Below are 113,859 nucleotides of genomic sequence, written 5' to 3'. Positions count from 1 at the left end.
TGAATGCCGCCGGCAGCAGCGTCGCCAAGCGCGAAATGCTGATGGGTGGCGTGACGTACCAACTGACGCCGCAATTCAATATCGGTGCCCATTACTGGCACGCGACGCAGACGCACCAACTGGCGTCGCTGCCGGGCAAGAGCAAGGCCGACTTCTTCGCGGCCGTCGCCGACTACGCGTTCTCCAAGCGCACCGACGCGTATCTGGAAGTGGACTACACCAAGTTCAGCGGTGCGGTGGCGTTCCAGAACGGCGCCACGAAGCGTGGCGGCGCGATGGTGGGTGTGCGTCACCGCTTCTGATGCCGCGCAGGCTTGGGGCCTGCCTGAATGCTCAACGGGCCGCATCAGCGGCCCGTTTTTCTTGGTGGGCACCACTCTTGCTCGTCTAGGGCTTTCCCTGGCAGTGAGGCCTTTCCGCCTTCGCCATGATCGCGCCTTCGCTCGGCGCCACAAGCGCGACAGGGTTCATCCAAACCTCATGCTGGTTTTCATTCTTCGCCGTCTGGCCCAGGCCGCCATCGTCATGCTGTCGGTGGCCTTCATCGCCTTCATGCTGTTCCAGTACGTGGGTGATCCGGTCAACAATCTGCTGGGGCAGGACGCCACCGAGGAGCAGCGCGCCGCGCTGCGCAAGGACCTGGGTCTGGACCAGCCCTTTCCGGTGCAGTTCGCGCGCTTCGTGGGCAATGCGGTGCAGGGCGAATTCGGCATCAGCCTGCGCCAGGGGCGCAAGGTGTCGGCCCTCATCGTGGAGCGCTTTCCCGCCACGCTGGAGCTCGCGCTCGTCGCCGGCCTGATCGCGCTGGGCCTGGGCATTCCGCTGGGTGTCTACGCGGCGTTGCGGCGCGGTAAGGCCAGCGCGCAGCTGCTGATGACGGGCACGCTGTTCGGCGTCAGCCTGCCCAACTTCGTCATCGGCATCGTGCTGATCTGGGTGTTTGCCGTCGAGCTGAAGTGGCTGCCCAGCTTCGGCCGGGGTGACGTCGTCGCGCTGGGCAGTTGGACCACCGGGCTGTTGACCCGTGACGGCCTGCTGCACCTGATCCTGCCGGCGGTGACGCTGTCGGCGTTCCAACTGACGTTGATCATGCGGCTGGTGCGCGCCGAGATGCTTGAGGTGCTGCGCACCGACTACATCCGCTTCGCCCGCGCCCGCGGGCTCACCGACCGCAGCGTCTACTTCGGTCACGCGCTGAAGAACACGCTGGTGCCGGTCATCACCATCACCGGGCTTCAGCTGGGCTCGCTGATCGCGTTCGCGATCATCACCGAGCAGGTTTTCCAGTGGCCCGGCATGGGGCTGCTGTTCATCCAGGCCGTGCAGTTCGCCGACATCCCCGTGATGGCGGCCTACCTGTGCCTGATCTCGCTGATCTTCGTCGTCATCAACCTCGGCGTGGATCTGCTCTATTTCGCCGTCGACCCGCGCCTGCGCGTCGAGGGCAAGGCGCACTGACGACCCGACATGGCTGTTGATGCCGATCCCAAGCCGACCGCGTCGGCCTCCGCGCTGCGCGGCTTCTTCGACGGCGACGTGTGGCATTCGTTCCGCACCTCGCCGGTGGCGATGCTGGCGGCGTTCATCGCGTCCGTCTGCCTCGTTTGTGCGCTGTTCGCCGGCGTGGTGGCGCCGCACAACCCGTTCGACCTCGCGACGCTGGACCTGATGGACTCGCTGAAGCCGCCGTCCTGGATCGAGGGTGGCGAGTCCCGGTTCGTGCTGGGCACGGACGGCCAGGGGCGCGACATCCTGTCGGCGCTGATGTACGGCACGCGCATCTCGCTGCTGGTGGGGCTGGCGTCGGTGCTGCTGTCCATCCTGATCGGCGTGACGCTGGGCCTGCTGGCCGGCTTCCTGGGCGGCCGCACGGACGCCTTCATCATGCGCATCTGCGACGTGATGCTGTCCTTCCCGTCCATCCTCGTCGCGCTGATGATCAGCGGCGTCGGCCGCAGCCTGTTCCCGCATGCGCCGGACGCGCTGGCCTTCGTCGTGCTGGTGCTGGCCATCGCGCTGACCGGCTGGGTGCAGTACGCGCGAACGGTGCGTGGCTCCACGCTGGTGGAGCGCAACAAGGAGTACGTGCAGGCGGCCCGCGTCATCGGCGTGGGCCCGCTGCGCATCATGCGCCGGCATGTGCTGCCCAACGTGCTCGGGCCGGTGCTGGTGCTGGCCACCATCCAGGTCGCGTCGGCCATCATCACCGAGGCCACGCTGTCCTTCCTGGGCGTGGGCGTGCCGGTCACCAGCCCGTCGCTCGGCACGCTGATCCGCAACGGCAACGACACGCTGTTCTCCGGCGAGTGGTGGATCACCGCCTGGCCCAGCCTGACGCTGGTGCTCATCACGCTGAGCGTCAACCTGCTGGGCGACTGGCTGCGCGACGCGCTCAACCCCCGACTGCGATGACGGACCCGTTGCTTGAAGTCAGCCACCTGCGGGTGGAGTTCCCGACCCGCCGCGGCACGCTGCTGGCGCTGGACGACATCTCCTTCGCCATCGCGCCGGGCGAGATTCTGGGCGTGGTGGGTGAGTCCGGCGCCGGCAAGTCGCTGACCGGCGCGGCCATCATCGGCCTGCTGGACCCGCCGGGCCGCATCGCCGCCGGCGAGATCCGCCTCGCGGGCCGGCGCATCGACAACCTGCCCTACGAGCAGATGCGGCGCGTGCGAGGCCGCGAGATCGGTGCCGTGTTCCAGGACCCGCTGACGTCGCTGAACCCGCTCTACACCGTCGGCCACCAGCTCGTCGAGACGATCACGACCCACCTGGACCTGACGGCGGCCCAGGCGCGCACGCGCGCCATCGAGCTGCTGGCGTCCACGGGCATCCCCGCGCCCGAGGCCCGCATCGACCACTATCCGCACCAGTTCTCCGGCGGCATGCGCCAGCGCGTCGTCATCGCGCTCGCGCTGGCGGCCGCGCCCAAGCTCATCGTCGCCGACGAGCCGACGACGGCGCTGGACGTGTCCATCCAGGCGCAGATCATTGCGCTGCTGAAGCAGGTCTGCCGGGAGCAGGGCGCGGCCGTCATGCTGGTCACGCACGACATGGGCGTCATCGCCGAGACCTGCGACCGCGTTGCCGTCATGTACGCCGGCCGCATCGCCGAGATCGGCCCGGTGGCCGATGTCATCCGCCGCCCGGCGCACCCTTACACCGTGGGCCTGATGGGCTCCATCCCGGCCATGGACGAAGACCGCGAGCGGCTGCTGCAGATCGACGGCGCGATGCCGCGGCTGAACGCCATCCCGCCGGGCTGCGCCTTCAACCCGCGCTGCACGCGCGTTGTCGACCGCTGCCGCACCGACCGACCCGAGCTGGCCGACGTCAGCGCGACTCGCGCCGCCTGCTGGCAGCCGGTCACCGGGGAGGGTGTGCGATGAGCCGGCCACTCGTGGAAGTGCGCGACCTGGCCAAGGTCTTCGACGTGTCGCCGCCCTGGCTGAACCGCGTCATCGAGCGCAAGCCCAAGGCCTTCGTGCATGCGGTGGACGGCGTGTCGTTCACCATCCAGCGCGGCCGGACGCTGGCGCTGGTGGGCGAGAGCGGCTGCGGCAAGAGCACCGTGGCGCGGCTGCTGGTGGGGCTGTACGGCGCCACGCGGGGCAGCGTCAGCGTCGATGGCGAGGACATCGCGAAGACGCTGGCCGGCCCGGGCGCGCTGCCGCTGCGCCGGCGCATGCAGATGATCTTCCAGGACCCCTACGCGTCGCTGAACCCGCGCTGGCAGGTGCTGGACATCGTCGCCGAGCCGCTGCGCGAGCATGGCCTCGTGAAGACCGATGCCGAGGCCCGCCAGCGCGTGGGTGAGCTGCTGAGTTCGGTGGGTCTGAACCCGGCCGATGCGCAGAAGTTCCCGCACCAGTTCTCGGGCGGCCAGCGCCAGCGCATCTCCATCGCGCGCGCGCTGGCCACGCAGCCGGAGTTCCTGGTCTGCGACGAGCCGACGTCGGCGCTGGATGTGTCCGTGCAGGCGCAGGTGCTCAACATCATGAAGGACCTGCAGCGCGAGCGCGGGCTGACCTACCTGTTCATCTCGCACAACCTGGCCGTCGTGCGCCATGTGGCGGACGAGGTGGGGGTCATGTATCTGGGCCGGCTGGTGGAGGTGGCCGAGAAGGCCGCGCTGTTCGCCAGGCCGCAGCACCCGTACACGCGCATGCTGCTGGACGCGATCCCCGACATCCACATGACCGGGCGCGCCCGCACGCCGGTGCAGGGCGAGGTGCCCAACCCGCTGAACCCGCCCAGCGGCTGCAGCTTCCACCCGCGCTGCCCGCTGGCGAACGCGCGCTGCAAGGCCGAGCGGCCGGCGCTGCTGGAAATCCGCGGCGTGCGCGTGGCCTGCCACGCGGTGGAGGAGGGGCGGGGCTAGCGATTCGCCGGGGCTGGCGCGGACGCCGCGTCGGCCGGCTTGGGCAGCGTCAGCGGCCCTTTCTGCCCGCAACCCGCAAGCGCGGTAAGGGTGATGGCCAGGGCGATCAGGCGCCCACCTACACTGACGGCAGAACTCTTCATTGCCGCAGTTTATGTCCCTGTCCGACGCCGATTACCACGCCAAGTCTCACGCGCTGCTGGCCCGCATTGAGGCGCAGGTCGATGCCTGGCTCGACGACGACGTGGTCGACATCGACGCCCACCGCACCGGCGGCCTGCTGGAGCTGAGCCTGCCGGGGGGCAGCAAAATCGTCATCAACACCCAGCCGCCGCTGCAGGAGATCTGGCTGGCCGCGCGCTCCGGCGGCTATCACTTCAAGTGGGATGGCTCTCAGTGGGTGGACCGCGAGGGCCAGGAGTTCCTGGCGCGCCTCTCGCACAGCGCCAGCGAACAGAGCGGCCAGGCGCTGACGTTCTGAGGCCCCTCGTCCAAGGAGTACCTTGGCCGGTCCCCCGAGGGGACGGCGATGCTTGCGGCATCGAGCCGCAAGCACATCGCCCTACGCGGGCCGGCTTGGGAGCGGCCCGGCGCTCGGCCCGCAAGGTTTCTATCTCTTGAAGAGGTCCAGGATGGACTTCTTCTCGTCGTCCGTCGCGGCCGGAGGCGCATTCGGTTCGGCGGCGAGTTCCTTCACCCCGTTGCCGGCGGTGTACTCCTCGTAGAACCATTCGCCATTGACGTTGATGACGCCCTCGGGCGGCGCGATCTCGTCCACCGGCTTGTTCTTCAGCGCGAAGCCCATGTACTCGATCCACACCGGCAGGCTCAGGCCCCCGCCGGTCTCGCGGTCGCCCAGCTTGCGCGGCTGGTCGTAGCCGATCCAGACGATGGCGACCAGATCCTTCTGGTAGCCGGCGAACCAGGCGTCCATCGAGTCGTTGGTGGTGCCGGTCTTGCCGTAGATGTCGGGGCGCTTGAGCGTCGCCTGGGCGCGGGCCGCCGTGCCGCTGCGAGTCACCTCCTGCAGCAGGCTGCTCATCAGGAAGGCGTTGCGTGGCTCGATGGCGCGTGCGCTGTCGGCCAGCGTGACGGGCTGCGCCTCGTAGAGCAGGCGGCCCTTGTTGTCGGTGATGCGCGCGATGAGCTGAGGGTTCACGCGGTAGCCGCCGTTGGCGAATACCGCGTAGCCCTGCGCCATCTGCATGGGCGTCACGGAGCCCGCGCCCAGTGCCATCGTCAGGTAGGCCGGGTGCTTCTCGGCCTCGAAGCCGAAGCGCGTGATCCACTCCTGCGCGTACTTCACGCCCACCGAGTGCAGCACGCGGATGGACACCATGTTCTTGGACTTGGCCAGCGCCGTGCGCAGCGGCATCGGGCCCTCGAACTTGCCGTCGTAGTTCTTGGGCTCCCATGGCTGGCTGCCGGTGGTGCCGGCGTCGAAGAAGAGCGGCGCGTCGTTGACGACCGTGGCCGGCGTGAAGCCCTTCTCCAGCGCCGCGGAGTAGATGAAGGGCTTGAAGCTGGAGCCCGGCTGGCGCCAGGCCTGGGTGACGTGGTTGAACTTGTTCTTGTTGTAGTCGAAGCCGCCCACCAGCGCGCGGACCTGGCCCGTGCGCGGGTCCAGCGATACGAACGCGCCTTCCACCTCGGGCAGCTGCGTGATGGTCCACTCGCCGCCGTCCTTCTGCTTCGGTCCCTTGACGACGCGGATGACGGCGCCGCGGCGGATGCGGGTCTTGGGGTTGCCCTTGTCGGACAGGCCGGACGCCGCGGGCTTCAGGCCGTCGCCGGTGATGGTGACGGCGTCGCCGCTCTGCAGCACGGCGGTCACCTTCTTCGGCTCGGCCTCCAGCACGACGGCGGCCAGCAGCTCGTCGTTGGCCGGGTGGTCGGCCAGCGCCTCGGCGATGCGGGCGTCCAGCGCCTTGGCGTCGCCGGGCAGGTCGGCGTAGGCCTCGGGGCCGCGGTAGACCTGGCGCTTCTCGTAGTCCAGGATGCCGCGGCGCAGCGCGCGATAGGCGGTGTTCTGCTCGGCGCTGTCCAGCGTCAGGTAGACATTGAGCCCGCGCGAGTAGGCCTCGTCGCCGTACTGGCTGAAGATCAGCTGGCGCGCCGCCTCGGCGACGAACTCGGCGTGCGAGGCCGACTCCTGCACGGGGCGGATGCGCAGCTTCTCGGCCTTGGCCTCGTCACGCTGCTCTTCCGTGATGTAGCCGGTCTCGTACATCCGCTCGATGATGTACTGCTGGCGGATGGTGGCGCGGCGCGGGTTGTTGATGGGGTTGTAGGCCGACGGCGCCTTGGGCAGGCCGGCCAGCATCGCCGCCTCGGCGACGCTGAGCTTGTCCAGCGTCTTGCCGAAATAGACCTCGCTGGCCGCCGCGAAGCCGTGGGCGCGGTGGCCCAGGAAGATCTGGTTCATGTAGATCTCGAGGATCTTCTCCTTGGGCAGCGCGGCCTCGATCTTCAGCGCCAGCAGGATCTCGTAGATCTTGCGCGTGAAGGTCTTCTCGGTGCTTAGATAGAAGTTGCGCGCCACCTGCATCGTGATGGTGGACGCCCCCTGGCTGCGCGACTCGCCGACGTTGGCCAGGCCCGCGCGGATGATGCCCAGGTAGTCCACGCCGCCGTGCTGGTAGAAGCGGGCGTCCTCGATGGCCAGCACCGCCTCCTGCATGACCTTGGGCGTCTGCTGGATGGGCAGGTAGCTGCGCCGCTCCTCGCCGAACTCGCCCAGCAGCACGCCGTCGCTGGACAGCACGCGCATCGGCAGCTTGGGGCGGTAGTCGGTCAGCCCGCTGATGTCGGGCAGGTACTGGTAGGCCAGCGTCACGCCCAGCGCCAGCAGCAGCGCCACCGTGGCCGCGCCGCCCGCGAGCAGCCCCAGCGTCCACAACGCGATCCGGCCGAGCCGGGAGCCCAGGGTGGCGGTGAGGCGGGAGGAGGGGGAGGAGCCGGCGGCTGCGGGCGAGGGGCTGGGCGCAGCGAGTCGAGACTTGTCTTTCATGTGCCGGCTAAGCACGCCCGCGGGCGCAAGGAGAAGAGGCGGCGGATTATAGGAACGACCATCCGGCCGGCTTGTATACCGCGCACGCCCCCAAACGGCGTGCCAAACGACCGCCACCCGTGTGTTTTTCAGGAGCGTGCAAGCCGCTCCCTTGGTGTATGTTTAGCAACGTGGCGTTACCAGCTCGCGCCGGATTTCCGTTCGGTGTCAAAGGCTTTGCTGCTAGCATTCAAGTAACTTATTAATAGTCCGATACGTAACTCAACGCATCGGCGATAAAGGGCATGGGAATACTCGACGCACTTCTGGGTCGCACGCACCCACCCTTGATCGGCCTGGATATCAGCTCGTCCAGCGTCAAGCTGGTCGAGTTGAGTCAGACCAAGAGCGGCGAGTTCGTGCTGGAGCGCTTTGCCAGCGAGCCGTTCGAGAAGGGGTGGATCGCCGACGGCCAGATCGAGAAGTTTGATGAGGTCGCCGATGCCGTGCGCCGCGTTGTTGCGCGCAGCGGCAGCAAGACACGCGACGCCGCGCTGGCGATGCCGCAGTCGGCAGTCATCACCAAGAAGATCATGCTGCCTGCCGGCCTGCGCGAGGAAGAGCTGGAGCTGCAGGTCGAGGCCGAAGCCAACCAGTACATCCCGTTCTCGCTGGATGAGGTGAGCCTGGACTTCTGCGTCATCGGCCCCAGCCCCACGTCGGTGGGCGACGTCGAGGTGCTGATTGCCGCGTCGCGCAAGGACCGCGTGCAGGATCGCCAGGGCCTGGCCGAGGCCGCCGGCCTGCGGCCCGTCGTGCTGGATATCGAGTCGCACGCGTCGCGTATGGCGATGGGGCGGCTCATCGCCGCACTGCCCAATGAGGGCAAGGATGCGCTGGTCGCGCTGTTCGAGATCGGTGCCGACACGACCAGCCTCAAGGTGCTGCGCGACGACGAGCTGCTGTACGACCGCGACCAGTCCTTCGGCGGCTCGCAGCTCACCCAGCTCATCTCGCGCCAGTACGGCTTCTCCTTCGAGGAGGCCGAGCAGAAGAAGTTGTCCAGCGACCTGCCCGAGGACTACGAGACCAGCGTGCTCAACCCCTTCGTCGACAGCCTGTCGCAGGAGATCGGCCGTGCGCTGCAGTATTTCTTCACCAGCACGCCCCACCACAAGGTGCACTACGTGATGCTGGCCGGCGGCACGGCGACGCTGCCGGGGCTCAAGGAGCGTGTGACCGACCTGACGGGCTTCGCCTGCATGGTGGTCAACCCGTTCGAGAACATGGGCCTGGCCTCGTCCGTGCGCGAGTCCAGGCTGCAACGTGAGGCGCCGTCCTACCTCACCGCCTGCGGCCTCGCGATGCGGAGGTTCTTCCAGTGATCCTGATCAACCTGCTGCCTTACCGAGAGGAAAGGCGCAAGCGGCGCAAGGCCGCGTTCTTCGTCGGCATGGGTGTGGCGGCGGCGGCTGGCGCCGGTGTCGTCGCTGCGGCCTATCTGTTGCTGCAGTTCCTGACGCAGGAGCAGCAGTCGCACAACGCCTACATCCAGAACGAGATCACGCGGCTTGAGTCGCAGATCAAGGACATCGCCAATCTGAAGGCCGAGATCGAGTCGCTGAAGTCGCGCCAACGCGCGGTGGAGGACCTGCAGACCGACCGCAACACGCCCGTCCAGCTGCTCAACGACCTGGCACGCCTGGCGCCCGAGGGCATCTACCTGACGGCCATCCGCCAGACCGACAAGGTCGTGACGGTCAGCGGCATCGCGCAGACCAACGAGCGTGTGTCTGAATTCCTGCGCAATGTGTCGCGGGGGTCGGAATGGCTGGAGAAGCCGGACCTCATCGAGGTGAAGCTGGCGGCCGTCACCACCAACACGCGTGATGCGCGCCGGCTGCTGGACTTCTCCATGAAGGTCTCGATCAAGGTGCCGCCGCGCGATGCCGCAACCGGCGCCTCGGCGCCGAGCAAGGGTTGACCGACATGGCCACCTCGTTGAAAAAGATCGACCTGAATGCCTGGTTCGCGGAGTTCGCCGCGCAGTTCCAGGACCTCAATCCCAAGGAGCCGGGCCAGTGGCCGCTGGCTCCGAAAGTGGCCGCCGGGCTGTTCGTGATGGCGCTGACCATCGCGGGCGGCTATTTCGTGCTGCTGGCCGACGAACAGGCCCGGCTGGAGGCCGAGTACGCCCGCGAGCCCCAGCTGCGCGACGATTTCCGCAACAAGCTGGCGCAGGCCGTCAACCTGCCCGAGCTGCGCAAGCAGAAGAGCCAGGTCGAGGAATACGTGACCCAGCTCGAGAAGCAGCTGCCGGGCAAGGCCGAGATCGATTCGTTGCTGTCCGACATCAGCAGCGCCGGTGTCGGCCGCGGCCTGCAGTTCGAGTTGTTCCGCCCGGGGCAGGTGTTGGTGAAGGACTACTACGCGGAGTTGCCCATTGCCGTGCGCGTGTCGGGTCGTTATCACGACATCGGCGCGTTCGCGGCCGATGTTGCCAATCTGTCGCGCATCGTGACGCTGCACAACCTCATCGTCGTCGCGCCGGCCAATCCCGCCAGCCCGCTGAGCATGGAGGCAACCGCGCGCACCTACCGCTACCTCGATGCGACGGAAGTGGCCGAACAGAAGAAGGCTGCGGCCAAGGCCGGAGGCAAGAAATGAGGCGCCTGCTGATTTGCCTGACCGCCGCGACGGCGCTGTCCGGGTGCGGCACCGACACGGACGAGCTGCGCCAGTGGATGGAGCAGCAGCGCAAGGACGCCAAGCCGTCCGTCACACCGCTGCTGCCGCCCAAGAAGTTCCTGCCTCAGCCCTACGAGTCGGCCGCGGGTGTGGACCCGTTCAGCACACAGAAGCTGAGCGTCGCCATCAAGCAGGAGGCGGCCCAGCCCAACTCGCTGCTGACGGCGGAGATCAACCGGCGCAAGGAGCCTCTGGAGGCCTACCCGCTGGACAGCATGTCCATGGTGGGCAGCCTGACGCGTGATAACAAGCGCTATGCGCTGCTGCGCGTCGACAACCTGCTCTACCAGGTCAAGGCCGGGGACTACCTCGGCCAGAACTTCGGTCGCGTCACCAAGATCAGCGAAACCGAAATCACGTTGCGAGAAGTCGTCCAGGACGCTGCGGGCGAGTGGATCGAGCGCACCAGTACCCTCCAGCTACAGGAGAAGGGACGATGAAGACATTGCAGGAGAACAAGGCTATGGGCCGTAGCTGGATGCTGGGAGTCGCCTTCGCGCTGTTGGGCGCGCCGGTGGCCTGGGCGCAGACCCAGATCCGTTCGATCAACAGCAGCCAGCAGGCGGGCGTGGAGATCGTGCGCATCGAGCTCAGCGAGCCGTTGCCGGCCGTGCCTACGGGCTTCACGGTGCAGACGCCGCCACGCATCGCCATCGACTTGCCAGGCGTTGTCAACGGCATCGGCCGCAACGTGGTGGACATCAACCAGGGCAACCTGCGCTCCGCCAACGTGGCCCAGGCAGGGGACCGCTCGCGCGTCGTGCTGAACCTGCGCCAAGCCTCCACCTACAGCGCCAAGCTGGAGGGCAACGCGCTGGTGTTGGTGCTGAACTCAGCCGCCGCGGCCGCTGCCCAGCCGCCGGGTGAGCCGGTGCACTTTGCGCAGAGCCTGAACGCCGCGCCGCAGTCGCTGCGCGATATCGACTTCCGCCGGGGTGCAGACGGTGCCGGCCGCGTCATCGTCAACCTGCCCAGCAACCAGGTCGGCGTGGACATCCAGCAGCAGGGGCAGAGCCTGGTCGTCGAGTTCCTGCGCTCCAGCCTGCCCGACAACCTGCGCCGCAAGATCGACGTCGTGGACTTCGGCACGCCGGTGCAGCTGATCTCCACGACGCAGACGGGCGACCGCGTGCGCATGGTCGTCGAGCCCAAGGGCAACTGGGAGCACAGCGCCTACCAGAGCGACAACCAGTTCGTGCTGGAAGTCCGGCCGCAGAAGGTCGACCCCAACAAGCTGACGCAGGGCCCGGGTTATGCCGGCGACAAGCTGTCGCTGAACTTCCAGAACATCGAAGTCCGCGCGCTGCTGCAGGTCATCGCCGACTTCACCAACTTCAACGTCGTCACCAGCGACACCGTGACCGGCAACGTCACGCTGCGGCTGAAGGACGTGCCCTGGGATCAGGCACTGGACATCATCATGCAGGCCAAGGGCCTGGGCCTGAAGAAGTCCGGCAACGTGCTGTGGATCGCGCCCAAGGACGAGCTGGCCACCAAGGAAAAGCTGGACCTGGAGGCCAAGGCCGCCATCGCCCAGCTGGAGCCGGTGCGCACCCAGTCCTTCCAGCTGAACTACGTGAAGGCCGAAGAGATCGCCAAGGGCCTGACGGGCCAGAGCATCGGCACGGGCGGCAGCAGCTCGGGTGGCAGCGGCGGTTCCAGCAGCGGCACCCGCATCCTGTCGCCGCGCGGCAGCGTCATCTCCGAGGCGCGCACCAACCAGCTCTTCGTGTCGGACATCCCGAGCAAGCTGGAAGAGATCCAGGCCATGATCGCCAAGATCGACGTGCCGGTGCGCCAGGTGCTGATCGAGGCGCGCATCGTCGAAGCCAACGACCGCTTCGGCCGCGCGCTGGGCGTCAAGCTGGGCGGTTACGACGCCCGCGGCCGCGCCGGCGGCATCCCGGGCTACAACGTCGGCGGCGACAACTACCTGACGGTGGGCAGCAACTACAACCTCGTCGGCTGGCAGACCCGCCAGAACGCCACCGACCCGGGCTACAACAACACCAACTTCGTCAACCTGCCGGCCAACACGTCGTCCGACAGCTTTGCCGGCGCCGTGGCCCAGACCATCGCCGTGTCGCTGTTCAGCGCTACCGCCAACCGTTTCCTGAACCTGGAACTGTCGGCGCTGGAGTCCGACGGCAAGGGCAAGGTGGTGTCCAGCCCGCGCGTCATCACGGCCGACCAGGTCAAGGCGCTGATCGAGCAGGGTGAAGAACTGCCCTACCAGGTCGCCACGGCCAGCGGCGCCACGTCCATCGCCTTCCGCAAGGCCAACCTCAAGCTGGAAGTCACGCCGCAGATCACGCCGGAAGGCAGCGTCATCCTGAACGTGGACGTCAACAAGGACAGCCGCGGCACGCTGACGCCGCAGGGCTACGCCATCAACACCAAGCACGTGCAGACGCAGGTGCTGGTGGAGAACGGTGGCACGGTGGTCATCGGCGGCATCTACACCCAGGACGAAGGCGAGACCGTCAACAAGGTGCCGCTGCTGGGTGATGTGCCCTTCGTCGGCAACCTGTTCAAGAACAAGACGCGCACGACCGCCAAGACCGAGTTGCTGATCTTCCTGACGCCCAAGGTCGTCAGCGAGCGCGCCTCGGTGCGCTGAGCCCCCAGACATTCAGAGATTTCCAGGAGTTCCAGATGTTGCAATCCATCGTCACGCAGGGCTGGCGGCGTCTCGCCCAGGCTGCGCTGGGGCTGGGCATGGCCGCCTTGCTGTCCGCCTGCGGCGGCGGCGGCGGCAGTGCCGGTGACCCGACCTTCCCAGGCACCGGTGGCGGTACCGGCGGCGGCACGACCGGCACGACCGCGTCCGACCTCGTGCTCACGCTCAGCGGCGCCTCACTGCCCACCGATGGCACGGGCTCGGTGCTGGTCACGGTCTACGCGCTGGATGCCAAGCGCAACACGATGGCCAACGTGCCGGTGTCCATTTCCGTCGACTCGAACGCGCTGGTGTCCACCAGTGACACCAAGACCGACACCAGCGGTGTCGTGACGGGCTCGGTCCGCATCGGCTCCGACCAGTCCAAGCGCACGATCACCGTCACGGCGGTCAGCGGCTCCATCACGAAGACCGCGCAGATCGCGGTCGTCACGCCATCGCCGATCGGCACCACGGGCGGCCCGGCGCTGACCGTCAACCTGTCGACGACACAGATCACACCGGCCGTCGGTGCAACGGTCACGCTGTCGCTGAAGTCCGCCACCGGCGTGGCGCTGTCCGACGTGGTCGTCAGCCTTGCGACGAGCCGCGGCAATCTGGCGGACCTGTCGGTGTCCACCGTTCGCACCGATGCGAGCGGCACGGCCACCGCGACGCTCAAGGCCAGTTCGTCCGGCATCACCGGCTCCGACTACGTCACCGCCTTCGCGACCGTGGGTTCCGTGGTCGCGAGTGCGCAGCAGGCCTTCACGGTCAACAACGCGCGGCCGACGCTGACCGTGAACCCGGCCTCGGTGACGCTGCGCCTGTCGCAGCCGGCGCCCGAGGTGGCGATGACGGTTCGTGATGCGGCCGGTCAGCCGGTGCCGCTGCAGACGCTGCGCCTGGCGTCGAGCAGCTTCAACACCACGCCGACGCCCGAAGACGTGACGACCGACAGCAACGGCATTGCGCGCAGCACCCTCAAGCTGGCCACCGGTGCCACGTCGACAACCGACACCATCACGGTGTCTGGCAACTACACGGCGCCGGGCGGCAACGTCACCTTCCTGACCGCCAACGTGATCGCGCAGATCATCGGCGAGTCGCCGACGGCGACGATGACGCTGAGCAACTCCAACGTCACCGCATCCACCGCGTCGACGGCCAGCGTGCTGGTGCGCGATGTGTCCGGCAATCCCGCCTCGAATCAGCTGGTGCAGTTCAGCTCGCAGTTCGGCCTGGTCAAGTTCGACGCGACCACGGTGCTGACCGACGCCACCGGCGTCGCCAAGGTCACGGTCACGCCCGCAACGTCGGGCGCGAACGGTGCCGACATCATCAAGGCCACCACGACGCTGAGCAACATTGCCGCTACCGACAGCAAGCCGGTTCAGGTGGTCAGTGCGACGTCGCCCGGTACGCCGGTGCTGCAGCTGGCGCTGTCGTCCGCCTCGGTGAGCGCGGCGGTGCCCGCCACCGTCACGGCCACGCTGACCGATTCGCGCGGCCAGCCGGTGTCCGGCCAGGTCGTCACCTTCACGGTCGTGCGCGGCCTGGGCCGCCCCAACGTCGGTACCGCGCTGACGGATGCGACCGGCAAGGCCGTCGCGCTGCTGTCGCCGGCCACGTCGGCGTCGGCTGGCGCCGATGAAGTCACGGCCACCGTGCAGTACTCCGGTGCCTCGTTGTCTGCGACGCAGGGCTTCCAGGTCCAGGCCACGAATGCCACTATCGTCAGCTTTACCGGCCCGAACTCGCTGTCGGCCTACGGGCAGAACACGCTGACGCTCACACTGACTGGCGCTGCGGTCGATTCGCCGGTCAAGCTGAGCGTGTCGTCCGCCTGCACGGCAGCCGGCAAGGCGACCGTGTCGCCGTCTTCGATTTCCGCCACCAGCAACACGGTGACGCTGCAGTACCGCGACAACGGCTGCGGCGCCGTGCAGCCGTCGGACCTGCTGCAGGTGGTGATCGACGGCACGTCCACGGCCAAGCAGCTGACGCTGCCCATCGCCGCCCCCGCGGCGGTGAGCCTGGCCTTCATCTCGTCGGCGCCCGAGCAGATCTTCCTGAAAGGCTCCGGCTTCACCGAGTCCTCCATCGTGACCTTCGAGGTCCGCGACGCGGCCGGCAACCCGCTGCCCAACAAGGTCGTCGAGCTGCGTCTGCAAACCGGCGCCGGCGGCGTGACGATGGAAGGCCGTGGTGTCGAGTCGGTGGACCCGCTGTCCGCCAGCCCGTTCACACAGACCTCCAATGCGCTGGGTCGGGTGTTTGCGCGTGTGAACTCTGGTACTCAGCCGACGCCGGTGCGCGTCCACGCCAAGCTCAGCGGCGAGGCTGTGGCCACCGTGTCCAGCAACCTCAGCGTGGGCATCGGCCTGCCGTCGCAGCTGAATTTCTCGATGTCGCAGCGTGTCTTCAACATCGAAGGCTATGACCGCGACAACACGGCCAACACCTACACCATCCTGGCCGCGGACCGCAGCGGCAACCCGGTGCCACTGGGCACGGTGGTCAACTTCGTCGCTGAAAGCGGCCAGATCGAGTCCAGCAAGCAGATCACTCAGGTCAACGGGATCTCGCAGGCCACGGTGAACTACGCCTCTGCGTCGCCCAAGCCGGTGGATGGCCGCGCCACCATCGTGGCCTATGCGCTGGGTGAGGAATCCTTCATCGACAAGAACGGCAACAACGTCTACGACGCCAGCCAGAGCGAGGAGTTCCAGGATCTCGGCAACATCTTCAAGGACCGCAACTTCGACGGCCTGTACGACAGCGCCTTCGACGAGTACATCGGTCTGACGCTGGCCAGCAATACCAGCAGCACCTGCAAGACCTGGACGGGCACAGCCGGCATCCTGCTGCGCCTGGACTCGTCCGTGCCGTCGGTGCCGGGCACCTGTGACAACAAGTGGAGCGGCTCGGGCCAGGTGTACGTGCGTCGCGCGATGGAGACGGTGCTGTCGACCTCCACGGCACGTCCGCTGTGGCCGTTCGGCAGCTCCGCCACCGGCAAGGCGAGCGCACCCATCACGCTGCAGGTGGGCCGCAATGTCACCGACACGGCGAACTTCTACGCGCTGAGCGGCGGCGACCGGGTCTGCAACGCCGGTACCACGGGCAGCGTGTTCCTGATCGCCGCGGACAACAACCCCGGTCTGCCCAATTCGTCGGGCGGCTATGACGTGTACCCGCGCCTGAATCCGATGGCGGCGGGCACCGTGATCGGCGCTTCGTCCCCCACGGTCGGCTTTAGCGCCTCGCTGGCCGGTGGCTCGCCTGTGGCCAGTTCGTACGACGCGACCGCGTTCGCGATCGGCTACACCTTCGACACGGCTTCCGTGGGCGCCGTGTTCGTCACGCTGACCTCGCCCAGCGGCGTCGGCTCGACCTTCAGCTTCACGGTCTACCGGGGCGCCTGTCCCTGAGTGGCGCTGAAGCTCACGCTCGTCGGCATGCCCGGCGGTGGCAAGTCCACCGTCGGCAAGCAACTGGCACGCCAGATCGGCGTGCCTTTTGTCGATTCGGACCATGAGATCGAGCGCCGTGTCGGCGGCAGCGTCCGGCAGTTCTTCGACCAGCACGGCGAGGACGCCTTCCGTGACCTGGAGACCGAAGTTCTTGCCGAGTTGATCGCCCGGCCCGGTGACAGCGTGCTGGCCACTGGCGGCGGCGCGGTGCTGCGCGAGCGCAACCGCGAGCTGCTGCATGCCGGCTCCACGGTGCTCTACCTCCGCTCCACGCCCGAAGACCTGTTCCGACGCCTTCGTCATGACACGACCCGGCCGTTGTTGCAGGTGAAGGACCCGCTGGCCAAGTTGCGCGAGCTGCACCAGCAGCGCGACCCGTTGTACCGGCGTTGCGCGCACTATGTGCTGGAGAGCGCCCGCCCGTCGGTGCATGCGCTCGTCAACATGGCGCTGATGCAGCTGGAGCTGGCCGGCCTGCTGGATCCGGCCCGCGTGGCGGCCACGGTCGGCGCCGAGCCGCACTGACGGCGCCGGCCGGGGAGGGCGGCTCTTACACTCGCCGCATGCCTGCCACCGACACCGTCCACATCCCGCTTCCCGACGACCGCGACTACGAGATCCGCATCGGCGCCGGCCTGCTCGACGCGCCGGCCAGCTGGCAGGGGCTGCCCAAGGCCGCGGCGGCCGTCATCGTCAGCAACGAGACCGTGGCGCCGCTGTACGCGCAGCGCCTGCGCGAGCGGCTGCTGGCCGTCTATCCACGCGTCGACGTGGTTGTGCTGCCGGATGGCGAGCAGCACAAGGACTGGGCCAGCCTGAACCTGGTCTTCGACCACCTGCTGGGCCAGGCGCTGGATCGCAAGACCGTGCTGTTCGCGCTGGGCGGCGGCGTGGTGGGCGACATGACCGGCTTCGCGGCCGCCACCTACATGCGCGGCGTGCCCTTCGTGCAGGTGCCCACGACGCTGCTGGCACAGGTCGATTCGTCGGTGGGCGGCAAGACCGCGATCAACCACCCGCTGGGCAAGAACATGCTGGGCGCGTTCTATCAGCCCGAGCGCGTCATCGCCGACCTCGACACGCTGGACACGCTGCCCGACCGCGAACTGTGGGCGGGCTTGGCCGAGGTCATCAAGTACGGGCCCATCGCCGATGCCGGCTTCCTGTGCTGGATCGAGGACAACCTCGATGCGCTGCTGGCGCGCGACAAGGCGGTGCTCGGCTACGCGGTGCGCCGCAGTTGCGAGATCAAGGCCGACGTGGTGGGGCAGGACGAGAAGGAGCAAGGCCTGCGCGCCATCCTGAACTTCGGCCACACCATCGGCCACGCGATCGAGTCCGGCCTGGGCTACGGCGAATGGCTGCATGGCGAGGCGGTCGCCTGCGGCATGGTGCTGGCGGCGGACTTGTCGCATCGCCTGGGCCTGATGCCGGCCGACTTCACAGCGCGGCTGCGCACGCTGATCGAGCGCGCGGGCCTGCCGGTGGTGCCGCCCCGGCTGGGCGCCGAGCGCTACCTGCAGCTGATGCGGGTGGACAAGAAGGCCGAGGCGGGGGCGATCCGCTTCGTGCTCATCGAGGCGCTGGGGCGCGCGGGGCTGCACGCCGTGCCCGACGCGCTGATCGCCGACACGCTGGCCGCGCACGGAGCCGCCTGATGGCACCGGCGGCCCGCCCGGCTTACGCCGCCGACCCGGCGCGCAGCCGCGGCCGCCGCCTCCCTGAGCCGGCCGCGCCGACGCGCAGCGACTTCCAGCGCGACCGCGACCGCATCATCCACAGCACCGCCTTTCGCCGGCTGGTCTACAAGACGCAGGTCTTCCTCAACCACGAGGGCGACCTGTTCCGCACGCGGCTGACGCACTCGCTGGAGGTGGCGCAGCTGGGCCGTTCCATCGCCCGCAGCCTGGGCCTGGACGAGGATCTCGTCGAGGCGGTCGCGCTGGCCCACGACCTGGGCCACACGCCGTTCGGCCATGCCGGGCAGGACGTGCTGGACGAGTGCATGCAGGGCCACGGCGGCTTCGAGCACAACCTGCAGTCGCTGCGCGTCGTGGACCATCTGGAGCAGCGCTACCCGGCCTTCGACGGGCTCAACCTCTGCTTCGAAACGCGCGAGGGCATCCTCAAGCATTGCTCGCGCCGCAACGCCGAGCTGATCGATGCGGTGGAGCCGGGCGGCATCGCGACGCGCTTTCTGCACGGTGGCCAGCCCAGCCTGGAGGCGCAGCTGTGCAATGTCGCCGACGAGGTGGCCTACAACGCGCACGACGTGGACGACGGCGTGCGCTCCGGCCTCATCGAGCTGGAGCAACTGCTGGAGGTGGAGCTGGTGCGCGAGCACTGGCGTGCGGCGCTGGACGAGCATCCGCAGCTGACCGGCAAGCGGCTGCTGTTCGAGACCATCCGCCGCATGCTGTCGGCGCAGGTCTACGACATCATCGACGCCACCCGCGCCGCGCTGGCCGAGGCCGCGCCCATGGATGCCGACGCGGCGCGCCGCGCCGACAAACCGCTACTGCGCTTCAGCCCCGGCATGCGGGCCAAGAGCACCGTGCTCAAGCGCTTCCTGTTTGCCAACCTGTACCGCCACCCGCAGGTTCAGGCGACGCGCGCGCGTGCGGAGCAGATCCTGCGCGACCTGTTCGCCGTTTACGCCGGTGACGCCACGCAGCTGCCGCCTGACTTCGCCGAACGCCCGGACCGCGAGCGTGCCTGCGCTGACTACATTGCCGGCATGACCGACCGGTTCGCCATCCGCGAGCACCAGCGGCTGACCGGCAAGACACTCTTCTGAAAATGTGAAAATGGGGTCGGAGTCGACTATGCTGCCCGGGCGCTCCGCGCCGGAGCAGCAAGGACTCGCATGGCCCGTCTTCCCCGACTGATCCTGCCGGATCAACCGCACCACGTGATCCTGCGCGGCAACAACCGCCAGGCCATCTTCTACAGCGATCTGGACCGCGAATATCTGCTCGCCACGCTGGCCGAGGCGGCCGGGCAGTACCGCGTCGCCGTCCACGCCTATGTGCTGATGGACAACCACCTGCACCTGCTGGTGACGCCGCCCGCGGCCGACGCGCTCAGCCGCATGATGCAGTCCCTGGGGCGGCGCTACGTGGGCTGGTTCAACGCGCGCCATCAGCGCAGCGGCACGCTGTGGGAGGGGCGGTTCCGAGCTGGGCTGATCGAGGGTGAGCGCCATCTGCTGGCCTGCATGCGCTACATCGAACTGAACCCGGTGCGCGCCGGGCTGTGCGTGGAGCCGGCCCAGTGGTCGTGGTCCAGTGCCCGGCATCACCTCGGTCTGGCACGCAGTTCGCTAGTCACGGAGCACGAGATGTACTGGCTGCTCGGCAACACGCCGTTCGAGCGAGAGCACGCCTACAGAGAGTTCCTGGAGCAGGGCGTGCCGGCGGCCGAACAGGCGCATTTCACCGAATCGGTGCTGCGCGGGCGGCCGGTCGGCAGCGACGCGTTCCTGAAGCCGCTGGCGGTGGACCACGCGGCGGTGGTCACCCGGCGCCCGCGCGGCCGGCCGCGCAAGGCGGCTCCCGATGTGCCGTCGAATGACGAGCCCGGCGCGCGACTGTGACCCCATTTATTTTTTATCGAGCCTGCTTATTGAATTAAATCGACTCTGACCCTATTTTAATCAAGTTGCCGCATTTGCTGCGCTGCATTACGCTTCCGCCCTGTTGTGTTCCAGGAGGGCGCCATGAGCCACGCCGCGCAGATTCAGTCCGAAATCAAAGACCTCGCCGAGAACGGGCTGTACCGTCCGGCCAACGAAAAGGACGCCTGCGGCCTGGGCTTTGTGGCTCATATCAAGGGGCAGAAGGCGCACAACATCGTCCAGCAGGGACTGAAGATCCTTGAAAACCTCGACCACCGCGGCGCGGTGGGGGCCGACAAACTGATGGGCGACGGCGCCGGCATCCTGATCCAGATCCCGGACGAGTACTACCGCGAGGAAATGGCCAAGCAGGGCATCACCCTGCCGCCGCCCGGCGAGTACGGCGTCGGCATGATCTTCCTGCCCAAGGAAGCCGCCTCCCGCCTAGCCTGCGAGCAGGAGCTGGCCCGCGCCATCAAGGCGGAAGGCCAGGTGCTGATTGGCTGGCGCGATGTGCCGGTGGACCGCGACATGCCGATGTCGCCCACCGTCCGCGAGAAGGAGCCGGTGATCCGCCAGATCTTCATCGGCCGCGGCCCGGACATCATCGTCCCCGACGCGCTGGAGCGTAAGCTCTACGTCATCCGCAAGACGGCCTCCAGCGCCATCCAGGCGCTGCAGCTGACGCACAGCCGCGAGTACTACGTGCCCAGCATGAGCTGCCGCACGGTCATCTACAAGGGCCTGCTGCTGGCCGATCAGGTCGGCAAGTACTACCAGGACCTGGCCGACCCGCGCGTCGTGTCCGCCATCGCGCTGGTCCACCAGCGCTTCTCCACCAACACTTTCCCCGAGTGGCCGCTGGCCCACCCCTACCGCATGGTCTGCCACAACGGCGAGATCAACACGGTCAAGGGCAACTTCAACTGGATGCGCGCCCGCGAAGGCGTCATGAAGTCGCCGGTGCTGGGTGACGACCTGAAGAAGCTCTACCCGATCAGCTTCGAGCACCAGTCCGACACGGCCACCTTCGACAACGCCATCGAGCTGCTGACGATGGCCGGCTACCCGCTCGCGCACGCGGCCATGATGATGATCCCAGAAGCCTGGGAGCAGCACGAAGGCATGGACGAACGCCGCCGTGCGTTCTACGAGTACCACGCCGCCATGATGGAGCCGTGGGACGGCCCCGCCGCGATGGCGTTTACGGACGGCCGCCAGGTCTGCGCCGCGCTGGACCGCAACGGCCTGCGCCCCGCCCGCTACTGCATCACCGACGACGACCTGGTCGTCATGGCCTCCGAATCCGGCGTGCTGCCGATTCCCGAAAGCAAGATCGTCAAGAAGTGGCGCCTGCAGCCCGGCAAGATGTTCCTCATCGACCTGGAGCAGGGCCGCATCGTCGATGACGAAGAGCTGAAGAACCAGTACGCCAACGCGCGTCCCTACCGGCAGTGGATCGAGAACGTCCGCGTCAAGCTGGACGACATCGCCGTGCCCGAGACCGCGCGCCCTGGGTTCGCCACGTCGCTGCTGAACCGCCAGCAGGCCTTCGGCACGACGCAGGAGGACATCAAGTTCCTGCTCGCCCCGATGGCCGCCAATGGCGAAGAAGGCATCGGCTCCATGGGCAATGACTCGCCGCTGGCCGTGCTGTCGAGCAAGAACAAGCCGCTGTACAACTACTTCAAGCAGCTGTTCGCCCAGGTCACGAATCCGCCGATCGACCCGATCCGCGAGAACATCGTGATGTCGCTGAACAGCTTCATCGGCCCCAAGCCCAACCTGCTGGACATCAACGCGGTCAATCCGCCGATGCGCCTCGAAGTCAGCCAGCCCGTGCTGGACTTCGACGACATGGCCCGCCTGCGCCACATCGAAGGCCCGACCCACGGCAAGTTCAAGTCCTGCGAGCTGGACATCACCTACCCGACGGGCTGGGGGCGCGAGGGCGTCGAGGCCCAACTGGCCTCGTTGTGCGCGTCGGCCGTGGATGCCATCAAGAGCGGCCACAACATCCTCATCATCACGGACCGCCACCTCAGCGTGGAGCGCATCGCCATCCCCGCGCTGCTGGCACTGTCTGCCGTCCACCACCACCTCGTGCGCGAAGGCCTGCGCACGACGGCCGGTCTGGTCGTCGAGACCGGCACCGCCCGCGAGGTGCATCACTTCGCCGTGCTGGCAGGTTATGGCGCCGAAGCCGTCCACCCCTACCTGGCGCTGGAAACCCTGGAGGCCATGCAGGACGAACTGCCGGCCAAGCTGACGGCCGAGCAGGCCCGATACAACTACATCAAGGCCGTGGGCAAGGGTCTGTCCAAGATCATGTCCAAGATGGGCATCTCGACCTACATGTCCTACTGCGGCGCGCAGATCTTCGAGGCCATCGGCCTGAAGGCGGACTTCGTCGAGAAGTACTTCCGCGGCACCGCCACGCAGGTCGGCGGCATCGGCGTGTTCGAGGTGGCGGAAGAAGCCATCCGCATGCACGAGGCGGCCTTCGGCGACGACCCCGTGCTTGAGAACATGCTGGATGCCGGCGGCGAGTACGCCTGGCGCACCCGCGGCGAAGAGCACATGTGGACGCCCGACGCCATCGCCAAGCTGCAGCACAGCTCGCGCAGCGGCAAGTTCGAGACCTACAAGGAATACGCACAGATCATCAACGACCAGAGCAAGCGCCACATGACGCTGCGCGGTCTGTTCGAGTTCAAGTTCGACCCGAGCAAGGCCGTGCCGCTGGACGAGGTCGAGCCGGCTGCCGAGATCGTCAAGCGCTTCGCGACCGGCGCGATGTCGCTGGGTTCCATCTCCACCGAGGCCCACGCCACGCTGGCCGTCGCGATGAACCGCATCGGCGGCAAGAGCAACACCGGTGAGGGCGGCGAAGACCCGGCTCGCTACCGCAACGAGCTCAAGGGCATCAAGATCGTCGGCGGCGCCAAGATCGGCGACGTGCTGGGCCACAAGATCATGGAGGCCGACTACGAGCTGAAGGAAGGCGACAGCCTGCGCTCCAAGATCAAGCAGGTCGCGTCGGGCCGCTTCGGTGTCACGACCGAATACCTGGTCAGCGCCGACCAGATCCAGATCAAGATGGCCCAGGGCGCCAAGCCCGGTGAAGGCGGCCAGCTGCCCGGCGGCAAGGTGTCGGAGTACATCGGCTTCCTGCGTCACTCGGTACCGGGCGTGGGCCTCATCAGCCCGCCGCCGCACCACGACATCTACTCCATCGAAGACCTGGCGCAGCTCATCCACGACCTGAAGAACGTCAACCCGCAGGCCGACGTGTCGGTCAAGCTGGTGTCGGAGGTGGGCGTGGGCACGGTGGCCACCGGCGTGGCCAAGTGCAAGGCCGACCACATCGTCATCGCCGGCCATGACGGCGGCACGGGCGCCTCGCCCTGGTCGTCCATCAAGCACTGCGGCACGCCGTGGGAGCTGGGCCTGGCCGAGACGCAGCAGACGCTGGTCGTCAACCGCCTGCGTGGCCGCGTGCGCGTGCAGGCCGATGGCCAGATGAAGACCGGCCGCGACGTCGTCATCGGCGCGCTGCTGGGCGCCGACGAGTTCGGCTTCGCGACCGCGCCGCTGGTGGCCGAGGGCTGCATCATGATGCGCAAGTGCCACCTGAACACCTGCCCGGTGGGCGTGGCCACGCAAGACCCGGTGCTGCGCAAGAAGTTCACCGGCCGCCCCGAGCACGTCGTCAACTACTTCTTCTTCGTCGCGGAAGAGGCGCGCCAGATCATGGCCCAGCTCGGCGTGCGCAAGTTCGACGAACTGATCGGGCGCAGCGACTGGCTGGACACCAAGAAGGCCATCACGCACTGGAAGGCCAAGGGCCTGGACTTCGCCCGCATCTTCCACCGCCCGAACGTGCCGGCCGACGTGGCCCGCATCCACAACGATGTGCAGGACCACGGCCTGGACAAGGCGCTGGACGTCAAGCTCATCGAGAAGTGCCTGCCCGCCTTCGAGAAGGGCGAGAAGGTGCAGTTCATGCAGGAGGTGACGAACGTGCGCCGCTCGGTGGGCGCGCGCCTGTCCGGCGAGCTGATCCGCCGCAAGCCCGAGGGCCTGACCGACCACACCATCTTCATCCAGATGGAAGGCACGGGTGGCCAGAGCTTCGGCGCCTTCCTGGCCCAAGGCATCACCTTCTACCTGATCGGTGATGCCAACGACTACACCGGCAAGGGCCTGTCCGGCGGTCGCGTCGTCGTGCGCCCCAGCATCGACTTCCGCGGCGACGCGGCGAAGAACATCATCGTCGGCAACACAGCGCTGATCGGCGCGACGCGCGGCGAGGCCTTCTTCCGCGGCGTGGCGGGCGAGCGCTTCGCGGTGCGCCTGTCGGGCGCCACCGCGGTTGTCGAAGGCACGGGCGACCACGGCTGCGAGTACATGACCGGCGGCACCGTTGCCGTGCTGGGCAAGACCGGCCGCAACTTCGCTGCCGGCATGAGCGGTGGCATCGCCTACGTCTACGACGAGGACGGCCACTTCGCCAAGCGCTGCAACACCAGCATGGTCACGCTCGAGAAGCTGCAGGCCGCGGCAGAGCAGGAGGCGCAGGTCGACAAGGCCATCTGGCACCGCACCAAGGGCGTCGATGGCGTGGACCGCGAGGCTCAGACCGACGAAGCCATCCTGCGCAAGCTGCTGGAAGACCACCACCGCTGGACCGGCAGCCAGCGTGCGCGCGACATCCTCGACCACTGGGCCGAGGCGCGCACCAAGTTCATTAAGGTGTTCCCGAACGAATACCGCCGCGCGCTGGGCGAGCTCAACGCAGCCAAGGAAACCGCACAAACCATCGCTCAGGCCAAGTCGCCTGTGGCGGCCAAGGTCTAAGGAGTCACGTCATGGGGAAAGTCACTGGCTTCCTGGAATACGAGCGTCTGGAAGAGGGCTACGAGCCCGTCACCGCGCGCGTCAAGAACTACAAGGAATTCGTCATCGGCCTGAACGTCGAGCAGGCCAAGCAGCAGGGCGCCCGCTGCATGGACTGCGGCACGCCGTTCTGCAACAACGGCTGCCCGGTGAACAACGTGATTCCGGACTTCAACGACCTGGTCTACAAGGGCCGTCCGGAGGACTGGAAGCACGCTATTCATGTGCTGCACAGCACCAACAACTTCCCCGAGTTCACCGGCCGCATCTGCCCCGCGCCCTGCGAGGCCGCCTGCACGCTGAACGTCAATGACGACGCGGTGGGCATCAAGTCCATCGAGCACGCCATCATCGACCGCGCCTGGGCCGAGGGCTGGGTGACGCCTCAGCTGCCCAAGAGCAAGACGGGCAAGAAGGTGGCCATCGTTGGTGCCGGCCCCGCCGGCCTGGCCGCTGCCCAACAATTGGCCCGCGTGGGCCACAGCGTCACGGTGTTCGAGAAGAACGACCGCGTCGGCGGTCTGCTGCGCTACGGCATCCCGGACTTCAAGATGGAGAAGTCCCACATCGACCGCCGCGTCGAGCAGATGAAGGCCGAGGGTGTCGAGTTCCGCACCGGCGTCATGGTCGCCTCGCTGCCCGAAGGCTCCAAGGTCACCAACTGGGCCAAAGAGACCGTCACGGCGGACGAACTGAAGAGCCAGTTCGACGCCGTGCTGCTGACCGGCGGTGCTGAGCAGTCGCGCGACCTTCCGGTGCCGGGTCGTGACCTGGCCGGCGTGCACTTCGCGATGGAGTTCCTGCCGCAGCAGAACAAGGTCAACGCTGGCGACAAGCTCAAGGGCCAGATCCGCGCGGACGGCAAGCACGTCGTCGTCATCGGCGGCGGCGACACGGGCTCCGACTGCGTGGGCACCAGCAACCGCCACGGTGCCAAGAGCGTCGTGCAGTTCGAGCTGATGCCCCAGCCGCCCGAGATGGAAGACCGCCCGCTGACCTGGCCCTACTGGCCGATCAAGCTGCGCACCTCGTCCAGCCACGAAGAGGGCTGCGAGCGCGAGTTCGCCATCGCCACGAAGGAATTCATCGGCGAGAAGGGCAAGCTCACCGGCGTCAAGACCGTGCGCCTGAAGTGGGAAGGCGGCAAGATGACCGAGGTCGAGGGCAGCGAACAGGTGCTCAAGGCCGACCTGGCCTTCCTGGCGATGGGTTTCGTGTCGCCGGTCGCGACCATCCTGGACGCCTTCGGTGTCGACAAGGATGCGCGTGGCAATGGCAAGGCCAGCACGGAAGGCGCCAATGCGTACAAGACCAATGTCGACAAGGTGTTCGCCGCCGGCGACATGCGCCGCGGCCAGAGCCTGGTGGTGTGGGCCATCCGCGAAGGCCGCCAGGCCGCGAAGGCCGTGGACGAGTACCTGATGGGCGCCAGCAACCTGCCGCGCTGAGCGGCGAAGTCAGGGCAGCGTGATCACTTTCGCGCTGCCCGCCCGGGCACCCAGGCAGCGCGCCGCGCTGGCCTCTTGGCCCGGCACCCAAGACCATCGAGGCTGGCCTGTGCCAGCCTCGAAGTCCATCTGCAGGCAGCGCCTGGCGGTGGCCGGCTCCGGTTCGAAGCGGCTGCCCTCTAGCGCGCGCTTGAACTGATCGCCGAACGCGTGTGCGGCATCGGCAGGCCAGGTGGCCGTGGCAATGTCCGTGGGGCGGCCAGCTTCGTCCAGCCGCAGGAAGGCCCGCACCTGCACGCCATCGGCCGGCATCGGTGCGTCGGGCATGCCGACGTCGCCGGGCGTCTCCGCGAAGCGGGGCGGCCGCGCATCGGCCTCGTCACCTCCGGTGCGCGTGGGCGGCGCGGCGGGCGCCTTGTCCTCCAGCGATTCGGGTGCCGCTGCTGACGGCCCCTGCGCAACGGGCGGGGCAGGGGTGGGGGCTTCCAGCATCACGCGCGCTTGGAGCGGGCTGCCGCCGGCCACAGCGCTGCCGGCCTGCCCGTGCAGGGACATGGCGCCCCAGCCCAGTACGGCTGCATGCACGGTTGCCGCCAGCAGCACGCTGACGGCGACAGGCCGGGAACTGGTCATGCCCCCATGCGGCGCGGTTATTGCTGCAGCAGGTCGCGCCAGGAGATGCGGCGCGTGCCGCCCGACGGCGAGTTGACGAGCGGGTCAAAGTACAGGTTGCTGCCGTCCGAGCCGCGCGCCAAGCCCACCAGCTTCTGGTTGGGCAGGCGGTAGACCGTCGGCCGCGAGGCCAGCACGTTGCCCAGCGCAGCGCTGGACGCCTGGCCGGTCTTGTAGTCGAAGTAGTTCACCCAGCTGCTGCCGCCCACCTTGCAGAGGTCGCCCGGCTGGACCACGTTGGACACCACCACCAGTGTGCCCAACACCAGCAGCGGGTCGGTATTGACGCGTTCGCTGGACTGCGGCAGGTCGACGAACCAGCCGCCGTTTTGGGCCAGGTTCACGGTGTTCACCGACGTCGTCGTTCGGACGGGCGCACCGGCCTTGCACCAGCTAACGCCGCTCGGGCAGCTGCCGTTCACCAGCGTCTGTTGCACGAACTTGGCGCCTGTGCTGCGCACGTCGCCGTGGCCGGTGGCCAGCAGCGCGTCCTTGATGCCGTAGACGGACTGCTTGGTCGTGTCGGTCAGGTCGCTGTCGCCGAGGTAGCGGCCAGTGCCCACGTAGACCATGGCCACGCCGTCGGCGTCGCCCAGCTCGGGGCGTGACGTGATCGGTTGCACGACGCCGTCGGCGTTCTTCAGCGTCGTCAACGCCAGGGCTTCCATACCGGCAGCGCCGACGTTGTCATTGATGTCGAAGCGCCAGACGTTGCCCAGCGAGTCACCGCCATAGACGCGCTCGATGGTGTTGTCCAGCCGGGCGTCGTTGACCCAGCCGCGGATGTGGGCCAGGCCGGCCGGCGTCGTTGTGGAGCCGGCCGAGGTGGCCAACCCGTCGCTCAGGCCGGAGACCGGCTGGCCGGTGTACGCGTCCAGCACGAAGATGCGGCCCTTGCCGTCGCCGGGGTTCACGTTGTTGTAGCCGGACGGCAGCACCGCCACCCACTTGCCGTTGCGCAGCTTGCCGATCTCGGGCTGGCCGAAGGTGTAGCCCAGGTTGTCGTTCGTGAACTCCCACAGCGCCTTCGGATCGCTGGGGTCGGTCACGTCCAGCGCGTAGTAGGCGCGCCCACCGGCACCCAGGCCGCCGATGAGGACGGTGCGCCATTCCTCGCCCACCTTGATGTCCTGCACGAACGGTGTCGAGTCGACGAAGTACTGATGGTTGGTTGCGTACTGCTTGTCGGCCAGGCGATAAAGCTTGGGGATGACGGCCGTGGGCACGAAGGCCCACAGTTCCTTGCCGTTGCTGGCGTCAATCGCGTGCAGCATGCCGTCGTTGGCGCCAACGTAGACCATGGCCTTGCGGCCAAGCGATTCGGCCTTGGCCTGGAACGCGGCATGGCTTTCATCGGCGTACTTGACGAGCGCCTTGTTCACGTAGACGGCCTCGGAGTTCACGATGTCGCCCAGCACGTGCTTGCGGGCACGGTAGTACTTCTCGGCCTCGCCCAGGTCGCCCTCGTTGGTGCGCACGCCGCGCAGGTAGTTCACCAGCGCCTCGCCGACGGCCTTGGTCTGGTTGTCAGCGGACAGGCAATAGGCCGGGCCCGAGCAGAACTGCGTCAGCTTCGGGAGTTTGTTGGCGCTGTCCGCGGCAGTGACCCAGTTCGTGCCGAAGTACTTGGCGACGGCGCTGGACGCGATGTTGCTCCACTTGAACTCCACCAGCCCGCTTGTCGCGCCACCGAACATCAGGATGCGCCGCTCGCTCTGCGCGTCCAGCTCGGTCTGCGCCGACCAGGCGCCGGAGCTTTCCAGCTTGCCGGTCTCCAGGTTGATCATCTGGCTCTGCAGTTCGCCGAACCAGTGCGATGACGTGAAGTCGGAGACGAAGGCGCGGTTGTCCTGCGCCGACACATTGGGGTTGCTGGTGGTGGCCGCCGCAGCGGCGGCGAGCTTGCCGTCGAACTGCTGCAGCGCGCTGGTCAGGCCCTTCTCCAGCGAGGTGGGGCTGCTGGCGCTGAAGTAGGTGCCGCCACCGTTGACGGCGGCGTGCCAGAGGTCGTCCACCGTCGTCAGCGTGTTGCTGCTGGGCACCGGCCACGCGCAACTGCCGCTTGGCAGCCAGCTGCAGATGCCGGAACCCGGGTTGGCGGTGTCGCGGTTCTTCACGGCCTCGTAGTCGGGGGCGCTGCCGCCCAGGTAGCCCTCGATGAACTGCATGTGGCCGGACACGCCCAGGCCCAGCGTGAACGTCATCATGGTCTGGTTCGCGTTGGTGGGGTCGTTGGTGCCACAGACGTCCAGACCGGAGCTGCCACTGGTGCAGTTGCTGGCGGCCGTCGTGCGCAGGTCGGTGTAGTGGTAGTAGTAGGACACATCGGCCAGCGTGTTGGGGGTGGCCGAGCCGTCGCGGATGGCGCCTTCCAGCGTCGCGGCGGAGTCCACGTCACCGATCTCCGTGGTCCCGTCAAGCTGCTTGGGCGTCGCTGCCTCGTTCCAGAAGCCGTCGGTGGACAGGATGGCCGCGTTGCGCTGGCAGGAGTACTGCACCGGGTCCTTGACCTCGCTACCGTTGAGCGTCGTCTTGTTCAGCTTGCCGGCGTAGATGCGTCCAGCCGTGGACAGGGCGGTGCGCAGCGGTGTCGAGCTGTTGGGCCTGGCGGCCGTCAGCTTGTCGAACCAGTTCTGCCGGTGCGTCGTCTCGAAGGTGTCGAGGTTGAGGAAGTCCTTGCCGGTGCTGTTGTTGATGCTCATGTAGCCCACGCGCCGGTTGCTGCCCACCTTGTTGAAGGCAAGGCTGGCGGAGGACTTCATCATCTGCATGCGCGAGTGGTAGTACGCCCACCAGTTCGCGAAGTTCGTCATCTCCTCGTCGTAGGTGCAGTTGCCGGCCCGGTTGCCGGTGCCGATGGCGGCGCAGTCGGTGCGCGTCGCGGGGCGCGCGTAGGTGGTGGTGTCCGGGTGGATGTCTACGCGCTTGAAGCTGCCGGCATAGCTGCCCGGCGTGCCGGGCGTGCCGGCGTTGTAGCCAGAGAACTTCGGCGTGGCCGTGTCAACCGGGAAGGTGCAGTTCGTCGGCGTGCGCGTCAGCGCGACGGTGGCCGTGGAGTTCTGCCCAAAGGGGGCATAGATGATGACGGTGCGGCCGCTGTTGGTGGTGTCGGCGTAGTAGCCGGTGGCCAGCGAATTGGCGCGGATCTGGTCGCGGATGCTGTTGCCGAGGTTGTTCCGGTTGGTGTCGGAGATGCTGGCGGCCTTCATCAGGTTTGTGCTGCCGACCTTGACCTCCGTGACCTGGATGGCACAGCTGGGGTTGCTCGTGAACGTGAACGTGGCCTTGGCGCGTGTTTGGGCCACGCCGTCGGTCCCGGCGCTGAAGAACTTGGTCGGGAAGCGCGCGAACGCGAAATTGGCGTTGCGGTTGGCCTGGCAGGCGGCCGCCGTCGGGGTGGACTTTCGTGCTTCCTCATCGCTGCTGCACCAGCGCACCGGCGCCGGGTAGACGTATTCGCCGCCGGCCGTCGTGCTGCAGTTGCGCAGGTCCGGCTTGGTGCAGTACTCGGCCGGCGTGATGGTGTAGTAATGAGGGCCGAACTTGCGGTCTGCGGTGCTGGCGTTGTCGGGCGCGCCAGTGGCCACCTTGCCCGCGTTGGTCGCCGTCGTCGCGCGGAACGTGGTGTAGGCCTTGCCGTTCACGGTGCCTGGCAGCACGTAGTTGTCATTGCGCAGGCAGTCGGTGAAGGTGTTGTCCACGCACCATTCCGTGTCCGGGAAGCTCGTGATCAGGTTGATGGACGTCGTGTTCTGCACGTCGTAGGCATCGTTCTTGACGGACTGCCAGTCATTCGTGAACGAGCGCGTCTGGCTCTCCCAGGAGCTGCCGTCGGCCTTGACTGGCGGCGCGTAGCGGATCGCCGGGTCGTAAGCCATGCCATTGAAGCCGGCCGCCAGGAACGGCGGCTGGCCGCGGTTGGTGCCGAACGGCGCGGCGTTCAGCCAGCAGGCCGAACTGTCGCTGCCGTTGATGCAGCAGCTGTAGGCGAAGTTGCCGCTGTTGGAGGGCGTGGCGCCGCTGCTGCGGCAAAAGGCGTCGTTGGCATGGTCGGGCAGGAAGTCGAAGTTCATCGATCCCGAGTCGTCCAGGATGAACAGCAGGTTGGCCTTGACTGCGTCCGGATTGGCCACGATCAGCGGCCGGTTGGAGATGTCCGTGACGGCTGCCGTTGATGGCAGCGCCCAGGCCGCGGCCAGGAGCAGGAGGAGCAGGCGATGGATCATGGAAGGGCCTCGTGCGGTTGGGACACGTCAGATCGAGACGACGGCCTGGATGAAGCTGGTGGCGTTGCGCGGGCCTTGCACGCGCACGGTGATGCGGTAGTAGACGGCGCTGGGGGCGTTCACCGTCGGCACGTTGCCGCGGCTGTTGCCCTGGCCGGCGCGCGTGGTGGGCGATGAGTCGCAGTTGGCCGACTGCGGCGGCCCGACCTGGCTGCACAGCCGGTGGATGGCGTAGGACACCTGGTTGCCGTTGGCGTCCGCGGGCAACTTGTTGACACGCTTGGCTCCGTCCTGAGCCTGCCAGAAGCTCTCCCAGGTCTGGCCCAGGCTGAAGTCCGGGTCGCTGCGCGTGGCGCTGTAGGCGGCCGAGTCACCGGGGGTCGGTTCGATGTGGTTGTGCAGCCGCGTGGACGGCACGGCGGCCGCCCCGCTGGCCGCATTCGCCGGAGGCACGGTGGCGCGCGACTGCTGCTCCAGCCACGCGACAGCGCGCTCGATGCCCACGTCGGCCGCCTGCACGGCCGCCTGCTGGAAGGCGAGGTTGCCGGCCACGCGGTTGCCGCCCAGCACGCCGCGCATCAGGCCGACGGCCGCCAGCGACATTGCACCGAGCACGATGAGGGCCAGCACCAGCACCAGGCCTTGCTGGCCGGAACGACGAGGGGAGGGCTTCAGCATGACGGGAAGGTGGTTTCACCCGCGCCCGGCGCGTTACGCAGCGGGACGGTGGCTTCGAAGGTCTTGTAGCGGTAGCGCTGCCAGTCGTCGCCCGGCATCTGCAGCGGCGCGGATGCCGCGCCCGACCACGTCGGCGCGCTGGCTGGCACGTCGACCGCCTCGGGCTGACGGCTGCGAGCCACCAGCGCGACGCGCGCGCCGACCACGCAGCCCCAGGAGATGGGCGTGTCCAGCGTCGTGTTGACGGCGTCGAAGGTGTCTGCGGTGCCGTCACGCGGCGTCGACGCATCCCGCGCGTACTGTGCGCGCAGGCTGACGATGTTGTCGGCCACCTCGGTCCAGTTCTCCGGCAGGGCATTGGTGCAGTTCTGCGTCAGCAGGTCGCACACCGTCAGGCGCTGCGAGCGCACCGCGTACGCCAGGAAGCGCGGCGTGCGGCCCAGGTTGAACAGCACGCCGTTGGCAGCGTTGGGCTGGCCCAGCGTCACGGTCACGGTGGCCGTTGTCGGCACCGCCGCCACGCTGGTCAGCGTCAGCTGGCAAGGGTCCGGGCGCGCCTGCGTCGTGACGATGACACGGTCGCCGACCTGGTAGGACAGCGAGCCCGGCACGGCATACGTGGCCGGCCCGGGCTGCAGGCCGATCAGCCCGCCCTCGGGTGAGGCCCAGCCGGCGCCGTAGGCGATGAGCAGCACATCGGTATCGTCATCGCCGGCCGGAATCCCCGCGGGATTGATGATGAGTGGCGCCAGCGACGCCACGCTGCGCCCGTTGCCCAGGCCCAGCTGGCACATCAGCAGCCGCGGGGACATCAGACCCTGGCCGGCCTGGCGCAGCTCGCGTTGCAGAAGACTGATGGCAATGGCGCCGCTCATCTGGGCGTCGTCGCCGCCGGTGGTCGTGCGGCGCTGCCCCTCGGACAGCTTGAACATCTGCGTGACCACCAGCACGGCCGCCATCGCGACGACGATGCCGACCATCAGTTCGACCAGGCTCAGGCCGCGTTCGCGGCGGGAATGGAGGCGGCGCATCATCGAATCTCGTTGACCAGCACGATGGAGTGCGGTGGGTCGCCGGACGCTTCGCCGGGGGCCTTCCAACGCATGGTGATGCTCACGCGCGTGCTCGGCAGCAGTCCGGCGGCCGGTGCCGACGCACCGTTGACGACGGCATCCAGTGGTGGCACCGACGTCAGCACGACGGTGGGCGGATAGGTCCCGGCGCCTGGCAGGCTGGCCTCCACGCGCGACTTCCAGGTGAGGTAATCGGCGCCACCGCCGCCGCCGCTCTTGAAGCGGGTGTTCAGCGTGTTGTAGTCGCGCGCAGTGACCCACATCTGGCCGATCAGGTCGTTGGCCAGCAGCGTGGCGTCGGCGCGGTACTTGGTCTGGCCGGACTGCTTGGTCGCGCTGGCCTGCAGGCCCACCAGGCCCAGCACGCCCAGCGCGAAGATCAGCAGCGCGATCAGCACTTCCAGCAGCAGCACGCCGCGCTGCCCATGACGTCGGGTGGTTTTCATCAGCAGGCCTGCGGGTCGTCGCTGAGCTTGGGGTTGCACATGCGCACCTGCCCCGTCGCAGAGACGAGGATGCGCAGGCAGGTGACCTTGCCGCCACCGGTTTTGGTGGCGCAGGTACCGCCGCCGGCCGCGGGCGTGATGTCGATCGCGACCGGACTGACCGGTTTCTTGACGTCGACGGGGGCCTGCCGGCCCAGGCCGTTGAAGATGATCTGGTCGGCCTCGGCGCTGACGCTCACATTGCTGCCCGTCTCGCTGGCTGCGCGTAGCTGCAGGATGCTGGGGGCGGCCGTGCCGTCGGGCGTGCTGTTGCATTGCCCCTCGACGGAGTCGGTGTCGGCGTCAGCGTCCACCACGTCGACGACCCAGTTGCCGCCCGTCGTCGAGCGCTTGCAGTCCGCACCCAGCGATGTGGTGAGCTGGAAGCGCACTTGCGTGTTGCGCGTGGTCGCCTCGCTCTTGGCGTACTGCAGGCCCGCCAGCAGGCCTTCGGCCGTGGAGCGGATGCGCGTGCCCGTGATCCACGGGCCGAAGTTGGGCACCGCCATGGCCATGACGATGCCCATGATGACGACGACCGCCATGGTCTCGATCAGGCTCAGGCCGTGTTGGCGGTACGGAGTCAGCACGTGCCGTCCTTCTTGGTAACCCAGCAAGTCGTCGACGTGGTCCAGCCGGTCGGGACGGCCGTCGTGGCCTTCTGGCCGGCTTGGTTGATGGTGTAGGTGAAGCCCTCCATCGAACCCTTGCCCACCGCCCGCGCCACGTAGCCGGTTGCGCTAGCCGAACTGCAGCTGAAGTCGAAGTTCTTGCCCGACGTGTCCGTGGCGCAGCCTGGGTTGACCAGCGTTGACGAGCTGGCGTAGGTTCGGTTGTCCTGGAAGAACTGTTCCGACTGCACCGCGCGAGTCGCCAGCGCCGATGTCGCATCCGGGATGCGCCCGCGCGTGACGTAGGCCGTGTACTGCGGCACGGCGATGGCCGACAGGATGACGATGATGGCCACGGTGATCATCATCTCGATGAGCGTGAAGCCGCGTTGGGAGACGGGACGGCGTGGCATGGCGACGTGGTTCATGGCGGTGACGCAATTTTGGTGGTGACCGCACATTGCAGCCTACCGCTCGTCGCCGGGCCATGAGCGCTGGTCGATGGCCGGCCTCGATTTGTGAACTGGGCCACGGTTTGCGGTTGAAAGGCGGCGCCGGCGCAACCGCGCCGGGGGCGGAAAACCGGGTTCGGGCATGTCTCGGTGTTTCCCCTATCATGGCGCCCTTTCATCCCGCTCGGCTCCGGCCCGCCCGCGTGACTCCCTTGTCAACCGCTCCCCTGATCGAACTGCGCAACGTCAGCTGCGGCTACGGCGATCGCGTGATCCTCGACGGCGTCAACCTGAAGCTCGAACGCGGCAAGGTGCTGGCGCTGATCGGCACCTCGGGCGGTGGCAAGACCACCGTGCTGCGGCTGCTGGGCCGGCAGTTGCGCCCGATTGCGGGCCAGGTGCTGTTCGATGGCCAGGATCTGGCGCCGCTGGATCTGGCCGGCCTGTACGCCGTGCGCCGGCGCATGGGCATGCTGTTCCAGTTCGGCGCGCTGTTCACCGACCTCAGCGTGTTCGAGAACGTGGCTTTCCCGCTGCGCGAGCACACCGACCTGCCCGAGGCCATGATCCGCGACCTCGTGCTGATGAAGCTCAACGCCGTGGGCCTGCGCGGCGCGCGTGACCTGCTCCCCAGCGAGATCTCCGGCGGCATGGCCCGCCGCGTGGCGCTGGCCCGCGCCATCGCACTGGACCCCGACCTCGTGCTGTACGACGAGCCCTTCGCCGGCCTGGACCCGATCTCGCTGGGCGTCGCCGCCCGCCTGATCCGCGACCTGAACGACGCGCTGGGCCTGACCAGCGTCATCGTCTCCCACGACCTGCACGAAACCTTCCAGATCGCCGACCACGTTGCGATGGTGGCCAACGGCCGCATCGTCGCCCAGGGCACGCCCGACGAGCTGCGCCACAGCGATGACCCGCTGGTGCGTCAATTCGTCGGCGCCGAGGCCGATGGTCCGGTGCGCTTCCACCAGCCGGCCAAGCCGGTGGCCGAAGACTTCGGGGTGCCCGCATGATCGCCTTCGCAGCGCGCATCGGTGCCGGCGTGCGCCACAAGCTGGTCGACATCGGCGCGTCCGCCCGGCTGTTCTTCAGCCTGCTGGCCCGGTCGCCGAAGGCACTCGCGCGCTTCGTGCTCGTGCGCGAGCAGGTGTTCCACCTGGGCAACAAGTCGCTGTCCATCATCGGCGTGTCGGGCCTGTTCGTCGGCTTCGTGCTGGCGCTGCAGGGCTACTACACGCTGCAGCGCTACGGCTCCGCCGAGGCGGTGGGCCTGCTGGTGGCGCTGAGCCTGGTGCGCGAGCTGGGCCCGGTCGTCACGGCGCTGCTGTTCGCCGGCCGCGCCGGCACGTCGCTGACGGCCGAGATCGGCCTCATGAAGGCGGGCGAGCAGCTGACGGCGATGGAGATGATGGCCGTCGACCCCGTGCAGCGCGTGCTGGCACCGCGCTTCTGGGGTGGTTTTATTGCCATGCCCTTACTTGCGGCAGTCTTCTCGGCCGTCGGCATCATCGGCGGCTGGCTGGTGGCCGTGCCGTTGATCGGCATCGACGCCGGCGCGTTCTGGTCGCAGATGCAGGGCGGTGTGGATGTGTTCGCGGACGTCGGCAACGGCGTCGTCAAGAGCCTGGTGTTCGGTGTGACGGTGACCTTCGTCGCGCTGCTGCAGGGCTACACCTGCCGGCCCACGCCGGAAGGCGTGTCGGCCGCCACCACGCGCACGGTCGTGCTGTCGTCGCTGGCCGTGCTGGCGGCGGACTTCATGCTGACCGCGATGATGTTTTCTATTTGAATGGAGTCAGGGAGTACACATGCAAGCCTCTCGACATGACGCCTGGGTGGGGTTCTTCGTGCTGCTGGGCGGCGCGGCGCTGCTCTTCCTGGCGTTGAAGGCCGGGAATCTGCTCAGCCTCAATTTCGACGCCACCTACCAGGTGTCGGCGCGCTTCGACAACATCGGCGGCCTGAAGCCCAATGCGGCGGTCAAGAGCGCCGGTGTCGTCGTTGGCCGCGTGGAGTCCATCAGCTTTGATGACAAGACCTTCCAGGCCAAGGTCGTCATCAACCTGAACAAGAACACCGCCTTCCCCAAGGACAGCTCGGCCAAGATCCTGACCTCGGGCCTGCTCGGCGAGCAGTACATCGGCCTGGAGCCGGGCGCGGACGAGAAGAACCTGGCCGGCGGCGACCTCATCAAGCAGACGCAGAGCGCCGTCGTGCTGGAGAACCTGATCGGCCAGTTCATCAACAGCAAGGCGTCCGACATGGGCAGCGCGGCACCGGCCTCCGGGGGCAAGCCGTGAGCGGGCTGATCCGCACCCTGGCGCTGATGGCCCTGGTGCTGGGCCTGGCCGGCTGCCAGACCGTGAAGGGCGTCGGCAACCGCGTGGAGCGTGCCGTCGACAAGGTCATGGGCTCCAAGGGCCAGCGCATGGACCCGTGGGAGAACTGGAACCGCAAGGTGTTCGCGTTCAACGAGAAGCTGGATGCGGCGGTGCTCAAGCCGGTCGCGACCGCGTACTCGGAGATCGTGCCGTCTCCCATCCGCACCGGCATCGACAATTTCTTCGGCAACATCGGCGACGCTTGGTCGACGGTCAACCTGTTCCTGCAGGGCCGCTTCAAGTCGGGCGTGGAGCAGGGCATGCGCTTCGCCGTCAACTCGACGCTGGGCCTGGCCGGCGTGCTGGATATCGCCACCGAGGCCGGGCTGGAGAAGAACAGCCAGGACTTCGGCAAGACGCTGGGCCACTGGGGCATGGGCACCGGCGCCTACGTCGTCTGGCCACTGTTCGGGCCGTCATCGGTGCGCGACTCGCTGGCGCTGCCGGTTGACTGGCAGGCCTCGCCCGCCCGGGTGTTCGACGACGGCAGGAAGAAAGTGGCCATCACGACGCTGAACATCGTCAACACGCGGGCCAACTTCCTGCGCGCCGGCGAGATGTTGGAAGGCATCGCGCTGGACAAGTACACCTTCTACCGCGATGCCTACCTGCAGCGGCGCGGCAGCTTCGACGATGACGACGAAGTGGAGGTGCTGGTGACCGGCAACGGCGACGCTGCCGCTCAGCCGGATGTGAAGAGGCCCGCCGATCCGGCGTCCGCGGCATCGCGGTGAACCAAACCCGGGGCTGGCGCGTTGAACGTCGGTCCCTGCTCAGAGAAAGCGACACCATGACTTTGCTGAATCCCCTGCGCCGCGGCCTGCTGGCCGTCACTGCTTTCGCCACGCTGGGCCTGGCCTCCGCGGCGCATGCCGCCGACGGCAGCGCGCCCGACCAGCTCATCCGCGGGCTGTCCATCGAGGTGCTGGAGACGGTCAAGTCCGACAAGGACATCCAGGCCGGCAACGTGAACAAGATCATCGCCCTGGTCGACGCCAAGGTGATGCCGCACGTGAACTTCCAGCGCATGACGGCCTCCGCCGTCGGCCGCTTCTGGCGCCAGGCCACGCCCGAACAGCAGCAGAAGCTGCAGGCCGAGTTCAAGACGCTGCTGGTGCGCACCTATGCCGGCGCGCTGACGCAGGTGAAGGATCAACAGATCGGCCTGAAGCCGCTGCGCGCCCAGCCCACCGATACCGATGTCGTCGTGAAGACCGAGATCCGCGGCAAGGGTGATCCCATCCAGCTGGACTACCGCCTGGAGAAGGCCGGTGAGGTCTGGAAGATCTACGACGTGAACGTGCTGGGCATCTGGCTGGCGGACCAGTACCGCAACAGCTTCGCCCAGGAGATCGGCGCCAACGGCATCGACGGCCTCATCAAGAGCCTGGCCGACAAGAACGCCAAGGCTGGCGCGGCCAAGGGCTGATCTTGAGCGGCTTGAAGCTCCCCGCGCGGCTGCGCATGGACGGCGCCCGCGCCGCCTGGGCGCTGATGTCGCCCGCGCTGCGCGCCGAGGCCGCCCAGGTGCTGGCCGCAGCCGGCCGCGAGGTGCGGCTGTCGGCCATCGAGTTGAAGGATTTCGACTCCTCGGCGCTGAGCCTGCTGCTGTCGGCGGCGCGCCAGTGCAGTGAGCAGGGCGCGACGCTCAAGCTCGACGGTGCGCCTGAGAAGCTGCGTGAGCTCGCCCGCGTCTACGGCGTGGCGGAACTGCTCTGGCCGCCAAGCCCCGCCCCCGCCGCACAAGCGTGAATCTGAAAGTGCAAAGCCCGCCGGAAAGCGGGCTTTGTTTCTTTGCCGGCTTGGCTGCCGTTGGCTTGCTCCGTTTCAGGGGCGTGCAACCGGTCAGCCGGCGTAACGCTTCGCGCGCAGGTTCTTCTTGATCTCCTGCAGCACCGGCCGCAGGTGCTGGCCCAGCTTCAGCGCCACGCCGGTCGTCAGGATGTCCACCGCGATCAGGTGCAGCAGCCGCGACACCATGGGGCTGTAACGGTCGAAGTCCTCCGGATGGTCCACCGCCAGCAGGATCTGGCTGGGGCCCAGCGCCAGCTGCGCCAGCGGCGACGCGCTGGCCGTGATGATGATGATGGTGGCGCCCTTCTTGCGCGCGATGTCGGCGGCGTCCAGCAGGTCGCGGCTGCGGCCCGAGTTGCTGATGATGACGGCACAGTCGCCGGGCTGCAGCATCGTCGCGCTCATCAGCTGCACGTGGCCGTCGCTGGTGGCGACGGTGTTCACGCCCAGGCGGAAGAACTTGTGCTGCGCGTCCTGCGCGACGATGCCGGAGTTGCCGACACCGTAGAACTCGATGCGCTTGTTGTGGCGGGCCGAATCGGCCAGCGCGTCGATGGCGCGCTCGAACGCATGGCTGGCGGCGTCGTTGCGGTAGTGCAGCAGCGCGGCGACTGCGTTGTCAACGACCTTGACGATCACGTCGCCGGGCTTGTCGTCCTCGTCCACCGCACGGTGTACGAAGGGCACGCCTTCGTTGACGCTGCCAGCCAGCTTCAGCTTGAAGTCGGCCAGGCCGTCATAGCCCACGCTGCGGCAGAAGCGCACGACGGTGGGCTTGCTGACGTGCGAGCGGTCGGCCAGTTCGCTGACGGGCAGGTTGGCAAAGCTGCGCGCGTCAGCCAGCAGCAGCTTGGCGACGCGCTGCTCGGCCGGGGGCAGGGCCGGCAGGGCGGCCTTGACGCGCTCGAGGATGCTCATGTTTGCTCCCCGCTCAACGGGTACGTTGCGCGGCCCTCCAGGAGGGCGCGGCCTTGCTCGGGGCGGCCCAGCGCGGCGGCCGTCATTGTTCTTCCGCCCAGCTGAAGCCGTCACGCGCCACCAGCGCGCTTGCAGCCGCCGGGCCCCAGGAGCCGGCGGAGTAGGGGCGCGGGCCGCTGGTGTCGGCCGCCCAGGCGTCCAGGATGGGCTCGACCCAGCGCCACGCCTGCTCCTGCTCGTCGCTGCGCACGAACAGGTTCAGGCGGCCGGCGATGGCGTCCAGCAGCAGGCGCTCGTAGGCGCCGACGCGCTGCGTCGCGAAGGCCTTGTCGAAGTCCAGGTCCAGCGACACTGGCGTCAGCTGCTCGCCGGCGCCCGCACCCTTCTGGGCCAGCAACTGCAGTTCCAGGCCGTCCTCGGGCTGCAGCTTGATGACCAGGCGGTTGGGCTGGCTGGCGCCCGGGAAGATCTTGTGCGGCACCGGGCGGAAGTTGACGACGATTTCCGCGTCGCGCTCGGCCAGGCGCTTGCCGGTGCGGAGGTAGAACGGCACGCCGGCCCAGCGCCAGTTGTTGACCTCGGTGCGCAGCGCGACGAAGGTTTCGCACTGGCTGTCCGCCGGCACCTTGACCTCTTCGAGATAGCCCGGCACCGCCTTGCCCTCGATGTTGCCGGCGCGGTACTGGCCGCGCACGACATCGCGGGCCACGCTCTCGGCCGTGAAGGGCTTCAGCGAGCGCAGCACCTTGAGCTTCTCGTCGCGGATGGCGTCGGCGTCGTTGGTGGACGGCGGCTCCATCGCAATCATGGTCAGCAGCTGCAGCGCATGGTTCTGGATCATGTCGCGCAGCGCGCCGGTGCCGTCGTAGAAGGCGCCGCGCGTGCCCACGCCCAGGCGCTCGGCCAGCGTGATCTGGATGTTGGCGATGCTTTCGCGGCGCCACAGCGGCTCGAACAGCGCATTGCCGAAGCGCAGCGCCATCAGGTTCTGCACCGAGGGCTTGCCCAGGTAGTGGTCGATGCGGAAGGCCTGGCTTTCGGCGAACACGCCGCGCACCGCGCGGTTGATCTCCTGCGCGCTCGCCAGGTCGTGGCCCAGCGGCTTCTCCAGCACGACGCGCACCTTGTCGTGGTTCAGGCCGACGGCGCCCAGCTGCTGGCAGATGCCGGTGAACAGGTGCGGGCTGGTGGCCAGGTACAGCACGACGGTGTCGGCGTTGCGCGCGTCCAGCCAGTCCTTCAGGCCCTGGTAGTGCTCGGGCTGCGACAGGTCCATGCGGCGGTAGTGGATCAGCGCCGCGAACTTCTCGAACTCCTCGTCGTTGGGGCGCTTGGCGCCATCCACCTCGCGGAAGCGCTCCTTCAGCCACTCGCGGTAGCGCTCGTCGGACTGATCGTCACGGGCGACGGCGAGAATGCGGCCGCCCTCGGGCAGCTTGCCGTGCCGGAAGGCCTGGAACAGCGCGGGCATCAGCTTGCGCCACGTCAGGTCGCCGGTACCACCAAAGAACACGAGATCGAAGGACATCGGAAGCGTCTCCAGGCCAGGCCCACGCAGGGGGCGCTAACCGTTGTGTAACTAAGTTTCGTGAAATACTATGCAGCAGTTTCTTCGCCGGGTCAATCCGGAGCTCAAGCCATGAACCAGCTCGACCAACTCAAGTCCTTCACCACCGTCGTTGCGGACACCGGCAACTTCCTGCAGCTGGCGCAGTTCGCGCCGCGGGATGCGACGACCAACCCTTCGCTGATCCTGAAGGCCGTGCAGTCGCCCGACTACGCTCCGCTGCTGAAGGAGACGGTCGAAGCCCACCGCGGCAAGCCGCTGGACGAGATCGTCGACCACGTGCTGGTGCGCTTCGGGCTGGAGATCCTGAAGGTCGTGCCGGGCCGCGTGTCCACCGAGGTCGATGCACGCCTGTCGTTCGACAAGGCCGCTTCGCTGTTCCGCGCGCGCCGCATCATCGGCCTGTACGAAGCCGCCGGCATCTCGCGCGAGCGCGTGCTGATCAAGCTGGCGTCCACGTGGGAAGGCATCCAGGCCGCCGCCGAGCTGGAGCGCGAAGGCATCCGCTGCAACCTGACGCTGCTGTTCGCGTTCGCGCAGGCCGTGGCCTGCGGCGAGGCCAAGGTGCAGCTGATCTCGCCGTTCGTCGGCCGCATCTACGACTGGTACAAGAAGCAGGCCGGCGCCAGCTGGGACGAGGCCGCGATGGCCGGCGTCAACGACCCGGGCGTGAAGTCCGTGACGCAGATCTACGGCTACTTCAAGCAGCACGGCATCAAGACCGAGGTCATGGGCGCGAGCTTCCGCAACATCGGCCAGATCCAGGCGCTGGCCGGCTGCGACCTGCTGACCATCAGCCCGGACCTGCTCGCGCAGCTGCAGGCGACCGACGCCACGCTGGAGCGTGCGCTGGACCCGGCCAAGGCCGCCGCCGTGCCCGCCATCCACCTGGACGAAGCCGCCTTCCGCTTCGCGCTGAACGAGGACGCGATGGCCACCGAGAAGCTGGCCGAAGGCATCCGCCTGTTCGCCGTCGACGCCGGCAAGCTGGACAAGCTCATCGAGGCGGCCTGACATGACGACGCGCTGCGACCTCTCCCCCGTCTGGGCCGAACTCCAGGCCCACTACGCCGCGAGCGGTCGCGGCTTCGACATCCGCGCGGCATTCCAGGCCGACGCGGGCCGTTTCGGCGCGCTGTCCTTCCAGGCGCCCGAGGTCTTCGCCGACCTGTCCAAGAACCGCATCGACGCGCCCACGCTGGCGTTGCTGCTGAAACTGGCCGCCGATTGCGGCCTGGAAGCGCGGCGCGACGCGCTGCTGCGCGGCGACCCGGTCAACCACACCGAAGGCCGGGCGGTGCTGCACACGGCGCTGCGCGCGCCGGCCGGCAGCGACGCGCCGTTCAATGCCGATGTGCAGGCCTCGCTGGACGCGATGCTGGCGTTCGCCGAGAGCGTGCGCCGCGGCGAGCGCGGTGACATCACCGACGTCGTGCACATCGGCATCGGCGGCAGCGACCTGGGCCCGGCGATGGTCGTGCAGGCGCTGCAGGCCTTCACGCGCCGCGACCTGAAGCTGCACTTCGTCTCCAACGTCGACGGTCACGACCTGGCGCCGGTGCTGGCCGGCCTCGACGCGCAGCACACGCTGTTCGTCATCGCGTCCAAGACCTTCACGACGCAGGAGACGCTGGCCAACGCGCAGGCCGCCAAGGCCTGGTTCCTGAGCCAGGGAGGCACGAACGTGGCGCGCCACTTCGTCGCCACCAGCAGCAACACCGCCGCCGCTGCCGCGTTCGGCATCGACACCGCGTTCGGCTTCTGGGACTGGGTGGGCGGCCGCTACTCGCTGTGGTCGGTCATCGGCCTGCCGATCGCCATTGCCGTCGGTGCCGACAACTTCCGCGCGCTGCTGGCCGGCGCGCACGCGATGGACCAGCACTTCGCCGCCACGCCGCTGGCGCAGAACCTGCCGGTGCTGCTGGGCTTGGTCGACATCTGGTATCGCAACTTCCACGGCTTCACGAGCCGCAGCGTCGCGCCCTACCACCAGGGCCTGCGCCGGCTGCCGGCCTATCTGCAGCAGCTGGAGATGGAAAGCAACGGCAAGGGCGTGGACCTGGACGGCCATGCGCTGGCCATCGGCACATCGCCGGTCGTCTGGGGCGAGGCCGGCACGAACGGCCAGCACGCCTACTTCCAGATGCTGCACCAGGGCACGGACGTCATCCCGGTCGAGTTCATCGCCGTGAAGCGCCCGAATCACGGCGCCTCCGGCGACCTGGCCGAGAAGCTGGCCGACCAGCACCGCAAGCTGCTGGCCAACTGCCTCGCGCAGAGCCAGGCGCTGATGCAGGGCAAGACCGCCGCCGAGGCGCTGACCGAGAAGGCGCCGACCGCCTCGGCCACGCTGGACCGCGATGTGCTGTCGCGCCACCGCAGCTTCCCTGGCAACCGCCCCAGCACGACGCTGGTGCTGGACGCGCTGACGCCGCGGTCCCTCGGCGCGCTGATCGCGCTGTACGAGCACCGCGTCTTCGTGACCGGTGCGCTGTGGGGCATCAACAGCTTCGACCAGTGGGGCGTGGAGCTCGGCAAGGCGCTGTGCAACCAGTTGCTGCCGCGGCTGGATTCCGGCGACACGTCGGGCCTGGACGGCTCGACCGCCGGCCTGCTGGCCCGCCTGACCGCCGCATGAGGATCGTCTTCGACTTCGGCGGCGTCGTCTTCCGCTGGCACCCGGCCAGCTTCCTGGCGCGCGTCTGGCCGCACCGCATCGAGACGCTGGAGCAGGGCGCTCAGGTCGCGTCGGTGTTCTTCCAGAACTACGGCGGCGACTGGGGCCTGTTCGACCAGGGGCTGATCGGCGCCGACGAGGTGGTGCGCCGCATCTCGGCCCGCACCGGCTGGCCACGCGGCGAGGTGGAGCAGGTCGTGCGCGCCGTGCCGGAGGAGCTGATGCCCATCCCGGCCACGGTGGTGCTGATCCGCGACCTGAAGGCCGCGGGGCACACGCTGCACTTCCTGTCCAACATGCCCGAGCCCTACGCGGACCATCTCAGCCAGACCTACCCGCTGACGGAGTGGTTCGAGTCGGGGCTGTTCTCGGGGCGCGTGAAGCAGATCAAGCCGGGTGCCGAGATCTTCGCGATGGCCGAGCGGCACTTCGGTGCGGCGCCGCAGGAGCTGGTGTTCCTGGACGATCACCCGGCCAACGTCGACGCGGCGTTGTCGCGCGACTGGCAGTCTTTCCTGTTCACCGATGCCGCCAGCGCGCGGCGCGAGCTGGTGTCGCGGCGCCTGCTCAGTGCCTGAGCGGCTCGCCGCCGTCGGTACCCAGCATCTCGTCGGGGTCCTGCGGCGGCGCGGCCGGCACGCGGAAGCTCTCGCTGGCCCAGGCGCCGAGGTCGATCTGCCGGCAGCGCTCGCTGCAGAACGGGCGCCACTTGTTGCTGGGCGCGAACACGCTGTCGCCACCGCACTGCGGGCAGCGCACCAGGCGCTCACCTTGGGCGTTCTTCTTCATTGGCACAACGCCAGTTCGAAACCGGTGTCCTCGGGCGCCAGCTTCAGCCGGCCTTCCTCGTCCTGGCGCATCAGCCGGATGGACACCATCAGCCGGTGGCCGGTGATCTCGGGAATCAGACCGAGGCTCGGGTCGATGCGCATGCGCAGCAGCTGGTAGACGCGGCCGGCCGGCAGGCTCTGCTGGAACTGGCCGGCCGTGGCGGCCACCTTGTGCGGCGTGCCGGAGTCGCGCAGCAGGCCCAGCAGCACCTGCAGCGCCTCGGCCAGCGGCATCAGCGACTGCGCCCAGGCCATCAGGTCCTTGCGGCGGCGCACCGGCAGCAGCTGCTGCCAGTGGTAGTAGGCGGGCAGGTCGAACTCGCAGGTACCGCCCGGGATGCTGATGCGGCTGCGGATGCTCATCAGCCAGTCGTTGCCGGCCAGCGCCGCGCCGGTCTTGCCGTTCAGCGCGTTGAGCCGCTGGAAGGCGCCGTCGATGCGGGCGATGACCTCGTCCAGCCGCGCGTCATCCACGCCGGGGCTGCCGCGGTAGGCGTTGAACTGCGCCTTGTGTTTCTCGAGCTCCTTCAGCAGGTCGCTCTTCAGGTCGGCGCGCGAGGCCACGTCGAGAATCTCGAACAACGTGACCAGCGCGAAATGGTGGTCCAGCGCGGGATCGCGGGCCATCAGGGCGCCGAGGCGGTCGAACAGGTGTTCGAGGCGGAGCATCGTGCGGATGCTCTCGTTGAACGGGTACTCGTACAGGACCACGGCGGGGACTTCAGTCAGGGCGGCGTCATTGTTTCACAGCCCCAGCGTGCGGCCAGGCTCATGACCTCGTTTCTGAGCGCCGCCAGCGGCAACTCCTCGTTCAGGATGACGGCGTCGGCCGCGGCGCGGCGCGCCTCGCGCGTGGCCTGCGCGGCCAGTGCGCCGTCGACGCGCGCCGGCGTCCAGCCCGGGCGCTGCAGCACACGGGCCCGCTGCGTGTCGACCGTGCAGTCGATGACCAGCACACGCGCCACGCGCGGCCGCCAGCGGCCGGACTCGACCAGCAGCGGCACGTCGAACACCACCAGCGGCGCGCGGGCCGCCTCGGCCTGGGCCAGCGCTTCGGCGGTGATCAGCGGATGCAGGATGGCCTCCAGCCGGCGCTTGGCGGCGGTGTCCGAGAAGGCGAGGGCGCGCATGCGGTCGCGGTCCAGTGCGCCATCGGCGGTCACGAACTCCGCGCCGAACTGCTCGGTGATGGCCGGCATGGCCGCGCCGCCCGGCAGCGTCAACGCACGCGAGATTGCATCCGTGTCGACGATGGCCGCCCCGGCCTCGCGCAGGAAACCGGCCACCGTGCTCTTGCCCGAGCCGATGCCGCCCGTGAGACCGATGCGCATCTCAGCCCAGCTGGAACAGGCCCAGCAGGTCCAGCAGTTCGCGCTGCCCCACGTACAGCGCGGTCAGGCCGCCGCCGACGAGGTAGGGGCCGAAGGGAATGTGGATCTCCCACTTGTGCCCGCGGAACAGGATTAGGAACACGCCGACCACGGCGCCGACCGCCGAAGACAGCAGCACGATGGGCAGCAGCATGGGCCAGCCCAGCCATGCGCCCATGGCGGCGAGCAGCTTGAAGTCGCCATAGCCCATGCCCTCGCGGTTGCGCACCAGCTTGTAGAGCCAGTAGATCGACCACAGCGACACATACCCGGCGGCGGCGCCGATGACGGCCTTGTCCAGCGGCACAGTCCAGCCTAGGGCCGAGGCTGCGAGGCCTGCCCACAGCAGCGGCAGCGTGATGTCGTCGGGCAGGAACTGCGTGTCCAGGTCGATCATCGCCAGCGCGATCAGCGCGGCGACGAAGCCGCACCACAGCAGCGTCGTCGGCTGTGCGCCGAAGCGCCAGGACAGCCCGGCGAACGCCAGCCCCGTGAGCAGCTCGATGATGGGGTAGCGCTTGGAGATGGGTGCCTTGCAGGCCGCGCACTTGCCGCCCAGCCGCAGCCAGCCGACGAGCGGCAGGTTTTCGTGCCAGCGCAGCTGGTGGCCGCAGTGCGGGCAGCGCGAGCGGGGCTGGACGAGGTCGAAGGGTGGCAGTGCCTCGATGCGCGTGCCGTAGTCGTCCACAGCCTTGGCCAGCTTGTCGGCGTCGGCCTGCGGCACCTGCGCGACGCGCGCCATCGCGGCGGCGTCGGTCAGTTGCGCGGCGGACTCGTGCAGCCACTGCCGCTCCAGCATCTGCGGCAGCCGGTGGATGACGACGTTCAGGAAGCTGCCGATGCACAGGCCCAGGATGCCCAGTACCCAGGGCGAGAGCCAGATGGACCAGTCGATGGAGGCGAGGGGCATGGTGGACGGCGGGTGAATGAGTGCGGGCAGCAATCTACCCGCATTCGGCAGCCCCGCCGCACACGGATTACACGACCGAGCCGATCTTGAAGATGGGCAGGTACATCGACACGACGATGCCGCCGATCAGGCCGCCCAGGATGACGATGATGAAGGGCTCCATCAGGCTGGACAGCGCCTTCACGGCCTCGTCAACTTCGTCCTCGTAGAACTCGGCGGCCTTCGCCAGCATGTGGTCCAGCGAGCCGGATTCCTCGCCGATGGAGGCCATCTGCAGCACCATGGTCGGGAAGATGCCGGTGGTCTGCATGGACGTCGTCAGCGCCGAACCGGTGGACACGTCGCGCTGGATCTGCTCGGTGGCTTCCTGGAACACCGCGTTGCCCGACGCGCCGCCCACTGAGTCCAGCGCTTCCACCAGCGGCACGCCGGCGGCGAACATCGTCGACAGCGTGCGCGTCCAGCGCGCGACGGCCGACTTGAACATCAGGTCGCCGAACACGGGGATCTTCAGCAGGATGCGGTCCATGCGCTTTTGCATCTTCTCGGAGCGCTTCCAGCTCTGGATGAAGAAGTACAGGCCGCCGCCGATGGCGGTGAAGATGATGTACCAGTAGCTGACGAAGAACTCCGACATCGCCATGACGATGAGCGTGGGCGCCGGCAGGTCGGCGCCGAAGGAGGTGAACACCTCCTTGAACGCCGGGATCACGAAGATCATGATGACCGCGACGACGATGAAGGCCACCGTCAGCACGGCGATGGGGTAGGTCAGCGCGGATTTGATCTTGTTCTTCAGCGCGACCGTCTTCTCCTGGTAGATCGCCAGTCGGTCCAGCAGCGCCTCCAGGATGCCGCCCGCCTCGCCGGCCTCGACGAGGTTGCAGTACAGCGCGTCGAAGTACATCGGGTGCTTGCGGAACGCGGCGGACAGGCTGGTGCCGGTCTCCACGTCCTGGCGGATGTCGTTCAACAGCCGCGTCAGGCGTGGATTGGTGGCGCCGCGGGCGACGATGTCGAAGGCCTGCAGCAGCGGCACGCCGGCGCGCATCATCGTGGCAAGCTGGCGCGTGAAGACGGCGATGTCCTTCTGCTTGATGGACGAGCCGCCGCTGGCGCGGCGCTTCTTGACCTTGTTGACGAGGATGCCCTGGCGGCGCAGCGTGGCGCTGACCATGGCCTCACCGCCGGCACGCAGTTCGCCCTTGACGACCTTGCCGTTGCGGTCCTTGCCCTCCCATTCGAAAACAAAGTCCTTGACGCCTTTTGCTGCGGCGGTGGCCATGCGCTCTCCTCGCGACTGTTCTATTCGTTGGTGGCCGACAGGACTTCTTCCAGCGTCGTGACGCCGACGCGGACCTTGACCAGGCCCGACTGCCGCAGATCACGCACGCCCTCCTTCTTGGCCTGCTCGGCGATGTCCATCGCCGTTCCCTCGGCCAGGATGATGCGCTGGATGTCCTCGGTGATGGGCATCACTTGGTAAAGGCCCACCCGGCCCCGGTAACCATTTGTGCAATTGCTGCAGCCGACGGCCCGGTACGGTCTCCAGCTGCCGTCGAAATCCTCCTCGACGAAGCCGGCCTTCAGCATCGCGTCGCGCGGGTACTCGGCGGGCGCCTTGCAGTTCTCGCACAGCCGGCGCACCAGTCGCTGCGCGGTGATGAGCAGCACGCTGGACGCGATGTTGAATGGCGCGACGCCCATGTTCAGCAGGCGGGTCAGCGTCTTGGGTGCATCGTTGGTGTGCAGCGTGGACATGACCATGTGGCCCGTCTGCGCCGCCTTGATCGCGATGTCGGCGGTTTCCAGGTCGCGGATCTCGCCGACCATGATGATGTCCGGGTCCTGGCGCAGGAAGGACTTGAGCGCCGCCGAGAAGTTCAGGCCCGCCTTGTCGTTGACGTTGACCTGGTTGATGCCTGGCAGGTTGATTTCCGCCGGATCCTCGACGGTCGAGATGTTCACGCCGGGCTGATTCAGAATGTTCAGGCAGGTGTAGAGCGACACCGTCTTGCCCGAGCCGGTCGGGCCGGTGACCAGCACCATGCCGTAGGGGCGGTAGATGGCAGCCAGCAGCCGTTCCTTCTCGATCTTCTCGTAGCCCAGCGCATCGATACCCAGCTTGGCCGAGGAGGAATCCAGGATACGGATCACGATCTTCTCGCCGAAGAGCGTGGGCAGTGTGCTGACGCGGAAGTCGATGGACTTGTTGCCGAACTTGAGCTTCATGCGCCCGTCTTGCGGGATGCGCTTTTCCGCGATATCCAGCCGGGAGATGACCTTGATGCGCGACGCCAGCTTGTCCTTGATGGCGATCGGCGGCTGCGTGATCTCGCGCAGTTCGCCATCGACGCGGAAGCGCACGCGGTAGTGAAACTCGTAGGGTTCGAAGTGCAGGTCGGATGCGCGGAGGTTGATCGCGTCGATCAGCATCTTCTGCAGGAAGCGCACGACGGGCGCGTCCTCGACGTCGGCGATCTCGGCCGCTTCCTGCTGAGGTGTGGCGTCCTCCTCTGCGATGTCGAAGTCGAAGTCGCCGCCGGCGATGGCTTCCAGGGACTCGGTCGCGCTGACGCCGACGCTGCTGAGCATCTTGGTCAGCTTGTCGTGCTCGACGATGACCCACTCGGGCTGCAGTTGCGTCGCGAACTTGATGCGTTCGATAACTTCGAGATCCGTCGGGTCCGCGCCGCCGACGAAAAGCCGGCTGCCGCGCCGCGACAGCGCGACAACCTGGTATTGCTGTGCCAGCTTCCCGTCGATGACGTTCTGCGGCATCTTCTGGGGGTCCATCGCCGACAGGTCCAGCAACGGCAGCGCCAGCGCGCTGGACAGCGTATGCGCCAGATCCGACGCCGACACCTGGCCGCTGGCGATCACCGCGTTGACGAAGCTGGTCTTCTTCTCGCGCGCCTGGCGCACCAGATCTTCGGCCGCTTTGGTCTGGAGCTTGCCGGCATGTACAAGCATGCGCGCTACCCCTGACAGGGCGGACTGGAGCGGCTCGGCGAGCGTGGTTTCCACTGCGATGGCGTCAGTGACGCGAAGACGAGAAGTCCGTCGATTGTGCCAGCGGCCGAACCCGCACCAGACGAGCGGATTAGCCGTGTTTCTGTGACGAAATCAGCAGCCACCGGGCGGTGGCTCTCGCTGCAAGTCCGCGCCTCGTCCCGAGGGCGGATTGAAGACTTGGTCGGGGTGAGAGGATTCGAACCTCCGGCCTCTACGTCCCGAACGTAGCGCTCTACCAGGCTAAGCTACACCCCGATGTCTTCTGCTGCGGTTGATTGTCAGGAATGACGCTCAACCGACCGAATTGCGAATTCTAGCAGAGATTCTGTCCACTTGTTGCGAGGAAGTTGTTTGAGGCACTCGCCCGCGTGTTCTGCCTCGGTGCGGGCGGCGTCGCGGGTGGACTCCAGTGCGCCCGTGGAGCGCACGATGGCGACGATGTCCTGCAGCTTGTCGAGCTCGCCTTCCTCGATCGCATGGCGCAGCAGCGCGCGCTGTTCGGGTGTTGCGCGCTCCATCGCGATCAGCAGGGGCAGCGTCGTCTTGCCTTCGCGAAGGTCGTCGCCGATGTTCTTGCCGAGTTCGTGCGTATCACCTTCATAGTCCAGCACGTCGTCGATGAGCTGGAAGGCTGTGCCCAGTGCGCGACCGTAGCCGGCGCAGGCTTCCTCAATCTCCGGCGACGCATTCGCCAGCACGGCGCCCAGGCGCGCGCTGGCCTCGAACAGCTTGGCGGTCTTGAAGCGGATGACGCGCAGATAGCTCTCGACCGTGATGTCGGGGTCGTGCATGTTCATCAGCTGCAGGACCTCGCCCTCGGCGATGACGTTGGTGGCTTCGGCCAGCACCTCCAGCACGCGCATGCGGTCCACGGAGACCATCATCTGGAAGGCGCGCGAGTACAGAAAGTCGCCCACCAGCACGCTGGCCGCATTGCCAAACAGCGCATTGGCCGTGGGCTTGCCGCGGCGCAGGGACGACTCGTCCACGACGTCGTCATGCAGCAGCGTGGCGGTGTGGATGAACTCCACCACGGCTGCCAGTTCGAAACGTGCCGGACCCTCGAAGCCCAGCGCGTTGGCGAACAGCAGCACGAGCTTGGGGCGCATGCGCTTGCCGCCGGCGTGCACGATGTAGTGGGCGATCTGGTCGATCAGCGCGACCTCGGAACTCAGGCGCTGGGCGATGACCGCATCGACCTGGGCCATTTCGGTGGCCAGCAGGGCGAGTGCCTCGGCAACTTGGGGTGGGGGCGAGGCAGACTCGACGCGCACTCTTGACTCTCAAGCTAGGAATCGGGCCATTATAGAAACGGCCGGAGACCCGCTCCGGGGAGCGCTGACCATGCAAGCAGTCGTGGAGCCGTCGGGGCGCGGCAAGTCTGGCATTGCATGATGGGCCAGACCAAGGGTATACTCGCGGGCTCTTTGCAGCTCGTGTGTCCGGTGCGCCGGGTTCGGCCGGGTTGCCGAGAGAACCAAAACCCACAAAAAGGCCAGACGAAGGCGCGGCGGCGAAAGCGGCGGCGGCAGTCCGGTGAGTGCGCCCCCGGGGTGCGGAAGGAAGTCTATGTACGCAGTCATCAAGACTGGCGGCAAGCAATACAAGGTTGCTGCCGGCGAAAAGATCAAGGTCGAGCTGCTCGACGCGGAAGTTGGCGCCGAGGTCACGCTCGACCAGGTGCTGGCAGTTGGCAGCGGTGACGGCCTGACCGTCGGCGCGCCGCTGGTGGCCGGTGCCACCGTCAGCGCCAAGGTTGTCAGCCACGGCAAGCACGACAAGGTTCGCATCTTCAAGCTGCGCCGTCGCAAGCACTACAAGAAGAGCCAGGGCCATCGCCAGAACTACACCGAGCTGGAAATCAGCGCGGTGAACGGCTGATCCCACCATCTTCTTTCGCTAATTTCTAGGAGCTAAACATGGCACAGAAAAAGGGCGGCGGTTCTACACGGAACGGCCGCGACTCCAAGCCCAAGATGCTGGGCGTCAAGGCTTACGGCGGTGAACTGATCTCCGCTGGCTCGATCATCGTCCGCCAGCGCGGCACGAAGTTCCACCCCGGCGTGAATGTCGGCATCGGCAAGGACCACACGCTGTTCGCGCTGGTCGATGGCCATGTCAGCTTCACCACCAAGGGTGCAAGCAACCGCGCGACGGTCGTCGTCACGCCGCTGGCCGCCTAAGCAGCGCCAGCGAATGCGGGCGAATTCATCGCCCGACTCACGAGCCCCGGTCCGCCGGGGCTTTGTCATTTCTGAAGTCAGGCGCGTCACACGACGGTGCGCCGGATTCAACCCAGCCATTACGATGGCCGACCGCCATGAAATTCGTTGACGAAGCCACCATCGATGTCGCCGCCGGGAACGGTGGCGCTGGCTGCGCGAGCTTTCGCCGCGAAAAATTCATCCCTTTCGGCGGGCCGGACGGTGGCGACGGCGGCAAGGGCGGCAGCGTCTGGGCCGAGGCCGACCGCAACCTGAACACGCTGATCGACTATCGCTACGCGCGCCGCCACGAGGCCCGCAACGGCGAGGCCGGCCGGGGCTCGGACTGCTTCGGCGCCGCTGCCGACGACATCGTGCTGCGCATGCCGGTCGGCACCATCATCACGGACCTGGAAACCGAGTCCGTCATCGGCGAACTGCTGGAGCCCGGTCAGCGCATCCTGCTGTGCAAGGGCGGCGACGGCGGTTTCGGCAACCTGCACTTCAAGACGTCCACCAACCGTGCGCCGCGGCAGAAGACGCCGGGCTGGCCGGGTGAAGTCAAGAAGGTGCGCCTGGAGCTGCGCGTGCTGGCCGATGTCGGCCTGCTGGGCCAGCCCAACGCGGGCAAGTCCACGCTGATCACGGCGATCTCCAACGCCAAGCCCAAGATCGCGGACTACCCGTTCACGACGCTGCACCCCAACCTGGGCGTCGTGCGCGTCGCACCGGAGAAGAGCTTCGTCGTCGCCGACATCCCCGGCCTCATCGAAGGTGCCGCGGAGGGTGCCGGCCTGGGCCACCAGTTCCTGCGCCACCTGCAGCGCACGCGGCTGCTGCTGCACGTCGTCGACCTGGCACCGTTCGACCCCGAGGTCGATCCGGTCAAGGAGGCCAAGGCCATCGTCGCCGAGCTGAAGAAGTACGACCCGGAGCTGCACGCCAAGCCGCGCTGGCTGGTGCTGAACAAGCTGGACATGGTGCCTGAGGACGAGCGCGCCGCGCGCGTGAAGGACTTCGTCAAGCGCTACAAGTGGAAGGGGCCGGTCTTCGAGATCTCGGCGCTGACCCGCGAAGGCTGCCAGCCGCTGATCCACGCCATCTACGACCACGTCGCTGCCGAGCAGCGGGTGATCGAAGAGCGCGATGTTCGTTTCGATACCCCTGACCCTGCCGAATGAGTTTGCTGTCCAGCGCGCGCCGCATCGTTGTCAAAGTCGGTTCCAGCCTCGTCACTAACGAGGGCCGCGGCGTGGATGCCGAGGCGATCGCGAACTGGAGCCGCCAGCTGGCGGCGCTGGCAGCGGAGGGGCGCGAGCTGGTCATGGTGTCCAGTGGCGCCATCGCCGAGGGCATGAAGCGGCTGGGCTGGACGACGCGGCCCAAGGAGCTGCACGAGCTGCAGGCTGCGGCCGCCGTCGGCCAGATGGGCCTGGCGCAGATGTATGAAAGCCAGCTCAGCGCTCACGGCATGCACAGCGCGCAGGTGCTGCTGACGCACGCCGACCTGGCCGACCGCGAGCGTTATCTCAATGCACGCTCGACACTGCTGACGCTGATGGCCCACCGCGTGCTGCCGGTCATCAACGAGAACGACACGGTCGTCAACGACGAGATCAAGTTCGGCGACAACGACACGCTGGGCGCACTGGTGGCCAACCTCGTCGAAGCCGATGCGCTGGTCATCCTGACCGATCAGCGAGGCCTGTACTCGGCCGATCCGCGCAAGGACCCGTCGGCGCGCTTCATCGACAACGCCCAGGCTGGCGACCCCGAGCTGGAGCGCATGGCCGGTGGGGCCGGGTCCAGCATCGGCCGCGGCGGCATGCTGACCAAGATCCTGGCCGCCAAGCGTGCCGCGGGCAGCGGCGCCGGCACCGTCATCGCCTGGGGGCGCGAGCCGGACGTGCTGCTGCGCTTGGGCGCCGGCGAGGCCATCGGCACCGCCCTGCATGCCGCCACGGCCAAGCTGCAGGCGCGCAAGCAGTGGATGGTGGACCATCTGCAGATGCGCGGCGCCGTGAAGGTGGATGCCGGCGCCGTGACCAAGCTGCGCGGCGAGGGCAAGAGCCTGCTGCCCATCGGCGTCACGGAAGTGCAGGGCGACTTCCATCGTGGCGATGTCATCGCCGTGTTGGCGCCGGACGGCACCGAGCTGGCGCGTGGACTGGCCAACTACTCCGGCGCCGAGTCGCGCCTGATCGCCCGCAAGCCCTCGTCAGAGTTCGAGGCCGTGCTCGGCTATGCGGCCGAGCCCGAACTCATCCATCGCGACAACCTCGTGCTGCGTTGACGCCGGCGGTCAGTCGGCGCGCGGGTCGCCGTCGGGCGGCGTCGCGGCGGGCTCCAGCGGCATCGGGCCGCTGTGGCGCTCGCGGTGCGGCGGGCGCATGCCGGCACGCAGGTAGCGGTTGTGATGATTGATGCGCGGCAGGTAGCGGGCGAGCTCGGTCAGCGCCATCTCGTAGACGCCGCGCTTGAACTCGATGACGGCCTCCAGCGGCACCCAGTACTCGTTCCAGCGCCAGGCATCGAACTCGGGGTGGTCCGTCGCGCGCAGGTTCATGTCGCAGTCGCGGCCCATCATCTGCAGCAGGAACCAGATCTGCTTCTGGCCGCGGTAGTGGCCCCGCGCATCGCGCCGGATGAAGTGCTCCGGCACCTCGTAGCGCAGCCAGTCGCGCGTCCGCGCAATGATGCGCACATGCTCTGGTGTGAGCCCCACCTCTTCGTGGAGCTCTCGGAACATCGCCTGCTCAGGCGTCTCGCCGTGTTTGATGCCCCCTTGCGGGAACTGCCACGAATGCGTCCGGATGCGTTTGCCCCAGAACACCTCGTTGCGATGGTTGAGCAGGATGATGCCGACGTTGGGGCGGAAGCCTTCACGGTCGAGCATAATCAACCTCAAATCTCTAGTTGGTTCGATTATTGCATCGGGCCGCGATCGCGGTAGCGCCCTCGCTAACCCGGAGACTTCTCTCCCTTTTGTCGTGACTTGGCCGGGTTTTCACCCGGCCTTCGCATTCCAGCCCCGCCATGAAAGCCTCCCAGTTCTTCATCTCCACCCTCAAGGAAGCGCCCGCGGACGCGGAGATCGTCAGCCACAAGCTGATGATGCGCGCGGGCATGATCAAGCGCCTGGGCGCCGGCATTTACAACTACATGCCGATGGGGCTTCGCGTCATTCGCAAGGTTGAAAAGATCATCCGCGAGGAGATGGACGCTGCGGGCGCGGTGGAGTGCCTGATGCCGGTCATCCAGCCCGCGGAGCTGTGGCAGGAGACGGGTCGTTTCGACAAGATGGGCCCCGAGCTGCTGCGTGTGAAGGATCGGCATGGCCGCGACTTCATCGTGCAGCCGACGAGCGAGGAAGTCATCACCGACATCGCCCGCCAGGAACTGCGCTCCTACCGCCAGCTGCCGAAAAATTTCTATCACATCCAGACCAAGTTCCGCGACGAGCGCCGCCCGCGCTTCGGCCTGATGCGCGGCCGCGAGTTCACGATGAAGGACGCCTATTCCTTCGACCGTGACGTCGACGCCGCCGGCCGCAGCTACGACAACATGTACGCGGCCTACTGCAAGATCTTCGAGCGCTTCGGCCTCGAGTACCGCGCCGTGGCGGCGGACACCGGCGCCATCGGCGGCGACCGCTCGCACGAGTTCCAGGTCATTGCCGAGACCGGCGAGGACGCCATCGTCTACTGCCCCACCAGCGACTACGCAGCCAACATGGAGCTGGCCGAGGGCGTGGCGCTGATCGGCACGCGCGGTGCGGCCACGCAGGCCCTGGCCAAGACGCCCACGCCGGGCAAGAGCACCTGCGAGGACGTCGCGGCGTTGCTGGGCCTGCCGCTGGCGCAGACGGTCAAGTCGCTGGTGCTGGCCACCGACGAACTGGACAAGGACGGCCACATCGTCAAGACGCAGGTCTGGCTGCTGCTGGTGCGTGGCGACCATGAGCTCAACGAGGTGAAGGCCGGCAAGGTCGAGGGCCTGAAGGGCGGCTTCCGCTTCGCGACCGGCGTCGAGATCGACGCGCACTTCGGCTGCAAGCCCGGCTACCTGGGGCCCATCGGATTGAAGGCGCCGTTGAAGATCGTCGCCGACCGCACCGTCGCGAACATGAGCGACTTCGTCTGCGGCGCCAACGAGGCGGACTTCCACTTCACCGGCGCCAACTGGGGCCGCGACCTGCCCGAGCCCGATGTCGTCGCCGACATCCGCAACGTCGTCGCGGGCGATCCGTCGCCGGACGGCAAGGGCGTGCTGGCCATCCAGCGCGGCATCGAGGTGGGCCATGTGTTCTATCTCGGCACCAAGTACTCGGCCGCGATGAACGCGACCTTCCTGGACGAGAACGGCAAGCCCAAGCTGCTGGAGATGGGCTGCTACGGCATCGGCGTGACGCGCATCCTGGGAGCGGCCATCGAACAGAACCACGACGCGCGCGGCATCATCTGGCCGGACGCGATCGCGCCGTTCACCGTCGTCGTCTGCCCCATCGGTGCCGACCGCAGCGCCGACGTCAAGGCAGCGTCCGAGAAGCTCTACGACGAGCTTCGGCTGCTTGGCGTGGACGTGCTGCTGGACGACCGCGGCGAGCGCCCGGGCGCGATGTTCGCGGACTGGGAGCTGATCGGCGTGCCGCACCGCGTGGTGCTGGGCGACCGCGGCCTGAAGGAAGGCCAGGTCGAGTACCAGGGCCGCCGTGACGAGGCCGCGACCAAGGTCGCGGTGGGTGACGTCGTGGCCCACCTGAAGGGCCTGCTCAAGCTTTGAAGCGCCGGCTGCTGCTGTCGGGCCTGCTGGCCGCGCCCCTCGCGGCGCGGGCCGGTGCGCAGCTGGAAGAGCCGCTGGCGGACTCCATCCGCTCGGCGCTGAGCGCTTCCATCGCGCAGGCGGCGCCGCCGCGGCCGAAGTTCGATGACACCGAGGCGCGCATGGCCTACCTGCGCTGGCTGGGCGCCACCAGCGAGCGGCTGAAGAAGCGCAAGACCGAGACGCAGATCCGCATCGAGTTCCTGGAGACGGTCTGGTACGAGGCCAAGCGCGCGGGGCTGGAGCCCAGCCTGGTGCTGGGCCTGATCCAGGTGGAAAGCGGCTTCCGCAAGTACGCGATCAGCACGGCCGGTGCGCGCGGCTACATGCAGGTCATGCCGTTCTGGACCAAGGCCATCGGCGACGGCAACGCGTCGGCGCTGTTCCACATGCAGACCAACCTGCGCTTCGGCTGCGTCATCCTGCGCCACTACCTGGACCGCGAGAAGGGCGACATGTTCCTGGCGCTGGGCCGCTACAACGGCAGCCGCGGCCGGCCGGAGTACCCGAACGCGGTGTTCGGTGCGCGGCGCCAGTGGCTGCTGCCGGGCGAGACGTAAAGACGGCTTTACAAGCGTGGCTTCCGGCCGGGCGGGGCAGGGCGGTTAGCCTTGAGGGTTTCGTCCACAAGACACCCTTGCCCATGCCCGCTGCCAAACGCATAGCGCCCCTGCTCCTGTCTGCCCTGATGGCCACCGGCCTGGCCGGCGCCCAGGCCCCTGCCGACAACCCGCTGCTGGCCACCAGCCCGCTGCCGCTGCGCTACCCGCAGTTCGACAAGCTGCGCGATGAGCATTTCGCGCCCGCGCTGGATCGCGGCATGGCCGAGCAGCTCGCCGAGGTGCAGGCCATCGCCGACAACCCGGCTGCGCCCACCTTCGACAACACCATCGTCGCGCTCGAGAAGAGCGGCCGGTTGCTGGCCCGCGCCAGCAACCTGCTGGGCAACCTGATGGGCGCCGACGCCAATCCGGCCCGCCAGCAGCTGCAGACCGATTACGCGGCCAAGCTGGCCGCCCAGCGCGACGCCGTGCTGCTGAACGCCAAGCTGTTCGCCCGCGTGCAGGCGCTCTACGCCCAGCGCGACAAGGCCGCACCGCATGCCGAAGGCAGGCGCCTGCTGGAGCGCACCTACCGCGACATGGTGCGGGCCGGCGCGTTGCTGAACGACGAGCAGAAGACGCGCATGAAGGCCATCAACGCCGAGCTGGCGACGCTGGGCGCGCGCTTCAGCAAGGCGGTGCTGGCCGAGGTGAACGACTCGGCCGTCATCGTCGACAGTGCCGAGGAACTGGCCGGCCTGACGCCCGCGCAGATCGCCGCGGCGGCCGACCTGGCTGCCAAGCGGGGCCAGAACGGCAAGTACGCCATCGCGCTGCTGAACACCACCATCCAGCCCTTCGAGACCAGCCTGCAGAACCGGGCGGTGCGCGAGCGGCTGCACCGTGCCTCGGTCGCCCGCGGTGCGCGTGGCAACGAGTTCGACACCCGCGCCACCGTGGCCCGCGTGCTGGCGCTGCGCCAGGAGCGCGCGGCGCTGCTGGGCTACGCGACGCCGGCGGCTTTCGTGCTGGAGGAAGAGACCGCCAAGTCCGCCGACACCGTCAACGCGTTGCTGCGCAAGCTGGCCCCCGCGGCGGTCGCCTCGGCCAAGGCGGAAGCGGCCGAGCTGCAGCAGCTTATCGACAGCGACCAGGCCGCCAAGGGCCAGCCCGGCTTCGCGCTGCAGGCCTGGGACTGGAGCTACTACGCCGAGAAGCTGCGCGCCGCCAAGTACGGCTTCGACGAGAACCAGCTCAAGCCCTACCTGGAGCTGACCAGCGTGCTGGAGCGCGGCGTGTTCTTTGCCGCCGAGAAGCTGTACGGCATCACCTTCAAGCGCCGCACCGACCTGCCGGTCTACCAGGCCGATGTGCGCACATACGACGTGTTCGATGCCAACGGCAAGCCGCTGGCCATCTTCATCGCCGACATGTACGCGCGGCCAGCCAAGCGCGGCGGTGCGTGGATGAACTCCTACGTCAGCCAGAACCCGCTGGAGGGCACGCAGCCGGTGGTGGCCAACCACCTGAACATCCCCAAGCCGCCGGCCGGCGAGCCGACGCTGATGACCTGGGACGAGGTCAACACGCTGTTCCATGAGTTCGGCCACGCGCTGCACTACATGTTCAACCAGAGCCGCTACCCCAGCCTGGCCCGCGTGCCGCGCGACTTCGTCGAGTACCCGTCGCAGGTCAACGAGGTCTGGGCCGACTGGCCCAGCGTGCTGGCCAACTACGCCAGGCACTACCAGACCGGCGCGCCCATGCCGCGCGAGCTGCTGGACAAGGTGGCCCGTGCCAAGCGCTTCAACCAGGGCTACACGACGCTGTCCTACCTGCAGTCGGCCATCCTGGACCAGCGCCTGCACCAGGCCACCCAGGCGCCGGCGCCCGAGGCGCTGATGGACATCGAGGCGCGGGTGCTGCAGGAGGAGGGCGTCGCCTTCCCGCCGGTGCCGCCGCGCTACCGCACGCCGTACTTCAGCCACATCATGGGCGGCTACGCGGCGGGCTACTACGCCTACATCTGGAGCGAGGTGCTGGACGCCGACACGGTGGAGTGGCTGCAAAAGCGCGGTGGCCTGAAGCGCGCCAACGGCGACGCGCTGCGCGCCAAGCTGTTGTCGCGCGGCGGCAGCGAGGATGCGATGGTGCTGTTCCGCAACCTCGTGGGCCACGAGCCGGACATCGCGCCGCTGCTGGAGCGCCGCGGGCTGGTGCTGCAGAAGCAGCCTTGAGTCGATGACGTCGCTGACGTCGCAGACTTCAGGCCCGGGCCGCGAGCGCGCCCGGGTAGCTCAGCGAGCTGCCCGTGGCCGACACCGAGAACACCACGCTGGACGTGCCGGCCTGCTGCATCAGCGACGTGTAGAGCGCCATGACGCCTCCGGCGCTCCTGGCCGCCTTGGCGGCCTGCGAGATGGCAGCGCTCTGCTGCAGCGTCGTCGACAGCTGCAGCGCCTCCTTGGCCTGTGTCGCGATGCGGTTGGCGAACGAGGGCCGGCTGGTGTCGGCCTTCAGGAAGGCCTGCGTGGCGGCCTTGTCGGCGTCGCTGCCCTTGAGGTCGACGCTGCCGTCGCTCTTGATGGCGAACTCGATGGCGCCGCCGAGCTTGACGCCGGCCTTGCCCATCGCCGCGCGCAGGTCGGCGGACAGGGCCTTCTGGCGGTCCTCCAGTGTCTGGATGGCGTTGGCGTTCTTGGGCGTGCCACTGACCCGCTGCATCGCGGCGGGCGAGATGGCGGCGGCGGTGGCCGACTTGCCGCCGGCTGCGGTGGCCTTGCTGCCATCCTGCCCCTGGTTGGACAGATAGCCGAGCAGCGCGCTGTTGATGCTGGAAACCATGGTGCCGGCATGTTGCGGCACCGCCTTGCGGCCTAACGCGGCAACAACCGGGGATTGGCGGCCTTGCTCGGGGGATGCGTCAGAAGCCCTGGGGCTCAGCCAGCGGGGCTGCGGCCCCGCGCGGCGACGATCCAAGACGTGATTGCCTGGCTGAGCGCGAAGGGCCCCCAGCCGCTCACGACGTTGAAGGACAGGAACACGCCACCGAGGATGAACAGCGCAAAGCTGAACACCATCAGCGCGACACCTAAGGCCAGAGAGCGCCGCGGTGAAAGCCAGCGGGGCCGCGCCACCGCGGCCAGCGCGGGCAGCATCACCAGCAGCACGCCGGCCTGCACCTCGGGGTAGCGCACGCCCTTGGTGAACATCGGAATGTCCGGCACACGATCCGGCGCAAGCGCCCAGTAGGCGAGTACCGCGATGCGCAGAGCGCAATCCAGCGCCGCCAGCCCGATGCAGACCCAGCCGACCTTGCCGAGGTGGGCTGCGGCTGCGTCCGTGGAGCCCATCAGAGCCCCGTCCAGACCTTGGGCTGCGCCTGCGCGATCCCCGCCAGCTCCAGCACGCGCTCCACCGTCTCGTTGACCATCTCGTCGATGCTCTTGGGGTGGTGGTAGAACGCCGGCAGCGGCGGGAAGCAGATGCCGCCCATCTCCGTCACGGCCACCATGTTGCGCAGGTGGGCCAGGTTCAGCGGCGTCTCGCGCACCATCAGGATGAGCTTGCGGCGCTCCTTCAGCGTGACGTCGGCGGCGCGCGTCAGCAGGTTGTCGCCCAGGCCATGCGCGATGGCGGCGAGCGACTTCATCGAGCAGGGCGCCACCACCATCGCGGCGGTCGAGAAGCTGCCGCTGGCGATGCAGGCGCCGACGTCGCCGGGCGAATGCGCGTGGTCGGCCTCAGACTCCAGCGACGAGCGGTCCAGCCCCAGCTCGTGGTGGGCGTTCAGGATGCCCGCGGGCGTGGCCACGAGGTGGGTCTCCACGCCCAGCTCCCGCGCGCGGCGAAGCAGCCGCAGCGCATAGGCCGCGCCGGTCGCTCCCGTCAGCCCGACGACAAGCCGTGGCGTCATGCCAGCCCCTCGCTCGACGGGGGCGTCGAGTGATCCTCCGCGGGGATGCGAGCCGGCTCGGGAGCGGCCCAGCGCTCGTCTCGCATCAGGCGGCCAGCGCCTGCTGCAGCTCGCCCGACTCGTACATCTCCATCATGATGTCCGAGCCGCCGACGAATTCGCCGTTGATGTAGAGCTGCGGGATGGTGGGCCAGTTGGCGTAGTCCTTGATGCCCTGGCGCACGGCCTCGTCTTCCAGCACGTTGAAGGTCTTGATGTCGGTGGCGCCGGCGGCCTTCAGGATCTGGATCGCACGGCCGGAGAAGCCGCACATGGGGAACTGGGCCGTGCCCTTCATGAAGAGCATGACGCGGTTGGACTTGACCAGGTCATCGATGCGTTGCTGAACGTCGCTCATGGGGATCTCGGGTTTTATGAGGAAACCCGGATTATCCGAGACCGCGCGGCCCGGCCCTCAGTAGCTGTACGCCAGGCCCAGTTGGAGCAGGGGCTTGAAGCGCAGGTCGCGCATGGCGTCCTCGAAGCCCTGGGCGCTGCTGCGGCCCAGCCGCAGGTCGCCGACGGTGCCGGACATCAGGCCCAGGTCGGCGCTGAACGCGAAGCCGCTGCCCTTGAGCCGGCCCGTGTAGCCGATGCCCAGGTAGGACAGGTTGCCGCTGGGCTCCAGCGAGTAGGCATCCAGCCGGCTGAGCGCGAAGCTGCGCCGGCCGGCCGCCAGCGGGCCGCTGCCCAGCGCCAGGCCGCCGCTGCTCTGCGACACGGACAGCGGGCCCAGCAGCAGGCCGCCGGTGGCGCGCAGGCCGCCGTTGACGCCGGACAGGCCGGACTTGGTCAGGTAGTAGTCGCCCAGCAGGTTGGCGCTCAGGATGCGGGAGCCGCCCAGGTGCGGCGTCGTCGCGTCCAGGCCGCCGTCGGTGCTGCTCAGCTGCAATCGGGCCTGCCAGCGCGGATTGGCATCGCTGTCAGCCGAGGCGGACGCGGTGAACAGGGTGGCGAGGCTCAGGACTGCAGCGCTGGCAAGGCGGGACATGGCGGGCTCCTGCGCGGTGCAAGACGGGGCACCGGGATTGAATACTACGCCCGCCCTGGTGACCGGTGAATGAGGAACTGACGGCAAAACCTCACGCAATGAGGGCTTGTGAAGCGGCGAGCCCGCTCAGTCCGGGGCGATCCAGCGGCCACCGCTGGCACGCGCCCGGCCGCCGAGGTCGCGGCGCAGCGTGATGTCCCCGAAACCCTGGGCAGCCAGCTGTTGCGCCACCGCATCGGCCTGGTCCCAGCCGTGCTCCATCAGCAGCCAGCCGCCGACCAGCAGGTGAGCGGGCGCGCCGGCGGTGAGCTGGCGCAGGTCGGCCAGCCCGTCACCGCCGGGCGTCAGCGCGGTGATCGGCTCATGGCGCAGCGCCGGCAGGTGCGGGTCGTCGCCGGCGATGTAGGGCGGGTTGCTGACGATGAGGTCGAAGCGCTCGCCGGCCAGCGGCGTGAACCAGCTGCCATGGCGCCAGTCGACGGCGAGGGCCAGGCGTTCACCGTTGCCGCGGGCGACGGCCAGCGCGTCGGCGCTGACATCGACGGCCGTGACCCGCGCGCGCGGGCAGGCGGCCTTGATGGCCAGCGCGATGGCGCCGCTGCCGGTGCCGAGGTCGACGACGCGGGGCTCGTCGGGCAGCGCGGCCAGCAGCTCCAGCGCCCAGTCCACCAGCGTTTCGGTGTCCGGCCGCGGGATCAGCGTGGCGGGCGTGACGGCCAGCGTGAGGCCGTGGAAGGGCTGCCAGCCGGTCAGGTGGGCCAGCGGCTCGCCACCGGCCAGGCGGCGCAGCAGGCTTTCAGCGCCGGCCACGGGCGCGTCACCGTGCGTGACCAGCCACGCACGCCCCTGGCCGGTCAGGTGGGCCAGCAGCGTCTGCGCGTCGCCGCGCTCGACGCCGAGCTGGCGGGCCAGGGCGAGGGCGTCGTCGACCGTCATGCGCGGCCAGCCTCCAGTTCGGCCAGCTGCTCGGCGGCCTGCGCGGCGAGCAGACCCTGGATGACGTCGCTGAGGTCGCCGTCCATGATCTGGCCCAGCTTGTAGAGCGTCAGGTTGATGCGGTGGTCGGTGAGGCGGCCTTGCGGGAAGTTGTAGGTGCGGATGCGGTCGCTGCGGTCGCCGGTGCCGATCAGGCCTTTGCGCGTGGCGGCCTCCCTGGCGGCGCGCTCGCTGCGCTCCTTCTCCTGGATGCGCGCCTGCAGCACCTGCAGCGCCTTGGCCTTGTTGCTGTGCTGGCTGCGGCCGTCCTGGCACTCGGCCACGATGCCCGTGGGCAGGTGGACGACGCGCACGGCGGAATCCGTCTTGTTGATGTGCTGGCCGCCGGCGCCGCTGGCGCGGAAGGTGTCGATGCGCAGGTCGGCCGGGTTCAGCGTGATGGCCTCGGCCTCATCGGGCTCGGGCATCACGGCAATGGTGCAGGCGCTGGTGTGGATGCGACCCTGGGTTTCGGTGGCCGGCACGCGCTGCACGCGGTGGCCGCCGGACTCGAACTTGAGGCGCCCGTAGACGCCGTCGCCCTCGACGCGCACGACCAGTTCCTTGTAGCCGCCCAGGTCCGACACGTTCTCCGACAGGATCTCCGTGCGCCAGCCCTGGCTGTCGGCAAAGCGCAGGTACATGCGTGCCAGGTCGCCGGCGAACAGCGCCGACTCGTCGCCGCCCGTGCCGGCGCGGATTTCGAGGAAGGCGTTGCGCTCGTCGTCCGGGTCCTTGGGGATCAGCGCGAGCTGCAGCTCCTGGTCCAGCGTGGCCAGCGCCGCTTCATTGGACGCGATCTCTTCGCGGGCCATCTCGGCCATCTCGGGGTCGGCCAGCATGTCGCGCGCGGCGGCCAGGTCGGCTTCATGCGCCTGGTAGCGGCGGTAGCGCTCGACGAGGCCCGACACCTCGGACTGCTCGCGGGTCAGGGCGCGGTAGCGCTTCAGGTCGGCGGCGATGCTGCCGTCGGCCAGGATGGTGTCCAGCTCGGCGAGGCGGAAGGCGAGGCGGTCGAACTGCTGGCGCAGGGAGTCTTTCATGGGGCAACGGGTAGGCAGTCAGGGGCGGCGCCGTGCAGGCGCCGGGCGGCGGGCGGGAGCGCCGCTAGGACTTGCCGCCGCGCAGGAACAGGCGCGAGACGGTCTGTGCCAGCTGCAGGCGTTGCTCGCCATCGCTGGCGTGCAGCTCGGCCAGCGTGCCGTGCAGCAGCTTCTGCGTGAGGCCCTTGGTGAGGGCGTCCAGCACCTCGTCCACATCCGCGCCCTTGGCCAGCAGCTTGCGGGCGCGGGCCATTTCGATGGCGCGCCAGTCGTCGGCCTGCGCGTGCAGGGCCTGGATCAGTGGCACGGTGTGGCGCTGGTCCAGCCAGTGCATGAAGCTCTGCACGCCGGTCTCGACGATGGCCTCGGCCTGCTCGACGGCGGCCTGGCGCTTCTCGCCGGCGGTCTGCACCTGCTGGGCGAGCTCGTCGACGGTGTAGAGGTAGACGTCGTCCAGCTGGGCGACCTCGGGTTCGATGTCGCGCGGCACGGCGAGGTCGACCATGAACATCGGGCGGTGCTTGCGCTTCTTCAGCGCCCGCTCGACGGCGCCCAGGCCGATCAGCGGCAGGCTGGACGCGGTGCAGGAGACGACGATGTCGAACTCGTGCAGGCGCTCGGGCAGGTCGGACAGGCGCACGGCCTCGGCCCCGAAGCGGATGGCCAGCTTCTCGCCGCGCTCCAGCGTGCGGTTGGCCACGGCCATGTGGCGCGGCGAGCGGGCGGCGAAGTGAGTCGCGGTCAGCTCGATCATCTCGCCCGCGCCGACGAACAGCACGCGCGTCTTGGCCAGGTCTTCGAACAGCTGGCCGGCCAGGCGCACGGCGGCGGCGGCCATGCTGATGGAGTGGGCGCCGATCTCGGTGGAGGAGCGCACTTCCTTCGCGACCGAGAAGCTGCGCTGGAAAAGCTGATGCAGCGTCGTGCCCAGGGCGCCGGCGGCCTCGGCCTCTTTCACGGCCTGCTTCATCTGGCCGAGGATCTGCGGCTCGCCGAGCACCATCGAATCGAGCCCGCTGGCGACGCGGAAGGCGTGGCGCGCAGCGGCGCTGCCCTGCATCACATAGGCGTGTTCGCGCAGCGCGCCGGCATCGACGCCGCCGGTCTGAGCGAGCCACGCGATGGCCGGCTGCACCTGCGCCTGCGGCGCGGCCACGTACAACTCGGTGCGGTTGCAGGTGGACAGGATGGCTGCCTCGGGCGCGCCCGGCAGCCGCTGGCGCAAGCCGGCCAGCGACGGGGCGAGCTGCTCCAACGTGAACGCAAACCGCCCGCGCAGGTCCAGCGGGGCGGTGTGGTGGTTCAGGCCGAGGGCGAAGACCGACATGGTTGCCAATTGTAGGATTCGCGGCCTTCGCCGCCCCTGACACGGATCAATCCCCGCATGAGCCCTTTGGATGCTTTCTGGCATATCGCCAACCTGTTCGCGCCGGCCTGGGGGCTGGCGGCGCTGCTGGCGGCGGCCATCAAGCTGGCCTGGTGGCGCGAGGCCAAGCCGCTGCGCTGGCTGCGGCTGTGGGGCTGGGGCTCGGCGGGCGGTGCCGTGGCCGTGATCGTGTCGCTGGTGCTGCTGGGCCGGGACGGTCGCATGGCGGGCTACGTCCTGCTGGTGCTGGGCGTGGCGCTGCCGCAGTGGTATTTGTTCAGCGTCAAGCGCTGAGCACGTCTTCCGTCGTCACGACCTCGCCGCGCAGCGAGTGCGCGAAGGCGGTCGTGATGCGCACGTCCACCAGCTGGTTCATCAGCCGCTGGGCGCCAGGGAAGTTGACGATGCGGTTGCATTCGGTGCGGCCCATCAGCTCGTTGGCGTCCTTGCGGGCGTTGCCCGTCACCAGCACCTTCTCCACGCGGCCGACCATGCCTTGCGAGATGGTCAGCGCATGCGCCTCGATGGCGGCCTGCAGTTCCTGCAGGCGCTTCACCTTGACCTCGTAGGGCGTCGTGTCCTCCAAGGCAGCTGCCGGCGTGCCGGGGCGGGGGCTGAAGATGAAGCTGAACGACGCGTCGAAGCCGACGTCGTGCACCAGCTTCATCAGCTTGGCGTGGTCGTCTTCCGTTTCACCGGGGAAGCCGACGATGAAGTCGCTGGCCAGGCGCAGGTCCGGGCGGATGGCGCGCAGCTTGCGCACGATGCTCTTGAACTCCAGCGCCGTGTAGCCGCGCTTCATCGCCATCAGGATGCGGTCGCTGCCGTGCTGCACCGGCAGGTGCAGGTGGTTCACCAGCTGCGGCACCTTGCCGTAGGCCTCGATCAGGCGCGGGCTGAATTCGTTGGGGTGGCTGGTGGTGAAGCGCAGGCGGCGGATGCCGGGGATCTCGGCGGCGTATTCCAGCAGCAGCGCCAGGTCGGCGAACTCGCTGGTGTCGCCCATCTTGCCGCGGTAGGCATTGACGTTCTGGCCGAGCAGGTTGATCTCCATGACGCCCTGGTCGGCCAGGCCGGCGATCTCGGTCAGCACGTCGTCGAACGGGCGCGAGACTTCCTCGCCGCGGGTGTAGGGCACCACGCAGTAGCTGCAGTACTTGGAGCAGCCCTCCATGATGGACACGAAGGCCGACGCGCCCTCCACCTTGGCCGGCGGCAGGTGGTCGAACTTCTCGATCTCGGGGAAGGAGATGTCCACCTGCGGGCGGCGCTGCTCGCGGCGGGCTTCCAGCATCTGCGGCAGCCGGTGCAGCGTCTGCGGGCCGAAGACCACGTCCACGTAGGGCGCGCGCTCGATGATGGCGGCGCCCTCTTGAGAAGCCACGCAGCCGCCGACGCCGATCATCACGCCCTTGGCCTTCAGGTGCTTCACGCGGCCGAGGTCGCTGAAGACCTTCTCCTGCGCCTTCTCGCGCACCGAGCAGGTGTTGAAGAGGATGAGGTCGGCCTGCTCGGGATCGTCGGTGGGCGTGTAGCCCTTGGCGGCTTCGAGCACGTCGGCCATCTTGTCCGAGTCGTACTCGTTCATCTGGCAGCCGAAGGTCTTGATGTAGACCTTTTTGGAGGTATCGCTCATGGCTTGATCCAGGTCTGGCTGGCCGGGATGAACTGCCAGGTGGCGGACTCGGCGGGCGTCGTGGGCCAGGGCTTGTTGGCGATCTCGGCCGGGTTCAGCACCCAGACGTCCATGATCAGGCCGCTGCTCTCGACCGTGTAGTGCACGATGGCCTTCTGGCCGGTAAGGCCGGCGGGCGGCACCCACAGGTTGGTGTCGGTCTTGATGCGGCTGCCGGGGGCGAGGCGCACGGGCCGGCCGTTCATCAGCGCGTCGGGGAACTGCGTGATGACGAGTTCGCCGCGCAGCGCGTGGGCGGGAAAGGCGCGGTGCTGCTGGGCTTGGGCCGTCAGGCTGGCAGCGGCCAGAAGCAGGGGGAGGGCACAGCGGTACATGGTATGTGTCCAGTGGCTGCGAAAGCGGGCTGAAAAGACAAACGGCCCGAGCTGTTGGTGCTCGGGCCGTTCGGATTTTGGTGGCGCTTCAGGGATTCGAACCCCGGACCTGCGGATTATGATTCCGTCGCTCTAACCGGCTGAGCTAAAGCGCCTAAGCCCGCCATTCTAAGCGCACTTTTCAGGGCTTGGCAAGAAGTGCTGAAAAATTTTGTTTTGGCAGGCGCTTCAGGCCCTCGACGACCTGGGCGGCGTTGAAGCGGGCGCCGGCGTCGTTGGTGTGCGTGCGGGCGTCGGAGAACAGGCCGTCCACCGTCTCGGCGCCGGCGGCGCGGTAGGCCGTGGCGACGAGCATCGTCAGGTCGACGAACTGCGCGCCGTGGGCGCGGGCCACCTGTTCGCCCCAGGCGGCGTAGTTCTCGAAGTCACGGGGTTGATCGGGTTTCCAGCGGTCCTTGTGCGGGATGGGCGACAGCACGACGACGTTGGCGCCCCTGGCCTTGGCATCGGTGATGTAGCGGGCCAGGTACCAGCCGAAGCTCTGCACCATTTCCTTGGTGCCATCGGGCCGGGTGTCTTCCACGGTCTCCGGGCCGATGCCGGGCACCGAGCCGCGGTTCTTGCTGGCGGGGTCGCCGATGCGCGCGCCGTCGTTGTGGCCGAACTGGATCAGCAGCCAGTCACCGGCCTTCAGTTGCTCCAGCACGGCGGCCCAGCGGCCTTCGGTGAAGAAGGTGCGGCTGCTGCGCCCTCCGATGGCGTTGTTGACGATGTTCACCTTGCTGGTGTCGAAGAACGCGCCGAGCCGCTCGCCCCAACCGAAGGCGCCGTTCTGGCCGCCGCTGCGCACGGTGGAGTCGCCGATCAGCACGATGCTGGGCAGCCGCGGGTCGCGCGGCGCTTCGACCTTGACCTTGCGGGCATCCACGACCGGCCGGTCGTCGCTGCCGTCCGGCGCGAAGCGCTGCTTGTAGACGTCCTCCGGCAACACCTTGTTCTGCAGCAGGCCGGCGATGACCAGCTGCGCGTTGACGGCGGCGCCCAGCCAGTTGGTGTGCACGGTCTCGGGGTCGGGCGGGAATAGTGTGGCCACGATGTCCTTGCCCAGCGCCTCGTAGCGTTTGGCACCCCACTCGTTGAGGTCGATGAAGGCCACGCCTTCCTGTTTGGCGACCTCGGCCGCCCAGGCGGCGAAGTTGCCGCCGGCGCGGGTCACGGTCTTGCCATCGGGCTCCCAGCGCTTGCGGATGACCGGCGACGCGACGACCGGCGTGGCGCCCGCGGCGCGGATCTCGGCGATGTAGCCGCGCAGGTAGGCGCCGTAGGTGAAGACGGTCTCGGGCTTGCCGGTCAGCAGGTTGGTGATGTCTTCCTTCTCCGGCCCGGTGCCGCGCAGCACGCCGCGGGCGCGGCTGTTGTCGTTCACCGGGCTGGCGTCGTTGTGGCCGAACTGCATGACGACCCAGTCGCCGCGCTTGATGAAGGGCCTGGTGCGGTCCCAGTGCCCGCTGGTGCGGTAGGTGCGGCTGGACAGGCCGCCGACGGCGCGGTTGACGACGTTGATCTTGGTCGTGTCCAGGTAGGCGGCGATCGGGTTGCCCCAGCCCCACTGGCCCTCGGCGCCCTTGCCCTGGCCGTCGTCGCGGCCGTTGCGCACGGTGGAGTCGCCGATGAGGATCAGCGACGGCAGCGCCGGGTTGGCGGGCTCGGGCAGCGTGACCTGGGCGCGCGCGGGGTCGGTGGTGGCGGTGAACTCCTGCGCGTGGGCCTGCATGAAAGGCAGGGCGAGTAGCAGCAGGGCGGCGACGCCGCGGCGGGTGGGCTTGGCAATCATGGCGCGGATGCTAGGAGCAGCCGCAGGCCGGGCGCCGTCTGCGACGACGCAAGTTCTTGAGCGATTGGCGGCCAGCAACATCCAGCAACGCTGCCCCTTCTAGAGTGCCGCCACCTTGAACCGGGGCTCCGCCATGTCGTTTCGCAACACCTCCCTGCTGCTGGCCGTTCTGCTCGCCGCGTTGCCCGCCTGGGCCCAGATCGGCCAGCGCTTCCCATCTGAAAAGAAGATCGTCACGGACCCCGTCACCGGCACGCCGCTGACCTTCCTGACCACGCAGCCGCGCGGCGACGCCAAGATCTACCCCAGCCACCCGCAGTGGACGGCCGACGGCCAGTGGCTGGTGTTCCGCTCCAACCGCGTGAAGGGCGAGGCCATCGCCGTCAACGAGGCCAGCGGCGAGATGGTGCAGGTCACGGAGGGCGGCTATGAGGGCATGCTCAATCTCGCTCAGTCGGGCGGCAACCGGCTGTACTTCCTGCGCAAGGACCCGGCCGGCGGCAACGACAAGGTGCGCCAGGCCGTCGAGGTGGACCTGGACCGCGTGTTCGCCGACAGCCAGGCCGGCACGCTGAAAGCCGCCAGCGCCTACCAGCGCATCTTCGCCACGCTGCCGGCTGAGCTGGAAGCCTATGGCGACAACGCACTGGACGCCGATGGCCAGTGGTTCTACTTCCGCATCCAGGGCAAGGCCTATGCCGGCGCCCGGCTGCCGGCGGGCGCCAAGCCCGAGCCGGCGTTCGGCCCGCGCGGCATGGGGGCCGGCCCGCATGCCATCGGCAAGATCAACGTGAAGACCGGTGAGGTGCAGCACGTCGTCTCGGTGCCGTTCCAGATCGGCCACATCCAGAGCAACAGCTGGAACCCGGGCGAGCTGGTGTTCAGCTGGGAGACGGGCGGCAAGTCGCCGCAACGCACGTGGACGGTCAAGGGCGACGGCACGGGCCTGCGCCCGCTGTACCCGGAGGCGCCGTACGAATGGGTCACGCACGAGGCGGTCATCGGCCGCGACGAGGTGGCGCTGGCCATCATGGGCCACCGGCCCATCCCGGGCGTCGTCGACCCCCGGCGTGCGGCCGGCACCGCCGTCGAAGGCGCCAACCCCGGCCAGGAGGACGGCTGGGGCAACACCGGCACGCGCGAGAAGCCCACGGGCCTGGCCGTCGTGAACCTGCGCACGCGCGAGATGATCATCGCCGGCCAGACGCCCTCGGGCAGCGGCCTGTGGCATGTGCATGGCTCGCCGGACGGCCGCTTCGCCGTGGGCGACGACTTCAGCCGCAGCCTGTACCTGATCGACCGCCGTTCGCGCGAGATGGTGCTGCTGACCACCGGCCACAAGGACACCGCGCGTGACCATCCGCATCCGACCTTCAGCCCGGACGGCCGCAGGATCCAGATCCAGTCCGCCATGCTGGCTGCCGACGGGCGCGAAATGAATATCTGCATCGTGCCCGTGCCGGAGGCCTGGCTGGCGCGGAAATAGTATCTGCACGGCCCGGCCTGGTGGGTATTTGAGTATGTCGGCTCGGGATATTTGAATTGGCCGGATCAGTCTGCCAAATATTCACGCCTGCCGCCGCCTGCCGCCGCCTGCGCCACCGTGGCGCACTGCCGTGGTGCCCGTCGTTCGTGCGCGCCCATGACGGCGGTGGTCGGTCGTGGTGACGGCAACGCGCACGAATTTGAGCGGTTCGCGCACTGCTTCAGGGTTTACGAGAATCCAACCGATCAGCGTGGTGATTCTTTCGGCGCGGGTGGCTGCGTCTGGAATCTCGACCTCTAGACTGATTGGAGGGGCAATAAGGGCGGCATACCGAAATGCGCGCCTGCGAATACTCGGAGATAGAGAATGCTGAAGAAGAATCCCGGCGCCATGCCGGTGCTGCGTTGGACGCCGCTGGCGCTGGCCGTGTCGGCCGCGCTGACCACCCAGGCCCAGGCCCAGCAGGCGCCCGCGCCCGCCGCGGCGGCTTCGGCGCCGGCCGCCAAGCCGGCGGCCAAGGACACCAATCAGCTCGAGACGGTTGTCGTCACCGGCATCCGCCGCTCCATCCAGAGCGCCATCGAGCGCAAGCGCAACGCCGCCACGGTGACGGACAGCATCGTCGCCGAGGACATTGACCAGTTCCCGGACAAGAACGTCGGCGAGGCGCTGTCGCGCATCACGGGTGTGCAGCTGACGCGTGACTTCGGCGAAGGCACGCAGGTGTCCATCCGCGGCGTCGAGCCCGATCTGAACCGCATCGAGATCAACGGCATGTCGGTGCTCAGCGCCAATGGCGCCGGTGGCAACCGCGGTGCCGACCTGCGCGAGCTGGCGTCGGAGCTGATCGCCTCCATCGACGTCTACAAGGGCGTGCTGCCCAACGTGACCGAAGGCGGCGTGGGCGCCACGGTGCGCATCAACACGCGCAAGCCGCTGGACTTCGCCAAGCGCACGGTGGCCGTGAGCCTGGCCGGCGAGCAGGCCTCGCTGCGTGGTGGCGTGCAGCCGCGCGGCTCCGTGCTGCTGGCCGACAAGTTCCTGGACGGCAAGCTGGGCCTGATGGCCAACCTCGTCTATGACAAGGTCTACACGCGCGGCGACTTCGCCCGCAACACCGGCTGGACCTTCCTGCGCGACTGGGACAACTCCGCCGAGAAGACCCGCACCAGCCTGGATTCCCAGTACGCCGCCGTGACCACCAAGGCCGGTTGCAGCACCTTCACCGGCACCGCGCGCACCGCCTGCGAGACGCAGTGGTACGACTACGCGCCCAACACGCCGCGCGTGGGCATCTGGACGCGCGACCACCAGCGCTCCACGGTCGACCTGGCCGCGCAGTACAAGTTCTCGAGCAAGTTCGACGCCGAGATCAGCTACCAGACCAACACGCAGCGCCAGCGCCTGAACGACCGCAACTACGGCACCAGCTTCGGCAACAACGCCAACAACAGCACGTCGCTGAACGCGGCCCACCAGCGCCTGGCCACCCAGGCCGGCGGCGTGGCGCCCGTCTACAACGCCGACGGCACGCTGCGCACGGCCGGCACCTGCGGCGCCGTGTCCACGTCGGCCACGCCGGCCGGCATGACGTTCGACAACCACGTGGTCACCGGCTACACGGTGGGCGACTGCATGAACGTCGAGTCCAACGGCACCGGCCCGTTCGGCGGCTACAACGCGTTCAGCACGTCGGCGCGCGACTTCAAGCTCGACATCAAGTCCAAGTACCTGCGCACCGGCGCGCGCTACAAGGACGACCTCTGGCTCATCGAAGGCATGGCCGCCACGTCCAAGGCCGACTACGACAACCAGACCAACAACATCTCCATGGCGATGAGCGCGCCGGGCCTGAAGGTGTCGCTGGACGAGAACCACCTGCCGCACTTCACGTTCCCCGCGGGCTATGACCCGGCGGACCCGAACTCCTACTACCGCGCGGACATCCAGTTCCGCCCGATCCTGACGAACGATTCCGAGAACACGGCCAAGCTTGACTTTCAGCGCGCCATCACCGAGCTGCCGCTGCTGAACCGCCTGTGGTTTGGTGGCCAGTTCACGGACAAGCACACCAAGTCCTACGGCGGCGGCCAGCGCACGGTCAGCAACGGCGCAACGACGGCCACGTCCGACGACGTGCTGACGATGAGCGGCAACGTCAACGGCGCGCTGGTCTACGACCGCCTCGCGCCGGCCGTGGCACCCATGCTGAACAGCCCGTTCGGGTCGCCCAGCAACTACACCAAGTACGTCAACAAGGCGACGATGCTGGCGCTGGCCCAGTCGGCGCTGCAGCCCACCGGCGGCAGCGGCTTCTTCTCGGGCTACAGCGGCGTGTCGGGCTATCCGTCGGGCTGGCTGTCGCCCAACTACGCGGTGGCGTCGCAGTCGTTCGACACGTCGCTGTTCAACCTCGACCACGTCTACAACTCGCCCGCCAACGACGGCAAGACCTACCCGCAGTTGCCCACGTTCGACATCACCGAGAAGGTGACCGCCGCCTACGCCCGCCTGGACTTCGGCACCACGCTGTTCGGCATGGACCTGGACGGCAACTTCGGCGCGCGCTACGCCCGCACGCAGGTCAACGCCACCGGCACCGTGAACATCAAGACGGCGGTGTGGAACCCGACGACGCGCGCCTTCATCGTCTCCGGCAACGAGACCGCCATCACCACGCTGGACCGCACCTACAACGATGTGCTGCCCAGCTTGAACGCCGCGCTGACCGCGCTGGACGGCAAGTTCATCACCCGCGCCGGCTGGGGCAAGGTGCTGGCCCGCCCGAACCTGTCGCAGATGGCCCCCAACGTGACGTGCACGATCGGCCAGGGCTCCGACACGACCAACGGTGGCGACGGCTTCGACGACTGCACGGCCGGCAACCCGGGCCTGAAGCCCTTCCGCGCCACCAAGTACGACCTGAGCTTCGAGTACTACCCGACCAAGAGCGACCAGTTCAGCCTGGGCCTGTTCCGCAACGACATCAAGAGCTACGTGCTGCCCCAGCGCCAGCTGTTCACGCAGACCGACTTCTTCGGCGACGGCCGCCTGTTCGACGTGACGATGTGGGCCAACGGCGAAGGCGCCATCACGCAGGGCGTGGAACTCGCCGCCCGCAAGGCGCTGAACTTCCTGCCCGGCTGGGCCAGCGGCTTCGGCGTGGATGCGAACTACACCCGCATGGACTTCAAGTACCGCGCGGGCCGGGAACTCATCAACACGCTGGATGGCTCCATCCTGCCGTACCCCGGCATGTCCAAGAACGCCTACAACGTGGGTCTCTGGTATGACCAGGGCATGGTCAACGCGCGCCTGGCCTACCACCACCGCGACAGGTACTACACCGGCGGCAACGACGTGACGGGCAACCCGAACTTCCGCGACAAGACGGCCTACCTGGACGCCAAGCTGCAGCTGCGCGTCACGCCCAACCTGACCATCTCGCTGGAAGGCAAGAACCTGACCGACCAGGCCGAGCTGACCTACGCGGGCGACCTGTCGCGCCCCAACGAACTGGCATGGTCGGGCCGCCGCTACTACGTGACGCTGGGCTACAAGCTGTGATCTCCGGGCCTGGCCCGAGTGGCCAATCCTGTTGCACCTGAACCTCGGGTGCCCGGCCTCGCAAGAGGCCGTTTTTTTGCTGGCCACTCGCCCAGACCGCCGCGCTGGACGCGGGCGGTGTGGGCGGGCCCCGAGGGGACGGCGATGCCGGTGGCCTTGAGCCGCCAGCAGCGCCAGACGGGCCAGCTTGGGAGCGGCAAGGCGATCGGCCCGAGGCGAGGCATGACGGCCGCGTGAAGATGGAAGGAACACGGACATGACTCTCTCGTCCTCGATCTCCAGGCTGGCCTGCAGCGTGCTGCTGGCGGCCGGCGTTGCTGCGCAGGCCCAGCCCAGGCAGGTGGAGAAGCTGGACCGCGGCGTCGTCGCGCTGGCCACGCCGTCGGGCGTCTTCGTCAGCTGGCGGCTGCTGGGCACCGAGCCGGCCGGCGTGCGCTTCAACGTCTACCGCGACGGCCGGCGTGTCAACCACGGGCCGCAGGCGCTGACCAACCTTGTCGACGCGCAGGGCCGCCCCGACAGCCTCTACACCGTGCGCGCCGTCGTGTCGGGCCACGAGCAGGCGGCGTCGGCGGCGGCGACGCCGTGGAGCCAGCCCTACCTGCGCGTGCCGCTGCAAAAGCCCGACGGCGGCACCTCGCCCGACGGCGTGGCCTACCGCTACGAGGCCAACGACGGCGCGGCGGCCGACCTCGACGGCGACGGCCAGTACGAGCTGATCGTGAAGTGGCAGCCGACGAACGCGCACGACAACTCGCACAAGGGCTACACCGGCCACACGCTGCTGGACGCCTACCGGCTGGACGGCACGCGGCTGTGGCGCATCGACCTCGGCGCCAACATCCGCGCCGGCGCGCACTACACCAGCTTCCTCGCCTACGACTTCGACGGCGACGGCAAGGCCGAGGTCATGATGAAGACGGCCGATGGCACCGTGGACGGGCAGGGCCGGGTGATCGGCGACGCCAAGGCCGACTTCCGCAACGAGGCCGGCTACGTGCTGGCCGGCCCCGAGTTCCTGACCGTCTTCAACGGCCTGACCGGCGCGGCCATGGCCACCGTCGACTACACGCCGCCGCGCGGCGACGTCAGCGCCTGGGGCGACACCTACGGCAACCGCGTGGACCGCTTCACGGCCGGCGTGGCCTACCTGGACGGCCAGCGGCCCAGCGCCGTGTTCGCGCGCGGCTACTACACGCGCGCCGTGCTGGCTGCGTGGGACTGGCGCGGCGGCAGGCTGACGCAGCGCTGGGTGTTCGACAGCGCCGCCGACGAGGCGAGCAAGCCCGCGGCGGGGCAGGGCGCACACTGGTTCTCGGTGGCCGACGTGGACGGCGACGGCCGCGACGACATCGTCTACGGCGCCGCCACCATCGCCAGCACCGGCCGCCTGCTCTACAGCACCGGCCTGTGCCATGGCGACGCGCTGCACGTCAGCAACTTCGACCCCGCCCGCGACGGCCAGCAGATCTACATGGTGCACGAGAGCCCGCGCTGCTACGGCGAGCACGGCCTGGAGATGCACGATGGCGCCACCGGCAAGGTGCTGTGGAGCATGTCCGGCAACAAGACCGACGTGGGCCGTGGCGTGTGCTTCGACATCGACGCCGCCCACCCCGGCGCCGAATGCTGGGGCGCCGTCGGCGGCCTGATGAACGCCAGCGGCAAGCTCATCAGCGACAAGCACCCCAACCGCATGAACTTCGCCGTCTGGTGGGACGGCGACCTGCTGCGCGAGTCGCTGGACCATGTCGCCATCGACAAGTGGAACCCGGCTGCGTTCAAGTTCGAGAACCTGCTGAACGGCAAGCAGTTCGGTGCTGCGTCCAACAACGGCACCAAGGGCAACCCGGTGCTGTCGGCCGACCTGTTCGGTGACTGGCGCGAGGAGGTGGTGTGGCGCAACGAGGACAGCACCGCGCTGCTGGTGTTCTCCACCGCCATCCCGTCCGAGCATCGCCTCGTCACGTTGATGCAGGACCCGCAGTACCGCGTGCAGGTGGCCGCGCAGAACGCCGGCTACAACCAGCCGCCGCACACCAGCTTCCACCTCGGCGCGGCGATGAAGCCGCCGCGCTACCTGCCCATCCAGGCCACGCCATGAAGTTCATTGCCGCGTTGACGCTGCTCGCCGCTTTTGCAGGCCTTGCCGGCTGTGCCACGCCCGAGCCCGCCCCGCGCCCGCTGTACCGCGACCCCGTGCTGGACGGCGCGGCCGATGTGTCGCTGGTGTTCAACCGTGGCCTGAAGCGCTGGGAGATGTTCTACACGAACCGCCGCGCCACGCTGCGGCTGGACGACCCCAAGGACGTCTCCTGGGTGCACGCCACGCCCATCGGCATCGCGACGACCGACGATGGCAACCACTGGCGTGCGGCTGGCGAGGCGAAGTTCCCCGCCGAGTGCACCGGCACCACGCTGTGGGCGCCGGAGATCCAGGACTTCGACGGCGTCTACCACCTGTGGCTCACCATCGTGCCGGGCGTCCACAAGAGCTGGACCGGCGAGCGCCGCATCGAGCACCTCACCAGCACCGACCTGCGCACCTGGACCTGCGCCGGGCGCGCCGACCTGGGCTCGCCCAAGGTCATCGACGCGTCGGTCATCCGCGCGCCGCAGGGTGGGTACCGGATGTGGTTCAAGGACGAGCAGGGCGGCAGCAAGCTCAAGGTGGCCGACAGCGCCGACCTGACCAGCTGGACCGTGCGCGGCCCGGTGAGCCCGCTGCCCGGTGAAGGCCCGACGGTTTTCCAGTTCGCCGGCAAGTGGTGGCTGGTGGCCGACCTGTGGAAGGGCCTGCTGGTGCTGCGCTCCGACGACGCGCTGACCTGGCAGGAACAGCCCACGCGGCTGCTGGCCGGCGTGGGCCAGCACCCCACCGACCGCGCCAAGGGCCAGCACCCCGGCGTCACCGTCGTGGACGGCCGTGCCTACCTCTTCTACTTCACGCACCAGGGTGGCGAGCCCGAGGCGAAGACGGATGACCGCTGGCACCAGCGCACCGTCATCCAGTCGGCCGAGCTGACCGTGAAGGATGGCTGGCTCCACGTGGACCGCAACGCGCCGCCGCCCGACCTGCGCGCGGCGTTCCGGAGCCGTTGATGCGCAAGGGGCTGCTGGCCCTGGGGATGACGCTGGCCGGCGCAGCGCACGCGGGCCTGTCTGTCGACGTCAAGCCCTCGCCCGGCAGCCTGCCGCTCGACGGGGCCGTCATCGTCGGGGCGGCCGACGCCGATCCGCTGGAAGCCTTCGTCGCCCAAGACCTCGCCGGCGACCTGAAGCGCCTGGGCTTGCGCGCCGCCAGCAAGGGCGCCGTGCAGATCTGGGTCGGCACCGCGGGGCGTCATCCCCGCATCGACGCCTCGGGCCTGGACCTGAGCAAGCTCAAAGGCTGCTGGGAGTGCTTCCAGATCGCGCTACTGCGCGACCCCGCGCCGGGCGTGAAGCAGGCGCTGGTCATCGTCGGCGCCGACCGCCGCGGCACCGCCTACGGGGTCTACACGCTGAGCCAGGCGCTCGGCGTGTCGCCGTGGGTCTGGTGGGCGGACCTGGCACCGGTGAAGCGCGGCCCGCTGCACGTGAGCTTGAGCGGGCCGCTGCACGACGGCCCCGCGGTGAGGTACCGCGGCCTGTTCATCAACGACGAGGACTGGGGCCTGCAGCCCTGGGCCGCGCGCACCTTCGAGCCCGAGGCCGGCAACATCGGGCCGCGCACCTACGAGCAGGTCTTCCGCCTGCTGCTGCGCCTGAAGGCCAACACGCTGTGGCCGGCCATGCACCAGGTGTCGGGCGCGTTCAACGCCAACCCGAAGAATGCCGAGCTGGCCCAGCGCTACGGCATCGTCATGAGCAGCTCGCACGCCGAGCCCCTGCTGCGCAACAACGTGTCCGAATGGACCGCGCCGCACGAGCACTACAACTACGCGACGCATCCGCAACAAGTGCGCGACTACTGGGCCGAGCGGCTGAAGGCCAATGGCCGGTTTGAGAACCTCTACACGCTGGGCATGCGCGGCATCCACGACAGCGGCATGCAGGGCGGCGGCAGCGTGGCCGAGAAGCAGGCGCTGCTGAACCGGCTGCTGGCCGACCAGCGGGAACTGATCAAACAGCACGTGGGCGACCCGTCGACGACGCCGCAGGTCTTCGTGCCCTACAAGGAGGTGCTGCCGCTGCTGCCTGGGCTGGCGCTGCCGGACGACGTCACGCTGGTCTGGCCCGACGACAACTTCGGCTACCTGCGCCAGTTCCCCGACGCCGCGCAGGCGAAGCGGCCGGGCGGCTCAGGCATCTATTACCACCTCAGCTACCTCGGCGCGCCGCTGTCCTACCTGTGGCTGAGCACCACGCCGCCGGCGCTGGTGGCCGAGGAGATGGGCCGCGCCTTCGATGCCGGCGCGCAGCGGCTGTGGATGGTCAACGCCGGCGACATCAAGCCGCACGAGGTCAACCTCAGCCACTGGTTCGACCTGGCCTGGAACCCCGCCGCCGTGCGCGCGCAAGGCCAGCCGGCCTACCTGCGCAGCCTGGCGCAGCGGCTGTTCGGTGTCGCCGAGGTTGCCGATATTTGGGACGGCTACTACCGCATCAACTTCGAGCGCCGCCCCGAGCATCTGCAGTTCCACCTGCCCGGCGAGAAGGTGCGCCGCAGCGGCATGCCGCCCGGCGTGGTGAACGACCGCCTGGGCCGCTTTGCGCGGCTGCTTTCGCAGCTGGACGCCGTGCGCCCGCGCATCGCCCCGGCGCAGCGCGCGGCGTTCTTCCAGTTGGTCGAGTACCCGCTGCGTGCGTCCGCGCTGGCCAACGAGCGCTTCTTCGCGCTGGAGCGTTACGCCGCCACGCTGGAGCGCCACCCGGCCGGCGCCCGTGCCCTCGCCGCGCAGGCCGTGCGTGCCGACCAGCGGCTGAAGGCAATGACCGCGCGCTACAACGCCGGCCGCTGGGCCGGCATCCTGGCCGAGGAACCCGCGGACGGGTTGTGGACCAGCTACCGCCAACTGGCGCCGCTGCTGCCCGCCGCCGGCCTGGGCGGCGTCGCGCCCGATGCGCTGCGCGACCTCGCGACGGCCGCCGCCGACCTCGCGCCGTTGCCGCAGCCGGCGCCCGCCGCGCCGCTGTTGCGCGTCGCGAGCCACGACGGTTGGCGCCGCGTGCCCGGCCTGGGCCGCGGCGACGGCGTGCTGGCCGCCCAGCAGCCCGGTGCCACGCTGGCACTGACACCCACCGCAGCGCCCGCGGCGGCCAGTTGCCTGCGCGTGCACGTGCTGCCCAGCTACCCGCTGGCGGCGGGCGAACCCTGGCAGGCCGACGTCATCGTCGACGGCCAGGCCCACCCCATGCGCTGGCCGCGCGGCACGCAGGATGCCGCCTGGGGCCAGGGCGTGCTGGCCAACCGGCTGACCGCCACGCTGATGCTGCCCGAGCGCGCCGCCGGCCCGGAGCTGCAGCTGCAGCTCCGGGCCGGCCAGCGCGACCTGATGTTCGATGGCGCCGAGCTGCAGCCCGGCACTTGCAAAAGCACCTCATCATGAAGCTCGCCACGCTGGCCCTCGCCGCCCTGCTCGCCGCGCCCCCCGCGCAGGCCCAGAACCCGCTGGCCCTGGGCAAGGGCCTGCGCACCGCCGACCCGTCCGCACACGTCTGGCCCGACGGCCGGATGTGGCTCTACACCTCGCACGACGAAGAGTGCCAGGCTGACTTCCACATGAAGGACTGGATGGCCTTCTCGTCCACCGACCTCGTGAACTGGACCAACCACGGTGCCGTGCTGTCGGTGAAGGACCTGGCCTGGGCCGACGACTACGCCTGGGCGCCCGACGCGGCCTACAAGAACGGCAAGTACTACCTCGTCTTCCCCGCCGGCACCGGCGTGAAGGACCGGCAGAACCCCAAGAACAGCACCAAGTGGATGGGCATCGGCATCGCCGAGAGCGATTCGCCCGCCGGCCCGTTCAAGGACGTGATCGGCGCACCGCTGTGGCGCAAGCCCTATGCCAACGACCCGGTGCTGTTCATCGACGACGATGGCCGCGCCTACCTCTACAGCCGCACCTCGGGCGTCAACTACCTCGTGGCCGAGATGGCCGACGACATGCGCTCCATCAAGGGTGAGCTGCACAAGATGGACATGGGCGGCTACGAGCCGCCGATGGAAGGGCCGTGGGTGTTCAAACGGGGCAGCCTGTACTACTTCACGATGCCGGAGCACAACCGCATCCTGACCTACTACACCGCCACCGCACCCACCGGCCCGTGGACCTACCGCGGCGTCATCATGGACGCCGAGGGCGGCAACAACCACCACTCCATCGTCGAATACAAGGGCCAGTGGATCCTGTTCTATCACCGCTGGCTGGAGACGCCGGGCGCGGCCTGCAAGAAGACGCAGCGACACGTGGCGGCGGAGTACCTGACCTTCAACGACGACGGCACCATCCGCAAGATCGAGCGGACTTCGGCGGGCGTGGGTGATTTTCCCCGTCGGGCAACACCTGGCACCGCTGCTGGCATCACAAAGTAGTTTGAAAGAAGAGGCGCTGAAAGGCGTTCATGAAAGGGAGGAGCTTGTCATGATGAAGCCGGGTTCCAGGCGCCTTGTTTGGCTGGGAGGCATCGCCTGCGCCGGCGCTATCGCGTTCGCGTGGAGCGGCTGGCGTGTCGGTGGCGCCGCGGCGCCGCAGCAAGGGCCGGCATCCACGCCAGCGCCGCCAACGGCGTCTGTCGGCCCGGCCGGTTCGGCCGCTGCTGCAGCGCCGCCCGGCGCCTCCCAGCCGGCCATGGCCACCGCGGCGATGCCGGCTTCTGCCGGCTGGCCCCTCCCGCCTGCGGACGTGTCGCGCCGGCAGCGCGACATCCAGATCGCCCTCAGCAGCGACCAGCGCGGCAAGGCCGGCGAGGCGGCGAAGCACATCCAGGACTGCCTGATGGCGGAGCGAAACGCCGAGCAGCGGCGGCAGCAGATGGCCGCCAGGCAGCAGCAGTTGCCGGAACCGCTTGCTCGCGCCTTCAGGGCCCAGCACGACGAGTTGCTCGCCTCCTGCCAGGCCGTCGATGCGGCGTCCCGCGCGCAGCTGGTGCCGCTGCTTCGCCGCAGCCTGGCCGAGGGCGACAAGGGCGCTGCTGCAGGCCTGGTGCAGGCGTTGGGAAAGGACTTCAAGCTGGCGGAGGAGCCCGGCGTCCTCCCGGCACTGCGCCGTGACGCCTGGGACTGCGACCGCCTCTCGCAAAGCACGCTGAGCGGCCTGGCCCGGCGGGACCCGCAGCTGCTGACCCCCGACGAGGTCGGTGCCTTGCGCGATCTGCAGCGCCGCTGGATCAGCCAGGGTCTGGAGGCCGTGCGGCGCCAGGCCGAGGGTGACCCGAAGCGTCAGGCCGCCATCGACGGCATGCTGGCCACCCTCAAGCCGCCGCCCGAGGCCAACCTCGCGGAAGTGGCGCGGATCTCGGCCGATATCCAGAGCCGCTGCCCGGTGAAGCCGGCAGGTGCCGAGGCGCGAGGACGATGAGCGGCTACCGGCAGATCAACACGCTGGCTGCCGAACGGGCGCTGCAGCAGGTCTCCTCGGCAGACCCGCGAGCGCAACTGGCCGCGCGGCTGCTGCCGGTGCTGTCCTAGAACCGATACAACCACCCCGCAAACACGCTCGCCTGATAGCGCCGCTCCACCAGCGGGCTCTTCTCCACCGGGCTGCCCAGCTTGATGCCCGACACGTCGGCGAACAGCATCTCGTTGCTGCCCGTCACGTAGGTCAGCCGCAGGCCCACCTCGGCCTGCGTGGTGGATGAGCCCACGTAGACCGGCCGGCCCGTCAGCGCCTCGGCGGGCTTCACGCCGAAGTAGTAGTCCACGTACTTGCGGTCCACACCGCGCACGCCCGCGCGGGGCGTCACGGCCAGGTCGCCGAAGTCGAGGCGCTTCTCGTACTGCAGCGTGAAGATGCGCCCCTTGCTGTGGCCCAGCGCGTCGCCCACGGCCTCCAGCGAGATCTCGCCGAACCCGCTCTCCCAGATGGCGGCGCCGCCCAGCCACAGGCTCTCCTTGCGGCGCTCCATGCCGCGCAGGAAGTCCGAGTCCTTGGCCTTGTAGCCGTCGAAGCCGAAGCGCGTGCGCAGCCGCCAGCTGACCGGGCCGGTGCTGCCCAGCTTCACGTCCACCGTGGGCAGCGCGACCGACACCCACTCGTTCTCGTAGATCAGCAGCGGCAGCACGCGCGCCTGGGTCTTCACGCCGCGGTAGGGCTCGCGCACGGCGCCGGCACCGATGCCGGCGATGGTCAGCGAACCGGGCGTTGCGCCGCCGGGTGGCGAGGTCTGGGCGAGGGCCGGCGTGGCGATCAGCAGCGCGGCGGCGAGGCGAAGGGCGTGGGCTTGCATGGACAACTTCCTTGGATGGTGGAAAGAAACGCCGCGCAGCCTAGGAGCGCCGAATTAGCGCCGGCTTAAGGGCGGTTAGGGGCGGTCAGGCCCCGCTCACGGCGCCTCCTCACGCTGGCTTAAGTCGGCACGTTTAAGCTGCCGCGCATGCGCGCACTGCTGGTGGAAGACGACGAGATGATCGGCAAGAGCCTGACCCAGGCGCTGGCCCGGGCCGGCTGGTCGGTGGACTGGGTGCGCGACGGCGAGCCCGCCCGCGCGGCGCTGGCCGACGGCGGCTACGCCTGCGTGCTGCTGGACCTGGGCCTGCCGCGGCTGGACGGCCTCAGCCTGCTGCGCCAGCTGCGCGGCAGGGGCGAACTGACGCCGGTGCTGGTGCTGACCGCGCGCGACGGCATCGAGGACCGCATTGCCGGGCTGGACCTGGGCGCCGACGACTACCTCGTCAAGCCCTTCGAACTGGGCGAGCTGCTGGCGCGCATGCGCGCGCTGCTGCGCCGGGCCGGCGGCGTGGCGCAGTCGCTGCTGGGCCAGGGGGCGGCGCTGCAGCTGGACCTGAACACCCGCGAGGCGCTGCGGGGCGGCCAGCGCGAGGTGCTGACGGCGCGCGAGTTCGCGCTGCTGCGCGCGCTGCTGGAGCGGCCCGGCGCCATCCTGTCGCGCGAGCAGCTGGAGCAGCGCATCTACGGCTGGGGCGAGGAGGTGGGCAGCAACATGATCGACGTGCTCATCCATGGCATGCGCCGCAAGTTCGGCGCCGACGCCATCCGCAACGTGCGCGGCCTGGGCTGGCGCGTGGCGCTGGTCGACGCGGCATGACGCGCCGCCTGCCGTGGCCGCGCTCGCTGCGTGGCCAGTTGGTGCTGTGGCTGTTGCCACTGCAGCTGCTGATGACCGGCGGGCTGGCCTGGCTGTTCGCCGACAGCTACGCGGTGACGGTGTTCGAGTTCATGGACGGGCAGATGCAGGCGCTGGCCCGCTCCCACGCCGCGCGCAGCTGCGCCAGCCTGGACCTGCCCGCGCCGCCGCAGCCGGAGCACGAGGTGCATGAGGGCGGGCAGTTCGTCGTGCAGCTGTGGTGCGCGCAAGACCCGGCCCGCCATGTCAGCGACCTGCCGTCCGCGCCGCTGCCGCTGCAGCCGGTGCCCGGCTGGCACGAGGTGCCGGCCGGCGATGCGCCGTGGCATGTCTACACGGCGCCGGCGGGCGGCAGCGAGGTGCGGGTGCAGGTGGCCCAGAGCCTGCTGTTCCGCCAGCGGGAGGTCAGCGCGCGCACCTTCCTGGCCAGCCTGGTGGGCCTGCTGCTGCTGCCGGTGTCGGTGGCCGTGCTGGCGCGCGTGGTGGGGCGGGCGTCGCGGCGGCTGCAGCAGTCGGCGCAGCAGCTGGCGCAGCGCGACGAGCACAGCACGGCCCCGGCCAACCTGCAGGTGCCGCGCGAGATCGAGCCGCTGGTGCAGGCCTTCGAGGCCGTGCTGGCGCGGCTGCGCGGCGCGCTGGCGTCGCAGCGTCGCTTCGTGCAGGACGCCGCCCACGAGCTGCGCACGCCGCTGACGGCACTCAGCCTGCAGCTGGAGAACCTGCGCCCGCACCTGCGCGACGCCGGCGGCGACTTCGAGCAGCTGCAGCAGGGCATGCGCCGCGCCAGCCATCTGGTGGACCAGATGCTCAGCCTGTCGCGGCAGGACCTGGCGCCCGGTCCGCTGGCCGCCCAGCCGCTGGACCTGCGCGAGCTGCTGCGCGCCAGCATCGTGCTGGGCCTGGCCGAGGCCGACCGGCGCGGCGTGGAGATGGGCTTCGTGGACGGCGCCGACGGCCCCGTCGTGCTGCAGGCCGTGGAGGGCGACCTGCGCAGCCTGTTCGACAACCTCATCAGCAACGCGCTGCGCCACACGCCCGCGGGCGGCGAGGTGGAGCTGCGCCTCACGCGCGATTTCGTGGACGTGGTGGACAGCGGCCCGGGCCTGCCCGAGGCGATGCGCGAGCGCGTGTTCGACCGCTTCTTCCGCATGCCCGACGCGCCGCCCGGCGGCAGCGGCCTGGGGCTGGCCATCGCGCGGCAGGCGGGCTTGCGCCACGGGCTGCGCATCGAGCTGCGGGCGCGGGACGACGGGCAGCCGGGTCTGGTGGCGAGAGTGCATCTGCCTTAAGTCCAGATTCATTCATGCCGCCTAGATTGGGCGGCATGAACTCAAGCCACCCCTCCCGCATCGCCCGCCTCGCGGCCTATGGCCTGCTGCTGGTGCTCGCCACGTTGACCGGTGCGATGGCGCTGCGCTACGGGCTGCCCGGCCAGCCGTTCGCGCCGCCGCTGCCCAACCTGCTGGCGCAGCGCGACCTGCTAGTGCTGCATGCGGTGTGCGGCGGGCTGGCGCTGATGCTGGGGCCGTGGCAGTTCTCCGCGCGGCTGCGCGCGCGCCGCCCGGCGCTGCACCGCGCGCTGGGCTGGGGCTATGCCGCCAGCCTGCTGCTGGGCGGGCTGGCCGCGCTGCCGCTGGCGGTGGCGTCAGAGGGCGGCTGGGTGGCCCATGCGGGCTTCGGGCTGCTGGGCCTGCTGTGGCTGGGCAGCACGGCCGTCGCGCTGGTGCACATCCGCGCGCGGCGCGTGGCCGAGCACCGGCGCTGGATGCTGCGCAGCTTCGTGCTGACGGCCGGCGGCATCACGCTGCGGCTGCAGATCGTGCTGGGCAACCTGCTGGCCGTGCCGCTGGAGACCTACTACGCGGCGCTGGCCTGGACGTCCTGGCTGCCGCAGGCGCTGTGGCTGGAGTGGTGGCTGCGCCGCAGCCCGCCGCCGGCCCAGGCCGTGCGGCCGGCATGGCCCGACACGCAGTTCGAGCCGCGCTGAGCCGGCGCGCGTTCAGCCGCGCGGCGCTGTGGCCCGCTCGGCAAATCCGCGCCACAAGGCCATCGTGCGGGCCGTGCGGCTGGGCGGTTCGGGCGCGCGCTCGGGGATCAGCGCGGCCACCGTCTGCGTGATGCGCACGAGGAAGGGCAGCGTCAGCAGCAGCGGCAGCGCCGTCAGGCGCAGCGCGTCGCGCGTGCCGGGGGCGGTGTCGGGCAGCAGCACCGACGTGGGCAGCGTGTGCGCGTACTGCGACAGCTGCAGCGTCACGGCGTAATGCCACTGCGCATTGACGCCGCTGAGCGCGCAGCGCTGGCGCTGGCCCAGGTGGAAGGCCGGCGGGTCACCCTGGGCCATGCGCTGGCGCAGCGCCGCCTGCAGCTCGGGCGGCAGCGAGGCGAGGAAGGCGTGTCCTTCCAGCCGTGACTGCCGCTGCTGCGCGTGCGCGCGCAGCGCGTCGACCTGCGGGCCGGCGTCGTCGGCGTCGGCGAACATCTTCAACCGGCGGGTGTCGTCATGCAGCGCCCACAGCAGCAGGCGGAACTCGCGTTCCGCCGGCGTCGCTTCATGCCCGGCGATGTACTCGAAGGCATCGTGTGCCTCCACGGCGCAGCGGGCCAGGGCGCTCATGGACGACACGTCCGCCAGCGCCGCCGTGGCGGCCTGGCTGCCGTCGGGCGCGAGGCTGCGCAGCGCGGTGCAGTGGGCCACGAGCTTGAGGAAGATCTTCAGCCCCGCCGCGGCGTAGGTGGCCTGCGGCGCATAGGTGGCCAGCGCCGCCGACACGGCCTTGCCGTGCTCCAGCACGGCGTCGAATTCGCGTACCTTGGACCGGTAGTCGCCCCACGTGTTGATCGCTTCCAGCATGCTCGATTCGTTGCCCAGACAAGCGCGCTAGCGTAGGCGATGTTTCAGCTCGCCAGCCGGTCGGCGATCCAGCGGGCCGCCAACACCGGCCACTGGCCCTGCGTGCCGGCCAGCCCGCGCAGCGCAAAGCCGTGCTCGGCCTGCGGGAACACATGCGCTTCCACGTCCAGGCTGTGCTGCTGCGCCGCAACGACGAGGTTGAGCGCGTGCTGGATGGGCACGATGGGGTCGTGCAGCGCGTAGGCCAGGAACACGGGGCATTGCGGCAGGCCGTGCGGCTCGGTGGCGATGCCGATGGGCCAGGCGTCGTAGAAGGCCTGCTTCTCGGGCGGCGGGAAGTCGGGCTTGCCCGGCGGGAACTTGTGGCTGCGGTGGTTGGCGTTCAGCGGCGCGTAGGCGATGACGGCGCCGGCGCTCACCAGCTTGTGGCGCTGGCAGGCCATCACGCCGGCCAGGTGGCCGCCGGAGGACAGGCCCACGTGCAGCAGCGGCAGCGGCGGCAGCGTGGCGAGGTGGTCCAGCGCCCGCAGGCCGTCCTGCAGGGCGATGTCGGCCGCGTGGCCGTCCTGGCCGGGCAGGCGGTGCACCAGCACGTAGGCGTCCAGCCCCAGCGTGTTCAGCCACTGCGCGATCTCGACACCCTCCTTGTCGTGCATCAGCTGCAGGTAGCCGCCACCGGCGTAGACGAGGGCGCGGCCGCGCGCCGGGGTGGCGTCCTCGGCGCACGGGTAGGCGTGCAGCTCGGCGCGCGTGGGGCGGCGGCAGATGCGGTCGGGCGCGTCGCCCTCGAAGGCGTTGGGCTCGCCGGGGGACAGGGGAATGACGGTCATGGTCTGGTTTCGGGCAGGGGCAGGCCGAAGTCGGGCATGCCGTCGGCGGTGAAGGCCAGCGGCTGCACGCGCGTCGCGCGGCCGGTGTCGCGCAAAGGGTCGCCCACGATGTCGCGGTAGTTGCGCGCGTGGAAGACGTTCAGCACCGTGCCATCGGGTTCGACGAGGAAGCTGTTGTGGCCCGGGCCGTACTGGCGGTTCTCGGCGCTGCTGCTGAACACCGGGCCGGGCGACTTGTGCCAGCTCTTCGCGTCCAGCAGGTCGGCGCCCGCGTCGGCCCACAGCAGGCCCAGGCAGTACTCCGCACCGGTGCCGGCCGCGGAGTAGCTGACGAACACGCGGCCGCCGTGCGCGAGCACGGCCGGTGCCTCGTTGACGACGTGGCGCACCTTCTCCCACGCGTACTCGGGCTGCGTGAGGCGCACCTGTGGGCCTGCCAGCTCGGTGGGGCTCTTCATGCGCGACAGGAAGATGTCGGTGCTGTGGTTCTTCTTGGCGGGGTCGGTCTGCGCCCAGGCCATGTAGCGCTGGCCGCGGTGTTCGAAGACGGTGGCGTCCAGTGTGAAGGTGTCCCACGCCGTCCTGATCTGCCCGCGTTCGGCCCATTCACCCTGCATCGGGTCGGCGGACGCGTTCTCCAGCGCCCAGAGGCGGATCTTCCAGGGCTCCTTCGCTTCGCCCGCACTGAAGTAGATGAACCAGCGGCCGTCGATGACATGCAGTTCCGGCGCCCAGATGTGGTGGCTCATAGTGCCGCTGGCGTGCTTGCGCCAGATGACCTGGGGCTCGGCCGTGGCGAGGCCGGCGATGCTGCGCGCGCGGCGCAGCTCCAGCACGTCGTAGGCCGGCACGGTGGCCATCAGGTAATACCAGTCGCCATGCCGCGTGATCTGCGGGTCGGCGCGCTGGGCGACGAGCGGGTTGGGCCAGGGCAGCGGCGCGGGCACCGATGTGGCGGGCGCCTGCGCGAAGCCGGGCAGCGCCGGCACGAGCAAGGCCGCGGCGAGCGCCGAGCGGCGCGAGATCAGCAGGGTCAAGGTCAGGTCTCCAGGCGTTGAAGCCGTCCATCGCGGCGCTCGAATCGGGCGGTCTGGCCGGCGGCGAGGCGCAGCGGCAGCGGGGGCGCTCCACGCCAGCGCAGCTCGGTGCTGCCGCCGGCTGGGCAGGCGACCGTCAGCGTCTGCACCTCGCCGCCCTGCCAGCTCATCGCGATCTCGAAGCCACCGCGCGCTCGCAGGCCCGCCACGCGACCGGCGGGCCACGCCGACGGCAGCGCCGGCAGCAGCTCGATGCGGCTGCGGTGGCTCTGCAGCAGCATCTCGACGATGCCGGCCGCGCCGCCGAAGTTGCCGTCGATCTGGAAGGGCGGATGCGCGTCGAACAGGTTGGCGTAGCTGCGGCTGGGGTGCAGCAGGCGCTGCAGCACCGAGTAGGCGTGCTCGCCGTCCTTCAGCCGCGTGAACAGGTTGATGCGCCAGCCGATGCCCCAGCCGGTGGTGTCATCGCCGCGGCGCTCCAGCACGTTGCGCGCGGCGGCGGCGAGTGCCGGCGTGTCCTCGGGCGTGATCTGGTCCGACGGGTACAGCGCGTACAGGTGCGACACATGGCGGTGCTGCAGCTCCGGCGCCTGCAGGTCCCAGTCTTCCATCCACTCCTGCAGCTGGCCGGCGGCGCCGATGCGGTCGGGCGGCAGGCGGTCGCGCATCGCCTCACAGGCCTTGGCGAAGGGGCGGTCGGTGCGCAGTTCGCGCGCGGCGTCGGCGCAGTGAGCGAACAGGTCGCGCAGCAGCTGGCTGTCCATCGCCGGGCCGGCCACGACGGACGAGCCGTGCGGGTGCGAGTTCTCCGGCGAGAGGCTGGGGTTGGTGACCATGAAGCCGCTCTTCGGGTCGCGCACCAGCGTGGCGAGCTGGAACTCGGCCGCGCCCTTCAGCAACGGGTACAGGCGCTTGAGCAGCGCCGCGTCGCGCCGGAACAGCCAGCTCTGCCACAGCGTGTTGACGAGCCACACACCGCCCATGGGCCACAGGCCCCACTTGGCGCCGTCGGTCGGCGCGGCCACGCGCCAGCCGTCGGTGTTGTGGAAGGCCACCCAGCCCGGCGCGTCGTACATCGCGCGGGCCACCTTGGCGCCGGTGAGGCTCAGGTCCTCCACCATCGCGATCAGCGGTTCGATGGTCTCGCCGATGTTGCAGACCTCGGCGGGCCAGTAGTTCATCTCCGTGTTGATGTTGATGGTCCACTTGGACCCCCACGACGGATTGGTCTTCTCGTTCCACAGCCCTTGCAGATTGGCCGGGAAGCGGCTGCCCGGCCGCGAGCAGGCCAGCAGCAGGTAGCGGCCGTACTGCAGATAGAGCGACGCGAGGCCCGGGTCCTGCCCTTCGGCGAAGCGGGCGATGCGCTCGTCGGTGGGCAGGCTACCGTTGGGGCCGGCGCCCAGGTCCAGCGCGACGCGGCGGAACAGGCGCTGGTGGTCCTCGCGGTGGGCGGCGCGCAGCGCCTCGGGGCCGCGGGCGACGGCCGCGGCCAGCGTCTGCCGGTTCAGCGCCGCCGGGTCGCCCGACACGTCGTCGAAGCGCTTGTAGCCGGTGGCGCCGGCAATCAGCAGCCAGGCTTCGTCGGCGCCCTGCACCTGCAGCCCGCCGTTGCGTGCCACGACCTTGCCGCCCTTGGTGACAACCTGCAGCCGGCATTCGAACGGCAGGCTGCCCTCCACGCCCAGCTGCGCGGGGCTCATGCCCGCCACCCACAGCGTGTGGTGGCTCTCGCCGCCGCTGGTCTTCTGGTGCGGCGCCGTCAGTGTGATGTCGGCGGTGATCCATTTCGGCTTGTCGGCCGTGAGGCGCACGACGATGAGCTGGTCGGCCGCCGACGCGTAGACCTCGCGCGTCAGCGTCGCGCTGCCGGCGCGGAACTGCGTCGTCGCCACGGCCTCGTCCAGGTCCAGGCCGCGCTCGTAGCCGCGCACGCCGTCCAGCCCCGGGAACAGGAGCAGCAGCTCGGCCAGCGGCTGGTAGCTCATCTGCCGGTTGGGCGTGCCCAGCATCGTCTCGTTGGCCAGCTTCTCGGCTTCGGCGTAGCGGCCGGCGAACACCAGCTCGCGTACCTGGGGCAGGCCTTCGCGGGCTTTCGGGTTGGTCGTGTCGTAGGGCCCGCCGCCGAAAAAGCTGTTCTCGTTGATCTGCAGCCGTTCGGTGTGCGTGCCGCCGAACACCATCGCGCCCAGCCGCCCGTTGCCCACCGGCAGCGCCGCCGTCCATTCATCGGCGGGGCGGCGGTACCAGAGCCGCAGCGGCGCGGGTGGGGCCTCGTTCTGTGCCGCCATGGGCGAGGCCAGCAGCGGCGTGCCGGCGGTCAACAGGCCGGCGTGCAGCAGCTGCTGCTGAAGCCAGCGGCGGCGGGAGGCAGGCGTCACCGCAGCAACCCAGCAGCCCGGGCCGCCTCGTCCAGCGTGTCACCGATCAGCGCCAGGTTCTGGATGCCTGCGAGGCCCCATTGCGCCGAGTCGTTGGTGCTGATGCCGGCTTGCTCGTCCAGCGGGCGGATCACGTCGACGCCGCCGATGCGCCTCACCGTGCCGCCGCCGCGCAGCGCACGTGACGCAAAGAACTCGCGCCACGCCCGCAGCGCCAGCGCGCGGTCTTTCTCGTGGAAGGCCGCGTAGGCCGTCATGCGCGAGCAGGTGTCGGTCAGGCTGCGGCCGCCGGGGTCGCGGCCCAGCAGCGCGGCGATCTCGCTCTTGGGCGCGTTGTAGTAGCGGCAGTACTCCAGCCAGGCGCGGCGGTACGCCGGCACGTCCACCAGCGTCAGCAGCTCGGAACTCATCTCGATGACGCCGAACACGCCGTTCAGGTGCGAGATGGAGATGTCTTCGCCCGGGCCCATGAACCTGCCGGTCTTCGCGTCGTACGGTGCGCCGCCGGCGAACCAGCGGCGCTTCAGGTCGCCAATGGTCTGCATGCCGTTGACCAATCTGTCGCGCCAGCGCCTGTCGCCGGTGCGCTCCCACTCGGTCAGCCAGGCGGCGATCCACGAGCCCCACGTGGTGCCGAAGCCCACGCCGGGCAGGTCGGACGCGCGCGGCCCGGCACCGGGCGGCAGCTTGCGCGAGATGTCGACCTTGCCGATGTCGGCGTCCGACTCCAGCAGCTCGCGGATCAGGTCGCCGCAGCGCTCGTCGGCGGTCAGGTAGAAGTAGATGCGGCGGTAGGCCGCGTTGGAGATGCGCGGCTGCTTGGACGAGTCCGACCAGTGCTGCACGCCGTGGCGCGTGCCGAAGCCCTTGAGCTCACCGAGGTGGTAGACGTCCACCTCGCCGGTGTGGCGGGTCATGGCCTCGGCCATGCGGAACACATCGGCACGGCCGGTGCGCAGGTAGCTGTACCAGAGCCACAGGTCGGTCGACAGCTCCGAGTTGTCCCACGCGTAGCCGCCGATGTCGTAGCGCCACATGTGGCGGTCGGCGTCGTAGCTGTGCATAACGTCGCCGTAGTGCCAGAAGCCGTACCAGCGGTGCTGCTCGATCTCCTTCACGTACTGGCCCAGCTGCAGCGCGAGGCGATCCTCGATGAGCTGGCGGGCCGGCGAGCCGGTGTCCACCGGGTCCCAGTCGCCGAACACGCCGGCGGCGTGCAGGCGCTGTGGCGTGAGGATGGGGCGGGCCGGCGTGGCGACCTGGTCGGCCATGTCGGAGAAGGCCTGGTGCGACGGCGTGGCGCCCAGTACCCACAGCTGCAGCTCCGACGTGCGCGCCACGCCGAAGGCGCTGTCCCAGCCCGGTTCGTAGTCCTCGTAGGTGATGTTGAGGCCTTCGATCTGCTTGGCGTGCGTGTCCATGTCGCCAGGCGAGCGGTAGGAGCGCATGTCCATCGCCGGGGCCGACGGCGAGTACAGCCAGGCGGTCACGTCGGCCAGCTCGGTGGCGGCGCCGCGCACGTCCAGCCGCACGGGCGCGCGCTGCCAGAAGTCCTTCAGGCCCAGCGCCACGCCGCCGGACGCGCCACCGGCGTAGACCAGGCCCTTGGCGCGCGAGCCGCCGTTGGAGTCGATCCAGGCCTGGCCGCCTTGAGTCCGCTTCTTCAGCGTGAAGCCGTCGGCATTGGCCTGGGCCAGCGAGAAGTCGTTCCACTCGGGAATCCACTTCAGGCCGTCCTGCACGGCCTTGGCCATGCCGCTCAGCGGGGGCAGTGCCTGGCCGGCGACCTGGGCGTCCCTGTAGGCCTGGCCGGGGTCGCGGCGCAGCCCGGTGATGGGCCGCACGGCCTCGCCCCACACGCCCACGCCTTCGCCGGAGAAGCGGATGTGGCGGTCGTGCGTCGCGTTGCTCATGGGCACCTGCGCCGTCACGCCGAGGCCGGCGATGAAGTCCTGGGCGGCGTCGCCGTCCCACACGAAGGTGTGGACGATGCGCACGCTCTCGGCGCCGGCGTAGAAGTACAGGCGCACGGAGAACGGCAGCCAGTCGCGGCCCTTGCCGTCGAGATTCGCGGTGTGCGTGCCGTCCAGTTTCAGCACAGCGCGCACGGGGCCTTGCTGCTCGACGGTGACCGTGTTGACCTTGCTGCTGAACGACTGGCGGGCGACCTTGCCGTCCAGCTCGGGGTCGGCGCCGTCCTGGCGCAGCGCGACGAGCTTGAGGTTCTTCAGCGTGACACGGCCGCCGCGCGTGGCCTGTTCGATCAGCACGGGGCCGCGCGTCGGCACGGTCCAGGCGAGGTCACCGGCGGTGATGACGATCTGCGTGGCGGTCTGCTTCACGCTCAGGCCACCGGCTGCGGGTGCGCCGGCTTCCAGCTTCAGCGGGCCTTGCGGCGTGCCGCCGGCCAGCGCGTGGGCCGTCCACTTCAGCGAGCCGTCGGGCCAGAAGGCCAGCGGCCATGACTGGATGGGGTGGCTGCCCAGCTTGAAGTCCAGCGCCTTGGCCGTGGCGCGGACCTGGCCGCGCGGCCACGGCACGCCGAAGGTGGCGCCCTCGAAGCGCGAGGGGGCAGCGCCGTCGAGCCAGCGGAGCACGGTGTCGCCGACCGGCGTGGTCGTCGTCGGCAGGTTGGCGGTGGCGGCTCGTGCGGTGGGCAGCGAGGAGGCCAGCGACGCGGCGGCGGTCGTCTGCAGGAAGCCGCGGCGGGAAAAAGGAGCGCTTGTCATGGCAGTGGCGACGAGAGGTTCTTGTAGTGATTGGCGAGGACAGTGAAGGCCAGCTTGCGCTGCCCCGTCTCGGAGATCAGGCCCTTGCGGTTCCAGCCCTGCTGGAACACCGGGTGCTCGCGGCGCGGCGAGCGGAAGTCCTTCAGCACCCAGGGTGACAGGCCGCGCAGCGTGGGTACCTGGGCGGCCATCGCGAGCGTGGCGCGGTAGTAGTCGGCCTGGTAGTCCTCGCTGAACTTGCGGCGCAGCGTCGCGTCGCGAAAGCCCGTCTGCGCGTCGGCGCCGAACTCGGAGAACAGCAGCGGCTTGTCCGCCGGCACATCCCATCGCAGCCGGGCCACGCGGTCCAGCGTGTCGTCGCCGTACCAGCCGGCATAGGTGTTGACGGCGATGACGTCGAGGGCCGCGAGCAGCGGGTCGGCGAGCTGGATGACGTCGCCCTTGCGCTCCACCAGCAGCGCCGCGGAGACGAGGCGGCTGTCGTCCAGCGCGCGCACGGTCTGCGCCAGCGCGGCGTGGAAGCGCGTGCGGTTGTCGGCCACCGGCGTCTCGTTGCCGATGCTCCACAGCACCAGCGCGGCGCGGTTGCGGTCGCGGTAAATCGTCTCGGCCTGCATGCGGCGGGCCTTGTCCAGCACGGCGGGGTTGTCCCAGTCCACGGTCCAGTAGACGGGGATCTCGCTCCACACCAGCAGGCCCAGTTCGTCGGCCATGCGCAGCATGGTCTCGTTGTGCGGATAGTGCGAGAGGCGCACGTAGTTGCCGTGCAGGCCGTGCTTCACCTCGCCGAGCAGCCGGCGCGCGGCGGCCTCGTCGAGGCGGCGGGCGGGGTTGGGGGCTATCTCTTCCTCGTGGAGGGAGATGCCCTTCAGGAACACTGGTTGGCCGTTCAGCAGCAAGTCGCTGCCGCGCACGGCGATCGTGCGAAAGCCGATGCGGTCGCGCACGCGGTCCGCGCCGGCCTCGAAGTCGACGTCGTACAGCGTCGGCGCCTCGGGCGACCAGCGCTTCAGCGACGCGGGCGCGGGCGTGTCGAAGCGGGCTTCTCCGTTGGCGTCGGTGCGGGCCTGCAGGGTGACGCCCAGCGCCGCGATGCGCAGGGTCACCGACTGGTTGGCCGACTGCGGGCCGTTCAGTTGGGCGCTGCCGACCAGCCGGCCGGCATCGTTGAGGCGCAGCGTCGCGTCGTCGATGAAGGTGGCCGGCGTCCGGATCAGCTTGACCGGCCGCGTGATGCCGCCGTAGAGGTCCCAGTCGGTGATCTCGCCGGGGATGCTCTGCGCGTCGTGCTTGGAGTCCACGCCGACGACGAGGCGGTTGCCCAGTGCGCGCAGCGTGTCGGTCACCTCGACGACGAAGGGCGTGAAGCCGCCCTCGTGCTGGGCGATGGGCTTGCCGTTCAGGTAGACCGAGGCGCGGTAGTTCACCGCCTCGAAGCGCAGGAAGCTGCGCTGCCCGGGCACCAGCTTCGCATCGAAGCGGCGCTGGAACCAGATCAGCCCGTCGTACCAGCGCAGCTCGGGCACGGCGGAGTTCCACGCGCCGGGCAGCGTCATCGTCGGGCCGCGGTCGAGGTCGAATTCGAAGAAGGCCGGGCCGCTCTTTTTCTCCTCGGCCGCCACGTCCACGTCGCGGAAGCGCTGCATGCGGGACTTGGCGACCCAGCCGTTGATGTCGGTCAGGCTGGTGCGGTAGTAGTCCTTGGAGTAGGTCCAGGTGCCGCCCAGGTCCTGCGCGGCGGTGCGGGCTGTCAGCAGCAGCGGCGGGCGCAGCGCGTCGGCGGCGGACGCCGTGCCGGCGACGACGGCGAGCAGCGCGATGAAGCGGCGCATCACGGCTGCACCTCCAGCACCAGCACGGACTTGGCCGGGATGTTCAGTGCCAGCAGGCCGCTCCTGGCCTCGGCCTTGAAGGGCTGGGGCTTCACGCGGTCGGGCGCGTCGAACCAGTTCTGCGCGTCCATCGTCGCGGCGGTCAGCAGCTGGCCGGTCACGGCGCGCACGCCCTTGCCGCCGACGGCGAGCTGCAGTGGCAGCGGCTGGTTGGGGTGGGTGTTGGTCAGGCTCAGAAGCAGCTTGCCATCGACCGACTTCGCCGCGCTCGCGCTGACGGCGGGGATGCTGTACTTGCCCAAGGTGTAGTCGGGTACACCGGCCAGCTGCACGGGCAGCGAGGTCGCGTCCATGAACGGCAGGTGCATCGCGAATGCGTGGTAGCTGGGTGTCAGCACCATGCGTTCCTTGTCGGTGACGATCATGGCCTGCAGCACGTTGACCATCTGCGCGATGTTGGCCATCTTCACGCGGTCGGCGTGGCGGTGGAAGACATGGAAGTGCAGCGCGGCCAGCACCGCGTCGCGCAGGGTGTTGCGCTGCACGAGGAAGCCGGGGTCGGTGCCGGGCTCGGCGTCGTACCAGCTGCCCCACTCGTCGAAGTAGATGGCGAACTTCTTGGCCGGGTCGTTGCGGTCCAGGATCTCGCGGTGCTTGGCGAGATAGCCGTCGATGGTCTGCGGCACGGCCAGCGTGGAGATCCACTCGGCCTCCGGGAAGCCGACGGCCGCGCCCTTCTTCTTCCAGTCGCGCGTGGGCAGCGAGTACTGGTGGTGGGTGACGGCCGCCATGCGGTCCTTGATCTCGGTGCTCAGCGTCTCGACCCAGTTCAGCTCCAGCTCCTGGCCGCCGCTGGCGACGAGCTTGGGCCGGTTGCCGCGCGGTGCCTTGGCGAAGCTGGCCCACTGCTTGTAGAGGTCGGCGTAGTAGCCGGGCTTCATGTTGCCGCCACAGCCCCAGCTCTCGTTGCCGATGCCCCAGTACTGCAGGCGCCAGGGCTTGTCGCGGCCGTTGGCGCGGCGCTCGCGGGCCAGCGCCGTGTCGCCCTCGGCCGTCAGGTACTCCAACCACTGCGCCATCTCCTGCACGGTGCCGGAGCCGAGGTTGGCGTTGATGTAGACCTCGGCGCCCAGCTGCTCGGCCAGGTCCATGAACTCGTGCGTGCCCACCGTGTTGGGTTCGATGACGCCGCCCCAGCTGGTGTTGACGCGCGGCGGGCGCTGCGACTGCGGGCCGATGCCGTCGCGCCAGTGGTACTCGTCGGCGAAGCAGCCGCCGGGCCAGCGCACCACCGGCACCTTGATCGCCTTCAGCGCACCGACAACGTCGCTGCGCCAGCCGCGCACGTTGGGGATCTTGCTGTCCGGGCCGACCCACAGGCCGCCGTAGACGCCGCTGCCGAGGTGCTCGGCGAACTGGCCATAGATCTGCCGCGCGATGACGGGGCCGGGGCGGTCGGCCTGGATGTCCACCTTGACCGGCTCCGCCGCCTGGGCAGCAATCGAGAGGGCGAGGCTGAGGGCGGGGAGCGGGTGTTTCATCGGCAGCTGAGTATTTGGAAGTCTCTGACCTGCAACCGGCTGGCTGTTGTCCTCAGCGCGAAGTAGCCGTGCAGGCGGGGATTGGCGTCGGCGCGCGTAAAGACTTCGTTGCTGCCGGCGGACCAGCGCAGGTGAACGGGATCGGCTGGCGTGGGTTGACGCGAAACAATCTCGATGCTGAGCGGTTGGCCGGCCAGCAGCCGGGTCTCGCGCGTCATCGGGCGCTCGCCGGGCTCGGCAACGGCGCCGTCGGCGAATCCGGCGAGCAGGCGGCGCTGGGCGCCGTCGTACAGGCGCAGCCGCGTCGTCGTGTTGCCGTTGGCGCCGAAGCCGGCGTAGTAGGTGGGCAGCGCGTCGTAGCCGGCGAACTTGCCGCTGCGCGGGTAGGGCTCGCCGCCATCGGCCTCGAGTGCATTCCAGAACATGTTCAGGTCGGAGATGCGGCCCGCGTGTTCGCCGGCGCTGGCCGGGGCGGGCAGGGCGACGGCCGTGAAGCGGATGGCGTAGTCGCCGGCCAGCGGCTCGCGCCACCACAGCGACAGGCCCGCGGGCGTGGCGATGTCCAGCACGCCGCCCTGGGCCGTGACGACGGCGCGCGCGTCTTCGGCCTCCAGCCGCCAGCGGGCCAGGCCGGTGCGGAAGTCGTCAGCGGCGACGGGCTCCAGCTTGCGTGGTGGCTCGCACCACGCGCCGGCCATCAGCGGCAGGCTGACGATCAGCCCGCAAAGTGGAAGACGGAGGGCAGGTCCCATTGGCGCGGCTTGTTGTCGGGTTCGACCTCCATCAGCGGTGCCATGTAGTCCCACCAACGCCGCATGACGGGCAACGTGGGCAATTCGTCGATCGGGTAGCCCGGCTTGAGCTTGAGCACCGCGAATAGGCTCAGCGTGGACTCGTCCAGGAAGATGGAGTAGTCAAAGATGCCGGCGCCGCGCAGTGCCTCGGCCAGGTCGGGCCACAGCTCGTCGTGGCGCTTCTTGTACTCAGGCACCACGCCGGGCTTGAGTTGCATCTTGAAGGCGCGGATCTCGTGGTCGCTCATGTTGCTTTGTCTCCTAGAGAACGTCTTGTTCGGCCATGGGGCGGCTTGACACATCGCGGCGCTGCAGCGCGGGGTCGACGGACCAGTGTTCCGTGCTCAGGCCCGCCAGCGCCGCCCCGGGCCCCAGCGCGATGGGCGTGCCCAGCTGCAGCCTGCAGTTCGCGAAGCGCCAGCCCAGCGCGTCCAGCACATGCCCGCCGCGGCGGGCCTGCAGGTCCAGGTCGGTGAAGCGGAAGTCGCTCAGCGGCGCGTGGCTGTCGGCATCCACCTCGAAGGCGACCTCGGCGCCACGGGCGCGCAGCCCGTTGATCGTCACGCCGCGGACCTGCGTGCGCCCTTGCGCCGGCGACACTGGCGCGGCCAGCGCCAGCCAGTGCGCCGGCGCATGCGCGCGCTCGGCGTCGGGGATGTGGGCGCGGCTGTAGGCCGGGTTCCAGTTCATCGTCGCGCGCATCGCGACCGGCACGTCGTGAAGGCTCAGGCCGCTGATGAACACGCCGTCGATGAAGCCGCCGCGCGTCGGCGCGCTCTTGAACAGCAGCCCCACGGGTACCGGGGCATGCACGTCGATGCGCTGGGCGGTGATGCGCCTGAAGCCGCCCGAGGTCTCGCTGCCGAAGGTGAGGCCGGCGGCGCCGTCGCGGACGATGCAGTCGCTGATGGTGATGTCCTCGCAGGGGCGCGCCACGCGCAGGCCGTCGGCGTCGCGGCCGGCCTTCAGGCAGAGGGCATCGTCGTTGACGGCGATGTCGGCGTGGCGGACGGTCACGCGGCGGCAGGAGTCGATGTCGATGCCGTCCGTCGATGGGCCGCGCGCCTCGTCGTTGTTGCGGATGGTGATGCCGTCGACGCTGATGTCCTCGCTGTAGCAGAGGTGCAGCGTCCAGAAGCCGGAGCGGCGCAGCAGCAGCCCGTCGCCAAGGGTGACGCGGGACGATGCATAAACCTGGATGAGCCGCGGGCGCTGGCAGTCGTAGTCGGAGGCCCAGCGCAGGCCGCGCGGCTCGTAGCTGGCGCGCAGCGCCCAGTAGCTGTCCCAGAAGACCTGGCCGTCGCCGTCGATGCAGCCTTCGCCGGTGAGGGCCACGTCGTGCTCGCCGTAGATGTTGACGAGGGCCGCCGGCCAGCGCATCTCGATGCCGGCGACGCGGGTGGGCAGCAGCGGGTAGTCAGACAGGTCGCGCGAGCCCAGCATTGTGGCACCGCGGTCCAGCCGCAGCGTCATGCCGGTCTTCAGGAAGAGGGCGCCTGTCAGGTAGACGCCGGGGCTCAGGCGCAACTCTGCACGCCGCAGCGCCGCGGCATCGATGGCCGCCTGCAGGGCGCGCGTGTCGAGCGTGATGCCGTCACCGCGTGCGCCGAAGTCATGAGCGTTCATCCGTTGCGCCTGATCGCCAGCTCAAGAAAGGAACAAGCCACAGAGACACGGAGTCACAGAGAAAACCGGTCTCTCTGTGTCTCCGTGCGCCTGTGGCCCTGTGGGTGTCTTCTTCCTCAGACGATGCCGGAACCCGAAGCGCCAGCCTTGGGCGGACGCTTGACGGCGACCTGCTCGCGGTAGCCGCTGGCGCGGTAGGCTGCGACCGGGTCGATCGCGCCGCCCGAACGCAGGCGGGCCATCGCGAGGACGGGGCTCACGTCGGTGCGGAAGGCCTTCTTCAGCGTCTGCGCGGCCTGCAGCACGTCGTTGCCTTCCTGGAAGCCGGCCAGCGCGGCGCGGTCCACCAGCGCGGCCTGCACGAAGGCGCGCTGCACCTCGACGGCGCTGCTCATCAGGCTCTCGATGGGGTCGGTCACGTTGTGCGACTGGTCCAGCATGTAGGCCGGGCTGAAGGTGCCGTCACGCAGCGTGGCATCGGCCAGCTCGTTGAAGACGAGGAACAGCTGGAACGGGTCGATGGAGCCCGAGTCCAGGTCGTCGTCGCCGTACTTGCTGTCGTTGAAGTGGAAGCCGCCCAGCTTGCCGAACTGCGCCAGGCGGGCCACGATCATCTCGATGTTGGTGTTGGGCGCGTGGTGGCCCAGGTCCACCAGGCACTTGGCCTTCGGGCCCAGCGTCTGCGCCACGGCAAAGCTGGTGCCCCAGTCGGCGATGACGCTGCAGTAGAACGCCGGCTCGAACAGCTTGTGCTCGATGTACATCAGCCAGTCGTCCGGCAGCGCGGCGTAGATGCCGCGGGCAGAGTCGATGTAGCGCTCCAGCGCGCCGCGCAGGTTGCTCTGGCCGGGGAAGTTGGCGCCGTCGCCCACCCACACCGTCAGGCCCTTGGAGCCCAGCGTCTTGCCCAGCTCGATGCAGTCGATGTTGTGCTGGACAGCCTGCTCGCGGGAGGCCTGGCTCGTGGAGGTCAGGCTGCCGAACTTGTAGGTGTGGGCCTGGCCCGCCTGGTCCTGGAAGGTGTTGCTGTTGACGGCGTCGAAGCCCAGGCCCAGCTCGTCGGCCTGCTGGCGCAGCGCCTTCGGGTCGCTGGGCTTGTCCCACGGAAAGTGCAGCGACACGGCCGGCGTGGCGCGCGTGAGCTGGTTGATGACGGCGCAGTCTTCCAGCTTCTCGGTCACGTCACGGGGCTCGCCCTTGCCGGGGAAGCGCGCAAAGCGCGTGCCGCCGGTGCCGGCGCCCCAGGAGGGCACGGCCACGCCGAAGGTCTGGGCCTTGGCGGTCAGCGCCTCGATGTCCACGCCGCGGCGGGCCAGCATGCCGCCCAGTGCGTCGTAGTCGGCCTGCAGCTCGGCGCGCAGCTTGGCGTTGTGCTGCTCGACCTGGCCGGCGTCGATGATGTACTTGGTCATGAGAGTCTCCTGGGCCCGATCAACGAGTAAACGCTGCGGCGTTGCCGGCGTCCACGTTCAGCACGTTACCCGTGCTCTTGCCGGACTTGTCGCTGGCCATGAAGTACACCGCCTCGGCGATGTCCTCCGGCAGCACACTGAGCTTGAGCATGCTGCGCTGGCGGTAGAACTCTTCGATGTTGTCGCTGTCGATCTTGTTGGACGCGGCACGCTCTTCCTTCCACTTGCCGTCCCAGATGCGCGAGCCGCGGATGACGGCGTCGGGGTTGACGACGTTGACGCGCACGCCGATGGCCGCGCCTTCCAGCGCGATGCAGCGGGCCAGGTGGATTTCAGCGGCCTTGGCCGTGCAGTAGGCGGACGCGCCGGCGGAGGCGACCAGGCCGTTCTTGCTGGCGACGAACACCATGGAGCCGCCGATCTTCTGCTGCTTCATCAGGCGGAAGGCGCCACGGCCGACCAGGAAGTAGCCGGTCACCAGGATGTCCTGGTTGCGTTGCCAGATTTCCAGCGTCGTGTCTTCCAGCGGGGCGGCCGAGGCGATGCCGGCGTTGGACACGAGGATGTCCAGGCCGCCGAAGCGCAGCGCGGTGGCCGACAGCACGGCCTCCACTTCCTTCTCGGAGGTGATGTTGCCTTGCACGGTGGCGACGCTGTCCTTGCCGGCCACCTTCACGAGGTTGGCGTGGGCTTCGGCCAGCGCGCCGGCGTCGATGTCGGTCAGCATCACGCAGGCACCTTCCTGCAGCAGCTGGCGGGCGACGGCCTGGCCGATGCCACCGGCGCCGCCGGTGACCAGGGCCACGCGGCCGGCCAGGCTCTTGGGCTTGGGCATGCGCTGCAGCTTGGCTTCTTCGAGCAGCCAGTACTCGATGTCGAAGGCTTCCTGCTCGGGCAGGCCGACGTACTTGTCGACGCCGTTCGCACCACGCATCACGTTGATGGCGTTGATGTAGAACTCGCCGGCGATGCGGGCGGTGGCCTTGTCCTTGGCGAAGGACAGCATGCCGACGCCGGGGATCAGGTAGATGACGGGGTTGGCGTCACGCACGGCCGGGCTGTTGGCGCGCTTGCAGCGCTCGTAGTAGGCCGTGTAGTCGGCGCGGTAGTCTTCCAGCGCCTTGTCCAGGCCGGCCAGCAGCGCGTCGACATCGGGCTTGGCCGGGTCGAAGTCCAGCACCAGCGGGCGGATCTTGGTGCGCAGGAAGTGGTCGGGGCAGGAGGTGCCCAGGGCGGCGAGCGCGGCCAGGTCGTTGCTGGCGACGAACTGCAGCACGGCGGCGCTGTCGTTGAAGTCGCCCAGCTTGCGCTCGCCGGCGCTGATGCGGCCGCGCAGCGCGGGCATCAGCTGGGCGGCGATGGCGGCGCGCTGCTCGGCGGGCAGCGTGATGGTCTTGACGCCGCCGAACACCGGCTGCTTGACGTTCTCGCCCAGCCACTGCTCGGCCAGGCGGATCATCTCCAGCGTGATCTCGTAGCAGCTCTTGGCGGTGTCACCCCAGGTGAAGAGGCCGTGGCCTTCCAGGATGATGCCCTTCAGGTTCGGCTGCGACGTGGCCAGCGCTTCGAGCTTCAGGCCCAGGTCGTAGCCGGGGCGCTGCCAGGGCAGCCAGCCCAGCTGACCGCCGAAGATCACCTCGGTCAAGCGCTTGCTGTCGGCGCAGGCGGCGATGGCGATGATGGCGTCCGGGTGCATGTGGTCCACATGCGCCTTCGGGATGTAGGCGTGCAGGGGGGTATCGATACTCGCGGCACGCGGGTTCAGGTTGAACGTGCAGTGCGGCAGGTAGTCCACCATCTCGTCTTCATGCTCCAGGCCGCGATAACGCTTCTTCAGCGCATTCAGCTTGTCCATGTAGAGCGTGGAGAAACCATCCAGCTTGATGGAGCCCAGGTCGCCGCCCGAGCCCTTGACCCACAGCACCTGCACGTCGTCGCCGGTCAGGTGGTCGCGCATCGTGACCTTGGCCGAGGTATTGCCGCCACCGAAATTCGTCACGCGCAAATCCGAACCCAGCAGGTTGGAGCGATACAGCAGCAGTTCGGGTTCGCTAAGAGTCGCCGCCACGGCGTCGTCCCACTTGGAAACGATCGGGGTTTGCGCGGGAGTTTGGGAATTTGCAGTCATCAGCTTGCCTGGTTTCAGTCGTATTCGTTGCCCGGGGGCTCGCGGCGGCCCGGTACCCGTCGTCGGCGGGTTGTCCATGGTGGAAACGGGCCGCAGTGTGAGCCGAAACACCCGCGGCGGCGCGACGCGTCGTCAGGAAATCAAAAGGATGAGCGAAAGCGCGCACCGCGGCGGTGCCGCTCACGAAACGCTCACGGCCATGATCGTTTGCTGATTGACCCTGTCTTGGGATTGACGTAATCTGCTTTCGGAACTGTGTTTCACTTGCGATCTGAGCGATCTTGATCGCACTGCAACATGGCGACGGCGCCCTGGGGCCAACAGCCCGAGGCGTGACCCGAGAGGGTGCCGACGACGGTGCCATCCGGCAAAGCGATGCCCACCCCAAGAGGTCGGGCAACTCCCAAGAGACAACGGTCGCCGCCGCTGCAGGAGGGCGCCCGAGAACTAGGTGGCTTCCATGATCAATCACAAAAGGCACAAGCGTCTGCTCAAACTGCTGGACGAGCGTGAGCACGCCAGCGTTCAGCAGCTGATGGAATGGTTGTCGGCCTCGGCCGCGACGGTGCGCCGGGATATTTCCTGGCTGGCTGCTAAAAACCAGCTGACCCGCACGCGAGGCGGTGCGCAGCGGCTGGAGCAAAAGAAAAAGTCATATACGCTAAGCAGCGAGACTTTTCAAAACAACGCGCAGCAAAATACTGCGGCAAAACGCGCCATCGCCCGTTATGCAACCTCCATGTGCAATAACGGTGAAACCATCATCATCAACGGCGGCACCACCACGTTCATGATGGCGGAGTTTCTCGTCGAGAAACAACTCAAGATTCTCACCAATTCGTTTCTGATGGCTGAGCGCCTGCTCGTCACCAGCGACAACGAGATCATCCTGCCCGGCGGCAAGGTCTACCGCGAGCAGAACGTCATCCTGAGCCCGTTCGAGAACGACGTGGCCCAGCACCACTACGCGGCCAAGATGTTCATGGGCGTCTACGGCCTGTCCATCCTGGGCCTGATGGAAGCCGACCCGCTGCTGATCCAGGCCGAGAAGCGATTGATTGGCCAGGCCGAGGAACTCGTCGTGCTGGTGGACAGCTCCAAGTTCCAGCGCAAGGCCGGGCTGGTGCTGTGCGGGCTGAACCGCGTGTCCACCGTCATCACCGACACCGGTGCCTCCGACAGCGCGGTGCAGCTGCTGGAGCACTACGGCGTGCGCGTCATCACCGTGGAACCGGAAGCCGTGGACCCTCGCGTGGTGGAGGCTTCGGCCATGAGTTCGCATGACTATGCGGCCGTGCTGGAGTCGGGCACTTACCACCGTCACGCAGGGCTGAACTCTTGAGCGCTTTGATCCCTGGCACGGTTGTCCTGGACATCGGCAAGACCAATGCCAAGCTGACCCTCATCGACGGCGACGGCAAGACGCTGGCCGAGGCGCGCACGCCCAACACCGTGCGCAGCGAGGCGCCTTACCCGCACCACGACACCGAGCGGCTGTGGGCCTGGATGCTGGGCCAGCTGCGCGAGCTGTCGGCGCTGGCGCACATCCGCGCCATCGTGCCGGTCACGCATGGCGCCACGGCGGCGCTGGTGGACGACGCCGGCCTCGTGCTGCCGGTGCTGGACTATGAGCATGTGCCGGGTGATGCGGCCGATGCGGCGCGTTACGCCGCGCTGCGTCCGGCCTTCGACGAGAGCGGCTCGCCGCAGCTGCCGGCGGGCCTGAACCTCGGCCGCCAGCTGGACTGGCTGGCTGCGCGCTTCCCGGCCGAGTTCGCGCGGGCGAAGCAGGTGCTGATGTACCCGCAGTACTGGGCCTGGCGGCTGTGCGGCGTGGCGGCCAGCGAGGTCACCTCGCTGGGCTGCCACACCGACCTGTGGCGCCCCGCCGGCGGCGGCTTCTCCAGCCTGGTCGAACGTGCCGGCTGGGAGCGTCTGTTCCCCGAGCGGCGCGACGCCTGGGCGCGGCTGGGCACGCTGCGGCCCGAGCTGGCGGCCGACACCGGGCTGCCCGCCGACTGCGAGATCGTCTGCGGCATCCACGACAGCAACGCGTCGCTGCTGCGCCATCTGCTGACGCTGCAACAGAGCGGGCCCTGCACGGTGTTGTCCACCGGCACCTGGGTCATCGCCGCGGCGCTGGGCTCGGCGACCCGGCCGCTGGTCGAGGCGCAGGACATGCTGGCCAACTGCAACGTCTTCGGCGACGCCGTGCCCTGCATGCGCTTCATGGGCGGGCGCGAGTTCGGCGCCCTGGCGGGCGAGCGCCCGGCGCCGTTCACGGCCGCGGACATCGAGCGGCTGGTTGCACGGCAGACGATGGCGCTGCCGTGTTTTGCGGAGACCGGCGGGCCGTTTGCGGGGCAGGCCGGGCGCGTCGTGGGCACCGTGCCAGCGACGGATGCGGAGCGCGCCGCGCTGGCCACGCTGTACGTGGCGTTGATGACCGACCACTGCCTGGATGCGCTGGGCGCCAGCGGCCGGGTCGTCGTTGAAGGTGCGTTCACGGCCAACCCGTGGTTCGGCCCGCTGCTGGCGGGGCTGGCCGACGGGCGAGAGGTTGTGGTGTCGGATGACGGCAGCGGCACGACCTGCGGCGCCTGGCTGCTGGATGCCTGGGGCCGTGAGGCCCAGTCGGCGGGCGCGCCCGTCAAAGCTTGGCACCATGCTGGCTGGCGCGCCTACCGGGACGCCTGGCAGGATGCGGCTCGGGTGGGTTGACGCGAGAGGCCCATGCCGGGACGCCGCCCCGGCGGGCGACCTTCTTTTTGAGCGACCAAAAAGAAGGCAAAAAGTCGCCCCTGCAAAACCGGCCCTGCGGGCTCCCCTGCGATGCTCGAAACCCAGGGCCCGCCCGGAACTCGCTCCGCTACGCTGCGCTCAGACAGCCGTGCGGAGTCGGATGTTGAAGCGTGCTGCGCACGCGCCCTGGGCTTCTGCGCTTCTCGGCGGTTTAGAAGGGGAGTGATGGAACAGCCGAACCCCAACAGCCCAACAGCCCAACAGCCCAACAGCCCAACAGCCAAGCCCGCAAACCGTCTGATGCGGCTGTTCGGTATGCCCCCTTTAGCACCGCCGAGCAGCGCAAGGACTTGAGGGCGAGCGCGAAGAGCGCTTCGACAACTGACTCCGCGCAACTGTTTGAGCAGAGCGTAGCGGCGCGAGTTTTGCGCGGCCCCTCAAGGCCTGAGCAGCGCAGGGAACCCGCAGCGAAGCGGCGGGCGGTGCGGTCGGGTGGAGCGCTTTGCCTACTTTCTGGCGGTCCAGAAAGTAGGTCGCCCGCCGGGGCGAATTCCCGGCACCGCACTCGGCGTGCAGCGCCAGGTCGTCATCGGTGCCGACGCCGGCGCACCCCCGCCACCCCCACACCAGCCAACGCGGCCAACGCCAACGACCCTGGCTCGGCAATCGTGAACGCCCTCACGCTGTCGATGGCCGGCGCGCTGTAGCCGCTGTTGTCGCTGGCGCTGTCGAACGCGTAGACGCGCACCTCGCTGAAGCCCGCGGCGTCGCTCAGCCCCAGTACATCGCCGATGCCCGCCGCGCCCAGCGATACCTTGCCGCTGCCGGTCAGTACGCCGTCCAGCCAGGTCTGCCACAGCAGGTGGATGGCCGGATAGCCCGAGTCCACCGCGAACTCGATGCCGTGCAGCCGGGCGCCGAGGCTGCGGATGGCCAGGTAGGCGTTGGTGCCTGCCGTGGCGAAGTAGTTGCCCGAGAAGGCCTCGCTGTAGGGCTGGCCCGGGGCCACGCACTCCACCCCGGCGTAGCCGCAGCCGGCGTTGTCGTTGGCCAGGCCCGTGTGCGTGAACAGCAGGCCGCCTTCGACCCAGGGGCTGGCCAGCGTCGTGTTGGCCTCGAAGTCGGCCGCATAGCTCAGGTGCGCGGTGCCGGGCGTGGCGCTGCCGGCGCCGGTGGTCTGCACGACGGCGGCCATCGCGGGTGCGGCGATCAGCGTTGCCAGCAGGGGAATGAACTTCTGGTTGTTCATGACTTGTTCTTTCAGTTTGCTGAAACGAGGTCGATGGCGTCGAACGACAGCGCCGGGCTCAGGAAGCCCGCGCCGGCCGTGCCGCTGACGGTGTTGATGGTCAGCACGTTGGTGCCGACAACCAGCTGCGCGGCCGGGATGTCGAACGTGTAGGTGCGGTTGAAGCCGCGATATGTGCCCACCGTCACGTTGCGCGAGACCTTGGGCGGCGCGCTGGGGATGGCCGAGCTCCAGCTGTTGACGCTGACCTGCGGGCGGGCGCTGTTGTAGTCGGCCGTGATGCCGATGCGCAGCCGTAGCGGCGCCGTGTTCTGCCCGCGCCTGAGCGTGAAGCGCACCTGCAGGCCGTTGTTCACGTCCTTCCACTGGTAGGCCGGCCACTGCGTCGCGGCTTGAGACTGGCCGATGACGAAGGGGGCAACCGTCCAGGGCGACATGCGCACGTCGCTCGGGTGCATGAAGGTCAGCTTGTCGCCGTTGATGAACTCCTGCGGCGTGCCGTCCCAGCGGCCAATGCGCCACAGCGCGGGCGTCGCCTCGGGGTCGGCCGTGATGGCCACGGTGTTCAGCGCGTAGCTGGTGTTGGCCGTCACCGTCACGGGCACGGTCTGCACGGCGAGCTCGCCCTTGTAGACCGTCATCGTGTACGTGCCGGGCAGCATGCCGTCGGCCGTGAAGTGGCCGTCCACCGGGTCGGCGTCCACCCAGTACTGCGCCTGTGCGTTGGCGAAGCCCACCGTGTAGGGCACGCCAGCCACGCGGCCGCTCAGGCCCGCGACGGTCACGCCGCCACGGCCCAGCGGCGGCACGTAACCCACCAGGCCCAGGTTGGCGTACCAACTGGTGTCCGGCCGCGCCGTCGGCGCGCTGCCGTCGTTGAAGATCATCGTGTACGTGTTCAGCACGTTCAGGCGGAAGGGCTCGATCTGCGCCTCGCCGTAATTGACCATGTAGGTCAGCTCGTTGTGCGTGCTGGTGATCTGTTGCAGCAGGCTGCGGTAGAAGGGGCCGCTGGAGCCGCCCTCGTTGTTGTCGCGCCAGAACCAGATGCCAACGCCGGGGCCGGTGCCGCCAAGGAACTGCCAGTCCTTCAGGCGGCGGTTGGCGTAGTGCTTGGAGCGCGACTGGCCGTAGCGCGCATCGGTGGTCGGGAAGCCGAACACGTCGCTGGCCTCGATGGCGGCATTGGTGCCGCGCAGGTCTTCGGCCCAGTAGCTGTCGCCGCCGTAGGTGACCAGGCCGCCGGCCGCGTGGGCCGGGCCGCCATTGGGCAGCTTGGCGATGGGGATGCGCGCGATGAAGCGCACCAGGCCGTGCACGTCGGGCTGCTCGGTGAAGTGCGTGCCCATGTGGATGTTGGACTCGCCTTTCTTCACGAGGTAGTAGTGCGTCAGCACACCGCCTTTGAGGCTGTTCACGGTCAGCGTGACGCGGATGTAGGCGTCGCCGGTGACCACGCCGCCGTTGGTCGTCGCGGCCGGCACGACGCTGCCGTTGGCGTTCACCAGCTCGGCCTTCACGGCCACGGCGCCCACGCCGTTGTAGAGCCAGTCGGCGCCGGAGTTCAGCTGCGTGCCGCGGGCCGGATCGGCGTATTCCACGCCGTTGTAGACCATGCTGGAGAGGTCGCCGGCGGACGTGGTGCTGGCACCGTTGTCCCACGCACGCACCTTGAACACGAGGCCGGCATCGGTGTCGATGACGTACTGCGGCCGGGCTGCATTGTTGTTGTCGTGGACGGTGGTGATGCTGAAGGCGGCCAGTGCCGCGGGTGAGATCGCCGCAGCGAGCACACCGGCGGCCAGCCCGCGCGCCCAGTGCGGGCGCGAGCTTGTCGGGTTCATGAAGTCTCCTGGTGTCGTGTCGTTTTTCACGGCCGGCGGGCGTTGCCGCGGACCGGAGCGGACTCTAGGCAGGGCTTGTCTTCACGTGTACTCAACCGGGTGAGCGTTTGGCGGGTGCTGCTCGCGCGTCAACGGCGCGTCCCCGCCAGCGCGGCAACACCGTGCTTGCGATGGCCGAAAGGAACCTCGCGCGGCGCGCTCGGCCTATTTGATGAGCGCCTGGTAGGTCAGGCTGCGCACGCGCAGGTTCAGTGTCGAGTTGCCGGCCGGGCGCAGCTGCGTCATCAGCAGGATGACGAGGCGCTCCTTCGGGTCCACCGTGTACTGCGGGAAGTAGGCGCTGCCCCAGCCGAACGCGCCCTCGCTGCCCAGCTCCTTGAAGCCGCCCGCCTTCACGTTGACCCAGAAGCCCAGGCCGAAGCCGTCGGCGTCGCCGCGCGACTTGTCGGCGAGATGGTCGGCCGTCATCAGCTCGACGGTCTTGGGCGCGAGGATGCGCTGGCCGTCCAGCTGCCCCTTGTTCAGCAGCATCTGCAGGAAGCGCGTGTAGTCGCCCGCCGTGCTCACCATGCCGGCGCCGCCGGACAGCAGCTTGCGCGGGCCGTTGACGAAGTCGCTCTTCGCCGGCGTCTCGAACAGCTTGAGCTGGCCGCCCTCCAGGCCGTAGACATTGGCCAGCCGCGCCACCTTCTCGGGCGGCACGGCGAAGCCGGTGTCAGGCATGCGCAGCGGGTCGGTGATGCGCTGCTTGATGAACTGGTCCAGCGGCTGGCCGGAGACGACCTCCACGAGCCGGCCCAGCACGTCGGTCGCGTAGCCGTAGATGAACTGCTCGCCCGGCTGGCTCTGCAGCGGCAGCGCGGCGAAGCGGTCGGTCCACTGCGCCAGGGTCTCGTCGTTGCCGACGAGGTACCAGTCCTTCATGCCTGCGGCGTCGTAGGCCGCCTTGGCGGGGCCCGGGCCGTAGCTCATGCCGGCGGTGTGGGTCAGCAGGTCGTGGATGGTCAGCGGGCGGCGGGCCTTCTCGGTGCCGCCGCCCGGCAGCGCCACCTGCGCGTTGTCGAACGCCGGCAGGTAGCGCGCCACCGGGTCCTTCAGCAGGAAGCGGCCTTCCTCGTACAGGATCATGGCCGCCACCGTCGTCAACGCCTTGGTCATGGACGCGATGCGGAAGATGGTGTCCGTGCGCATCGGCTGCGCGTTCTCGACGTCCCGCAGGCCGTAGGCCTTGAAGACGACGGGCTGGCCGTCGCGCAGCACGGCCATCACGCCACCGGCGAGCTGCTTCGCGGCGATCTGCTCGTCGATGGCGGCGTCCAGGCGCTTCAGCCGCGCGGGCGAGAAGCCCTGCGCGGTGAGGGCCTCCGCGCGCGGCGCGGCGACGGTGACAGGCGCGTGGGTGAGCGTGGCGCAGGCCAGCGCCAAGGCAAGCAGGTGAGACTTCATCAGTCGCCGAGTGGTCGGAGTTGGGTGAAGCCGGGGCTGACCGCGACGCGGAACTGCTCCGGCGCAGGCGGCTGTGCCGCCGAGATGGCACCCAGATCATCCCGCAGCTGCGCCGCCACCGGCACCCGGGCTTCCCGCAGGCCCAGCGCCACCAAACGCGCCAACTGCATGGCGCCGTAGTTGTTGTGGTGGGTGTTGTCGAGCTTGCCGTTGTTCATCGGGTGGGCCAGCTGCGAGCGCTCCGGCCCCAGCGCTTCGTAGAACTGGATGCTCATCGCGTTGAGGTCGATGAAGGCCAGCTTCATGTCCTGTGCCACCGAGCGGGCCGCGCTGGCGTACTCGGTCAGGCTGGGCTTGAGCTTGCCCGTGGCCGCATCGAAGTTGCGCCGCTCCATCGACGACACGACGACCGGCACGCCGCCGCGCGCCAGGATGCGTTCGGCGTGCGTGCGCAGCTCGGCCTTGTAGGTCTCGGCGTTGCCGCTGCCGTCCTTCTGCTGCTTCTGGTCGTTGTGGCCGAACTGCAGCAGCACCGTGTCGCCGGGCTGCAGCGTGGACAGGATCTTGTCGATGCGCCGGCGCGCCAGCGAGTCGCGGAAGGTCTCGCCCGACTCGGCGTGGTTGGACACGGCCACCGTCGGCTTGAACAGGCTGGTGAGCATCTGGCCCCAGCTGGCGTAGGGCTCGCCGGATTGGTCGGCCACCGTGGAGTCGCCCAGCAGGTAGACCGTGGGCACGGAGATGGGCTCGATGGCCAGGCGGCGCAGCGCCGGTTGGGCACCGTTGAGTTCCAGCGTCAGACGGCGGTCCCAGGCCCAGGCCTCGCTGGCGATCTCGCGCTCCTTCAGCTTCACGCGACCCGCCTCCACGCCGGGCGCTGCGGCGATGTTGGCGGTGCGCACGTTGACGATGAAGGTGCGCGTCTCGCTGGCGCCGGCGGGCAGCTTGATGCTGTCCAGCTGCAGGCGGCGAAGCTCGGCCTTGATCGTCGTGTCGCTGGCGGCGGCGGCGCCCAGCGTGGCGGTGACGCGGTAGTTGCCTTCGGGCAGGTCCACCGAGAAGAAGTAGGGCAGGCCGGCCGCGTTGCGCGCATCGCTGGCCTCGAAGCCGTGGCCGCGCTCGCGGCTGTAGGCGGTGTCGGCCTGCACGGCCACGTCACCCGGCGCCGGCTGGCCGTCGAAGTTGAAGCGCAGCGTGTCGGCCGCCCAGGCGGGCGTGGCCAGCAGGCTGGCGGCGAGGAGCAGGAGCTTCATGGTGGTCGTCGGCTCAGGAGCGTGCAGGGTTGTTCTGCGGCAGGTGCAGCGTCGAGTCGGCCGCGTGGCCGCTGCCGCGGCCCCACAGCTGGTCGTAGCGCCAGCCGGTCAGGTCCTCGACGATCCGGCGGTTCTCGTCGCTCTCGGCCTCGGTCGCGCCGTTGCGCAGGCGTTCCACCTCGTGCACCAGCACGGCATGCGTGCCGGCGTTGAGGCGGAAGCTCCACGACGCGAGCGCGCCCAGCACCAGCATCAGCAGCGGTCCGCCCACCATCAGCGCGGTGACGGTCTGGATGGCCTCGGGGCTCTGCACGACGACCTCGCCCGGCTTGGTGCGGATGTAGCCGCCCAGGTCGATGATCCAGCCGCTGGCCATGATGGCGCCGCTCTGCGCGAGCTTGCGCACCAGCGTCATGACGCCGGCAAAGATGCCCTCGCGGCGCTGGCCGGTGACGGCCTCGTCGACGTCCGGCAGGTAGTTGTAGACCGACCAGGGCACGAAGTTCAGCGTGCCGCGGCCCAGGCCCGCGAGGATGATGGGCACGAACAGCCAGAACACGAGGCTGGCCGAGAAGCCGGGCTGCGTGGGGTTGAGCGCCCCGAACAGGTTGGTGCCCAGTGCCTTGAAGCTGTCGGCGAAGCCCTCGGGGCGTGCCAGGTAGAACACCAGGTACAGCATCAGTGCCGCGCCGAACATCGAGGCCGCCAGCCGGTAGGCCAGCACGGGACCGGTGCGGATGACGATCTGGATGGCCACCATGACGGACACCAGCTGGGCCACGTACATGACCGTCATCAGCTGCGAGATGGCCAGCGTGGCCCCCATCAGCACGGTGGCCACGAAGAAGGCGAAGGCGCTGTTGAAGATGTCCTGCGACAGGTAGCCGCCGAGGTAGATGGACAGGTGCTGGCGGAAGGCGCGGATCTTCAGCGTCGAGAACAGGTCGCGGAACATCTTCACCGGGATCAGCAGCGCGGCCTTCAGCGTGACGCCGCCGTAGGTCTGCGACAGGACGGCCTGCTCGCGCGTGCCGTAGGGGCGCTCCCAGCTCGTCAGCACGACGATGGTGACGACCAGCGAGAACGCGACGCCGAAGATGGCCGCCATCCAGAAGAAGGTGTCGGGCGAGTCCTTGCCGCCGAACTGGTTGATCAGCAGCGTGGGCAGGTAGGAGGCCAGGATGGCCGAGCCCTGCGCAATGATCATGCGCGCGCCGGCGAACTTGGCCTTGGCGCGATAGTCCTTGGTCATCTCGGCCGCCAGCGTTTCCCAGGGGATGAGAAACATCGTGTACAGCAGCTCGAAGAAGATGAACGCGAGCAGGTAGTAGGTGAACGTGTGCCCGGTGCGGAAGATCAGCGCGAAGCTGGGCAGCAGCGGGATGGTGATGAGCAGGAAGACCTTGCGCCGGCCGATCTTGCGGCCCACCCAGGTGTGGCGCAGGTTGTCGGACACGTAGCCGATCAGCGGGCAGGTGATGGCTTCGAGCAGCCTCGGCAGACCGAGGATCAGGCCTGCTTCGACGGCGCTGAGGCCGCAGAAGGTGGTGAAGAAATAGAACAGCCAGCCGGTGATGACGGCCTGGGCGCCGGCGCCGAGCACGTCGCCCGAGCCCCAGCCCCAGTAGTTGATCCAGGTGGGCTCTTTGGCGGCGGGGTGGAGGTTCTTCGTGATCATTTCTCGGGCGCGTGGTGCGCTTGTCTCGGGGCGCTGGTGTTCCGCAGCGTGTGGTGCCGGGATTTCGCCCCGGCGGGCGACCTACTTTTTGGGCCGCCAAAAAGTAGGCAAAAAGCTCGCCCCGACCGCACCGCCCTCGCTTCGCTCGGGTGCCCGAGCAACACAAGCCCCGAAGCCCCACGCCGAACTCGCGCCGCTACGCTCTGCTCGGACAGTCGTCGTGAGTCAGTGGTCGAGGCGAGCTGCGCTCGCGGGCTTCGGGGCTTGTGTTGCTCGGCGGTGCTCAAGGGGCCATACCGAACAGCCGGCGCCAGCCGGCTGGCGGGTTTGGCTTTTGGCTGTTGGGGTTGGCTGTTTCGGGGTTCCCCTTCAAAACCGCTGAGAAGCGCAGGAACCCAGGGCGTGCGCGAAGCGCACTTCAAGAACTGACTCGCGGCGCCTGTTTGAGCAGAGCGCAGCGGCGCGAGTTCGCCGCGGCCCTGGGTTCCGAGCATCGCAAGGCAGCCCGCAGGGCCGGTTTTGCAGGGGCGGTTTCTTTGCCTACTTTCTTGTCCGCACAAGAAAGTAGGTCGCCCGCCGGGGC

95 protein-coding genes and 2 tRNA genes (1 of these 97 only partly in view) are annotated in these 113,859 nt (G+C 68.8%); 47 read left to right on the top strand and 50 right to left on the bottom strand.

Annotated elements, in window-relative coordinates; translation table 11 throughout:
• The 5 genes from ACG04Q_RS18705 to ACG04Q_RS18685 form a co-directional block, all read left to right on the top strand.
• A protein-coding gene (locus ACG04Q_RS18705) for a porin (RefSeq protein WP_394512758.1) crosses the window boundary here: on the top strand, positions 1-302 show its 3' end. The gene continues 763 nt to the left of window position 1, outside the view; the window shows 302 of its 1,065 coding nt (coding positions 764-1,065); its start codon lies beyond the left edge, outside the window; it ends in the stop codon at positions 300-302.
• Between the two features lie 178 nt (positions 303-480).
• Positions 481-1,458, top strand: coding sequence for an ABC transporter permease (locus ACG04Q_RS18700; RefSeq protein WP_394512757.1), 978 nt, complete (start codon positions 481-483; stop codon positions 1,456-1,458).
• Positions 1,459-1,467: 9 nt separating this feature from the next.
• Positions 1,468-2,412 carry an ABC transporter permease gene (locus ACG04Q_RS18695; RefSeq protein WP_394512756.1) on the top strand — a complete coding sequence of 315 codons (945 nt, stop codon included), beginning with the start codon at positions 1,468-1,470 and terminating at the stop codon, positions 2,410-2,412.
• Positions 2,409-3,389, top strand: coding sequence for an ABC transporter ATP-binding protein (locus ACG04Q_RS18690; protein ID WP_394512755.1), 981 nt, complete (start codon positions 2,409-2,411; stop codon positions 3,387-3,389). The genes ACG04Q_RS18695 and ACG04Q_RS18690 overlap by 4 nt, the downstream gene beginning before the upstream one ends.
• Positions 3,386-4,381, top strand: a complete 996-nt coding sequence (locus tag ACG04Q_RS18685) for an ABC transporter ATP-binding protein (protein WP_394512754.1) — start codon at positions 3,386-3,388, stop codon at positions 4,379-4,381. Before ACG04Q_RS18690 ends, ACG04Q_RS18685 begins: the two co-directional genes overlap by 4 nt.
• Here the strand turns inward: ACG04Q_RS18685 and lptM are convergent.
• Positions 4,378-4,524: an LPS translocon maturation chaperone LptM gene (gene lptM / locus ACG04Q_RS18680; protein ID WP_394512753.1), complete on the bottom strand. Its 147-nt coding sequence runs from the start codon at positions 4,522-4,524 to the stop codon at positions 4,378-4,380. The genes ACG04Q_RS18685 and lptM overlap by 4 nt on opposite strands.
• An 11-nt stretch (positions 4,525-4,535) precedes the next feature.
• Between lptM and cyaY the strand changes: the two genes are divergently transcribed.
• A complete protein-coding gene (gene cyaY / locus ACG04Q_RS18675; RefSeq protein WP_394512751.1) occupies positions 4,536-4,862 on the top strand; it encodes an iron donor protein CyaY in 327 nt (108 codons plus the stop codon).
• Between the two features lie 129 nt (positions 4,863-4,991).
• On the opposite strand, the gene ACG04Q_RS18670 is transcribed toward cyaY, so the two are convergent.
• Entirely contained in the window at positions 4,992-7,391 is a 2,400-nt protein-coding gene (locus ACG04Q_RS18670) for a penicillin-binding protein 1A (protein ID WP_394512750.1), read from the bottom strand.
• Positions 7,392-7,675: 284 nt separating this feature from the next.
• Here ACG04Q_RS18670 and ACG04Q_RS18665 point away from each other — a divergent pair, with 284 nt between their 5' ends.
• From ACG04Q_RS18665 to ACG04Q_RS18610, 12 genes are all read left to right on the top strand, one after another.
• Positions 7,676-8,755 carry a pilus assembly protein PilM gene (locus tag ACG04Q_RS18665; RefSeq protein WP_394512749.1) on the top strand — a complete coding sequence of 360 codons (1,080 nt, stop codon included), beginning with the start codon at positions 7,676-7,678 and terminating at the stop codon, positions 8,753-8,755.
• Positions 8,752-9,354: a PilN domain-containing protein gene (locus ACG04Q_RS18660; RefSeq protein WP_394512748.1), complete on the top strand. Its 603-nt coding sequence runs from the start codon at positions 8,752-8,754 to the stop codon at positions 9,352-9,354. The genes ACG04Q_RS18665 and ACG04Q_RS18660 overlap by 4 nt, the downstream gene beginning before the upstream one ends.
• A gap of 5 nt (positions 9,355-9,359) precedes the next feature.
• Positions 9,360-10,037, top strand: a complete 678-nt coding sequence (locus ACG04Q_RS18655; RefSeq protein WP_394512746.1) for a type IV pilus inner membrane component PilO — start codon at positions 9,360-9,362, stop codon at positions 10,035-10,037.
• The gene (locus ACG04Q_RS18650; protein WP_394512744.1) at positions 10,034-10,558 is read left to right on the top strand and encodes a pilus assembly protein PilP; all 525 of its coding nucleotides are present in this window, start codon (positions 10,034-10,036) and stop codon (positions 10,556-10,558) included. The genes ACG04Q_RS18655 and ACG04Q_RS18650 overlap by 4 nt, the downstream gene beginning before the upstream one ends.
• Complete coding sequence (locus ACG04Q_RS18645) at positions 10,555-12,738, top strand: type IV pilus secretin PilQ (protein WP_394512743.1); 2,184 nt, start codon at positions 10,555-10,557, stop codon at positions 12,736-12,738. Before ACG04Q_RS18650 ends, ACG04Q_RS18645 begins: the two co-directional genes overlap by 4 nt.
• Before the next feature lie 35 nt (positions 12,739-12,773).
• Positions 12,774-16,211: a beta strand repeat-containing protein gene (locus ACG04Q_RS18640; protein WP_394512741.1), complete on the top strand. Its 3,438-nt coding sequence runs from the start codon at positions 12,774-12,776 to the stop codon at positions 16,209-16,211.
• On the top strand, positions 16,212-16,778 hold the full coding sequence (locus ACG04Q_RS18635; protein WP_394512739.1) for a shikimate kinase: 567 nt from the start codon (positions 16,212-16,214) through the stop codon (positions 16,776-16,778).
• Positions 16,779-16,816: 38 nt separating this feature from the next.
• A complete protein-coding gene (gene aroB / locus ACG04Q_RS18630; protein WP_394512737.1) occupies positions 16,817-17,911 on the top strand; it encodes a 3-dehydroquinate synthase in 1,095 nt (364 codons plus the stop codon).
• Positions 17,911-19,050, top strand: a complete 1,140-nt coding sequence (locus ACG04Q_RS18625; RefSeq protein WP_394512736.1) for a deoxyguanosinetriphosphate triphosphohydrolase — start codon at positions 17,911-17,913, stop codon at positions 19,048-19,050. The genes aroB and ACG04Q_RS18625 overlap by 1 nt, the downstream gene beginning before the upstream one ends.
• 69 nt (positions 19,051-19,119) lie before the next feature.
• Positions 19,120-19,848 (top strand): REP-associated tyrosine transposase, encoded by a 729-nt coding sequence (locus tag ACG04Q_RS18620; RefSeq protein ID WP_394512735.1) that lies wholly within the window; start codon positions 19,120-19,122, stop codon positions 19,846-19,848.
• 123 nt (positions 19,849-19,971) lie between these two features.
• Complete coding sequence (locus ACG04Q_RS18615) at positions 19,972-24,729, top strand: glutamate synthase-related protein (RefSeq protein ID WP_394512733.1); 4,758 nt, start codon at positions 19,972-19,974, stop codon at positions 24,727-24,729.
• Between the two features lie 11 nt (positions 24,730-24,740).
• The gene (locus tag ACG04Q_RS18610; RefSeq protein ID WP_394512732.1) at positions 24,741-26,216 is read left to right on the top strand and encodes a glutamate synthase subunit beta; all 1,476 of its coding nucleotides are present in this window, start codon (positions 24,741-24,743) and stop codon (positions 26,214-26,216) included.
• A 9-nt stretch (positions 26,217-26,225) separates the two neighbouring features.
• On the opposite strand, the gene ACG04Q_RS18605 is transcribed toward ACG04Q_RS18610, so the two are convergent.
• From ACG04Q_RS18605 to ACG04Q_RS18575, 7 genes are read right to left on the bottom strand one after another with little or no spacing between them, the layout of a single operon-like run.
• Entirely contained in the window at positions 26,226-26,849 is a 624-nt protein-coding gene (locus tag ACG04Q_RS18605; protein ID WP_394512731.1) for a hypothetical protein, read from the bottom strand.
• 17 nt (positions 26,850-26,866) lie between these two features.
• Complete coding sequence (locus tag ACG04Q_RS18600) at positions 26,867-31,114, bottom strand: pilus assembly protein (RefSeq protein WP_394512729.1); 4,248 nt, start codon at positions 31,112-31,114, stop codon at positions 26,867-26,869.
• A gap of 27 nt (positions 31,115-31,141) precedes the next feature.
• Positions 31,142-31,792, bottom strand: a complete 651-nt coding sequence (locus ACG04Q_RS18595) for a PilX N-terminal domain-containing pilus assembly protein (RefSeq protein ID WP_394512728.1) — start codon at positions 31,790-31,792, stop codon at positions 31,142-31,144.
• Positions 31,786-32,826 (bottom strand): PilW family protein, encoded by a 1,041-nt coding sequence (locus ACG04Q_RS18590; protein WP_394512726.1) that lies wholly within the window; start codon positions 32,824-32,826, stop codon positions 31,786-31,788. Before ACG04Q_RS18590 ends, ACG04Q_RS18595 begins: the two co-directional genes overlap by 7 nt.
• A complete protein-coding gene (locus ACG04Q_RS18585) occupies positions 32,823-33,311 on the bottom strand; it encodes a type IV pilus modification PilV family protein (protein ID WP_394512725.1) in 489 nt (162 codons plus the stop codon). The genes ACG04Q_RS18590 and ACG04Q_RS18585 overlap by 4 nt, the downstream gene beginning before the upstream one ends.
• On the bottom strand, positions 33,311-33,940 hold the full coding sequence (locus ACG04Q_RS18580) for a GspH/FimT family pseudopilin (RefSeq protein ID WP_394512723.1): 630 nt from the start codon (positions 33,938-33,940) through the stop codon (positions 33,311-33,313). The genes ACG04Q_RS18585 and ACG04Q_RS18580 overlap by 1 nt, the downstream gene beginning before the upstream one ends.
• Complete coding sequence (locus tag ACG04Q_RS18575; RefSeq protein WP_394512722.1) at positions 33,934-34,389, bottom strand: type IV pilin protein; 456 nt, start codon at positions 34,387-34,389, stop codon at positions 33,934-33,936. The genes ACG04Q_RS18580 and ACG04Q_RS18575 overlap by 7 nt, the downstream gene beginning before the upstream one ends.
• Positions 34,390-34,577: 188 nt before the next feature.
• Between ACG04Q_RS18575 and ACG04Q_RS18570 the strand changes: the two genes are divergently transcribed.
• From ACG04Q_RS18570 to ACG04Q_RS18545, 6 genes are read left to right on the top strand one after another with little or no spacing between them, the layout of a single operon-like run.
• On the top strand, positions 34,578-35,429 hold the full coding sequence (locus tag ACG04Q_RS18570; RefSeq protein WP_394512720.1) for an ABC transporter ATP-binding protein: 852 nt from the start codon (positions 34,578-34,580) through the stop codon (positions 35,427-35,429).
• Positions 35,426-36,205: a lipid asymmetry maintenance ABC transporter permease subunit MlaE gene (gene mlaE / locus ACG04Q_RS18565; RefSeq protein WP_394512718.1), complete on the top strand. Its 780-nt coding sequence runs from the start codon at positions 35,426-35,428 to the stop codon at positions 36,203-36,205. The genes ACG04Q_RS18570 and mlaE overlap by 4 nt, the downstream gene beginning before the upstream one ends.
• 19 nt (positions 36,206-36,224) lie before the next feature.
• Positions 36,225-36,716, top strand: a complete 492-nt coding sequence (gene mlaD / locus ACG04Q_RS18560) for an outer membrane lipid asymmetry maintenance protein MlaD (protein WP_394512717.1) — start codon at positions 36,225-36,227, stop codon at positions 36,714-36,716.
• Complete coding sequence (locus tag ACG04Q_RS18555) at positions 36,713-37,531, top strand: MlaA family lipoprotein (RefSeq protein WP_394512715.1); 819 nt, start codon at positions 36,713-36,715, stop codon at positions 37,529-37,531. The genes mlaD and ACG04Q_RS18555 overlap by 4 nt, the downstream gene beginning before the upstream one ends.
• Positions 37,532-37,587: 56 nt before the next feature.
• Positions 37,588-38,226, top strand: coding sequence for an MlaC/ttg2D family ABC transporter substrate-binding protein (locus ACG04Q_RS18550; RefSeq protein WP_394512714.1), 639 nt, complete (start codon positions 37,588-37,590; stop codon positions 38,224-38,226).
• An 11-nt stretch (positions 38,227-38,237) separates the two neighbouring features.
• Positions 38,238-38,549 carry an STAS domain-containing protein gene (locus ACG04Q_RS18545; RefSeq protein ID WP_394512713.1) on the top strand — a complete coding sequence of 104 codons (312 nt, stop codon included), beginning with the start codon at positions 38,238-38,240 and terminating at the stop codon, positions 38,547-38,549.
• 93 nt (positions 38,550-38,642) lie between these two features.
• On the opposite strand, the gene ACG04Q_RS18540 is transcribed toward ACG04Q_RS18545, so the two are convergent.
• Both ACG04Q_RS18540 and zwf read right to left on the bottom strand, forming a co-directional pair.
• Positions 38,643-39,503, bottom strand: a complete 861-nt coding sequence (locus tag ACG04Q_RS18540) for a MurR/RpiR family transcriptional regulator (protein ID WP_394513004.1) — start codon at positions 39,501-39,503, stop codon at positions 38,643-38,645.
• Between the two features lie 88 nt (positions 39,504-39,591).
• Entirely contained in the window at positions 39,592-41,037 is a 1,446-nt protein-coding gene (gene zwf / locus ACG04Q_RS18535; protein ID WP_394512711.1) for a glucose-6-phosphate dehydrogenase, read from the bottom strand.
• Positions 41,038-41,148: 111 nt separating this feature from the next.
• Between zwf and tal the strand changes: the two genes are divergently transcribed.
• The 3 genes from tal to ACG04Q_RS18520 are packed head-to-tail and all read left to right on the top strand — an operon-like array spanning position 41,149 to position 44,331.
• Entirely contained in the window at positions 41,149-42,090 is a 942-nt protein-coding gene (tal, locus tag ACG04Q_RS18530) for a transaldolase (RefSeq protein WP_394512709.1), read from the top strand.
• 1 nt (position 42,091) lies between these two features.
• Positions 42,092-43,714, top strand: coding sequence for a glucose-6-phosphate isomerase (gene pgi, locus ACG04Q_RS18525; protein ID WP_394512706.1), 1,623 nt, complete (start codon positions 42,092-42,094; stop codon positions 43,712-43,714).
• Entirely contained in the window at positions 43,711-44,331 is a 621-nt protein-coding gene (locus ACG04Q_RS18520) for an HAD family hydrolase (RefSeq protein WP_394512704.1), read from the top strand. Before pgi ends, ACG04Q_RS18520 begins: the two co-directional genes overlap by 4 nt.
• Here ACG04Q_RS18520 and ACG04Q_RS18515 read toward each other — a convergent pair.
• The 8 genes from ACG04Q_RS18515 to ispB form a co-directional block, all read right to left on the bottom strand.
• Positions 44,321-44,542, bottom strand: coding sequence for a DNA gyrase inhibitor YacG (locus tag ACG04Q_RS18515; protein WP_394512702.1), 222 nt, complete (start codon positions 44,540-44,542; stop codon positions 44,321-44,323). The two genes, ACG04Q_RS18520 and ACG04Q_RS18515, sit on opposite strands and share 11 nt — an antisense overlap.
• Positions 44,539-45,294, bottom strand: a complete 756-nt coding sequence (zapD, locus tag ACG04Q_RS18510) for a cell division protein ZapD (protein WP_394512699.1) — start codon at positions 45,292-45,294, stop codon at positions 44,539-44,541. The genes ACG04Q_RS18515 and zapD overlap by 4 nt, the downstream gene beginning before the upstream one ends.
• Positions 45,295-45,308: 14 nt before the next feature.
• Entirely contained in the window at positions 45,309-45,914 is a 606-nt protein-coding gene (gene coaE, locus ACG04Q_RS18505) for a dephospho-CoA kinase (RefSeq protein ID WP_394512697.1), read from the bottom strand.
• A 1-nt stretch (position 45,915) separates the two neighbouring features.
• Positions 45,916-46,863 (bottom strand): prepilin peptidase, encoded by a 948-nt coding sequence (locus ACG04Q_RS18500; protein WP_419964745.1) that lies wholly within the window; start codon positions 46,861-46,863, stop codon positions 45,916-45,918.
• A 67-nt stretch (positions 46,864-46,930) separates the two neighbouring features.
• On the bottom strand, positions 46,931-48,148 hold the full coding sequence (locus ACG04Q_RS18495) for a type II secretion system F family protein (RefSeq protein WP_394512692.1): 1,218 nt from the start codon (positions 48,146-48,148) through the stop codon (positions 46,931-46,933).
• Positions 48,149-48,168: 20 nt separating this feature from the next.
• Positions 48,169-49,836, bottom strand: a complete 1,668-nt coding sequence (gene pilB, locus ACG04Q_RS18490; RefSeq protein WP_394512691.1) for a type IV-A pilus assembly ATPase PilB — start codon at positions 49,834-49,836, stop codon at positions 48,169-48,171.
• Between the two features lie 220 nt (positions 49,837-50,056).
• Positions 50,057-50,133 (bottom strand) — tRNA-Pro (locus tag ACG04Q_RS18485).
• Between the two features lie 23 nt (positions 50,134-50,156).
• The gene (gene ispB / locus ACG04Q_RS18480) at positions 50,157-51,101 is read right to left on the bottom strand and encodes an octaprenyl diphosphate synthase (protein WP_474103966.1); all 945 of its coding nucleotides are present in this window, start codon (positions 51,099-51,101) and stop codon (positions 50,157-50,159) included.
• Positions 51,102-51,447: 346 nt separating this feature from the next.
• Here ispB and rplU point away from each other — a divergent pair, with 346 nt between their 5' ends.
• The 4 genes from rplU to proB all read left to right on the top strand — a co-directional run bounded on the left by rplU (position 51,448) and on the right by proB (position 54,375).
• The gene (gene rplU / locus ACG04Q_RS18475; protein WP_394512688.1) at positions 51,448-51,759 is read left to right on the top strand and encodes a 50S ribosomal protein L21; all 312 of its coding nucleotides are present in this window, start codon (positions 51,448-51,450) and stop codon (positions 51,757-51,759) included.
• A 38-nt stretch (positions 51,760-51,797) separates the two neighbouring features.
• A complete protein-coding gene (rpmA, locus tag ACG04Q_RS18470) occupies positions 51,798-52,061 on the top strand; it encodes a 50S ribosomal protein L27 (protein ID WP_268148837.1) in 264 nt (87 codons plus the stop codon).
• Positions 52,062-52,198: 137 nt separating this feature from the next.
• Positions 52,199-53,263, top strand: a complete 1,065-nt coding sequence (gene obgE, locus ACG04Q_RS18465; protein ID WP_394512686.1) for a GTPase ObgE — start codon at positions 52,199-52,201, stop codon at positions 53,261-53,263.
• Positions 53,260-54,375, top strand: coding sequence for a glutamate 5-kinase (gene proB / locus ACG04Q_RS18460; RefSeq protein ID WP_394512684.1), 1,116 nt, complete (start codon positions 53,260-53,262; stop codon positions 54,373-54,375). Before obgE ends, proB begins: the two co-directional genes overlap by 4 nt.
• 9 nt (positions 54,376-54,384) lie before the next feature.
• On the opposite strand, the gene ACG04Q_RS18455 is transcribed toward proB, so the two are convergent.
• Complete coding sequence (locus tag ACG04Q_RS18455; protein ID WP_394512683.1) at positions 54,385-54,978, bottom strand: RNA pyrophosphohydrolase; 594 nt, start codon at positions 54,976-54,978, stop codon at positions 54,385-54,387.
• Between the two features lie 140 nt (positions 54,979-55,118).
• Here ACG04Q_RS18455 and ACG04Q_RS18450 point away from each other — a divergent pair, with 140 nt between their 5' ends.
• From ACG04Q_RS18450 to ACG04Q_RS18440, 3 genes are all read left to right on the top strand, one after another.
• On the top strand, positions 55,119-56,864 hold the full coding sequence (locus ACG04Q_RS18450) for a proline--tRNA ligase (RefSeq protein WP_394512682.1): 1,746 nt from the start codon (positions 55,119-55,121) through the stop codon (positions 56,862-56,864).
• Complete coding sequence (locus tag ACG04Q_RS18445) at positions 56,861-57,463, top strand: lytic transglycosylase domain-containing protein (RefSeq protein ID WP_394512680.1); 603 nt, start codon at positions 56,861-56,863, stop codon at positions 57,461-57,463. The genes ACG04Q_RS18450 and ACG04Q_RS18445 overlap by 4 nt, the downstream gene beginning before the upstream one ends.
• A gap of 83 nt (positions 57,464-57,546) precedes the next feature.
• Positions 57,547-59,682 carry a M3 family metallopeptidase gene (locus ACG04Q_RS18440; protein WP_394512678.1) on the top strand — a complete coding sequence of 712 codons (2,136 nt, stop codon included), beginning with the start codon at positions 57,547-57,549 and terminating at the stop codon, positions 59,680-59,682.
• A gap of 28 nt (positions 59,683-59,710) precedes the next feature.
• Here the strand turns inward: ACG04Q_RS18440 and ACG04Q_RS18435 are convergent, their stop codons facing one another.
• The 8 genes from ACG04Q_RS18435 to hemA form a co-directional block, all read right to left on the bottom strand.
• Positions 59,711-60,289, bottom strand: coding sequence for a hypothetical protein (locus ACG04Q_RS18435; protein WP_394512676.1), 579 nt, complete (start codon positions 60,287-60,289; stop codon positions 59,711-59,713).
• Positions 60,290-60,384: 95 nt separating this feature from the next.
• Positions 60,385-60,798 carry a hypothetical protein gene (locus ACG04Q_RS18430; protein WP_394512675.1) on the bottom strand — a complete coding sequence of 138 codons (414 nt, stop codon included), beginning with the start codon at positions 60,796-60,798 and terminating at the stop codon, positions 60,385-60,387.
• Positions 60,798-61,361: a UbiX family flavin prenyltransferase gene (locus tag ACG04Q_RS18425; RefSeq protein WP_394512674.1), complete on the bottom strand. Its 564-nt coding sequence runs from the start codon at positions 61,359-61,361 to the stop codon at positions 60,798-60,800. The genes ACG04Q_RS18430 and ACG04Q_RS18425 overlap by 1 nt, the downstream gene beginning before the upstream one ends.
• A gap of 85 nt (positions 61,362-61,446) precedes the next feature.
• Entirely contained in the window at positions 61,447-61,758 is a 312-nt protein-coding gene (grxD, locus tag ACG04Q_RS18420; protein ID WP_394512673.1) for a Grx4 family monothiol glutaredoxin, read from the bottom strand.
• 57 nt (positions 61,759-61,815) lie between these two features.
• On the bottom strand, positions 61,816-62,391 hold the full coding sequence (locus tag ACG04Q_RS18415) for a hypothetical protein (RefSeq protein WP_394512672.1): 576 nt from the start codon (positions 62,389-62,391) through the stop codon (positions 61,816-61,818).
• 126 nt (positions 62,392-62,517) lie between these two features.
• Entirely contained in the window at positions 62,518-63,327 is an 810-nt protein-coding gene (gene prmC / locus ACG04Q_RS18410) for a peptide chain release factor N(5)-glutamine methyltransferase (RefSeq protein WP_394512671.1), read from the bottom strand.
• Complete coding sequence (gene prfA, locus ACG04Q_RS18405; protein WP_394512669.1) at positions 63,324-64,409, bottom strand: peptide chain release factor 1; 1,086 nt, start codon at positions 64,407-64,409, stop codon at positions 63,324-63,326. The genes prmC and prfA overlap by 4 nt, the downstream gene beginning before the upstream one ends.
• A 64-nt stretch (positions 64,410-64,473) precedes the next feature.
• Positions 64,474-65,736: a glutamyl-tRNA reductase gene (gene hemA, locus ACG04Q_RS18400; RefSeq protein ID WP_394512668.1), complete on the bottom strand. Its 1,263-nt coding sequence runs from the start codon at positions 65,734-65,736 to the stop codon at positions 64,474-64,476.
• A gap of 57 nt (positions 65,737-65,793) precedes the next feature.
• Between hemA and ACG04Q_RS18395 the strand changes: the two genes are divergently transcribed.
• The gene (locus ACG04Q_RS18395) at positions 65,794-66,069 is read left to right on the top strand and encodes a hypothetical protein (RefSeq protein WP_394512667.1); all 276 of its coding nucleotides are present in this window, start codon (positions 65,794-65,796) and stop codon (positions 66,067-66,069) included.
• Here the strand turns inward: ACG04Q_RS18395 and miaB are convergent.
• The 4 genes from miaB to ACG04Q_RS18375 form a co-directional block, all read right to left on the bottom strand.
• Entirely contained in the window at positions 66,059-67,411 is a 1,353-nt protein-coding gene (miaB, locus tag ACG04Q_RS18390) for a tRNA (N6-isopentenyl adenosine(37)-C2)-methylthiotransferase MiaB (RefSeq protein ID WP_394512666.1), read from the bottom strand. The genes ACG04Q_RS18395 and miaB overlap by 11 nt on opposite strands.
• Positions 67,408-67,785: a hypothetical protein gene (locus ACG04Q_RS18385; protein WP_394512664.1), complete on the bottom strand. Its 378-nt coding sequence runs from the start codon at positions 67,783-67,785 to the stop codon at positions 67,408-67,410. The genes miaB and ACG04Q_RS18385 overlap by 4 nt, the downstream gene beginning before the upstream one ends.
• A 78-nt stretch (positions 67,786-67,863) precedes the next feature.
• Positions 67,864-67,940 (bottom strand) — tRNA-Met (locus tag ACG04Q_RS18380).
• Between the two features lie 26 nt (positions 67,941-67,966).
• Positions 67,967-69,619 (bottom strand): rhamnogalacturonan acetylesterase, encoded by a 1,653-nt coding sequence (locus ACG04Q_RS18375; protein WP_394512662.1) that lies wholly within the window; start codon positions 69,617-69,619, stop codon positions 67,967-67,969.
• 133 nt (positions 69,620-69,752) lie between these two features.
• Between ACG04Q_RS18375 and ACG04Q_RS18370 the strand changes: the two genes are divergently transcribed.
• The 7 genes from ACG04Q_RS18370 (at position 69,753) to ACG04Q_RS18340 (ending at position 82,177) form a co-directional block, all read left to right on the top strand.
• Positions 69,753-71,105, top strand: a complete 1,353-nt coding sequence (locus tag ACG04Q_RS18370; RefSeq protein ID WP_394512660.1) for a TolB-like translocation protein — start codon at positions 69,753-69,755, stop codon at positions 71,103-71,105.
• A gap of 366 nt (positions 71,106-71,471) precedes the next feature.
• Positions 71,472-74,672 carry a TonB-dependent receptor gene (locus tag ACG04Q_RS18365; protein ID WP_394512658.1) on the top strand — a complete coding sequence of 1,067 codons (3,201 nt, stop codon included), beginning with the start codon at positions 71,472-71,474 and terminating at the stop codon, positions 74,670-74,672.
• A gap of 256 nt (positions 74,673-74,928) precedes the next feature.
• Entirely contained in the window at positions 74,929-76,776 is a 1,848-nt protein-coding gene (locus ACG04Q_RS18360) for a rhamnogalacturonan lyase (protein WP_394512656.1), read from the top strand.
• On the top strand, positions 76,773-77,774 hold the full coding sequence (locus tag ACG04Q_RS18355; protein WP_394512653.1) for a glycoside hydrolase family protein: 1,002 nt from the start codon (positions 76,773-76,775) through the stop codon (positions 77,772-77,774). Before ACG04Q_RS18360 ends, ACG04Q_RS18355 begins: the two co-directional genes overlap by 4 nt.
• On the top strand, positions 77,774-80,203 hold the full coding sequence (locus ACG04Q_RS18350; RefSeq protein ID WP_394512651.1) for a glycosyl hydrolase 115 family protein: 2,430 nt from the start codon (positions 77,774-77,776) through the stop codon (positions 80,201-80,203). Before ACG04Q_RS18355 ends, ACG04Q_RS18350 begins: the two co-directional genes overlap by 1 nt.
• On the top strand, positions 80,200-81,192 hold the full coding sequence (locus tag ACG04Q_RS18345; RefSeq protein ID WP_394512649.1) for a family 43 glycosylhydrolase: 993 nt from the start codon (positions 80,200-80,202) through the stop codon (positions 81,190-81,192). Before ACG04Q_RS18350 ends, ACG04Q_RS18345 begins: the two co-directional genes overlap by 4 nt.
• Positions 81,140-82,177, top strand: coding sequence for a hypothetical protein (locus ACG04Q_RS18340; protein ID WP_394512647.1), 1,038 nt, complete (start codon positions 81,140-81,142; stop codon positions 82,175-82,177). The genes ACG04Q_RS18345 and ACG04Q_RS18340 overlap by 53 nt, the downstream gene beginning before the upstream one ends.
• Before the next feature lie 106 nt (positions 82,178-82,283).
• On the opposite strand, the gene ACG04Q_RS18335 is transcribed toward ACG04Q_RS18340, so the two are convergent.
• On the bottom strand, positions 82,284-83,045 hold the full coding sequence (locus ACG04Q_RS18335) for a MipA/OmpV family protein (protein ID WP_394512645.1): 762 nt from the start codon (positions 83,043-83,045) through the stop codon (positions 82,284-82,286).
• A gap of 147 nt (positions 83,046-83,192) precedes the next feature.
• Between ACG04Q_RS18335 and ACG04Q_RS18330 the strand changes: the two genes are divergently transcribed.
• From ACG04Q_RS18330 to ACG04Q_RS18320, 3 genes are read left to right on the top strand one after another with little or no spacing between them, the layout of a single operon-like run.
• Entirely contained in the window at positions 83,193-83,864 is a 672-nt protein-coding gene (locus ACG04Q_RS18330) for a response regulator (RefSeq protein ID WP_394512643.1), read from the top strand.
• On the top strand, positions 83,861-85,192 hold the full coding sequence (locus ACG04Q_RS18325) for a sensor histidine kinase (RefSeq protein WP_394512641.1): 1,332 nt from the start codon (positions 83,861-83,863) through the stop codon (positions 85,190-85,192). The genes ACG04Q_RS18330 and ACG04Q_RS18325 overlap by 4 nt, the downstream gene beginning before the upstream one ends.
• A 35-nt stretch (positions 85,193-85,227) precedes the next feature.
• Positions 85,228-85,890, top strand: coding sequence for a DUF2306 domain-containing protein (locus tag ACG04Q_RS18320; RefSeq protein ID WP_394512638.1), 663 nt, complete (start codon positions 85,228-85,230; stop codon positions 85,888-85,890).
• A gap of 12 nt (positions 85,891-85,902) precedes the next feature.
• Here ACG04Q_RS18320 and ACG04Q_RS18315 read toward each other — a convergent pair whose 3' ends face one another.
• From ACG04Q_RS18315 to ACG04Q_RS18260, 12 genes are all read right to left on the bottom strand, one after another.
• A complete protein-coding gene (locus ACG04Q_RS18315) occupies positions 85,903-86,754 on the bottom strand; it encodes a hypothetical protein (RefSeq protein WP_394512636.1) in 852 nt (283 codons plus the stop codon).
• 44 nt (positions 86,755-86,798) lie between these two features.
• On the bottom strand, positions 86,799-87,584 hold the full coding sequence (locus ACG04Q_RS18310; protein WP_394512634.1) for an alpha/beta hydrolase family protein: 786 nt from the start codon (positions 87,582-87,584) through the stop codon (positions 86,799-86,801).
• Positions 87,581-88,621 (bottom strand): glycoside hydrolase family 43 protein, encoded by a 1,041-nt coding sequence (locus ACG04Q_RS18305; RefSeq protein ID WP_394512632.1) that lies wholly within the window; start codon positions 88,619-88,621, stop codon positions 87,581-87,583. Before ACG04Q_RS18305 ends, ACG04Q_RS18310 begins: the two co-directional genes overlap by 4 nt.
• A gap of 2 nt (positions 88,622-88,623) precedes the next feature.
• Positions 88,624-91,002 carry a glycoside hydrolase family 95 protein gene (locus ACG04Q_RS18300; protein WP_394512629.1) on the bottom strand — a complete coding sequence of 793 codons (2,379 nt, stop codon included), beginning with the start codon at positions 91,000-91,002 and terminating at the stop codon, positions 88,624-88,626.
• Entirely contained in the window at positions 90,999-93,731 is a 2,733-nt protein-coding gene (locus tag ACG04Q_RS18295) for an exo-rhamnogalacturonan lyase family protein (RefSeq protein ID WP_394512627.1), read from the bottom strand. Before ACG04Q_RS18295 ends, ACG04Q_RS18300 begins: the two co-directional genes overlap by 4 nt.
• Positions 93,728-95,563, bottom strand: coding sequence for a glycoside hydrolase family 2 protein (locus ACG04Q_RS18290; protein WP_394512625.1), 1,836 nt, complete (start codon positions 95,561-95,563; stop codon positions 93,728-93,730). Before ACG04Q_RS18290 ends, ACG04Q_RS18295 begins: the two co-directional genes overlap by 4 nt.
• Positions 95,563-97,104: an alpha-N-arabinofuranosidase gene (locus tag ACG04Q_RS18285; RefSeq protein ID WP_394512623.1), complete on the bottom strand. Its 1,542-nt coding sequence runs from the start codon at positions 97,102-97,104 to the stop codon at positions 95,563-95,565. Before ACG04Q_RS18285 ends, ACG04Q_RS18290 begins: the two co-directional genes overlap by 1 nt.
• Positions 97,101-97,856 (bottom strand): DUF6250 domain-containing protein, encoded by a 756-nt coding sequence (locus ACG04Q_RS18280; protein ID WP_394512621.1) that lies wholly within the window; start codon positions 97,854-97,856, stop codon positions 97,101-97,103. The genes ACG04Q_RS18285 and ACG04Q_RS18280 overlap by 4 nt, the downstream gene beginning before the upstream one ends.
• Positions 97,820-98,146 carry an L-rhamnose mutarotase gene (locus ACG04Q_RS18275; protein ID WP_394512619.1) on the bottom strand — a complete coding sequence of 109 codons (327 nt, stop codon included), beginning with the start codon at positions 98,144-98,146 and terminating at the stop codon, positions 97,820-97,822. The genes ACG04Q_RS18280 and ACG04Q_RS18275 overlap by 37 nt, the downstream gene beginning before the upstream one ends.
• Before the next feature lie 13 nt (positions 98,147-98,159).
• Positions 98,160-99,524: a glycoside hydrolase family 28 protein gene (locus tag ACG04Q_RS18270; RefSeq protein ID WP_394512617.1), complete on the bottom strand. Its 1,365-nt coding sequence runs from the start codon at positions 99,522-99,524 to the stop codon at positions 98,160-98,162.
• 116 nt (positions 99,525-99,640) lie between these two features.
• A complete protein-coding gene (gene rhaI, locus ACG04Q_RS18265; protein WP_394512615.1) occupies positions 99,641-100,936 on the bottom strand; it encodes an L-rhamnose catabolism isomerase in 1,296 nt (431 codons plus the stop codon).
• A gap of 19 nt (positions 100,937-100,955) precedes the next feature.
• Positions 100,956-103,064, bottom strand: a complete 2,109-nt coding sequence (locus ACG04Q_RS18260; protein ID WP_394512613.1) for a bifunctional rhamnulose-1-phosphate aldolase/short-chain dehydrogenase — start codon at positions 103,062-103,064, stop codon at positions 100,956-100,958.
• A 460-nt stretch (positions 103,065-103,524) separates the two neighbouring features.
• Between ACG04Q_RS18260 and ACG04Q_RS18255 the strand changes: the two genes are divergently transcribed.
• Together ACG04Q_RS18255 and ACG04Q_RS18250 are read left to right on the top strand one after the other, a co-directional pair.
• Positions 103,525-104,406 carry a DeoR/GlpR family DNA-binding transcription regulator gene (locus ACG04Q_RS18255; RefSeq protein WP_394512611.1) on the top strand — a complete coding sequence of 294 codons (882 nt, stop codon included), beginning with the start codon at positions 103,525-103,527 and terminating at the stop codon, positions 104,404-104,406.
• Positions 104,403-105,785, top strand: coding sequence for an FGGY-family carbohydrate kinase (locus ACG04Q_RS18250; RefSeq protein WP_394512609.1), 1,383 nt, complete (start codon positions 104,403-104,405; stop codon positions 105,783-105,785). Before ACG04Q_RS18255 ends, ACG04Q_RS18250 begins: the two co-directional genes overlap by 4 nt.
• A 607-nt stretch (positions 105,786-106,392) precedes the next feature.
• Here the strand turns inward: ACG04Q_RS18250 and ACG04Q_RS18245 are convergent.
• From ACG04Q_RS18245 to ACG04Q_RS18225, 5 genes are all read right to left on the bottom strand, one after another.
• Complete coding sequence (locus ACG04Q_RS18245; RefSeq protein WP_394512607.1) at positions 106,393-107,055, bottom strand: hypothetical protein; 663 nt, start codon at positions 107,053-107,055, stop codon at positions 106,393-106,395.
• A gap of 11 nt (positions 107,056-107,066) precedes the next feature.
• Positions 107,067-108,899, bottom strand: a complete 1,833-nt coding sequence (locus tag ACG04Q_RS18240; protein WP_394512605.1) for a rhamnogalacturonan lyase B N-terminal domain-containing protein — start codon at positions 108,897-108,899, stop codon at positions 107,067-107,069.
• Between the two features lie 204 nt (positions 108,900-109,103).
• Positions 109,104-110,345, bottom strand: a complete 1,242-nt coding sequence (locus ACG04Q_RS18235) for a serine hydrolase domain-containing protein (RefSeq protein WP_394512603.1) — start codon at positions 110,343-110,345, stop codon at positions 109,104-109,106.
• The gene (locus tag ACG04Q_RS18230; protein ID WP_394512601.1) at positions 110,345-111,598 is read right to left on the bottom strand and encodes a rhamnogalacturonan acetylesterase; all 1,254 of its coding nucleotides are present in this window, start codon (positions 111,596-111,598) and stop codon (positions 110,345-110,347) included. The genes ACG04Q_RS18235 and ACG04Q_RS18230 overlap by 1 nt, the downstream gene beginning before the upstream one ends.
• 13 nt (positions 111,599-111,611) lie before the next feature.
• Entirely contained in the window at positions 111,612-113,276 is a 1,665-nt protein-coding gene (locus ACG04Q_RS18225) for an MFS transporter (RefSeq protein WP_394512599.1), read from the bottom strand.
• Positions 113,277-113,859 lie beyond the last annotated feature (583 nt).

This window comes from Pelomonas lactea, from assembly GCF_043555885.1.
In the GTDB taxonomy this organism is placed as follows: Bacteria; Pseudomonadota; Gammaproteobacteria; order Burkholderiales; family Burkholderiaceae_C; genus Pelomonas; species Pelomonas lactea.
This window is presented reverse-complemented; position numbering and strand designations above follow the sequence as displayed.

Excerpts from the sequence above, each read along its gene's own strand:
- ACG04Q_RS18700 (WP_394512757.1), top strand. The coding sequence starts at position 481 with ATGCTGGTTTTCATTCTTCGCCGTCTGGCCCAGGCCGCCATCGTCATG.
- ACG04Q_RS18695 (WP_394512756.1), top strand. The coding sequence starts at position 1,468 with ATGGCTGTTGATGCCGATCCCAAGCCGACCGCGTCGGCCTCCGCGCTG.
- ACG04Q_RS18690 (WP_394512755.1), top strand. The coding sequence starts at position 2,409 with ATGACGGACCCGTTGCTTGAAGTCAGCCACCTGCGGGTGGAGTTCCCG.
- ACG04Q_RS18685 (WP_394512754.1), top strand. The coding sequence starts at position 3,386 with ATGAGCCGGCCACTCGTGGAAGTGCGCGACCTGGCCAAGGTCTTCGAC.
- lptM (WP_394512753.1), bottom strand. The coding sequence starts at position 4,524 with ATGAAGAGTTCTGCCGTCAGTGTAGGTGGGCGCCTGATCGCCCTGGCC.
- cyaY (WP_394512751.1), top strand. The coding sequence starts at position 4,536 with ATGTCCCTGTCCGACGCCGATTACCACGCCAAGTCTCACGCGCTGCTG.
- ACG04Q_RS18670 (WP_394512750.1), bottom strand. The coding sequence starts at position 7,391 with ATGAAAGACAAGTCTCGACTCGCTGCGCCCAGCCCCTCGCCCGCAGCC.
- ACG04Q_RS18665 (WP_394512749.1), top strand. The coding sequence starts at position 7,676 with ATGGGAATACTCGACGCACTTCTGGGTCGCACGCACCCACCCTTGATC.
- ACG04Q_RS18655 (WP_394512746.1), top strand. The coding sequence starts at position 9,360 with ATGGCCACCTCGTTGAAAAAGATCGACCTGAATGCCTGGTTCGCGGAG.
- ACG04Q_RS18650 (WP_394512744.1), top strand. The coding sequence starts at position 10,034 with ATGAGGCGCCTGCTGATTTGCCTGACCGCCGCGACGGCGCTGTCCGGG.
- ACG04Q_RS18645 (WP_394512743.1), top strand. The coding sequence starts at position 10,555 with ATGAAGACATTGCAGGAGAACAAGGCTATGGGCCGTAGCTGGATGCTG.
- ACG04Q_RS18640 (WP_394512741.1), top strand. The coding sequence starts at position 12,774 with ATGTTGCAATCCATCGTCACGCAGGGCTGGCGGCGTCTCGCCCAGGCT.
- aroB (WP_394512737.1), top strand. The coding sequence starts at position 16,817 with ATGCCTGCCACCGACACCGTCCACATCCCGCTTCCCGACGACCGCGAC.
- ACG04Q_RS18625 (WP_394512736.1), top strand. The coding sequence starts at position 17,911 with ATGGCACCGGCGGCCCGCCCGGCTTACGCCGCCGACCCGGCGCGCAGC.
- ACG04Q_RS18620 (WP_394512735.1), top strand. The coding sequence starts at position 19,120 with ATGGCCCGTCTTCCCCGACTGATCCTGCCGGATCAACCGCACCACGTG.
- ACG04Q_RS18615 (WP_394512733.1), top strand. The coding sequence starts at position 19,972 with ATGAGCCACGCCGCGCAGATTCAGTCCGAAATCAAAGACCTCGCCGAG.
- ACG04Q_RS18610 (WP_394512732.1), top strand. The coding sequence starts at position 24,741 with ATGGGGAAAGTCACTGGCTTCCTGGAATACGAGCGTCTGGAAGAGGGC.
- ACG04Q_RS18605 (WP_394512731.1), bottom strand. The coding sequence starts at position 26,849 with ATGACCAGTTCCCGGCCTGTCGCCGTCAGCGTGCTGCTGGCGGCAACC.
- ACG04Q_RS18600 (WP_394512729.1), bottom strand. The coding sequence starts at position 31,114 with ATGATCCATCGCCTGCTCCTCCTGCTCCTGGCCGCGGCCTGGGCGCTG.
- ACG04Q_RS18595 (WP_394512728.1), bottom strand. The coding sequence starts at position 31,792 with ATGCTGAAGCCCTCCCCTCGTCGTTCCGGCCAGCAAGGCCTGGTGCTG.
- ACG04Q_RS18590 (WP_394512726.1), bottom strand. The coding sequence starts at position 32,826 with ATGATGCGCCGCCTCCATTCCCGCCGCGAACGCGGCCTGAGCCTGGTC.
- ACG04Q_RS18585 (WP_394512725.1), bottom strand. The coding sequence starts at position 33,311 with ATGAAAACCACCCGACGTCATGGGCAGCGCGGCGTGCTGCTGCTGGAA.
- ACG04Q_RS18575 (WP_394512722.1), bottom strand. The coding sequence starts at position 34,389 with ATGAACCACGTCGCCATGCCACGCCGTCCCGTCTCCCAACGCGGCTTC.
- ACG04Q_RS18570 (WP_394512720.1), top strand. The coding sequence starts at position 34,578 with ATGGCGCCCTTTCATCCCGCTCGGCTCCGGCCCGCCCGCGTGACTCCC.
- mlaE (WP_394512718.1), top strand. The coding sequence starts at position 35,426 with ATGATCGCCTTCGCAGCGCGCATCGGTGCCGGCGTGCGCCACAAGCTG.
- mlaD (WP_394512717.1), top strand. The coding sequence starts at position 36,225 with ATGCAAGCCTCTCGACATGACGCCTGGGTGGGGTTCTTCGTGCTGCTG.
- ACG04Q_RS18550 (WP_394512714.1), top strand. The coding sequence starts at position 37,588 with ATGACTTTGCTGAATCCCCTGCGCCGCGGCCTGCTGGCCGTCACTGCT.
- zwf (WP_394512711.1), bottom strand. The coding sequence starts at position 41,037 with ATGTCCTTCGATCTCGTGTTCTTTGGTGGTACCGGCGACCTGACGTGG.
- tal (WP_394512709.1), top strand. The coding sequence starts at position 41,149 with ATGAACCAGCTCGACCAACTCAAGTCCTTCACCACCGTCGTTGCGGAC.
- pgi (WP_394512706.1), top strand. The coding sequence starts at position 42,092 with ATGACGACGCGCTGCGACCTCTCCCCCGTCTGGGCCGAACTCCAGGCC.
- ACG04Q_RS18520 (WP_394512704.1), top strand. The coding sequence starts at position 43,711 with ATGAGGATCGTCTTCGACTTCGGCGGCGTCGTCTTCCGCTGGCACCCG.
- ACG04Q_RS18515 (WP_394512702.1), bottom strand. The coding sequence starts at position 44,542 with ATGAAGAAGAACGCCCAAGGTGAGCGCCTGGTGCGCTGCCCGCAGTGC.
- coaE (WP_394512697.1), bottom strand. The coding sequence starts at position 45,914 with ATGCGCATCGGTCTCACGGGCGGCATCGGCTCGGGCAAGAGCACGGTG.
- ACG04Q_RS18500 (WP_419964745.1), bottom strand. The coding sequence starts at position 46,863 with ATGCCCCTCGCCTCCATCGACTGGTCCATCTGGCTCTCGCCCTGGGTA.
- ACG04Q_RS18495 (WP_394512692.1), bottom strand. The coding sequence starts at position 48,148 with ATGGCCACCGCCGCAGCAAAAGGCGTCAAGGACTTTGTTTTCGAATGG.
- pilB (WP_394512691.1), bottom strand. The coding sequence starts at position 49,836 with ATGCTTGTACATGCCGGCAAGCTCCAGACCAAAGCGGCCGAAGATCTG.
- rplU (WP_394512688.1), top strand. The coding sequence starts at position 51,448 with ATGTACGCAGTCATCAAGACTGGCGGCAAGCAATACAAGGTTGCTGCC.
- rpmA (WP_268148837.1), top strand. The coding sequence starts at position 51,798 with ATGGCACAGAAAAAGGGCGGCGGTTCTACACGGAACGGCCGCGACTCC.
- obgE (WP_394512686.1), top strand. The coding sequence starts at position 52,199 with ATGAAATTCGTTGACGAAGCCACCATCGATGTCGCCGCCGGGAACGGT.
- proB (WP_394512684.1), top strand. The coding sequence starts at position 53,260 with ATGAGTTTGCTGTCCAGCGCGCGCCGCATCGTTGTCAAAGTCGGTTCC.
- ACG04Q_RS18455 (WP_394512683.1), bottom strand. The coding sequence starts at position 54,978 with ATGCTCGACCGTGAAGGCTTCCGCCCCAACGTCGGCATCATCCTGCTC.
- ACG04Q_RS18450 (WP_394512682.1), top strand. The coding sequence starts at position 55,119 with ATGAAAGCCTCCCAGTTCTTCATCTCCACCCTCAAGGAAGCGCCCGCG.
- ACG04Q_RS18440 (WP_394512678.1), top strand. The coding sequence starts at position 57,547 with ATGCCCGCTGCCAAACGCATAGCGCCCCTGCTCCTGTCTGCCCTGATG.
- ACG04Q_RS18435 (WP_394512676.1), bottom strand. The coding sequence starts at position 60,289 with ATGGTTTCCAGCATCAACAGCGCGCTGCTCGGCTATCTGTCCAACCAG.
- ACG04Q_RS18430 (WP_394512675.1), bottom strand. The coding sequence starts at position 60,798 with ATGGGCTCCACGGACGCAGCCGCAGCCCACCTCGGCAAGGTCGGCTGG.
- ACG04Q_RS18425 (WP_394512674.1), bottom strand. The coding sequence starts at position 61,361 with ATGACGCCACGGCTTGTCGTCGGGCTGACGGGAGCGACCGGCGCGGCC.
- grxD (WP_394512673.1), bottom strand. The coding sequence starts at position 61,758 with ATGAGCGACGTTCAGCAACGCATCGATGACCTGGTCAAGTCCAACCGC.
- ACG04Q_RS18415 (WP_394512672.1), bottom strand. The coding sequence starts at position 62,391 with ATGTCCCGCCTTGCCAGCGCTGCAGTCCTGAGCCTCGCCACCCTGTTC.
- prmC (WP_394512671.1), bottom strand. The coding sequence starts at position 63,327 with ATGACGGTCGACGACGCCCTCGCCCTGGCCCGCCAGCTCGGCGTCGAG.
- prfA (WP_394512669.1), bottom strand. The coding sequence starts at position 64,409 with ATGAAAGACTCCCTGCGCCAGCAGTTCGACCGCCTCGCCTTCCGCCTC.
- hemA (WP_394512668.1), bottom strand. The coding sequence starts at position 65,736 with ATGTCGGTCTTCGCCCTCGGCCTGAACCACCACACCGCCCCGCTGGAC.
- ACG04Q_RS18395 (WP_394512667.1), top strand. The coding sequence starts at position 65,794 with ATGAGCCCTTTGGATGCTTTCTGGCATATCGCCAACCTGTTCGCGCCG.
- miaB (WP_394512666.1), bottom strand. The coding sequence starts at position 67,411 with ATGAGCGATACCTCCAAAAAGGTCTACATCAAGACCTTCGGCTGCCAG.
- ACG04Q_RS18385 (WP_394512664.1), bottom strand. The coding sequence starts at position 67,785 with ATGTACCGCTGTGCCCTCCCCCTGCTTCTGGCCGCTGCCAGCCTGACG.
- ACG04Q_RS18375 (WP_394512662.1), bottom strand. The coding sequence starts at position 69,619 with ATGATTGCCAAGCCCACCCGCCGCGGCGTCGCCGCCCTGCTGCTACTC.
- ACG04Q_RS18370 (WP_394512660.1), top strand. The coding sequence starts at position 69,753 with ATGTCGTTTCGCAACACCTCCCTGCTGCTGGCCGTTCTGCTCGCCGCG.
- ACG04Q_RS18365 (WP_394512658.1), top strand. The coding sequence starts at position 71,472 with ATGCTGAAGAAGAATCCCGGCGCCATGCCGGTGCTGCGTTGGACGCCG.
- ACG04Q_RS18360 (WP_394512656.1), top strand. The coding sequence starts at position 74,929 with ATGACTCTCTCGTCCTCGATCTCCAGGCTGGCCTGCAGCGTGCTGCTG.
- ACG04Q_RS18355 (WP_394512653.1), top strand. The coding sequence starts at position 76,773 with ATGAAGTTCATTGCCGCGTTGACGCTGCTCGCCGCTTTTGCAGGCCTT.
- ACG04Q_RS18350 (WP_394512651.1), top strand. The coding sequence starts at position 77,774 with ATGCGCAAGGGGCTGCTGGCCCTGGGGATGACGCTGGCCGGCGCAGCG.
- ACG04Q_RS18345 (WP_394512649.1), top strand. The coding sequence starts at position 80,200 with ATGAAGCTCGCCACGCTGGCCCTCGCCGCCCTGCTCGCCGCGCCCCCC.
- ACG04Q_RS18335 (WP_394512645.1), bottom strand. The coding sequence starts at position 83,045 with ATGCAAGCCCACGCCCTTCGCCTCGCCGCCGCGCTGCTGATCGCCACG.
- ACG04Q_RS18330 (WP_394512643.1), top strand. The coding sequence starts at position 83,193 with ATGCGCGCACTGCTGGTGGAAGACGACGAGATGATCGGCAAGAGCCTG.
- ACG04Q_RS18325 (WP_394512641.1), top strand. The coding sequence starts at position 83,861 with ATGACGCGCCGCCTGCCGTGGCCGCGCTCGCTGCGTGGCCAGTTGGTG.
- ACG04Q_RS18320 (WP_394512638.1), top strand. The coding sequence starts at position 85,228 with ATGAACTCAAGCCACCCCTCCCGCATCGCCCGCCTCGCGGCCTATGGC.
- ACG04Q_RS18315 (WP_394512636.1), bottom strand. The coding sequence starts at position 86,754 with ATGCTGGAAGCGATCAACACGTGGGGCGACTACCGGTCCAAGGTACGC.
- ACG04Q_RS18310 (WP_394512634.1), bottom strand. The coding sequence starts at position 87,584 with ATGACCGTCATTCCCCTGTCCCCCGGCGAGCCCAACGCCTTCGAGGGC.
- ACG04Q_RS18295 (WP_394512627.1), bottom strand. The coding sequence starts at position 93,731 with ATGACAAGCGCTCCTTTTTCCCGCCGCGGCTTCCTGCAGACGACCGCC.
- ACG04Q_RS18290 (WP_394512625.1), bottom strand. The coding sequence starts at position 95,563 with ATGCGCCGCTTCATCGCGCTGCTCGCCGTCGTCGCCGGCACGGCGTCC.
- ACG04Q_RS18285 (WP_394512623.1), bottom strand. The coding sequence starts at position 97,104 with ATGAAACACCCGCTCCCCGCCCTCAGCCTCGCCCTCTCGATTGCTGCC.
- ACG04Q_RS18280 (WP_394512621.1), bottom strand. The coding sequence starts at position 97,856 with ATGGGACCTGCCCTCCGTCTTCCACTTTGCGGGCTGATCGTCAGCCTG.
- ACG04Q_RS18275 (WP_394512619.1), bottom strand. The coding sequence starts at position 98,146 with ATGAGCGACCACGAGATCCGCGCCTTCAAGATGCAACTCAAGCCCGGC.
- ACG04Q_RS18270 (WP_394512617.1), bottom strand. The coding sequence starts at position 99,524 with ATGAACGCTCATGACTTCGGCGCACGCGGTGACGGCATCACGCTCGAC.
- rhaI (WP_394512615.1), bottom strand. The coding sequence starts at position 100,936 with ATGACCAAGTACATCATCGACGCCGGCCAGGTCGAGCAGCACAACGCC.
- ACG04Q_RS18260 (WP_394512613.1), bottom strand. The coding sequence starts at position 103,064 with ATGACTGCAAATTCCCAAACTCCCGCGCAAACCCCGATCGTTTCCAAG.
- ACG04Q_RS18255 (WP_394512611.1), top strand. The coding sequence starts at position 103,525 with ATGATCAATCACAAAAGGCACAAGCGTCTGCTCAAACTGCTGGACGAG.
- ACG04Q_RS18245 (WP_394512607.1), bottom strand. The coding sequence starts at position 107,055 with ATGAACAACCAGAAGTTCATTCCCCTGCTGGCAACGCTGATCGCCGCA.
- ACG04Q_RS18240 (WP_394512605.1), bottom strand. The coding sequence starts at position 108,899 with ATGAACCCGACAAGCTCGCGCCCGCACTGGGCGCGCGGGCTGGCCGCC.
- ACG04Q_RS18235 (WP_394512603.1), bottom strand. The coding sequence starts at position 110,345 with ATGAAGTCTCACCTGCTTGCCTTGGCGCTGGCCTGCGCCACGCTCACC.
- ACG04Q_RS18230 (WP_394512601.1), bottom strand. The coding sequence starts at position 111,598 with ATGAAGCTCCTGCTCCTCGCCGCCAGCCTGCTGGCCACGCCCGCCTGG.
- ACG04Q_RS18225 (WP_394512599.1), bottom strand. The coding sequence starts at position 113,276 with ATGATCACGAAGAACCTCCACCCCGCCGCCAAAGAGCCCACCTGGATC.